The following is an 86,213-nucleotide window of genomic DNA, read 5'->3' as shown; positions in this document are numbered from 1 at the left end:
AAAAGCGTAATCATTTAGTCAGTCTATTTAAATTTCAAATATTAATAGATTTTATCCTTAACGTACAAAATTTTACTTTTCGTCGACTGACCCCAGTTATGAATAGATTTAGAATAATCGTAGTTCGATTTTCCTTGTGAAATAGAGATTTCAGGCCATCCTTTTGATTCCCTTAAAGCATTAGCTGCAACCGGAATACAAGGAGAATAATTCGTGTAGTCTAAAATTCTGGTTCTCTGGCTATTTCTGAATTCCGCCTGGATTCTTTTTTTGATCACAAGCATGTGTTTTTCTTCGATTTCACTCAGATAATTCTGAATTCTTTCCACAGCTTCTTTATATCCTAAAGACTGCCATGCCTTTAAAGCTGCATCCTCGCGCTTTTTCATATTTTTTCCATCGATAGAAACTTTAGCCATAGCATCGGTATCACCATTGTCGGCAGCCACTCTGATTTCATTGTTCGCATCCACGATATCATAATATTTCATCTGATATTCTACGTATTTAGCATAAGTAGGTGCTACAAAAGTGTGAATCAGCTCAGGTTTGTTCAGGTCATCTACCGGAGCATTCTCGTCAAAATCTGGGTTCTTCACCTTTTTAATTTTGAATAATTTGTCTCTCAGAGAATCAAGTTTTTTTTCTACTTTTTGATCAAAATCCGTGTCAACCACGACAGACCACTGAAGAAGATCCTCATATACTTTTGAAACCCTCTTCTGGGAATCGTTCATAATGGTAATCGCTCTCCCTTTTCCGTCTTCCGTAAGCGGTGGTAATTGCGAAGGAATCGCATCAGTCATCGCCGCGAACTGTTCCATCTGAAGGTATTTTTTGAATTTGCTGTTCGATAAAGCATTTTGATAAGCTTCCATATCGATTTTTGGATTTCCGTTGGCATCAAGGATAGGTTTTCCAGTTCCGTCCAGCATGGGTTTAGGAGAAGGAGCATCTCCGAAAAGTCCGTTTAATGCATAATCGAAAGTGTCTTCAGAAAGTGTAATCCCTACCGGATCAAAGGCGATGAAATCATCAGTTCCTAGAGATTCCGGATTTCCTCCGTTCGTTACCGTGTCATAAACTTGCTTTAAAAGCATGCTCATTAATGAATTTGTTTTTGCTTCTTGAGTTAAAGTTGGCATAATTATAAGTTTTTAAAATGGTCTTGGCTTACTCTTTTTGGTTTTCAGCATCCCCGATTTTCTATGTACAAATGTATTTCGGTGGTGTAAAATAATCAACAGGGTTTTTCCTGTTTTTCGGGTATGTTTTTCACTGTTTTTTAATTTATGTTGAATTTATTTCAATTTATATCTGTTATTTTTATTAAATAAAGGTTGTTGGAATGATGGGTTTGAGCATTGATTTTAATGCAGAATAAAAAATACCAGGCAGACTGTAAATTTTACAGTTTTTGTATTTGGATTGTTTTTTTTTAAAGCTTAATTTTTAAATCTTGGTAAACCTACAGCGAGCCTGTAATTATTTTATAAGTGTTTTCCCCTTTTTAATACCGCGAAATAGGGTTTTGCTAAATTTTTCATATAATTCGTTAAATAATTAACATTTGTGCAATTTTTTGGCAGGATTGTTGATTGAGATTTTAAACTTTTTGCAAAAAGCCATTAAAACTAATAATCACTGATTTTAACAGTTTAAATATTTAATAGTGATGAAACACCTAAACCAAAACCAGGAATTTCGTTTCAACGAAGTTCTTTTTGAGCACCGCAACAAAGAATACGGTGCTTATGCATTAAGAAATGAATCAGATAGAATACTAACCAAAGCACTTTTCGTGGGGGTGAGTTTATTGGCTGCCATTTCAATAACGCCATTTGTAGTTTCGGCTTTGCAGGGACCTAAAATTACGGAACAGATCACATCTTGTGATTTTGGGCCATTTGATGTTAAAGATGTTGATCAGCCTGAGATTCCTCCTGTAGAGATTAAGTTGCCTGCCGTTCAATCTGAAAAAGTAAAAACCTATGTTGAAACAGTGCCAGAACCTAAAGCAGATGTTACCAATGAACATGTTGTAAAAAAAATAGAAGGAGCCATTGCAGGACCTGTAAACTCCTCAGAAGGAGCGATTGCAACAACAAGCTATCATCCAGTGCTTCCTCAGGCAGGAACAGGACCGGCAGTTCCTTATATTCCACCAACTCCGCCAGCTCCAAAAGTGGATGATAATCACATTGCAGATAAAGGAGAACTTGGAACAGAAGCCGTATTTCCCGGAGGACTTGATTCATTCAGAAATAAAGTGATTAATAAATTTGACGGCTCAGGATTCGAAGGAACCGGAGATACAATGAGAACTGTGATCACTTTTGTAGTAGAAAAGGATGGAACTATTTCCGGAATTAAAGCCGATGGTAAAGATGCTGAATTTAATAAAGAAGCGATCAGAACGATTAAAAGCGTTGGAGGAACCTGGAAAGCGGCTAAAAATAAGCAAGGCGAAACCGTAAGAAGTTATTTCAAATTTCCAATCACCATGAACTTTGAATAATTAAGATAAAAAAACAAATCTTGATAGTTATCCACAAAGAATTTTTTTTGTGGATAATTTTTTTAATTGTTAAACTGTTTATTAACAATACTTTAACTCAATTTTGAATTTCGCCATTCATACAGAGCAAAGAAAAAAGTGTATTTTTGAAATCTAAAGTTCTAATAATGGCAAAAATCATAGGTATCGCTAATCAAAAAGGTGGAGTTGGAAAAACGACCACAGCTGTAAACTTGGCGGCAGCATTAGGGGTATTGGAAAAAAGAATACTCATCATTGATGCAGATCCACAGGCGAATGCAACCTCAGGGCTTGGTGTAGATGACGTTCAGTATTCTACATATAATCTTTTGGAGCACAGCGCCGATACAAGAACCTGTATCAAAAGAACCGCTTCTCCCAACCTGGATATCATCCCTTCACATATTGACCTGGTCGCAGCAGAAATTGAACTCGTGGACAAAGAAAACCGTGAGTACATGCTGAAGAAAGCCTTGGCAGAGGTCAGAGACGATTATGATTATATTATTATCGACTGTGCACCGAGTTTAGGGCTTATTACAGTGAATGCCCTTACTGCGGCAGATTCTGTGATCATTCCGATCCAGTGCGAATATTTTGCGTTGGAAGGATTGGGTAAACTTTTGAATACCGTAAAAAATGTACAGAAAATACATAATAAAGATCTTGGAATTGAAGGTCTTCTTCTTACCATGTACGACAGCAGACTGAGATTGTCAAACCAGGTAGTGGAAGAAGTCAATTCACATTTCCCGGATATGGTTTTTGAAACCATTATCAGCAGAAACGTAAGATTAAGCGAAGCACCTAGTTTCGGAGAAAGTATTCTGAACTATGATGCAGAAAGTAAAGGAGCGATTCAGTACATTCAGCTGGCAGAAGAAGTTCTGTTGAAGAACGAAAATTTAGTAAAAAATTAATTTAATAATAAATGGAGTATAAGTGAATGTACATCATCACTTATTTAATTATCATTTATCAATTATATCTATGAAGGACAAAAAGAGAGCTATGGGACGTGGTTTAGGTGCTATTTTAAGTGCTGAATCCAAAGCGAGTGTCAACTCCGCTACTGATGAAGGAGCAGATAAGTTTGTGGGGAATATTGTAGAGGTAGCCCTTGAAGATATTTATCCGAATCCCACCCAGCCGAGAACGTATTTTGATGAGAAAGCACTAAACGAACTTGCTCTGTCAATCAAAAACTTAGGAGTGATCCAGCCGGTTACCTTAAGAAAAGATGGAGAGAAATTCGAAATCATATCAGGGGAAAGACGTTACCGCGCAAGTAAAATTGCAGGCCTTTCAACCATTCCTGCCTACATCCGTTTAGTAAATGATCAGGAGCTCCTTGAAATGGCTCTTGTTGAAAATATTCAGAGAGAAGATCTTGATGCCATTGAGATCGCTTTAACCTATCAGAGACTTTTGGATGAGATTGGTCTTACCCAGGAAAATCTGAGCCAGAGAGTAGGGAAGGATAGAAGTACCATTACTAATTCCATCAGATTATTAAGGTTAAATCCTGATATTCAGAATGCAATCAGAAGTGGTGAAATATCTGCAGGACACGGAAGAGCGATTATCAGCCTTGAAAGTGAAGAACACCAGCAGATCCTGTTTGATCTGATCATTAAAGAAAAACTCAATGTCCGTCAGGCTGAACAGGCTGCAACAGCATTGAAGAATCCTAAATCACCGGCAGCGAAAAAAATAAATGCTGAGCTTTCCAATAATTTTAAGAGAGCACAGAAAACGATCGCTGATATTTTAGACGTAAAAGTTGAGATCAAAACCTCCGGAAACGGTAAAAAAGGTAAAATCGTCCTGGACTTCAAAAACGAAGAAGAACTGGAGTATATTTTATCCCATATTAAATAATGAAGAAAATATTTTTCACATTTTTTTTGTACACTTTTGCTTTCGCTTATTCGCAGGTAATACCAAGCGATACAGTTCGTGTAGATCCTCTTCCTAAGGACAGTATTGCAGTTGTAACGAAATCTTCGAAACCTGCAAAACCTGTGAAAACAGAAGCCAGGATCATAGAAGATCTTGAAAATGCGAACGGCCCTACAAAGAAAACCATCAAACTGAATCCTACAAAAGCCGGACTTTACTCTGCGGTATTGCCTGGACTTGGGCAGTATTACAATAAAAGGTACATTAAAATTCCTATTGTTTTGGGCGCTATAGGAGCCGGAATCGGGTATACTCTGTGGAGCAATAATCAGTACAAAATATATAGAGAATATTACGTGGCAAAACTTAATGGAACGCCTAATGAATTCGTAGACAGTCATCCGTGGCTGGATAAAAAGGCTTTCGGAAATGCCCAGGACAGATATAAAAGACAAAGAGATTATGCCATAGCAATTACAGGTTTGATCTATATTCTGAATATCGTAGATGCTGTGGTAGACGCCCATCTTTACGAAAGCAGACATGATCCGGACCTTACTTTTAACCCAACAGTAATTCAGGATCAGTATGGCGTTTCTACTCCGAAAACAGGATTAAGTTTAAGTTACAGATTTTAAAACATATTTTAATTAAATTGATACCGGCCTTACGGCTAAGGATCATCATAAATAAAGACTTCACATGAGAATAGCATTAGTTGGATACGGTAAAATGGGGAAGATCATTGATGAGATCGCACAGAAGAGAGGACATGAAATAGTGGCCCGTCTGAAAGAAACTCCAACAGCTGAAAATCTTAATAATCCTGACGTCGCTATCGAATTTTCTTTACCAGAAGTGGCATACGATAATATCAAAGCATGTCTTGAACAAAAAATTCCGGTTATCTGTGGGACTACAGGATGGCTGGATAAAAAGGCAGAGGTTGAAAAAATTGCCGTAGACAGCGACAGCGCTTTCCTGTATGGTTCCAACTTTAGCTTGGGAGTAAATTTATTTTTTGCCCTGAACGAAAAAGTAGCCGATATCATGAAAAATGTGGATGAGTACACCTGTCAGCTGGAAGAAATTCATCATGTACACAAAAAAGATGCGCCCAGTGGAACAGCTATTTCAATTGCTGAAGGAATCATCAAAAATAATCCTAAATTTAACGCCTGGAAACTGGAGGAAACTAAAGGCACGGAGCTGGGAATTTTTGCCGTCAGAGAAGATGAGGTTCCGGGTACCCACAGCGTTTATTACAAAAGTGAAGTGGACGAAATTGAAATAAAACATACCGCCTTCAACAGAAACGGGTTTGCACTCGGAGCGGTAGTCGCTGCAGAATGGATCAAAGATAAAAAAGGAAATTTCACCATGAAAGACGTGTTGGGGCTTTAATTTGTAACAAATACGCTAAATAGTCAACTAATAACAGGTAATGATGCTATCATTTATTAATCATCATTGATCATTTATATTATCAGAATAGGCACAATAAACTATGAATTATTTTTTAACTTATACAGTATATGTTCTCATTTTGTCTGTACTGATGGGGATTTCCACTTGGAAACTGTTCAAAAAAATGGGCTACAGTCCCTTATTTGCATTTATACCTTTCTATAATTATTTTATTATTTTAAAGGAAACGGAACATCCGAAATGGTGGGCTATCTTTTCTTATCTGCCGATCGTAGGACCTATCATGATGTCTGCTTTCCATATTTATTTAATGAAAAAATTTGGAAAATCTCTTGTCAAAGACCAGCTGCTTACCGTAATCCTGCCGTTTATCTATATGGCAACGGTGAACTATTCCAAAGATGCAGAGGTAGAAGATGAAAATTCCAACGATCTTTTCATTACAGATGAAGAGAAAAATGCAAAAAAGAAAGATACATTCTTGGGATCTATCACTTTTGCAGTGGTTTTTGCCACCATTATCCACGTTTTTGTAACACAGCCATTTGGTATTCCTACAGGATCCATGGAAAGAACACTTCTTGTAGGTGATTTCCTGTTTGTAAACAAATGGAGCTACGGATACAGAATGCCGATGCGTCCCGTTGCCATACCATTCCTTCAGGGAACCATTATGGATACAGGACAGAAAGGAAATCCAAAAGATGATCCGAAATCATATGTTGATGGTATAAAACTTCCTTACACGAGAATTTTCCAGTTCAGTAAGCCACAGAAAAATGATGTGGTCGTATTCAACTATCCTAGAGATTCTGTCCATACAGCAATCGACAGAAAAGATCCTTACGTTAAGAGATGTGTAGCTGTTGCAGGAGATACTTTTGAAATGAGAGCCGGAAGACTGTTTGTCAATGGAAAATCAGAAACAGTTTTAGGAGATCAGGAAGTACAGCACAGATATATTGTCAATACAGGAAGCCAGCTGGATATTCCTGCTTTGTACAAAACCTACGGATTCTTGCCGGTACAGGAGGTGCAGGGTGAGAAAGGATATATTTATGCTTTCCAGGGATTGACAGATAAAACTGCTAAAGAAATCAAACAACTTCCTCAGGTCATTGACATGAAAGAGGATATTACTCCCAAAGGAGAAGCTGCTGTATATTACAGAGACGAAGCCAAAACAAAAATTGATACAACACAATCGATATTCCCGATCAATCAGCCTTGGAACCAGGACTGGTATGGACCTCTAAGAATTCCTAAGAAAGGAGATGTAGTGGCAGTCAATAATGAAACACTTCCTTTATACCAGTGGATCATTTCACAATATGAGCATAATAACCTTGAGAAAAAGAACGGAAAGATCTTTATCAATGGAAAAGAAGCTAATAATTATACCATCCAGCAGGATTATTATATGATGGTAGGAGACAACAGGGACGCTTCACTGGATGCAAGATTCTTTGGTTTCGTTCCGGAAGAAAATATTGTCGGAAAACCGATGTTTACCTGGATGAGCCTTCAGGGAGCTTTTTCAGACAGCAGTTCCACATATCAGGCGCCGTTTAAAGTTCGTTGGGACAGAATGTTTAAAGCAACCAATACAGGAGAAGCCAACAAAACTTCTTACTGGTGGGTAGCTGCAATGATTCTTATCCTGTTCTTCGGATGGGAATATTTCATGAAACTCTTCGGAAAGAAAAAAACAGAAGACGAAGCATAATTTAATGTAAAACTTAAAGATAAAATGAAGTATTTGAAAAAATACTTCATTTTTTAATAGGATGAATATGACAAATGTATTATTGCCGGTATTTTATATGCCCCCGATTTCATGGTTTTCAGTGTTTTTAAATCCTGAAAATAATATTGTATTTGAACAGTTTGAGAATTTTCCCAAGCAGACCTACAGGAGCAGAACCAACATCTATGGGGCCAACGGAAAGCTTTCTTTAATCATTCCCATTAATCATAACGGTAAAAGAGAATTTAAAGATATTGAGATCTCTTACAGGGAAGACTGGAGAAACCTGCACTGGAAATCGATCAAGACAGCGTATCAGAGTTCGCCTTATTTTGAATACTATGAAGATAAGTTTAAAAAAATATATGATCTGGAAGAGAAATTTCTGATTGATTTTAATCTTAAAGCATTAGAGATCATCCAGCAGATCCTGAAAACGGAAAAGGCACAGTCTTTGAATGAAGAATATATCAAAAATCCGGATTGTATTAATTTTAGAGAAAAGTTTTCGGCAAAACTTCCTTCTGAATTTCAGATGGAAGAATATTACCAGACCTTCTCAGATAAACTGGGATTTTTAGAAGATTTGTCGATTTTGGACCTTATATGTAACAAAGGACCTGAATCTCTGACTTATATCAAAAGTATCAAACAATCGTACTGACAGGAAACCGCTATTGAAGAGATTCTCCGGAAAATGAACCAATGAACATTGCGATTGCATTAAATTTAGAAAAAAAATAAATATCAACATATGAAAAAGGTATTATTAGCAGCTGTTTTTCTTACAGGCTTTAGTTTCTCTTATGCTCAGGAAGCTCAGACTAAGAGCATTGATCCGAAAGAAGATCAAGATCTGATGACCTGGTACCATAAAGACTTTTCAACAACAAAAGTATATGGGGTAAACACGGCAAACGCCTATAAATATTTAGAGTCAAAAGGTCTTAAACCTAAAACTGTTATTGTAGGGGTTTTAGACAGTGGTGTACAGGTAGATCACCCGGGTCTTGTAAAAAATATATGGTCAAATCCTAATGAAGTTCCTGGAAACGGAAAAGACGATGATGGAAACGGATATATCGATGATGTACACGGTTGGAACTTTATCGGTGGAAAAAATGGCGATATTGATATCGACAATATGGAGGTAACAAGAGTTGTCGCTAAATATAAATCCGTTTTTGAAGGTGATGATTCTACAAAAAACAAAGCAAATCAGGCGAAAATGCCGGAAGAATTTGCTCTTTATATGAAGTCTAAAGAGCTTTTCAATAAAAAAAGTATTGAAGCAAAACAAAGCTTACAGACTTACACCATGATCAACAGCATCATCCCGAATATGGTGAAGTTGTTGGGAGGTAAGCCCGTTACTGCAGAAACTTTGCAGGGAATTAAACCTCCGACAGATCAGAAAGATGCTATTGCTCTTCAGGTTCTGGGACAGGTTTCTCAAAGTCCTGAATTCAAAGGGAAATCTTCTGCTGAGTTCGAGAAATTGATGAACGAGCAAATGAAAGAAGCCATTGATCACTTTGCTCCGCAGGCTAAGCAGTACGATCTGAGCTATGACCCAAGAAAAGAAATCGTAGGCGATAACTACGATGACTATTCTGAGAAAAACTATGGAAACAATCACTATGAAGGACCAGATGCAGAGCACGGAACACACGTTGCCGGGATTATTGCAGGGCTTCCGCAAGGAAAAGAAATACAGTATGGAGTCGCTTCTAAAGTAGCTAAAATCATGTCTGTAAGAACAGTTCCAAACGGTGATGAGAGAGATAAAGATGTTGCCAACGCTATCCGTTATGCAGTAGATAACGGAGCTAAAGTTTTAAACATGAGCTTTGGAAAACCTGTATCTCCCGGGAAAAATATAGTATGGGATGCTTTTAAATATGCTGAAGAAAAAGGCGTACTATTGGTAAAGGCAGCTGGTAACGAAAATGAAGATGTTGCCGAGCACCTAGCTTTCCCGACCAACTTTAAAAATGTTACAGACGAAAAACCTTTTGTCAATAATGTATTGGTTGTAGGAGCAAGTACCAACAGAAATAATGAGCTGAGAGCCGATTTCTCCAATTTTAACAAAAAAATGGTCAACGTTTTTGCACCGGGTGAACAGATTTACTCTACCGTGCCTAAAAACGAATATAAATATCTTCAGGGTACTTCCATGGCATCTCCTGTGGTAGCAGGAGCAGCAGCAGTATTGCTGGCTTATATGCCTAATCTGAAGCCTGATCAGATTATTGAAGCCCTTGTAAAAAGCAGCAATCTGAGTTCAGAAAACAAATTTCCTGAGTTTTCTCAGGCGGGAGGAGTGATAGATCTTAAGAAAGCAGCAGAATATGCATACAACACCTTTTATAACGGAAAATCATCAGGTACTGTCAAGCCTGCGAAATCCGTAAAAAAGACTGTTAAAAAATAATATATCTCCCTGTATATAAGGAGAAAGCATTTAAAGTCCGAAATTTTCGGACTTTTTTTATTTTTATTTTTCAATTTGGCACGGTTTTTTGTAACTTTATAAATAACAAAATAATAAACAACAAAATGAAAAAGTTACTACTTGCAGGGATGATCGGAACATCACTTTTTGCAGTGTCTTGTTCCTCAGTGAAAAAAGCGGAAACGTCACAAAACCAAAGAGTTGAATACCTGAAATTAAAAGGCGACTGGCAGATTGTTAGCGTCGATTATGAAAAAGGATTCAAAATCAAGCCTTTTGACGAAGGTGCGGATGCTCAGTGTTTTGTAGGAAGTCATTGGAGATTAATTCCAAATAACTACACCGGTGCCTATACTTTAAACGGAGGTGGAGCTTGTCCAAGCCTTACACAGCCTATTAAATTTGAAGTAAAAGATGGCAATACTTTCTTGTTTAAAAAAATCGCTGCGGGAACGAAAGCTAAGCAAAATACTGTAGGATATTCTTTAACTATTGCCAACCAGTCTACAGATCAGTTTTCACTTGTACAGAGCGTTCCATTCGACGGAAACACAGTACAGGTTGTTTACAACTTCCAGAGAACAGGAATGAAATAATTTATCAATTTTAAAAGATCAAAAAAATGAAATTTACTAAAACATATATAGGAGCACTTTTCTTATCATCAGCATTGTTATTAACCAGTTGTGAAGCTGTTCAGAATTCTAATCACCAGCAGAGAGGTACTGCAGTAGGTGTGGCATCAGGTGCTGTACTTGGAGGTATTTTGGGTAACAACGTAGGAAGCGGTAAGAACTCAGCTTTAGGAGCAGTATTGGGAGGTATTATCGGTGGTGTTGCCGGTAACGTTATCGGTAATAAAATGGATAAGCAGGCTAAGCAGATCAAAGAAACTTTACCCGGAGCTGAAGTCGAAAGAGTAGGAGACGGTATTAAGATTACCATGAACGAAAGCATCGTGAACTTTGCTTTTGACTCTTCCAATCTAACTTCTGTAGCTCAAACTAACCTGAACAAACTAGCGCAGGTACTTGCTGATAACCCGGATACCAATATCAATATCTATGGTCATACAGACAGCAAAGGGGCAGATGCTTATAATTTGTCGCTTTCTCAAAGAAGAGCTGACGCTGTAAAAGCTTATTTATCAGGGAAAGGAATTGCATCAGCAAGAATGTTTACCAAAGGAGAAGGAGAATCTATGCCGGTAGCTAGCAACGATACAGATGAAGGAAGAGCTAAAAACAGAAGAGTAGAATTTGCGATTACAGCGAATGAAAAAATGATTAACGAAGCCAAGCAAGGGCAGTAATTAATTTTATATATAAATATTTTCGTAAAAGACCGCCTCGGCGGTTTTTTTTGTATTTTTATGCTTTAAATTTTGAATTTACTATTTTTGCAACTGAAATAACATAAATGAAGAAATATCTTAAACTCCTTCGGGTGGAGCAGTGGGTCAAAAACTTATTTGTTTTTGTTCCTCTGTTTTTTTCAGGAAATATTACAAATATAGACTTACTCAGTAAAAGTATATTTGCTCTTATTATTTTTTCCCTCGCAGCAAGTATTGTCTATATCCTCAATGATTATAATGATATAGAAGCAGACAGTAAACACCCTGAAAAAAGAAGAAGGCCTCTGGCCAGCGGAGCCATTTCAAAATCAAAAGCTTTGGGAATTCTTACGGGACTCGTTATTATGGATGTAGCTCTTGTCTGCCTCGCTCAGCTTTATTTTAATGAACCTTTATGGAAATTTGCCACCATTATAGGACTGTACGTCATCATCAACATTGCCTATACTTTTAAGCTTAAGCATGTTCCGATTATTGATATTTTCATTATTGCTTTAGGGTTTGTCCTGAGAGTTCTGGCGGGAGGGTATATTACAGGAATCGGAATCTCCCAGTGGGCCATCCTGCTTACCTTTGTGCTGGCTCTTGTTTTAGCCATCGGAAAAAGAAGGGGAGAACTGATCAATGCACAGGTTTCCGGAAAAACAAGAAAGGCACTGGATGGGTACAACGTACAGTTTGCAGATATTGCCCTGTCTATTTCAGTAACGCTTGCTATTGTGTGTTATCTGATGTTTACCCTTTCACCTGAAGTGCAGGCAAGATTTCATGAGCGAGTTTTTTATACCGTTATATTTGTCGTATTTGCCTTTCTAAGATATCTTCAGCAGACGTTGGTGTACAACAGAACAGAGTCTCCTACCAAAATTGTCTACAGAGACCGGTATATCCAGGTAACTTTAGTGCTGTGGGTAGCCGCATTTTTAATTCAGATTTATTTTAAAAAATGAAGCCAAATTTCACACAAAAAGTTACTAACTGGGGAAATTTCCCGGTAGTAGAAAAAGAAATGAGATCCGAGGACAGCTTCAAAAAAATAAAGGAGTTTGTCCTTAATCACAACGAGATTATTGCCAGAGGAAACGGAAGATGTTACGGAGATGCATCTCTGGGAGAAACCATATTTTCTACCAAGAAATTAAATAAATTCATCAGTTTCGACCGTCTCAACGGGGTTATAGAATGTGAATCAGGAGTACTTCTTTCAGACGTGCTTGAAATTGCGGTGCCTCAGGGATACTTTCTGTACGTAACGCCGGGAACAAAATTTATTTCCGTGGGAGGCGCCATTGCTTCAGATGTTCACGGCAAAAATCATCATGCGGAAGGATGTTTTTCTGAATATGTGATGGAGTTTAAGCTGATGACTGAAAATGGAGACATTATTACCTGCTCCAGAGAAGAAAATTCAGATAAATTCTGGTCTACTATCGGAGGAATGGGGCTTACAGGAATTATTCTTAATGTAAAATTTAAACTTAAGAATATAGAAACAGCTTACATTCGTCAGGAAAGCATTAAAGCAGAGAATCTCGATGAAATTTTCAGACTCTTTGAGGAAAGTGAAAACTGGACCTATACCGTAGCATGGATCGACTGTCTTCAAAAAGGGAAAAACCTGGGAAGAAGTATTCTCATGAGAGGCGAGCACGCTTTTCAGCATGAACTTCCCCAAAACCTGACCAGGCAGCCATTAAGACTTAAGAAAAAGCTTCAGCCAACCGTTCCGTTTTATTTTCCGGGATTTATTTTGAATTCGCTCACCGTGAAGATCTTTAATCTTTTGTATTATAAAAAACAGGCAAAAAAAGAAGTTAAATCCTTTATTGATTATGAAACCTTTTTTTATCCGCTGGATGCCATTACAGATTGGAATAAGATCTACGGAAAATCAGGTTTCATCCAATATCAGATGGTGATTCCAAAAGAAGCGGGGAAAGAAGGGATGAAGCAGATTCTTGAGACTATCGCGGCAAGCGGGAACGGATCATTTCTGGCTGTATTAAAGCTGTTTGGTAAAAATAATCCTGAAGCGTATAACTCATTTCCGTTTGAAGGGTATACTTTGGCTCTTGATTTTAAGGTCAATTCAAAACTGAAAAAACTGGTGGAGAAATTAGATGATACGGTGCAAAAGTTCGGGGGAAGGATTTATCTTACGAAAGACAGTATGAGCAGATCTTCACTGACGAATTACCTTAAAAATATTCAAAGTTCAAAATTTGTGTCCTTACAGCACAAAAGAATCATAAACAACAATTCATAAATGATAGTTCTGGGAAGTACGTCTGAGGTAGCTCAGGCTTTTGTGGAAAAGGCTCTTCAGGAAGGAGAAAAGTTTGAAAAAATATACCTTTTCACTTCAAATAAAGAGACTACGGAAAGATTTGCAAGACACATTGACGTAAAATTTCTGCAGCAGTCTGAAGTGATCGAAATTGATCTGATGAAAGAGATCGATTACAATACATTTGATCATGTCAGCTCAAATGTATTATTTTGTGCTGTCGGATATTTGGGAGAGGGAACTGAAGAAGGTCTTTATGACAACAGGAATACGGAAAAGATTATCAGTATCAATTATTCCAAACTCATTCCTGTAATGAACTATTTCGCCCAAAAGTTTGAAAGCAGGAGGTCAGGAACGATCATCGGACTTTCGTCTGTAGCGGGAGACCGGGGAAGGCAGAGCAATTTTATTTACGGTAGTGCAAAAGCAGCTTTTACAGCCTATCTTAGTGGACTCCGCAATTATCTTTTTGAGAAAAAAGTACATGTTCTTACCATCAAACCGGGCTTTATGGCCACAAAAATGACGGAAGGACTTCCTTTGAACCCAAAACTGACGGCAACACCAAAGCAGGCAGCGGAATGCATTTACAAAGCTTTTAAAAAGCAAAAGAATGTGGCCTATGTTTTGCCGGTTTGGAGTATTATAATGATGATTATCAGAAATATACCTGAATTTATATTTAAAAAATTAAAGCTTTAATAAAATGAAAAAATTGTATTGTTTTGATTTTGACGGAACCCTTACCTATAAAGATACCATGTTCATGTATCTTAAATTCTACGATTCTACAAAATTCCGGATACAATTTTTAAGACACGTTCCTCTTTTTATTTTACTGAAATTAAAGCTTGCCGAAACGGAAAAAGTAAAAAAAAGCTTTATTGGATCTATTCTCAAAGGACAGAGTCAGGAGAAGATTGAAATGAAGTCAAAACAGTTTTTTGAGCATCATTATCCCAGAATCGTAAGGGAAAATGCTCTGGACTTTATAAAAAATATCGATAGGAATAATACACAGAGTTTATTGGTCACCGCTTCACTGGATATCTGGGTGAAACCTTTTGCTGAAGAATTGAAAATGCAGCTGGTATCCACCCGTGCAGAGTTTAAAAACGGTGTTTTTACAGGCAATTTCATAGGCAAAAACTGCAATGGAAATGAAAAGCTGGTAAGAATAAAAGCTGAAATACACGATTCTAAATACGATAAAATAATCGCTTTCGGAGATACTTCCGGAGACCGGCAAATGCTTAAATGGGCAAATGAGGGTCATTACCAATTTTTTCACTAATTTTGGGTGGTAAAAATGTAAAAATGAAAAGACTGCTTATTGTAAGTACTGCACTCTTGTTGAACTGTACTGCTACGCCGTCTCAAAAATCATCAGCTATGCAGGACAATGCAGAGCTGCTAGTTTCTGAGTCGCAGGGTGGTACGGATGTAGCCGGATTTACTATGATTAAAAATGAACAGGAATTCCGAAACGCCATCAAGGGTAGTTTCGGTCTTATTGGTTTGAAAAAAGAACCCTCTGTGAACTATCCGAAATTTCCTAGAAACAAAAAAGTAGTTTTGTACCATATGGGAATCTTTAGATCGGGAAGTCACAGAGTAACCAGCATCAGAAATATATCGGTAAAAAACAGGGTGTTGTATGTGGAAGTTCCGGATGCAGCAACAGGTGGAATGGAAATTCAGGTGCTTTCAAATCCATGGTTTATTTTTGCCGTTCCTTCAGATTATCAGTTTACCTCAGTAGAATTAAAATATTCCAAATAAAAATGAACAAAGTATATTTAGATAACGCTGCAACGACCCCTCTTTCAGAAGAAGTGATAGATGCAATGGTGAGCACCATGAAGATGAATTTCGGAAATCCATCTTCTACCCACAGCTTTGGCCAGGAAGCAAAGATCCTTATTGAAAATGTAAGAAGACAGGTTGCAGATTATCTTCATGTAAGTCCCGCAGAGATCATCTTTACCTCATGCGGAACAGAATCGAATAACATGATCATCAAATCCAGTGTAGAACATCTTGGAATAGAAAGAATCATCAGTACTCCACTGGAACATAAATGTGTTTCAGAGACTGTTCTGGATATGAAAAACAGAAAGGGGGTAGAAGTGAATTATATACGCCCCAATGAAAAAGGGGATGTTGACCTTCATAAACTGGAAGAGCTGTTAAAAGCTTCAGATAAAAAAACATTGGTAAGTTTAATGCATGCCAATAACGAGATTGGAAATATCGTGGATATCAAAAAGATCGCGGAACTCTGTAAAGAAAACAATGCACTTTTCCATTCCGATACCGTACAGACGATGGCTCACATGAATCTGGATTTTTCTGATATCAAGGTAGACTTTGCTTCATGCAGTGCCCACAAATTTCATGGTCCTAAAGGGATAGGTTTTGCTTTCATCAGAAAAGCAACGGGAATGAAGGGAATTATTACTGGAGGACCTCAGGAACGAAGCTTAAGAGCAGGAACTGAGAACGTAAGCGGCATTGTGGGGCTAGGAAAAGCATTGGAACTTTCTTTACAGCATATGGAAGAGTACACCAAGCACATGCAGGAGATCAAAGACTACGCAATAGAAAGGCTTTCTGATGCGGTTCCGGGGATTAAATTCAATGGAAGGAGTGCAGAGAAGGAAAATAGTCTTTACACGGTTTTAAGCGCTTTATTGCCTTATAAAAACCCTTTGATAGGACTTCAGCTGGATATGAAAGGAATTGCCATTTCTCAGGGGAGCGCTTGTTCTTCAGGAGCATCGAAACCTTCCATGGTCATGATGATGGTTCTTTCTGAGGATGAAATGGATCATTGTACGCCTTTACGTATCTCGTTCAGCCATATGACGACAAAAGCAGACATCGATGCGCTCGCAGAAGCTTTGGAAGAAATTTCAAAAGACTATGCTATAGAAAAAACAAATGTTGAGCATAGATAGTCTTATCGCTTAAAAATCGTAATTTTGAATATCCAATAGGGATTACAGTAAGAATATAATATTAATTTAAATAAAAGAAACAAAATGGCTTTAGAAATTACGGACAGCTCATTTCAGGAAACAGTTTTAAAATCAGATAAGCCGGTATTGGTTGACTTTTGGGCAGTATGGTGTGGACCATGCAGAACTTTGGGACCAATCATCGAAGAAGTAGCATCAGATTTTGAAGGAAAAGCAGTGGTAGGAAAAGTTGATGTAGACAACAACCAGGAAATTTCAATGCAATATGGCATCAGAAATATCCCTACAGTTCTGATTTTTAAGAACGGTGAAGTGGTTGATAAATTAGTAGGGGTGACTCCAAAGGAGATTATCGCTGAAAAATTAAGTGCACACTTGTAAAAAATAACTTTGATAATGAACGCCTTCCATTTTTGGAAGGCTTTTTATTAGGAAATAATTTGCAGGTAATAAAAAAAGTTGTAGTTTTGCAATCACAAAAAAGAAACAACGTTCTTTATAACAACAGAAAAATGATCCGGTAGTTCAGCTGGTTAGAATGCCGCCCTGTCACGGCGGAGGTCGCGGGTTCGAGTCCCGTCCGGATCGCAAAAGTTTTTCAATTTACTTTTAAAAAAAATTAGATCCGGTAGTTCAGCTGGTTAGAATGCCGCCCTGTCACGGCGGAGGTCGCGGGTTCGAGTCCCGTCCGGATCGCAACTACAATATCAAAGTAGTAGAAAAAGCTTTAAAACGTATGTTTTAAAGCTTTTTTTGTTTTATGTCTGTTCAAAGAGAACTAAAAAAGCACAATCTGAAAGTGACCTATTCAGTGACCTGTTAAAGCAGGTGTAAAAAGGTCACTGAAAATTCAGAGAAACCCTGTTCAGTAGCTAGTTCAGCAACTGAATATCTTGTGATAAGTTTTTGCTAAGGTTAATTTTAAATCTTAAACGCTAAACGAAATGAACAAGACATTCAATTTACTTTTCTATGTAAAAAAAGCTAAAATCAATTCTGTAGGAGAGTGTCCTATTTATTTACGAATTACAATTGATGGCAAAATATGCGAGATCAGCACAAAACGTACAGTAAAGCCTTTAAAGTGGAACTCTGCGATGCAGAAGGTTAGTGGCTCTTCAGAAGAATGCAGATCACTTAATTATTATTTGAAAACATTTGAGCAGAAAGTTTACGATATCTATCACGAATTGATCAGAGATAAGGAAACAGTAACTTCTGAGGCTCTTAAAAATAAGTTAGTGGGTAGAGGTAGATTGACCAGAACACTCATTCCCGTTTTTCAGGATCATAATGATCGAATGGAGCAACTTATAGACAAAGAATTTGCACAAGGAACATTAACCCGCTATAAGACCTGTCTGAAACATACCAAAGATTTCTTGAAATGGAAATACAGTGTTACCGACATTGAAATTAAAAAGATCGATTATGCATTTCTAAACGATTTCGAATTTTTTTTAAGAACCGAAAGATCGTGTAACAATAATTCCGCAGTAAAATATATCAAGAACTTCGGTAAGATCATTCGTATCTGTCTTGCAAATGGATGGATGGAAAGAGACCCTTTTATGAACTATCATTCTAAGTTTAATGAAGTGACAAGAATGTTCCTTAATGAAAAGGAAATAGAAGTGCTTTTTGCCAAAGATTTTAAAAATGAGAGATTGTCTTTGGTAAGAGATATTTTTCTGTTCAGCTGTTTCACAGGATTGGCGTACATTGATACTCAAAAACTAACCTATCAAAATATCAATTTAGGACTTGATGGCTCTCAATGGATCTATACCAAACGTCAGAAAACTAAAACTACTTCTAATATTCCCATTCTTTCTCAAACAGAGAAAATTATTGAAAAATACAAAAATCATCCAGTATGTATTAATAATGGAAAGCTGCTGCCTATTCTTAGTAATCAAAAAATGAATGCCTATCTTAAAGAGATTGCAGACTTGTGCGGGATTAATAAAGAATTGACCTATCATATTGCACGGCATACCTTTGCAACAACTGTTACCTTATCTAATGGGGTTTCCATCGAAAGTGTTAGTAAAATGCTTGGTCACAAGAGCATTAAAACGACCCAGCATTATGCTAAAATACTTGATGAAAAAGTTAGTGAGGATATGATGGCATTGAAACAGAAATTTTTTAATAAAAAAAATCAGCAGCTGTTAGGTAATTTTTAGTTATAAAATGATATTTTGAAAAATGATTTGTTTTTTATATTTGTTGTTTTTCTATCCATAACCGAAGAAATATCGAAGTATTTAGCACCAGATATAACGAATTTTAGAATTAAAAAATTGTAGCTGACAACTGTTAAAATGAAAAAGATTTTTAAGAGTTGTTTATGTTTCAATATTACATATTTACAAATACTATCAAATTTATATTAGAAACCCGTAGCGCAATATTCTACAATATTAACTTTAATATTTCTGTTTAATAAATTTGTTAAACTATTGAATTGTTTTAAATTTACTCCAAAGTATGATTAACTATAATAATTTTGATTTTTATAATTTTTTAACTAAAATTCTATCTTATATTGTTCGTTATTAATTTTTTTGTTAAAGTAAAATATTTACCTTTGTCTTATGAATTTTCTAAGATTGCTTTTTACAGTCTACTTCATGGCACTATCATTAATGCCATGCATGGATGTTGCAAAAGCGCAATCAAAAACTGAAAATATATCGTATTCCTTTATAAAATCTGAGCAAAATGATGCTCATTCAAAAACAGATTCATGTTCGCCCTTTTGCTACTGTAACTGCTGCAGAATCAGTGTTACTTCCATTAAAATTAAGCCTGTTATAGAATATCGTAAACAGATTAAAGAATACTTTTCTAAAAAGATACTTTTCAAAAAGAATGACTTTGCATATTTGGTGTATGACCAAATATGGCAACCCCCTAAAATATAATTTTTATTGATCAGACGGAAGAATTGTCTTTCGTCCAAACTGTTATGGAAACATTGCAATAGTATTGCATTACATTCCTATTCATTTTTGTCACTCGATTTTAGAACAAATAGTTGTTTCGAAAATTAGTGACATTCAATAAAAATTATATTCTAATGTTAGATAAAATCATAAGATTTAGCATCAAGAACAAGATTGTCATTGGTATCATGACCTTGTTGTTGATAATTTGGGGAGTTTGGAGTGCAACAAAACTTCCAATCGATGCCACGCCAGACATCACCAACAATCAGGTTCAAATAATTACGGTATGTCCTACACTGGCCGGCCAGGAAGTTGAACAGTTGGTTACTTTCCCTATAGAGCAGAGTATTGCTAATGTTCCTGATATTGAGGAGACCAGAAGTATATCACGATTTGGTTTGTCTGTAATCACTGTTGTATTTAAAGAAGAGGTAGACGTTTATTTTGCCCGTCAGTTGATCAGTGAAAAGCTGAAACAAGCGTCTGAAGAAATTCCACAAGGAATTGGTACGCCAGAGTTAGCCCCGGTAAGTACGGGTCTTGGGGAAGTATATCAATACATTCTCCATCCAAAAAAAGGAAGTGAGAAAAAATACGATTCTAAAGAACTTCGTACGATGCAGGACTGGATCGTACGAAGACAACTTAACGGTACTCCTGGTGTTGCCGAGATCAACAGCTTCGGAGGACAGCTTAAACAATATGAAGTTGCTGTTAACCCTGATCGTCTACGAGCGATGGGAGTCAGTATTTCTGATATTTTTGCAGCTCTTGAAAAAAATAACCAAAATACAGGGGGAGCCTACATTGACAAAAAACCAAATGCTTATTTTATTCGCGGGATCGGTCTCGTAACTTCTCTTGAAGATGTTGGTAATGTAGTTGTTAAGAATGATACTGGAAGTGTTCCTATTTTTGTTAAAGATGTTGCTGAAGTTCGCTTGGGAAGTGCTGTAAGATATGGTGCCATGACATTTAATGGTCAGGTAGATGCCGTTGGTGGAGTAGTCATGATGCTGAAAGGAGCAAATAGCAATCAGGTGGTGCAGAGCATCAAAGAAAAAATACCGGTCATCCAAAAGTCTTTACCTAATGATATAGTTATAGAGCCTTATTTAGACAGAACAGATCTTGTTGGGAGAGCTATTGACACGGTCGAGAAAAATCTTATTGAAGGAGCCTTGATCGTTATTTTCGTGTTGGTTTTATTTTTAGGAAACTTGAGGGCTGGACTAATTGTAGCCTCGGCCATTCCATTATCATTACTCTTTGCTTTGGGAATGATGAATGTTTTCGGAGTGAGTGCCAACCTAATGAGCCTCGGGGCGATCGATTTTGGATTAATCGTTGACGGCGCGGTAATTATTGTTGAGGCTACGTTGCATGTCCTACAGCATAAAAAAAATAGAAAAGAGCTTACCCAGGCGCAGATGGATGAAGAAGTAGGGTCTGCTGCATCCAAAATGATGAACAGTGCAATATTTGGGCAGATCATCATTTTAATTGTGTACATACCTATTTTAACTTTAATAGGTGTTGAAGGCAAGATGTTTACCCCCATGGCTAAGACAGTTGGTTTTGCCATTATAGGTGCAACTATTCTATCTGTAACCTATATACCTATGATGAGTGCGTTGTTTTTATCTAAGAAAATTTCTCATAAAGAAAACTTCTCAGACAAAATGATGAATAAGATCCAAAGAGCCTACACGCCTTTATTGGAAAAAGCGCTGAGGATCAAATACTGGTTGGTTGGTGTTACCGTTGCTATTTTTGCTGTAGCTGTATTTTTCTTCGGAAGGATGGGAGGTGAGTTTATCCCTCAGCTCCAGGAAGGTGATTTTGCTTTTCACTGTATTCTTCCACAGGGAAGTTCATTAAGTCAGAGTATCGAAACCTCCATGCAGGCATCAAGATTGATCAAACAATTTGACGAAGTTAAAATGGTTGTAGGAAAGACAGGATCTGCTGAAGTGCCTACTGATCCGATGCCTCCTGAAGCTACTGATATGATGGTGATCTTAAAACCTCAAAGTGAATGGAAAACAAAAAAGTCATATGATGAATTAGCGGATGAGATCTCTGAAAAACTCGAAGCCATTCCGGGTGTATTTTTTGAAAAAAATCAACCTATCCAGATGCGTTTCAATGAATTGATGACAGGGATCAGACAAGATGTAGCAGTTAAAATTTTTGGTGAAAATTTGGATTCTTTAGCAATATATGCTGAGAAAACCTCCAAGGTTATCCAGTCTGTAAATGGTGCGAGTGCTCCGCAGATCGAACGTGTCAGTGGTCTTCCACAAATCAATGTCGAATATGATCGTACAAGAATGGCAAATTACGGACTGAATATTGAGGACGTGAACACTGCGGTAAGTACGGCTTTTGCAGGTCAGGCCGCAGGTCAGGTATTTGAGAATGAAAGAAGGTTTGATTTGGTAGTTCGTCTGGATAGTTTGCATAGAACAAGTATTGATGATGTCAACAATTTGATGGTATCTACTAACACAGGAGCACAGATCCCGCTTTCACAAGTGTCCAATATCAGTTATAAATTGGGTCCGGCACAAATCAGTCGTGAAGCCGGAAAAAGGAGGATCGTTATTGGTTTTAATGTAAAAGGCCGAGATGTAGAAAGTGTAGTAGAAGAAATCCAGAAAAAGTTGGATAATGTTAAATTACCATCGGGATATTATTTTACGTATGGAGGACAGTTTGAGAATCTTAAAGCTGCTAGTAAACGACTGACCATTGCTGTTCCTGTATCCTTATTTCTAATCTTTATGCTGTTGTATTTCACTTTTGGATCACTAAAACAGGCAACATTAATTTTTACTGCAATCCCAATGAGTACGATCGGAGGTATATTTGCGTTAATGCTCCGTGGAATGCCTTTTAGTATTAGTGCGGGAATTGGCTTTATTGCATTATTTGGAGTAGCAGTACTTAATGGTATTGTGTTGATCGGAACCTTTAACCAGTTAGAGAAAGATGGTGAAACCAATATTTTAAAACGTGTGATGGAAGGGACCAAAACTCGTCTAAGACCCGTTTTGATGACTGCTACAGTCGCGTCATTAGGATTTTTACCTATGGCAATTTCAACAGGTGCCGGTGCTGAAGTTCAGAAACCTTTGGCAACCGTCGTAATCGGCGGACTAGTTACAGCAACATTCTTGACACTTTTCGTTTTACCTATGTTATACATTATTTTCAGTACTAAACTAAAGATCAAAAAAAACTTTTCAGGTAATAAACCACTGACTGCTGTTTTTATTTTAGGATTCTTATTCATCGGACAGACCTTTAAAGCACAACAGGGTACGCCTTTATCTGTTGCTGAAGCAACGAGCATCGCATTAAGTAATAATAATTTAATACGGTCGAGAGATTTAGATATTAAAGTTACAGAGGCACTGAAGCCTACTGCTAAAGAACTTCCAAAAATGAGTGTAGATGCTCAATTAGGACAATATAACAGTAAAAAGTTCGATCAGTCATTTTCTATATCTCAAAGTATTCCCTTTCCGACGTTGTTCAAAGCGAGAAAAGAACTTATTGCTGAACAGATCAAAGGAAAGCAGATTAATAAAGAGATTTCAATCAACGAACTTGCAAGACAAGTGCGGACGTATTATTATCAGATCGAATATCTGCAGTTTAACCAGTCAAAATTAAAAAATCTGGATAGTTTATATCAGGATTTTATACGAATTGCTACTGTCAGATTTAAATCGGGAGATATTAAAAAAATTGAAATCAATACTGCAGAAACTCAAAAAGGTGAGATCAATTTACTATTAAAGCAAAATGAAGTTTATTTGAATAATGCATACAAAAACTTAAAAGCATTATTGAATACTTCAGGGGATATTGCGATTCCTTATAACACAAACTATGAACCCCTTAAAGCTAATTATGTACTTGATAGCACGGCAATAGCAAATCATCCGACTGTAAGGTCTTACTACCAGGAGATGGTTATAGCGGAAAAAAATAAAAGCGTTGAAAGGTCTATTGGTCTGCCTGATTTCAGTATCGGTTACACCAATCAGTCCTTGATCGGTACCCAGACGATCAATGGTATGGATAAAAATTTTAATGCGGGAAATAGATTTCATGCGGCAACTATTGGCGTTACCATTCCCCTGACTTTCGGTGCTACAAAAGCGAGAATCCAGTCTTGGGAGTTCCAAAAGCAAGTAGCGGAATCTAATGCAAAATTGCAGCAAAAACAGCTGGAAGCGCAATTGCAAAATGCTTTGAATCAATATCAGCAGGATGTAGACCAGTACAGCTATTATATTAATCAGGCAATACCGAATGCTGAGAAAATAGCTAAAGCCGGACAATTAGGATATAAAACAGGAGAAATATCCTATGTAGAATATCTTTTTGCGCTCCAGACTTCCACAAATATTCAATTAAAATATTTGGAATCCATTCAACAGGTTAATCAATCTGTCATTACCATTAATTCAATCATAAACAAGTAAAATGAAAATTAAATATAATGTAGTATCTGCGGTGTTAATTTCTTTTTTAGCATTAAGCTGTGGAAAAAAAGAAGCAACTGAAGAAACGGAAGTAAAAGCAAAAACAGAACAGGCAGAAGAAACTCATGAAGAAGCTCCCCAGACGATTGCGACGTTAACAGAAGAACAGATGAAAGCTGTAGGGATCTCATTAGGCAAAATTGAGACGAAAGATCTGGCTTCCATAATCAAAGCTAATGGCGTATTGAGTGTTCCAAATAACAGAAAAGCCACGGTTACTTCTTTGTACGGCGGAGTGATCAAAACATTAAATGTACAGATAGGAGATTATGTCAGACAAGGTCAGGTAATTGCATCAATTAATAATCCCGAGTATATTCAGCTTCAGGAGCAATATCTGACAGTAAACAGCAGAATTTCATTTGCTGAGCAGGAATATAAAAGACAACGTGAATTATTTGATAATGATGCAGGAGCAAAAAAGAATCTGCAAAGCTCTGATGCTGAATTAAAAAGTTTAAGAACCCAGAGATCATCATTGCAGAGACAACTCCAGCTAATGGGAATAAGCCCGGGAAAAGTGAGCAATGGGAATCTAAGATCAGGATTGGTTATTACCTCTCCGATCAGCGGAACTGTAAGCCGTATCAATGCGCAGATTGGAAGTTATGTTGATGTTGCATCACCGGTTCTAGATATTATTGATAATAGCTCTATCCATTTAGATCTTCAGGTTTTTGAAAAGGATCTACCTAAAATGAAAGTAGGTCAAACAGTACAGTTTAAATTGACCAATAATCCGCAAACATTGTACAACGCTACTGTGTTTAGTATCGGCTCGTCATTCGAAAATGAGAGTAAAACAATCTCTGTACATGCCAATGTTACAGGAAATAAAGTAGGGCTGATTGATGGAATGAATGTTACCGGAATGGTAAGCCTTGGAAACTCGAGCACCGCTGCTGTTCCTGATGAAGCGATCGTAGAAGCTGACGGTAAATTCTATGTCTTTATACAGACTTCTAAGAAACCTGAAGAACATGCTGAGGAGAAAGAAGCGGGTGAGAAAGAAGCAGGTACAAAAGAAGCAGGGGGACATACTAAAGATCAGGGTAAGACATTAAATTTTGAAAAAATAGAAATAGTGAAAGGCTCATCAGATTTGGGGTATACTGCTATCACGCCAGTGACTACAATTGCATCTGATACAAATATTGTTGTAAAAGGAGCATTCTTCGTCAATGCTAAATTATCTAATGCCGGAGGACATGAAGATTAGATTTTAAAAACTGAAGCCCTTATATAAAATTTCAGTTGTCATAAAGGATATTATTATGCTGCAAATCAAATTGATTCATTCAAATACTTTGTAGCATAATGTTATCTCTAATCTATAAAATAAAAGTTATGTTATTAAACAAGAAAATTTCAATCTGGTATTTTATTGATCAAATTAAAAGTCAAATATTACTGATTGTTATACTTGCTGTAGGGACAGGTTTGTTAGATCTGCATCCAATTTTCACAAAAATAACAATCCCTTTAAGCATTCCCGCAATTCTAGGAACTGCAGTATCATTGCTTCTTGCATTTAGGACGGCGCAGTCATACGAGAGGTGGTGGGAAGCGAGGATCGTTTGGGGAGCCATCGTTAATGATTCCAGATCTCTTATTCGATTAATTAATCAGTTCATTCCTCAGAATAGTGTGGACAAAAAAATATTTGCAGAAAGACAAATCGTCTGGGTGTATGCGTTAGGCGAAGCATTAAGAAAACAGCCTTTTTCCAATAAAGTAAGTGAGTATTTGCGTACGCATAAAATCGATGCCATCAATATACCCAATGCAATTTTGGATGAACATTCATTTCAGATCAGGGGAATAGTTGAAAAAGGTTTGATTTCAGATTTTAAGGAGGTTCAGCTCAATGAAGTACTCATGAGGCTTTGTGACAGTATGGGAAAATGTGAACGATTGAAAAATACGGTGTTTCCACGTGCTTACAGTATTTTAATACATACTCTTATCTATGTTTTTGCTTTTATACTCCCATTCGGATTAGAGGATTCCCAGCTCACTTTGGAAATCATTACAACGATCATTATTCCACTGATATTTATCTCTATAGAAAAGACGGCGATCATCATGCAAGATCCTTTCGAGAATACTCCTGTAGATACGCCAATGACTTCTATTGCACAGACCATAGAAATCAATATTCTCCAGATGATCAAAGAAAAAGATGTTCCTGTTAAAAAAGAAAATACTACTTACTTTGAAATGTAGAATCAATCTAATAAATACTTAAAATTATGAGTGACATAAATAAACAGACTGTATCATCATCAAGCAGGCATAAGAAAAATTTACTAATTGTCTTGGCACTTAGCGGGACCTATCTGATAGCTGAAGTGATTGGAGGAATTGCAACAAAAAGTCTTGCGTTGCTTGCAGATGCTGCTCACATGCTGACGGATGTTGTCGGTTTACTCTTAGCATTTATTGCCATCAAAATTGGTGAGAGAAAGGCCAGTCCTGAAAAGACATTTGGGTACTATCGCACAGAAATTTTAGCTGCTGTGATTAATGCTGTTGTACTTTTGGGTATTTCATTATTTGTTTTATATGAGGCGTTTCAGAGATTTAAAAATCCACCTGAAGTACAAAGTGGCTCTATGATGATCGTTGCAGGAATTGGTCTTGTGGTCAATATCATCGGTATTCTTATTATCAGAAAGGATTCCAATGAAAGCCTTAACATGAAAGGGGCTTATTTTGAGGTTCTATCGGATATGCTGACATCGGTAGGAGTGATGATTGCGGGCGTTATTATGCTGACAACACAATGGTATTATGCAGATCCGATCATTTCTGCGGCAATAGGTCTATTGATCATTCCCAGAACCTTAAAGTTGCTTATGGAAGCGGTAAATGTTTTGCTGGAAGGTACGCCGAAAGATGTAGATATCAGCAAGCTTCGAGCGTCACTGGAAGAACTTCCCGGAATTAAGAAACTCCACGATTTACATGTATGGTCACTGACATCAGGTGTTAATGCCATGAGTGCTCACGTGATTGCAGATGATAACAAAAATCGTAATGAACTCTTGCAAATATTAGTAGATAAAACAACGACTAATTTTAAAATTACTCACACTACCTTTCAAATAGAATATGAGGGGTATAACGATATTGAAACACACTTATAGGATTGAGATTAAATAGATTAATAAGGATGACCAAAGCATGATTCAAGGTCCTATATCATTTACACAGTAATAATTAATCATATATGAAACTTCCCTATGCAAATAATTAAATTTACGAGAAGTACTTACAGCTTACTGTTTAACTTTTTCTTTTTATATATTATCATATCCTTTCTTCTTAGAGTAGGATTATCCTTTTCCAGCCTAGAAAAAGCTGATCTTACTTTTCTTTCATTTTTTAAAATATTAGCTCTGGGATTTTTATTTGATATAGGTGTCGGTGTGTTTTTTGTGCTACCATACAGTCTTTATATGCTTTTATTTCCTCAGAAATATAATAATTCGTTGCTCAATAGAGTTATTACTTTTATTTGTTTTACAATAGCGGTTCTTATCTTATTATTTTCATTTTTTGCTGAAATAACATTCTGGCAGGAATTTGAAAGCCGATTTAATTTTATTGCGGTTGATTACCTGATTTATACTTACGAAGTAGTCAATAATATTAACGAGTCATATCCTTTACCATTGCTTATTACAGCCATGTTAATAATGGCTTCTTTAGTATTTTTATTTTTCTATAAAAGGCAATACTTTACTTATAATTTTACCGGAAGTACATCTTTTTTACAAAGGTGTACTGTCTTTTTCGGATTGCTTTTTATTTCGATCACCTACGCATTTTTTATTGACAATAGCTTGGCAGAGAAGAGTGAAAACAGGTATCAGAATGAGCTGTCAAAATCAGGAATCTATTCTTTTTTTTCTGCTTATAAAAATAATGAGATCAACTATGAGCACTTCTATAAACTTATTGATAATCAGGAGGCTTTTAACATTGTAAGAAATGATCTGCACGAATCCAATTCACATTTTTTATCAAAAGATTTCTCAATCTCACGCAAAATTGAGGGAGCTGATTCATATGAGAAGCCAAATGTTATTATGATCACCTTAGAAAGTTTCAGTGCAGACTTTATGAAAATATTTGGCAGCAATCAGAATCTGACCCCCATATTGGATTCATTGGCGAACCGCAGCATTTTATTTACGAATATGTATGCTACTGGAACAAGAACTGTGCGAGGCATGGAAGCGCTTTCACTTGCCGTTCCCCCTACACCGGGGAATAGTATTGTTCGTAGGAAAGAAAATAATAATCTTACTACCGTAGGATCAATTTTCAGTCAGAAGGGATACGATACTTCATTCTTGTACGGAGGTGACGGTTATTTCGATAATATGAATAAGTATTTTGGTAATAATGGATATACAATTGTTGATCGGAAAAGAAATTCTTTTGTAGAAGAAGATTATCAGTCTCCAAGGATTCCAATCGATGAAAAAAATATCACTTTTGAGAATGCTTGGGGTGTTTGTGATGAAAATCTATATGATCAGGTGATTAAGCAAGCAGATCAAAAATTTGCAGTAGGAAAACCCTTCTATGATTTTGTAATGAACACTTCCAATCATCGTCCTTATACATATCCTGATGGGAAGATTAATATACCCTCAGGATCAGGAAGGGAGGGAGCCGTGAAATATACTGATTATGCAATCGGTCAGTTTTTTAAAAAAATTAAGAATAAACCATGGTATAAAAATACCATTGTCGTCATAGTTGCTGATCATTGTGCAAGCAGTGCAGGTAAAAATGATATTGATGTACAAAAGTATCATATCCCTGCAATGGTTATCAACGTAAACAACAAAGAACCATTCAGAATTGACAAAATGTGCTCTCAGATCGATTTGTATCCTACACTTTTTTCCCTTTTAGGATGGACTTATAATAGTAATCTTTATGGGAAAAACGTATTGAGCGATACTTACACTCCCAGAATATATGTAAGTACCTATCAGAAACTCGGTTATATGGAAGGCAATAAACTGGTCATTCTTGGCCCACAGCAAAAAACAGAGACGTATTTATATGATAAAGTGACAAACAAACAAAATCCGGAGATTTTGTCTGAGCAATATGTTAAAAAAGCGATAGCGAATTATCAGACAGCCTATTATCTTTTTAAAAACAATGGATTAAAACAGAGATCTATAAAATGAAATAAGTTAATAACTGAAAATAATAAATTTATATTAAATGGATCTAAAATTTGAACTTTTACTTGCCGGAAAATTGTTATTGGCACTTTTGTTTGGTGCAGTAATAGGTTTTGAAAGAGAAACCGCCCACAAAGATGCTGGCGTCAGGACTTTTAGTGTACTGTGTATGGCTTCCTGTTTATTTGTAGCCGTCGCTTCACATCTTACAGATGATAAATCTGCGATAGCAAGAATGTTGGCTGCAATCCCTGCCGGTTTAGGATTCATTGGAGCAGGCCTGGCATTTAAAGACAGTTCCAAAAGCATGCAGGGTCTCACAACATCAACTGCTCTATGGGCTGCCTCTGCGATAGGGTCTGCACTTGCTTTGAATATGTTTTTATTATCTTTTTTAGCAACAATTTTAACCTTGTTTATCTTAAGTCTAAACAAATTTGCCTGGTACAAAAAAATTCTAAAAATCGGAAGTAAATCAGGTCAAGATATATAAAAAGTAACTTTACAATTATTAAATAAATATTATTATGGAACATAAACACACCTACGACGAGAATGGAAAGCAGCTCTGCTGTACTCCACAAGAAGGCAAAATTTATAATGATGCCGGAGCAAAAAAATTAGTTGAAGAAGACGGATGCTGCACTCCAAAGAAAAAAAAGGATGAGCATAAACATACTGATGATGATGGACATGACCATGGAGAAGTTGATAAAACAGCGTTTCAGATGTTTTTGCCTGCGATTATTTCTTTGGTATTTTTGTTAGCGGGTATTGCATTGGATAATTACATTAAACCTGAATGGTTTAAAGACTGGGTTCGCATTGTTTGGTATGGTGCTGCTTACCTGCCGGTAGGCCTTCCTGTCTTAAAAGAGGCTTTTGAAAGTATAAAACAAGGTGACGTGTTCTCTGAATTTTTTCTAATGAGCATTGCAACTATAGGCGCATTCGTCATCGGGGAATTTCCAGAAGGAGTAGCGGTTATGCTGTTTTATGCAGTAGGTGAGGTTTTTCAGACTTTGGCTGTGTCGAGAGCTAAGACTAATATTAAGGCACTTTTAGATCAACGTCCTGATGAGGTGACCATTATTGAAAATAATCAGCCTAAAAAAGTAAAAGCTGCTGAAGCAAAAATCGGCGATACAATTCAGCTAAAATCAGGAGAGAAACTGGCATTAGATGGGGAATTGATCTCAGACTCTGCCTCTTTCAACACTGCAGCATTAACAGGAGAAAGTAAACCTGATTCTAAAAATAAAGGCGAGACAGTTTTGGCCGGAATGATCAATATGAACAGTGTAGCTTTGGTCAAAGTCAATACAGCTTATGAAGACAGCAAACTCAGTAAAATCTTGGAACTTGTACAGAATGCAACAGCTCAGAAAGCGCCGACTGAACTTTTTATTAGAAAATTTGCAAGAATATATACACCAATCGTAGTTGCGTTAGCCGTTTTGATCTGCCTAATACCTTATTTCTTCATTGATGATTATGTTTTCAGAGATTGGTTGTACAGAGCATTGATATTCTTAGTGATTTCTTGCCCGTGTGCGTTGGTGATTTCTATCCCGCTTGGCTACTTCGGAGGAATAGGGGCAGCTAGCCGTAACGGTATTTTGTTTAAAGGAAGTAATTTTTTAGATAAGATTGCTGAGATCCAGAATGTTGTGATGGATAAGACCGGAACAATGACAGAAGGTGTTTTTAAAGTTCAGGATGTTAATATCAAAGGAGAACTTGATGAGAATGAAATTCTCCAAATGGTCAATATTGTTGAAAGTAAAAGTACCCATCCTGTGGCTACAGCTGTTCATGAGTATGTAGGAGAAATCAACAATTCAATCAATTTAGAAAATACTGAAGAAATTGCAGGGCATGGTCTAAAAGCGAGAGTGAATGGCAAAGAAATCCTGGTCGGTAATTTTAAACTACTTGATAAATTCAAGATAAGTTATGACGTAAATCCTTCCGAGATAGTTTACACGGTCATAGCCATTGCATATGATGGGAAATATGCAGGATTCATTACCATTGCTGACCGCATTAAGGACGATGCAAAGCAAGCAGTTGAAAAACTTCATCGTTTAAATGTAAAAGCGACTATGCTCAGCGGCGATAAAACTACTGTGGTAAGGTATGTGGCAGAACAAATCGGAATTGACAATGCCTTTGGAGATCTACTTCCCGAAGATAAAGTAAACAAAGTCAAAGAGATCAAAGCGAGAAATGAAAGTGTAGCTTTTGTTGGTGATGGCGTAAATGATGCGCCAGTTGTAGCATTAAGTGATGTTGGAATTGCAATGGGAGGACTTGGTAGCGACGCGACTATAGAAACTGCCGATGTTGTTATCCAGGATGATAAACCTTCAAAAATACCTATGGCGATCAATATTGGTAAAAAAACCAAAAGAATTGTGTGGCAGAATATCATTCTTGCTTTTGTGGTAAAAGCTATTGTGCTAGTACTTGGAGCTGGTGGTCTGGCTACAATGTGGGAAGCAGTATTTGCTGATGTCGGAGTTGCTTTGATTGCTATTCTTAATGCAGTAAGGATTCAGAGAATGAAATTTTAGAAGAGATTGAATACATAAAAAATAACACAATTTGTGGTATCCTGTCTTCTGAGGATACTCAATTCTAAGAATTATTTCTCAAGTCATATCATTCGATTTAGTTCCCATAATTTATGGGAACAGTAGCATTACATTTAAATGTTGTAGTAAGAAATTAAAGGAAATTATTAATAAATAGGAACATGCAACACTCAAAATTTGTATATCATATGAGGCATTTTATAAAGAGATTTACGCTGCTGATTATTTTACTGAAATTTTCTTTAAGAATTTATGCCCAGGATAGTTTGTATTTACAAAATGTGGCTCAAAAAGATTCTTTAATAAGAATTGATTATTTAGATTATAAAAAACTCGTTATCCCGGTTAGCTTAATATCGGCAGGTGCGATCAGTTTTGCGATTCCTGCTATAAAAAAAATTGATATTAGTGTAAGAAGAGAAGTAAAAGAACACGAATTAAGTAATTCAAAATTAGATAATTATACTCAATTTATTCCTGCTGCGATGGTTTATGGATTAAATATAGCAGGTATAAAAGGAAAACATAATTTTAAGGATCGCACCATTATTTTAGCAATTTCACAGACTTTCACTTCAGCAATTGTAATTCCATCAAAACTTCTGATAAATGAGGAGCGTCCGGATAATTCAAATAATCTTTCATTTCCTTCAGGACATGCAGCAATCGCATTTTCAACTGCACATTTTATGTTCAATGAATATAGGGACAGTAATTATTGGATAAGTCTTTCGGGGTATCCATTTGCAGTTTTTACAAGTATTTACAGAATAATCAATAATAAGCATTGGGCTACAGATGTCCTGGCCGGAGCCGGTATCGGAATTCTTTCCACCGAATTAGCGTATTGGCTATATCCAAAACTCACAATTTTATTTAAAGGCAAAAATAAAAAGACATTATCTATGATTTCTCCTTACTTTCAGAAGAGTTACCAGCAGAAGAGTTTTGGCCTTAATTATCAGCTATTTTTTTAAAATACGGTATTATGGGATTTAAAAGAAGATTTAGAAGAAGAATAACAAGAAGGGGAAAACATAGACTTTCTTCGGAGGATATATTCTGTTTGATAGTCTTAGTTATTATGTTTCTCTCCATGATAATTTATGGAGTTCAGAGATTTCTTCATCCCACAAAACCTCATCATTCTAAATATCATCACAGTAAAGAATAAATTATTTTAGCTTACATTCCTAAAACTCTAGAAATAATTTTTGACTATAGAAAGACAATAAATGTTGACAATTGAAAAATTATATCTGAAATTACCAGCTTCGAATTAAAGAATGGAAGAATATAGCAATAAAAAGAAATAATTTCATAATTTTGTAGTGTTGAAAAATTTAAGTAAACATATCAATTGGATTTTTTTTCTGTGTTTGGGCTTTTTCCTAGTGCCAAGCATAAGCTATGCTTGTGCCAAAAAAACAGCCAATTCAGAACAAAAAAGTTGCCCAAAAGACCAATCTGCAAAAGCAGAACATAAAAGTAGTTGCAAGGACAAGTCCTGTAAAAAATGTAAGGATGGTCACAACTGCGATGGCAATTGTAAACACGGCTCTTGTGGATGTAGTGCTTCTTCATCTTCTGTAAGCTTAACAATACCACTTGATTTAAAAGTCACAAACCCTTTTGCTGAAATTAAAAAGCAAAAAATCGCTTTCAAGCAAATCTATTATTCTTCAGGTTACTCTTCCATTTGGCAACCGCCTAAAATAAGCTAAAACGATGGCGTGTTAGCCATACGTGTGCCTTGTCGAAAACTAAATCAAGTTTTCGCAAACTCTTCGTATATCTTATTAAAATTAAAAAAAATCAAAATGAAATCAATATCAAAAATATTGATGGTAATCACCGTATTACTATCAACCGTAAATAGTTTTGCACAAATTAAAAATGCAAAAATAGAAACCGTAAAAATATATGGCAATTGTGAAATGTGTAAAGCCACAATTGAAAAAGCAGGAAATGTAAAAAATGTAGCCACAGTAGAATGGAATAAAGACACCAAAATGGCTGTACTTAATTATGATGATAAAAAAACAACTCAGGATGAAATACTGAAACGTATCGCATTGGCAGGTTACGATAGCGAAAAGTTCTTAGCGCCTGATGATGTTTATGCCAAACTTCCGGGATGTTGCCAATACAACAGAGAATTAAAGCCAGTTGCAAAAGTTAAGGGTGATGGTATGAATATGAAAAATGAACACGCCAACCATAACCAAAGCGATATGGTTCAAAAAAACAAGGATGCAGCCCAAACTACACCCCAATTAAAAGCTGTTTTTGATAATTATTTTTCGGTAAAAGATGCCTTAATAAAAACTGATGCAGGTACTTCATCTGCAAAAGCTACAGAATTGATAAAAGCGATCAAAGCGGTAGAAATGACAAAACTTTCTACAAAAGAACATAACGTTTGGATGGAAGTGATGAAGGATTTAACAGCAAATGCTGAAAAGATTGCTACATACAAAGATGTGGTAAAACAAAGAGAAACTTTCTCTTTGCTTTCCAAAAACATATACGAATTAACTAAAGCATCAAAACAAGAAGCACCTGTTTATTACCTGCATTGCCCTATGTACAATAATGGGAAAGGAGCCAATTGGTTAAGTAAAGAAGAAGCAATCAAAAATCCGTACTACGGTTCTAAAATGCTTACCTGTGGCAGTGTACAAGAAACCATTAATAACAAATAAAACCTTATTGTTATGGAAAATACAGAAAAGCAACTTGCTATGCAACACCATACTACAGATGAGGGGCATAATGCTAAACATTCTTTAGCAATGTACAAACGCTTTGCAATTATGGCGGTTATAATGTTCGTAGCAATGTATTTCATTATGTTCGCTATGATTGACGGTTTGCAGAACCTTATCCTGAACATCAACAATTTATATATGACCTTGCTGATGATTTCTGCAATGTTGATTATTGAAATCTGGATAATGAATGGTATGTATGAAAACAAGAAAATCAATTGGGCCATTATAATAATTTCTGTTGCAGTAGGTCTCTTTTCATGGTTTGGCATTCGGGAGCAGTTATTTGTTGGTGATAAGGAATTTGTAAAAGGTATGATACCGCACCACGCAGCGGCAGTATTAATGTCTGAAAAAGCAAACCTTACCAACCCCGAACTGATACAATTGCAAAAAAACATACTCAAAACCCAAGCAGAAGAAATCGAATTTATGAAGCGAAAGCTGAAAGAATTTGAAACAAATAAGTGAAAAATCATTCTTTAATAACTTTAAATATCATTACAATGAAAAATATATTTTTCTCCATCATAACACTAGCAATAGTGGCATTAGTAATAGTTTCCTGCAATCAGTCTTCCAATAAAAACAACAACCAGCAAGCTAATGATAGCACTGCGATTGCTGAAACTCAAAATTTGTCATTAGCAACACAAAATGATACAGTAACAGCTGTTGCTTCAAGAGATATGCTATCTCAAGAAGTGGAAAAATCCACTGTAAAGGAGCAAGCACAAAACTTTACTATCGCACCTATAGTAAAGGATTATTTTGTATTAAAAAATGCGCTTGTTGCAGATAATGATAAAGCAGCATCCAGTGCAGGCAAACAGTTGTTTAGCACCCTAAATAAGGTAGATATGAAAGCCATACCTGCAAATAAGCATAAGGAATATATGGAGATTGCGGAAAATGCAAAAGAAAACGCAGAGCATATTGGCGACAATGCAGGAAAGATAGATCATCAAAGAGAGCATTTCGCATCGTTGAGTAAAGATGTTTCCGACCTTATTACCCTGTTTGGAACTACGCAGAAACTATATCAAGATTATTGCCCAATGTACAATGATGGTAAAGGTGCTGTTTGGATTAGTGAAGCCAAAGCAATCAAAAATCCTTATTACGGCAATAAGATGCTTACGTGTGGTTCAGTAAAGAAAGAATTGTAAAATGAAAAAAGTTGTAAAAATAATTATCGCAATAGTGTTGTTTATTTTTATTGCAATTCAATTTTATCAACCTGCCCTTAATATAGATAAAGGGCAGGTTTACACAACCGATTTTACCCAAGTCTATAAAATGCCTGTTGAAGTAAAAGCGATGTTTCAAACCTCCTGCTACGATTGTCATAGCAACAATACCAACTATATTTGGTACGATTATGTACAGCCTGCAAGAACATTGGTAGAGAACCACATCAAAAGCGCAAAAGAGGATTTGAATTTTAATGAATGGGGTACATACTCAAATCGAAAGCAAGAAAGATTACTAAACTCAATAAAAGAACAAATCGAAACGAAGCAAATGCCTGTACCCTCATATACATTGATGCATAAAAATGCAAAATTGAATAATGAGAACATCAAAACATTAACCAATTGGTTAGAGCAGCAGGAATAAGTTTCATTAATAAAATATCAAAATGAATATACAAAAAGAAATATCAGAAAAGTTGCTACAAGTAGTTTTGATACTACTTTGTACGCAATCTTTATTTGCACAAAAGGTAGTCCGCTATGATTTGTATGTAAAAGACACGCTTGTTAATTACGCTGGTAAAGAAAAAAGAGCCATTGCAGTAAACGGGCAAATACCAATGCCTACACTTACTTTCACAGAAGGTGATACTGCTGAGATTGTAGTACACAATCAATTAAAAGAAAGTACCTCGTTGCACTGGCACGGTGTGTTTTTGCCTAATAAAGAAGATGGAGTGCCTTGGCTGACTCAAAAGCCTATTAAGGCAGGTACAACTTATACCTATCGTTTTCCTATTATACAGCACGGAACACATTGGTATCATTCCCATTCTGGTTTGCAAGAGCAGATTGGGATGTATGGAAGTTTTGTAATGAAAAAGCGCAATAATGATAAAACCTTTAGAAAAGGAATTGACGATTTACCAACCGTACCCATCATTTTAAGCGAATGGACAAATCTTAATCCAGATAATATCAACCGGATGTTGCATAATGCCAATGATTGGGCAGCTATCAAAAAAAATGCAACCCAGTCTTATGCAGAAGCCATTAAAGAAGGACAGTTTAAAACCAAAGTAAAAAATGAATGGAAACGACTGACAGCAATGGATGTAAGCGATGTTTACTATGATAAAATATTAATAAATGGAAATCACACTACCGATTTAAAAACAGTTGATGGCAAAATACTAAAAGCAGGCGACAAAGTACGTTTACGTGTATCAAACGGTGGGGCATCTTCTTATTTTTGGCTACGCTATGCTGGTGGTAAAATAACCGTAGTTGCCAATGATGGTAATGATGTAGAACCTGTTGAAGTAGATAGATTAATCATCGCCGTTTCTGAAACTTACGATGTCGTAGTAACAATACCTGATGATGGTGTTGCCTATGAATTTTTGGCCACAACCGAAGACCGAACACAATCTGCAAGCTATTTTGTGGGCAACGGTATTAAGCAATTGATCTCACCACTTCCGAAATTGAAATATTTTGAGGGTATGAAAATGATGAATGATATGATGAAGATGAATGGCGACTTAGATGATATGGGAATGAAAATGAGCTTGAACCAAATGGATATGAATGTAGTGATGTACCCAGAAATTACTGGAGATGCAAAACCTAAGCAAGACCATAGCCAACACAATATGAATATGGATAACGACCCCAATCGTTACAATGCAAATGCTTTGGGAGATATTAAGACCCTGAATTACGCAATGTTGCAATCTCCTCACAATACTGAACTTCCTAAGGATGCTCCGGTGAAAGAATTGAAATTTACCCTCACTGGAAATATGAACCGCTATGTGTGGAGTATGGATAATAAAATACTTTCAGAAGTTGATAAAATACCTGTAAAAAAAGGAGAAATTCTACGCATTACCATTCATAATAATTCAATGATGCGGCACCCAATGCACTTACACGGTTTCGATTTTAGAGTGATTAATGGCAAAGGCGAAAAATCACCACTCAAAAATGTTTTGGATATAATGCCAATGGAAACCGACACGATAGAATTTCTTGCAAATGAAGAAGGAGACTGGTTTTTCCACTGCCATATCTTATATCATATGATGTCGGGAATGAACAGGGTTTTTGCGGTAGATGACTATCAAAACACTAATTTACCTAATAAAAAACAAGCTTACAATATGTTGCAGAAAGAAAGCAATATGCCCCATTTTATGGCACAAAATGATTTTGCTACCAATGGAAATGATGGTGATGCAATGATACAAAATGCAAGATGGAGTTTAGGCACAGAATGGCGTTTAGGTTACAATGATATGCACGGTTACGAGGTAGAAACACACTTGGGCAGGTACATCGGTAAAATGCAATGGTTTATGCCATTTATTGGTTTTGACTGGCGTTACCGTAAAATGGGCATAGATGAACACGAAACAAATTTATTTGGACAGAAAAACGAAAAAGATACACGAAGAGCCTTTAGTTTAGGTTTCATGTATACGTTACCAATGTTGGTCAATTTTCAAGCAGAAGTTTATCATGATGGTATTGTCCGCTTGTCTTTAATGCGAGAAGACATTCCTGTTTCTAAGAGATTAAGAGCAGGTTTTATGGTTAATACCGATATGGAATATATGGCAGAATTAAAATATATTATCAATAAAAATATGGGTATCCGTACACATTATGATAGTGATATGGGATTTGGTATGGGTTTATCTTTTAATTATTAAATAAAACTTATTTAATATGAAAAAATACTTAGTCTAAATAGATAAGGTGGTCTATTTTTCGCACATTATAAAATCTTTTTATAATGTGAAGAGATATTTTCTCATTGAAGTTGTCAGTGAAAATTTAATATTGTTATAATTAAAAGATTATAAATAGGAAATAAGCATAGCAACAAAATGAATGATAACGTTTATACAAACAAAACTATGCTATAAAATTACAGTCCCGAAATTATTTCGGGACATTTTTATTATATGAATTAAAAACCAATAAACGTAATCAATTATAAACTCCTATTCTTAAGCCAAGATATTTTACTGCTTTTTCGACTGCTTGATGATAAAAATATATTGCATTACTAAATATATTGTTATTAAAAAGCAACTCTGCAATATTAATATCATTTCGAGCTAGTTGTAATAAATCGTTCTTGGTTATGTCTTTCAAATATCAGTAAGTAAATATAAATGTTTATTAGTAGTTAAAGTATGTTTTTTAGGCTAACAGATTTGTAATCTTAGCTATTTAAACTATAACTATCTGCAACATTTCTTTTTAAAAGAAGTACAAAAAAAGTCCTCGAATAAATCGGGGACTAAAAACTAATAACCATGAAACTCAGATTAACTGGGAATCATTGCAAATATATAAATTTACATCAAAAGAAATGGTTTTAAAGTGGCAATCAATCTGATGTTTATATATTCTTGATTACCAATAAGAATTTTAATGAATCAGTTTTATTTCTAAGAATTTACTATTGCCTCAATATTGGCAATGTAATATTGCTTTTACTAAAGAAGAATTTATAAATTCTTCAACAAAAAATAATGTAAAATTTGCACTGTACCGATTATACATCTCCTATTTAGAAGTGGATTATGACGATTAAGATAATAAAATAGTTAATGATAGCAACTTTATAAATGCTAGAGACTAAAAGGGATAATTTCACATTTTCAAAACAAACTGCTGTTGTCAGTTTTTTTACTTCTTCGGTTATTATGTAGTTTAGCTTCGTCTTCGGTTAATACCCTTTTTTCAAGTATGACATAGTTTTTAATTACATTACCATCCTTGTCAAAATCAACGGTGTCATTTTTCCTTCTATTTACTAGAATTCGCAATAAAACAAGATCATTACTTAAAATTTTTTCAGGTAAGAGTTTAGTATAAGAACTTAATCCCAAAGCCTTCGCAGCAAGATGCATCTTTCTAATGTTATAACGAGCGTTCGAGCCGAAATTTTCAACTTTACCTACATAACCATCTGCAAAACCCATTCTTTGTGATAGCTCTACCTGCGATATGTATTTGTCCGCTCTTCCTCTATATTCCCTAATTATATCAATTATAAAGAGGTCAAGTTCAGATATAATAATTTCAACAATTTTACCGTCCACCATTTTTAATATTTCCACCAATTACAACATTCTTTAAAAAATACACACATCCATATTTGGATGTATTGAATTTTATACATATATTTGCTTTTTACGTTATAATACGTAATTTTGCGATACTTCAAAGAAATATAGAAGCTATTGCTTAGAACCTCGTACTAGAAAATCGCCAATTTTCAAAACAAATGCAACGAGACCATAAGTAAAGTAGCTCACGCTTCGGCGTGGGCTCACTTACGGAGTTTGTTGCAAGGTGTTTGGCGATACCTCTAGTACAAGCGATGATGTAGTGAGTTCCACGCTGTTTTTTTCTCAATGCTGTTCGTTCGCTCTACATTCTAAGCCGCTTCCACAAAATACAGTATCAGACTGCACGATACAATGGGGTGTAAAATCCATTGTGGCTTTAAAGCTTTCACGGGACACAATTTCATTCATATTATTTCAAGATGTGCTGGGGCAGGAGGTTTTGCTATGTCCTTACTGAAGCTTCCTCCCAAGCATCATCAAATAGATACGCTAAAAACATATTCAAGAAACAGAAAGTGTAACGTAACCATAGAAAAACAAAAGCTCTTTCCACAAAAGTTGACTGCTAGCGTAGGAAAGAGCAAAGTCTAACGAATTAAACCTATTCAAAAGTATGAAAAAAAACTTTTGCAGCCTAAGTCATCTTCAAATGGCTTTTGGCTTCACCATGCTCGTCTCCGGCGTAGCAATAGGGCAGATGCGCACCATTACAGGCACTGTCACGGAAAATAACCAGCCAGTCAAAGGTGTTTCCGTATTTCAGGAAGGTAAAGAAGAAGTGGCTGTGACCAATGCAGCAGGTGTTTACCGTGTTCAGGTATCGGGAGAAAACCCGGTGATCATTTACCGCCATCCGGATTATCCCGAAAGAAAAATCACTTTAGGCAGCAGGATAACCGTCAATATCTCATTAGGTAAAGAAAAAGAAATTGAGGAAGTTGTTCTCAATGCAGGTTATTATAAGGTCAAAAATAAGGAAAGAACAGGAAGCATTGCCAAGATCTCAGCCAAAGACATCGAAAACCAACCTGTCACCAATGTCCTTGCTTCAGCGCAGGGTAGGATGAGTGGGGTTTCTATTACCCAGAATTCAGGGACTCCGGGAGGTGGATTTGATATTCAGATACGAGGCAGAAACAGTCTTCGTACTCGTGCGAACTCTGAAACCGACGGAAACCAACCCCTATATATAGTGGATGGAGTTCCCATTGTAGGAAACGTTACCTCAAGATACGGAGCCGGAATTTTACCGAATGCTGATATCAATCCTTTAAATGCAATTAGCCCCAACGATATTGAAAGCTTTGAAATTCTCAAGGATGCCGATGCTACCGCCATCTACGGTTCCCGTGGAGCGAATGGAGTAGTACTCATTACCACCAAAAGAGGAAAGAAAGGAAATGTCAAACTTTCCCTGAGTTCTTCTTATGCTCTGAGTCAGACTTTATCCAACCTCAAGATGATGAACACAGAACAATATATTGCCATGAGAAAACAGGCTTTTGCCAATGACAATATTTCTGTGTATCCTGCCAATGCCTACGATGTGAACGGTGTTTGGGACAGCAACCGTTATACTGACTGGAGGAAAGAACTGATCGGGAATTTTGCCACTTTGTCCAACACACAGCTTTCATTAAGCGGAGGAAGTGAAACCACCAGTTTTCTGGTTAGCCTGGGACGTCTGGAACAGACCACAGTATTCGGGCAGGATTTCAGGTACAGAACCAATACAGTTTCCGGAAATATCAGCCACCGCTCTCAGAACAGAAAATTCAGTTTTAACTCATCCAGTTTATTTTCATCATTAGATAATAATCTGATCAATTCTGATATCACAAGGAATGCGTACAGTCTTTCTCCTAATGCACCCGCTTTATATGATGCTAACGGCAATCTGAATTGGGAAAATAACACGTTTACCAATCCTGTTGCCGCTTATGAGAATTCATATTCCAACGATAATCTTCAGTTCATGAATAATATGAGTGCAGAATATGAAGCATTTGAAAATGTCAGGATCAAGTTTAACGGCGGATTTAACTATCAGACCCTTGAAGAGTGGTCTTTACGACCAAGTACAGCTTTTAATCCTTCCACTGGAGCAACTTCGCTTAATTCACAGTCTTCCAAAAGCAACATGAACCGTTTTTCTATGGTCATCGAACCACAGATCACCTGGCTGTATAAAAAAGGAAAACATCAGCTGGATATTTTGGTAGGAGGAACTTACCAGAGAGATACCAACGAATCAGGTGCTATTCAGGGAATCGGTTATGAAAGCAATTCCTTTATCAATAATATCGGAGCGGCACAGACCAAGGTCATTCTGGATCATATCACCACAGAATACCGATATGCAGCATTTTTCGGGAGGGTCAATTATCAGTTTGATAAAAAATATATTGTCAACATTACTGGTAGACGAGATGGAAGCAGCAGATTCGGAAGCAATAATAAGTTTGCCAATTTCGGTGCGGTAGGAGCAGCATGGTTATTTTCAGACGAGAATTTCCTTAAAGATAGTTTATGGTTGAGTTTCGGAAAACTGCGAGGAAGTTTTGGTTCCTCTGGTAGTGATAATATCGGAGATTATCAGTATCTGAATACATTCGCAACATCAACACTGATTTATAACGGAACATCAGGACTCAGTCCAACCAAATTATTCAATCCGGATTTCAGTTGGGAAAGAACAGTGAAAATGGAGGCGGCTCTTGAACTGGGATTGTTTAAAAACAGACTGAACATGACGGCAGCATATTACAGAAACCGCTCCGGAAATCAGTTGGTGGGCTACCAGCTTCCCGCAGTGACAGGATTCAGTTCGGTTTTAGCGAACTTGGATGCAGTTATTCAGAATACAGGGTTTGAATTTGAATTGAGAGCAGATGTTCTAAAATCTGAAGACTTCTCATGGAACAGCTCTTTTAATATAACATTTCCTCAGAATAAATTAATCTCATTTCCGGGTCTTGAAGGTTCTACCTATGCGAACAACTATATTGTTGGAGAACCCATTTCAATCATTAAACTATATGAGTTAACCGGTATTAATCCCGCTACAGGATTATACAGCTTTACGGATTTCAACGGTGACGGAAGAATCTCATCACCAGACGACCGCCAGATTGTGGAAAATATTGGGCAACGGTTTTTTGGAGGATTAAGCAATGAGCTGAGATACAAAAACTGGAACTTATCTTTCCTTTTGCAGTTTGTAAAACAGCAGAGCCGAAATTACAACTCAATTATAACATCACCGGGCATCATGACCAATCTTCCGGTGGAAGCGCTCAATGTCTGGTCTCCTCAAAATCCAAACGGACTCTATATGCCGTACAGATCTGTGAATTCATCTTCTAACACCTTATTTCAGACCAGTACAGCCAGTGTATCTGACGGATCGTTTATACGCTTGAAAAATGTTCAGATCAATTATACCATTCCGATGCGCTCATCAGTATTTCGGGAAGCTAAAGTCTACTTTCAGGGACAGAATCTTCTGACATGGACGAAATATTTCGGAATTGATCCTGAATTTACATCCGTAGGTTTCTTACCCCCTTTACGTACTTACTCATTGGGAGTACAGATGACCCTTTAATTAAATGATCTTGAATTTGAATGATTAAAACAAAAAGAAAATGACAACAAATATTAACAAAATAACGGCAGTCGCATTGCTTTACGTCCTGACTGCACTGATGTCGTGCGAAAAAATGCTGGAAGTAGATCTTCCGGAAAATCAGATGCTGTCTGAAACAGTGTTTCAGGATGCCCAAACTGCTAATTCGGTACTCTCAGCCTTATACGCCGGACTTTGGGAAGCTTCCCCGATTGCAGGAGATCAGAGCGGCAGAATTTTGAGTCTTTACACCGATGATCTGACGTATTACGCAGTGAACGCAACCAACGGGCTTCCCGAGATTTCAAATAATACTTTGATAGACACCAATCAATTTGTAAATTCACTGTGGTCTGCCGCCTATCAGAAAATATATATCAGCAATTCCATTATCGAAGGGCTGGATAGCTCAAATTTTATATCAACTGCTGAAAAAAACAGAATGACAGGCGAAGCCTTAACCATTCGTTCTTTGCTCTTTTTTTATCTGCAGCAAATCTACGGTGATATACCGTATCCCGTTACCACTAATTATCAGATCAATCAATCCATTGTTAAGACCAATGCTGATGAGGTTTTACAGCGAATTGAATCAGACCTCATATAGAGACGGCAGGCAGTTTGACTTTGCTAACAAAATGAAGTATGCAGACAGCGCACTGGCGATAAGTATTAAATACAAAAATAACGATGATATCAGCAAAGATTATTTAAGCAAAGGAATCATTTATTATTTCTATCAAAAAAAATATAAACTTGCTTTGAATGAATATTTAAAGGCATATGAATATTCAAAGGATTCAAAAGATGAGTACAATCATTATAAAGTTGTCTATCACCTTGGAATAGTAAAAGAGCATTTGGGATATTATGATGAAGCGTTGGAACATTTTAGGAATTGCGCAGAATTCTACAGCACCAAGATGAATAGTAAAATGCATGAAAATATACTTTTTAACTATAGAAAAGCTTATTATAACTCACTACATCAGATGACTATAGTTAACCGCTATCTCAAAAATTTTTTAAAAAGTGACAGTTTGAGTGAATTAGGATATCAACTAACAAAAGATGATCAAGATTTTCTTATTGAAAACAGTTACTTTCTGAAGTGCAAGGGTATTTCAAAATTTCACAAAGGAAATTATACCGAAGCACAAAAAGATTTAGAGCAGGCACTACCCATACTGTTGCAAAGAAATGATTTTGCATGGTCATCCGTAATCTATTATTATCTAGGAAAGATTTCTGAAGCAAGAAATCAGGTATCAAATGCTATCAAATATTATAGTGCAATCGATTCAATTTTCGAAAAGCAACAATTTATACTTCCCGAGATTTATAGAAGTTACAATTATTTAATTAGCCATTATAAGAACAAAGATGTTAATAGACAGCTTTATTATACTAATCAGCTTTTGAAAGCTGATAGTTTAATTACAAAAGATTACCCTTATTTATCAAGTAAATTACATAAGAATTACGACCGAAGTGCTTTGATACAGGAAAAAGAAAATATTGAGAAAACATCTAGAAATAATATGTGGTTTGCAAATATTCTAATCTTAACTGGATCAGTTGCGTTTATAATTCTTACATACAAATATGTAAAAAATCAGAAAATAAAAAAGCAGTATGATTTACTTCAAAAAAGAATAGTGCAAGGTAACAATATAGTTGTGGATAAAAAAGTAAATGTATCAGCTGACATTTCAGTAAGAAAAGTTTTTCTTACTCCTGAATTATCCGATGAAATTAAAACAAAGCTGGAGAAGTTCGAGAAGGATCTCCAATTTACAAAGAAGCGTTTGACACAAAATAGCTTAGCTACCAAATTTAACACCAATTCACGTTACTTATCCGCATATATTAATGAAAATAAAGGGTTGAGTTTTAACAAGTACATAGCAGAATTACGTATTAACTACATTACTAATTTATTAAACACTAACAGTAAATACTTAAATTTTACATTAGAAGCTTTAGCTGACGAGTGTGGAATAGTTGCTAGACAAAATTTTTCAAAGGTTTTCTTCGAGATCAACGGGATTCGTCCAACGGATTATATAAAAAAGCGAAAACAAGAGCTCGGTCTAAGCTGAATATGCCTCCCGTAAACGTTTTTTTGTAAATTTCTAAAAAAAGGACATGGTAACAAATACTATTTTTAAAGAAATTACTCAATTACATAATGAGTTAGAATCAGAAATTAATAAAGTTTACAACGAAGATAATGATGTCGTCAAACTTGCGGAAAAATCTTTAATTCTAATTGATGATGCAGTACGAAAAGTAAAAGAAATGATTTCACCTCATCATTTTGATACAATTGCTCAAGAAATATATTTTTTCAAGAAAATAAAACCTCAGTTTATTTCAAAATTTATTTATTACTCTACGATCCTTGATGTTGAGACTCACAAACCTAACGGAGGCAGTAAAATAATCAAGGAATATTATGAGACTGAGCAAGGAAAGCTTAAAGATTTCCATACTGAACAATCAGAATTTTACAGCTATTATCGAAGAGAAGCTACTTATCTCGACCATAAAATATTTGTAAGAAATTCTTACGATTTAAAAATGAAGTTATCTTATGGTTTTTATAATTTTGATACGACTTTTACGACATCCCATGATCATATTATAGCAAGATTTATCGCCAATCAGCTATTCGATCAATATTTAAAAGAGTCAATCGAAAATCTTTATGAAAACAACAGGAGCGGTAGAATTTTATCACCTTTAATATGGTCCGCTTCGAAAGTGGCTTTAACTGAGTTGCTATATGCTTTGCATCTAAGTAATTGTTTTAACGCTGGTCATACTGATTTATCTGAAATTTTCAGATGGGCGGAAAAATCTTTTGATATTAGTTTAGGGAACTATCACAAGACTTTAGGCGAAATAAGAATAAGAAAAATTGAAAGATCTAAATTTCTAAATTTACTTCAACAAAATCTTAGTCAACATCTGGATGACTTGGACATTTAAGGTCTTTTCATTTCGGTAGTACGAAAAACTACCGAAAAATACCTAAGTACAAAAAATCATATAATTTATAATAAATAATTAAGGTTTAAATTTATTTAAATGCTACCAATTTGTTCCAGAGAATCTCTTTCTACACAATATTGAACAAAGCTTTTTATCAAAAAATATCTTTCGGTAGTACCGAGAAACTACCGAAAGATGTTAAGCGTGATTTTGAAATTTTGTCGAACAAAATAATTGACAAATGGCAATATCTATTATCACCAAAGAAGACCTGCAGCAATTCAAAATTGAACTATTGGAAGGCATTGAAATATTACTCAAGGGTAAGACGACAGAGCAAAAATTATGGCTTCGGAGCTCCGAGGTCAAGAAGCTTCTTAACATATCTTCAGGAACCTTACAAAATCTGAGGATCAACGGAACATTATCGTACAGCAAGATAGGGGGCTCCTTGTATTACAATTATAAAGACATCCAAAAATTACTCTCGGATGTTAAACATTAATTTTTAATACGGAATTATGAAGAATAATAAAAATATCATCGGCTTTTTTGAGCGTGTTATTGAAGATGATCGATTGTACCCCTCTCACATCAGTATGTATGTTTCACTTTTCCAGTTCTGGAGTTTGAACCGGTTTCAGAATCCTTTTCGGATTAGCCGGGAAGATGTGATGAAGTTAAGTAAGATCAGGTCAATCGCTACCTACCATAAGTGCATCAGAGAACTTTATCGTGCAGGATTTATACGATATTCACCAAGTTACAACTCGTACAAAGGAAGCTTGATCGAGATCATTGATTTTGACAGTGAAAAAGCAGGTGGAAAAAAAATATCTCAAAATCAAAAATTCTTACCACAAGATGATATTCGGTTTTTAGTTCCGGTGTTTAATGAAGTTGAGTTATATTTTACTGAACGGGATCTCCCATCTGCTGAAGCAGATCGTTTTTTCTCTTTTTATCGATCTAAAAACTGGAAATTGAGTAATGAGAAACCAATGAAATGCTGGCAGGCTGCTGCGAGGAATTGGATCTCTGAATTGAAAAAATCTATAAATTAAGAATAAATGAAGAATATAGATCCCAAAACTCCGATATGGCGACTAACTGTCGAAGAATTTTTGGAGGTTTCCAAAAAAATTAATTCGGAAAAAAAATATGAATATGGATTGAAAGGTCTGGCAAAAATGCTGGGATGTTCTATTTCGAAAGCCTCGGAAATAAAATCTTCAGGAGTTTTGGATGACGCCATCATTCAAAACGGAAACATTATCATCATTGATAAGGAAAAGGCATTAGCGCTTTTCGCACAAAAATAAGATGCATTACCTTGAATTAATGCAGCGGTTTTGGGATTTTAACCAAAAAACATCAATTGGAACAACGGGAATTTCAATGTACTTATACCTGCTGAAAATTGGTTCTGACAATGACTCTTGTGATTTTCAAATTTCTGATGTTGTCATAAGCATAGAATTAGGGGTGACTAGAAAAACGGTAAAATCCACTAAAGAAAAACTCCGGAATTTAGGATTAATTCAATACCAAACAACAAGCGGACTTGCGTGTAAATACAGGTTAATAGGAGATTATCCTTCACAAATTTCTAGCCCTGAAATGGTGAGTAAAGAAGAAATTGGAAAGGAGGAATCTATTCAAAAAACAGTAGAATCCGGAGTTTCATTACTTACAGATCGTCCCGTTCAAAATTTTTCTGAAAACACCAATGATCACGAAATTGAAAGCTATTTATCGCAAACAATACAATCCTCACAACCACAACCAACAAATCAAAAAGGGAACGATGAAAATATTCCGTCTTTGGAAGAATTTATGACGTATGCGGAAACATTAAAAATTTACGAGCCTGAGTTAGATTCTGAAATACAATCGAAATATGAGAATTGGAAAAAGAATGGATGGAAAAATAGTTCTGATAGACCCATTACCAATTGGAAATCTTCATTGAAAAGTACGTTACCTTTTATGAAAGGTCAAACGGAAAGCCATCAACTTTCACTTCAATCCATTCCGGATATCAAACGTCCAAAATCCCAAAACGGCAACCTTTGAAACCTAGGCAAATGTCTAGGATAAGAACACACTAAAAAATTAAATTATGAAAATATCAGATTTAAAACCCGGTCAAAAAGTAACCATCAACGGAATGCTTGCCGAATACAAAGGAATTCAAAAAGTGAAGATCCCAAATTTCGGTAAAGTCGAGAAAAGGGTCTTTCAAGGTGAAGGAATTAATATTTACAAATATTACAGTATTGCAGACGGTACTAAAACGCTCGAAAGCGAGAAAATCAAGTTGATATAAAATTACAAATCGATTTTAATCAATTTAGAATATAAGGAAGGAAAATAAAGATTGAAATTTTAAACCAAATTGAAGCATTATTATGGCTGTACCGGAAAAGGATTTACGGTTGATCCGCAAGAAATTTGAAAATAGTAATGAAGTAAATCCTGAGAGAATTCGTTTGGGAAACCATTTCGTGGACGATTTCATTTTCGAAGGTCACGAGGCTGCGGATATTCCCATCAATGCGCTTAGGGTGATATTTAATATTGTCTCTACCATCAGTAATGAGCAATTTCGTCCTGAAGACCGACCTAAACAACTTTCCTTATTCGATGAAGAGTTTGAAACCGAGAACAATATTTTCGCTTCCTTAAAAATCAGGAACAGCAAAATTTCACCAAGCGGTTCTACTAAGCAGGTGGTAGATGCTTACGAATTTCTTACGAAGTTCAAAATGAGCTGGTACAAATCTACTAATTCCAAAGGCAAGGAAATCAAAACTTTTGGAGGACTAATTTCTATACCTAGTTATGACCAGAGAGGTTACACTACGTTTTTAATCAATAGTTATTGGCTTAAAAAACTAATGGTTATTCCGGAATACAATTACGTTTTGTACAATTTGGTTTACAATATCAGGAACAATAAGCATATTATTTTCGCTATCTGGCTTGCAAAGCTGCCTGAAAACGGAGCTGTTTTAAAACTCTCAACATTGAACAAGAAATTTGGATTGAAGTATAAAACTTCCAAGGATTTTTGTTTCAAATTTTTAAAACCTGCAAGAATCAGTTTGAATACATTCAATACGCTTTCCTTCAATTACAAGTATAGAGGGGATTCAATTTTTATTGTTCCTTGTTTAACTAAAATCATTTTGAACGACAATTTATCCCAAAACACAAGAGAACAATTGGAATCAAGCGAAGCGTATCTTGACCATAGGGAAAAAATTGGCCAAAGATTAAGTTACATCAGAAAAAGATATGGTCTGCACGAAAATGAATTGCTTCAGTTTTCCCATCAATACAGAAACGTTCCACAAACCAGAGTTTTGATAGAAAAGGCATTCAAAGAATTTATCCGAACAGCTCGATTGAAAGAAATTAAATCTACGGAATTTCAAGGAAAATTATTTCTGAATGAAATTCAGGAACATCTCATACAAATTTATCGGCGTACAAAAATGGGAGAATTATTACCAAATGGTTATCCGATAATTATTTGAATTCCGGAATTGCGCTCACCCGGAATTCGGAATTGCGGTCACTGAAGTTAAGAAAATGTTAAAATTCCGAAACTTTTGATTGAGATTTCGGAATTGCGCTCACTCCGAAATTCAGAACCCACTAAAAATATGGATAACTACGAGTATAGTATTAAAAATGAATGAAAATAGAAAGTTGAATTCGGAATTGCACTCACCCGAAAACTGTTGTTTTTTCGGAATTGCGGTCACTCTACTTTCGGAATTGCGCTCACAAGAATTCGGAATTTCGCTCACCGAAAAAACGGCTCAAAACCTTTGCCATAAGAGGATGCAATGCCTCATTAAAAGTATATTAAAAGTAATTAAAAAGTCTTTTTTTTATTAAAAAGGAAAATGTGGATAAAAAATTTGCTTTAAAAAAAAAAAAATGAATTGCGAAGAAGTAAAAGAAAAAGTGAATATAAGAACAGTTTTGGAATCGTTCAGCCTTTTTCCTGTTAAAGAGAATCGGAAAACTGCATTTTATTTTGCGCTCGATAGGGAAGAAAAAATCCCGAGTTTTGCGGTTGATTTCGTTAAAAATAAAGCATTTGATTTCGGAACAGGGAAAAGTTATGATGTGATTTCAATCGTTCAGCAAATGAATCGATGTTCAGTTTCTGATGCTTTGAAGTATCTTGAGAAATTTGACTTCTCAGTTCAAAATAATACCCAGATGGAAGATGGCGACAAAGTCAAAAGTTATCAAATCATAAAAGTAAATCAAATTCAGCATCCTGCTTTAATTCAATATTTGAAATCCCGAAAAGTGTCTGAACAAAAAGATTTGGTAAAAGAAATTGAGTATATGTTGAATGGTAAGAAATATTTCGGAATTGGCTTTTTTAATAATTCCGGAGGAGTTGAAATCCGAAGTAAATATTCAAAAATATGTTTAGGCAAAAAAGATGTCACTTTGATGAAAAATGATTTGAATAGTTCTAATGAAATTGTGGTTTTTGAAGGTTTTTTTGATTATCTGACTTTTAAAAATTTGGAAAGTGCAGAAAGTTCAATTTCAGATTGTTTGATTCTCAATTCTACAGCAATGCTTTTTAAAGTCGATGATAAACTTAGAGAATATGACAAAATCTCACTTTTCCTAGATAATGATGATAATGGAATTACAACCAAAAAGGTTATCCGGAAAAACTATAAAAATGTTGAAGATTGTTCTTTGTTGTACAAAGATTTTAAGGATTTGAATGAGTGGTTTTGTGCAACAAAGTAAAAAGTAAAAATTTTGAAAATAATTTTAATGAGAAATTAAATTTTAAGAATGATAAAACTGGTTAAGCTTTAAAAAAACAGATTAGCGAATGTTTGATTTTCTATTTTTCCTACTATCAAAACCGTCTATTTAATCACTTCTAACTGATGTTTGGCTTTTTACTATTGCAAATGTAGGACAGTATCATTCACATAAAAAAATATTTTTGGGTTTCTATAAAAATTTTCTCCACAAGTTCCAATAATTTTTCCAGACACTCCTGAATCCTTCGGACAAAAATATTTCGAGCCACAATCCTCCAAAGCTTTGGAGGATTGTGGTTTTATATGCCTAATACTCTCCTATGATCATCGGCAAAGAAAAAGACGGAACCTCAGTTATACGAATCAATTAAATCGCAGACGGTCTTTGACATCAACGGAAAAAACAACAAAATAAAACAACAAATAATTCTGCTTTTCCAATTGGATATAAGCAGAAAAAAGAAAAAAAACGAGTGTCCTCGAAACCAAATCAATCAAATCGAAAATTTTAACAAACTCGAAAATAATTATTAACAATCAAAAATTAATATTATGAACATCGTAGGCAGAATTACAAAAAACGCAGAAATCAACAATTTAAAAAACGACAAACAAGTCGTTAATTTTTCAGTAGCAATCAATGACAGCTACAAGACTAAGCAAGGCGAAAGAAGAGAACAGACCACCTATTACAACTGTTCTTATTGGCTAAGTCCAAATGTTGCTAAGATTTTAACAAAAGGAACTTTGGTAGAACTTATAGGCAGAGCAAGTGCTAGTGCGTGGATTGGAAAAGATGGAGAAATAAAATCGGGACTGAATTTCCATACTTCTAACATCAAAGTACACGGAGGTGGAAAAAAGTCTGACACAGAAGAACAACCAGCTTCACAGGCACAGAAGTCCAATGTTTTTGCGGAAGATACAGACGATGATTTACCATTCTAAAAGCATTCAAATATCGGGGCGGGTGGAACAGGTTCAAAAGTATTGACCGCTTTAATGGAAATGAACCATTCATTGATTGAATTGGGACACGCAGGAATACAGGTGCGGTTGTGGGATGATGATATTGTCACAGAAGCAAATCAAGGCAGACAGCGTTTTGCAGAATGTGAAGTAGGATTGCCAAAGGCAGTTGCGCTGATAAATCGGGCAAACCGATGGTCTGGAACGAATTGGAAAGCCGAAGTCAGAAAGTTTGAAAGAGATTCTTTAGGAAGAATTCAAGAGAATATGCAGTCCGCAATTTATATGTCGTGCGTTGATAATGTCAAATCACGATTTGAAATTGCTGATATTCTGAATGAATTGAAAGAAGGTAGGAGGCTATACAGAAACCAGGCTAAATATTGGATGGATTTTGGAAATAATCGATATTCTGGGCAGGTTTTGCTTTCTACAGTTGAGAATATCAAACAACCAAATTCAGAAAAGTATCAAACTGTACCGAATCTTGCTTATGTGACGGAAGAATTTGGAGAACTGCTATTGCGGTCTAAAACCGAAGACGATATACCAAGTTGCAGTTTAGCGGAAGCATTGGAAAAGCAGGATTTGTTTATTAATTCAGCATTGGCACAGATGGGATGCTCATTACTATGGAATTTGTTCCGCAACGGATTGACTGAAAACCGGGGATTTTTCCTAAATCTAAAAAATTTCCATTCTCAACCCATAAAACTATAAAAAAGTCGCCTGACCAAAAATTGGGCGGCAAAAATGCAATTCCTCCCAACGGTCGGAAACGCATTTTTGCGGAAAGCGGAACAACCCCATTTCTAAAACAATTCCGGACTTTGGCTTTGGTTTGTTTTTGAAAAAAGGTTGTAGGTTTTAGTTGAAGATGTATAAATATTTTTTTTCGCCTCAATATTATCCCAAATCATCAAAATATTTATTTTTTGTGTAGTATTGCAAATAGTGATGTGTTTAATAACTAATATGCGTACTTAAGGGTTTTTGATAATTAAGATAGTACACAAGTTACAGTTTAGCAAAAATTTTGGGAAAAGTGGATTTGTTTATAATTTCTTTTTCAAACTTATTGGAGGTTCTCCTTTGTCAATGTCATCCTTTATAGATGAACAAGCACTTACATATGTTCCTTAATTATAAAAATCAGTTCTAAATCAATAAAACTATCAAGTAGTCTGAAGCTTTTTTGCGTAGTTTTGGTTTTTTCCTCCGTATACAGTTGTAACTATTTCGTTGAAAACCACTGCGACTGTATTCAAAGATGTAATCCTGATTGAAAGTTTTTAAGTAAGTAATTTACTTAAATGTACACTTCACAATCAAATCGAATCCTTGTACGAACAAAATTTAAATATGTTAATGTTTAAAAAAAATCGAATCTTGCCTTCTGCTGTTACAAATTTTAAATAGATAATATGTATATATAATAATATATAGATATGATGTCGGAAAGAAGGTAATAAAACCTAAATTAACTATAAAACAAAGCAAAGATTTTAGTACTTTTGTTAGTTGATTAACGTGGATAATACTAAAGTTAAAAATACTGATTTCCTAGAAGACATAGCAAAACTTGGTTTTGTTATGGAAGACGATTGTCTGTATTTAACAAATAAACAAAGCTCAATATCTGACCCAGAAATTCAATTTCATATTGAAAAAGCAAATGAGCTCAAGGTTTCCGCGGTTTATCTGCGTAGACAGATCACCGGAAGTTATAAGCCCCAAGTTTATTTGTTTGATTTCACAGACAGAAATTTTGAGGAAGCAGAAGAAAATGAGATAGCTGATATCCAAACACGGATATGGAGTAGTGGAGAAGCTCCCTTAGCTTGTGTGTTTTACAACACCGAAATAAAAATTATTGACTGTACCAAACACGTAACGAAAGATTACAAACCAGAATATTTAATAAAGGATTTACAATTAGCTGGCACAGTTAACAATCTATACAACGAGCAATTTGCTATAAAAATTAAAAGTGGTATTTTTTGGGAACAAGAGGAGCTGAAAAATAAATTTAAATTTCAAAACTCTGCTTACGATAAGTTGATAGATAATATTCGTTTTGTTGCAAATAGGCTAACAAAAGAGTTTGAAGATGCATCTTCTGAAATAGTCAATAAGATTATTATTCAAGCAATTTTAATAAAGTATTTGGAAGAGAGAATCGATAATAAAGGCAATAAATTATTATCAAAAAAATACTTCCAGAAATACGATAATGCGAGCACTTTTAATGAAGTATTGAAGCAGAAGGGTAAATTTGCTGAACTTCTTTCAGACTTAAATACAGATTTCAATGGAAATGTATTTAAATGGGAAGATGAGGAACAAAAACAACTTAAGACATTAGATTTATCAATCGTTGCTGACCTATTAGCAACAGATAAAACGAGTTTGGGTTCTGAGCAGCTTGAAATTGACTTTCCAGATTGGAGGTATTTCGAGTTTAAGTTGATACCCGTTGAGCTGATTAGTCGTTTATATGAGGAATTTTTGGGAGAAGATAAACAAGAAAAAGGCCTCTATTACACACCTTCACATTTAGCCAAATTGTTAGTTGATGAGTGTATTCCGTTAAAAAGATATAAAGATTTTGACTTAAAAAGTTACTCGATTTTAGACCCCGCCTGTGGTTCAGGAATTTTCTTAGTTGTCGGCTTTAAACGATTAGTTCAGATTTGGAGACTTCAAAATAATATGAAGACTCCTAATATTGCAATTTTGAAATCGATATTAAAAAATATTTATGGAGTAGATAAAGAAGAGCAAGCTGTTAGATTAGCTTCTTTTAGTTTAAGTTTAGCTTTGTGCAATGAATTAAATCCCGTGAAAATCATCAACGAATTACGATTTGATGATTTAACCGAAGAGAATTTAATTCATTCTGATTTTTTTGAATGCAAATCCATTGAAAACAAAAAATTTGATTTGGTAATTGGTAATCCTCCTTTTAAAACAGGTGCAATTTCAAGCTATTCAAACGTATGGGAAATCAATAATAAAAAAACAAAAATTCCACAAGGACAAATTGCTTTAAAGTTTCTTTCGGAATCATTTAGTTTTTTAAAAGACAAAGGATTGGTTTGTTTGATTATTAAATCATCTGGCTTGTTATATAATAGTACTTCCAATGATTACAAGAAAGTTTTGTTTTCAAACTACAATGCAGTTCAAATTTTAGATTTTACTGCCTTAGCTGAAGGTAAATCTCTGTGGGATAATGGGGCAAGAGTCGGTTCTGCAGCTATATTTATCAAAAATGAAAAACCAGATTTTAGTAAAAATATTTTACACCTAACATTTAGAAGGACTAAGGCAACCAAGGAAAGAATTGTTTTCGAAATAGATGATTACGATTTGCATTTTGTAAACCGGGAAACAGCTATTAATAATCAGTTTATCTGGAAAAATAATTTACTCGGAGGTGGAAGAATAAAAAATCTTGTAGAGAAAGCAAATAATTGTAAATCTTTTGAAGAATTTCTTAAGGAAAACGATTGTGTTTTTGGAGAAGGTTTTAAAATAGGTTCAAATGGGAATTTGAATCCTGAATTTATTTATTCTTTAAAAACTCTTCCGACAGAAGCTATAAATGAAAATGAAATAATTATAGAATCATTAAAGGATATTTCAAGAAGTCAAAAATTTGAGAAAATTCCAAACGAATTAATATTTAAAGCTCCTAATATTTTAATCAAAGAAAATACAGGTCACGTAAAAATTCCAATTCACCTAAACAACTATGACTTTTCTTTCCAACATAAAATTATTGGCATTTCTGGATCAATAAAAGTACTTCAACAAATAAAAGAGACATTCGATAATAAAAACGAATTATTCAGATTTTTGATTTTTTCTTGTAGCGGACAGGTGCTTATAAATCTTAATACGGCATTGTTGAAAAAAGATCTAATGTTTTTGCCTTTTTTTGATTTTCCTTTATCTTCATTTGATATAAATACAATAAATGATGTCAATAACTATACGCAGGATTTTCTTAGACGTGGTGAAAATTCAAAAGCTATAAGCAAAATTACAGGAGATAAAAATATTAAAAAAATTATAGGTAATTATGGTGCTGAATTTTCACGAGCATTAAATACAATTTATGAAGATAATAATCGTAAATTCAGATTGTCTGACGTTATTCAACTTGAAAACTCATTAATTGCAACTGTCTTTAAGTACGACAGCGAAAATAAAGAGCCGAATTTCAGTAAAGACTTTTCTGCACTAAATATTGAAGGACTTACAAATAACGAAATATCTGCACATCTTTCCGTTAATAGAATAATAAAATTATATCCTCAAAAGGATACTGTTGTTTTTATAAAACCTAATCAATATAGGTACTGGCTCTCTTCTACAGCATATCGTGATGCGGATAAATGTTTCTCTGACCTTTCAAATTTAAAAACAGAATGATAGCGGAGGAAAATTTATATAATAAATCCAATCCTCAGATTAGTATTCCAAATACTAATATTATTTTGCTTATCAGTAAGCTGATGAAATCTGTTGTACCACATTTCAAGTCATATGTAGTTTCTGATTTCTATAAAAAGAGAAAACTAAATGAAGATGATTTTACGCAAATTTATATCGAACAAGCTCAAATCCTAATTAGAAAATATGATTATCCATTTAATATTAACGGACAATACCGTGATATTACAAATTTAAGCAAAGGTTTTTCAGATTTTTATTTTTATCCAAATGAACAAAATGTTTCAACTTCGTCTCTTTTTTCGGTAGAAAGTAAACGGTTGCCATCTCCTGAAAAATCAAGAGAAAAAGAATATGTGATCGGAGATAATAATAATGGGGGAATACAGAGATATAAAACTGAAAAACACGGCAAAGGTATTTATGAGTGTGGTTTGCTAGGTTTTGTAGAAAAAGAAAGTTCTAACCATTGGATGACTACAGTTAATAGTTGGATTAGGGAATTGGCACAAACAGATAAGAATTGGAAAAATGATGAAATTTTATCGGAATTAGAATCTAATACAGATTTTAGTTACTTAGGATCTACTGCGCATAGAGAAGATGGTGATGTTAATTTGACCCATTTGTGGGTAATTGTAAATTAATACCGTTTTCAATATACGATTTTTTGAAATCCAGACCTATAAATCTTATCCTAATGGTGTTATCGCTGCCAATAACTCTATCAATTTAAATTTTTTAGTTTTACCAGCTACCAAATGGTCTCTATCTCTTTACTCTTAATGAATCTTTTACTCTGCAACTTATTGAATAACTCATTGTGATAGTATTGAATATTGATTTTTAAGAATGTTTTTATTCAGTAAAATGTAATATCCAATATTGCGTCTATTTTCACTCGTCTAACCATTATTAGTGATTAATTGTTAGTTTTGGGGTATGAATGTCTTTTAAACAATTTCGTTTCAACTCATAATACGTGCGTAGATTACATACATGCTGTCTGCATAAAAAAAGGATCCCAATCATCAAACCTGCGTAAAATAAGTACAGCTAGAGTTCATACCTGCGTAAATCAGATACAGGTCATCAACATATAATAGGACAATATTAATAATCGAACCTGCGTAATACGAATACAGTTGCAATCTCATACCTGCGTAAATTAGATACAGGTCACCTGCGTGAAATAAGTATAGGTTAAAATCATTACATTTTGATTTACAATACTATAGGTAAATTCTCACTTTACAAGCAATTATTATTTTTCTTTCATACTTAAAGACTTCACTTTTACACTTTCCCAATAAAAACAATAAAACTTACTGATTATCAATACTATAAATTACTTTTCAGGATTCCGAAAAATAAGCAGCTTTTTTGAGCAAGATGTGTCTTTGTATATACAAACTTTTCAAGTTTGATATACAAAGACAATCTTGCCTTTTTCTTCAAAAAGGGTAAAAAAATTGCGGAACTTGTTTTTTTGTTTTCTGTGAAATTAGGTTTAAGATTCCAGATTAATCCAGATTATTCTTTTTTAATCTCCATAGATTCCAGAATCATCCAGATTCATCTTATTTAGCCCAGCTCCCATTAACACTATTGTTTTCAAGGTTTTGATGTCCCAACTTTGCAGAAGAAATGTTAACCAAAAAAACGAAATGAGAATACCTTTTTATTTTTTTATGCTATTTATAGTCATAACTATTCGGGGACAAGTCGGAATTAATACCAAATTACCAGAAGCTACTTTGGATGTTGTAGGAAAACCAAGTGATTCTTATCATTATGATGGCATAATTCCTCCTCGTATTACAGGCGATCAGCTTTCAAAAAAAAAATACTCCACTTCAAAAAATGGTGCAGTAGTATTTGTAACAACTCCATCAACAAATTTGTTGGGACAGGTAGTAAATGTTGAAGAATCAGGACTGTATTATTTTGACGGGCATATGTGGCAAGCACTTTTAAAAAAACAACGAGCAGTCGAGTACAGAATCATATTGACTTTTGACGATACTAATGATGATATGTTAACAGCGGAATCGAAATGGAATGAACCCATTGACTTATGGGAAGATAAATATACCTATTTAACTTCAACAAAATATTACAAAATTGGAACAAAAAAAATTGGAGGTTTGAAAGGCTCGATTGTCTTCAAAAAAATTGATGGAATTATAAATATTAAACTCGAAATCTCAAAGAAGACTGATTTTAATAATGTTGATCAAGATGTCAAAATAGATATTTCTGGTATATGTAATGAAATTGGTTATTTTCCAACTGATATTGCTTTTCTCCATACAGAAGAGAATCCAACATTTATAATTCCTATTTATTTTCAAAATAAAAGTATCTACATTCCATCAGTCAATTTTAGCTATATCTCCTCAAATTTAATTGGATCATTTCAAGGCTATTCCAGTTGGATAAGACCACACTTAAGATGACAAACTTTAATGTCAATTATATTTAAAAATAGAAATATCGATTCTAAAAACAATAATAAAATGAAAACACTTATTTATCTTTTTTTGTCCTTTTTTGGTATAGCTGTTCACGCTCAAGTCGGAATCAATACCCAAACACCAGAAGCAACATTAGAAGTTGTAGGCAAACCCAATGATACTAATCATTATGATGGAATTATTCCACCGCGTATTACGGGAGAACAACTCGCAGCAAAAACTTATTCAACTGCAAAAAAGGGAACTATAGTCTTTGTGACGTTACCTGCGACAAATTTAGTTGGCCAAGTGATTCATATTACAAAATCAGGTTTATATTATTTTGATGGTAGTGCGTGGATACCTTTTACTCAAGAAGACCCTCTAAATAATGTTGCTCTCAGAGGAAATTCTTCAACAGTAGAACTTGTTGTCAAAAGTAATCTCCATCTTGATTTTGATAGTAAGGAAAATTATACACTTGGAAATTCCCGAGGTCAAATTACAGGCGAGTATAATTCCATCGTTGCGACAGATTCTAAGATTACTTCAGGAAAAGGAAATTCTGCTAGTTTTTACGCAATGTCTCAGGGAGAAATTACAGGGAAATTGAATTATGGAGCAGGTGTTTCGGCATTAAATGGCATTGTAAACGGAACAATTTCAGGAAGCAGAAATATTGGAATCGGAGCAGGAGCAATGTCATATATCACTTCCGGGAATGATAATATATCGATAGGATATTTGTCAGGTACAGGAAACCGAACAGGTTCCAATAATATCTTCATTGGTACAGGAGCAGGAAGTCCTGCCACTGGTAACAGAAGTGTTAGTAACAAACTCGCTATACATTCAACCCCCGTCACAACAAGTTCAACCAACTTTTGGGATAGTATTACGAATAATTATACGGATTACAAATTCGCGTTGATTTCGGGGGATTTTTCTGAAAGATGGCTAAACATCAATGGAAAATTAAGTGTCACGCCTTCACAAATGCCTAATGCAGATAACGATTCTTCATATACGAAAAGAGTAGTGGCTAAATCTGATGGATCATTTGGTTTTGCAACAGAATTTATTCCTCAACCTCCACCTGTAGGAAGCTATGTTCTAAAGAGTGTAAATGGTGTGGCAAATTGGGAAGCACTTTAATGCACAGCGAATTCAATTATACTTAGAAAATAGACCAATGAAAAATTACCAAATATTTTTAATTCTGTTATTATGCATTTCATTGACCTCCTGCAAAACCATAGTAGCTAATCCTGGGAAACCATTAATTGAAAGTTCAATAGAAGTTGGCAGAAGCTATGAAGTTCAAGATTTTAATGCAAAAGTACTTAATCTAAAAATCACGGGATTTGATAAAGATTGTATCTATGGAATTTCGGCTAAGAAAGAACAGATTATCCTTGAGAAAGCAAGCATTAGGCAAATGAAGAAATGGAAAATATTGAATTCTGTTTTTGTAGGCGCTTTAGCAATTGCTGCTCTAATTTTTATTCCAATTTAGATATACCTGAATGAAACTATTTACTATTTCAAATGAGTCCGATTGAAACCGAGAATAAGACTATCATTTTTAGAATCAGTAATCAGAAAAAGCAAGAATGGAAAAAAATATGCGATACAAGAAATATTTCGCTTACAAGTTTAATCATCAATTCTGTCGAAAACAGGATTTTGGATGATGATAGAAGAAAGGTTCTCGAATTCATCGAAAAACAAGATAATGTTTTTGTAAAGATTGAGACCAATATCAATCAGGTTGCTAAGATTGTAAATGCGCAAAAATTCATCGGTTCAGAAGAGTTAAAAGTTTTTTCTGAAAAGCTTTCAGAAATGATAATTCTAAAAAAGGAGCAGAACAAAATATTTGAAAACATTTATTCTTTGCTTTCAAAATGATTGTTAAAATAATGAATCCAGCTGGATCTGACTTTCCAGGAGTTAATTACAATGATAAAAAAATAGACAAAGGAAAAGGGGAGTTGATGATGATGAAAAACTTTCCATCATTTATTAATGAAAATAGTGATAAGCAGCAAGTAAGAGATTATTTAAAAGCTATTTCGGCTGGAAATAAAAGAGTAATTAAGCCTCAATTTCACGCAACAATTTCGACCAAGTTCAGGGAACATTCAAAAGAAGAACTTACAAAAATTGCTGATGACTTTATGGATGCATTGGGATACGGAAAACAACCATTTATTGTGGCTTTCCATAATGACACAGAGAACAATCACATTCATATTGTTACAACTCGAGTAGATAAACAGACTGGAAAGAAAATTAATGACAGTTACGAAAAGTTAAAAGCTCAAAAAGCTTTAGCTAATACTCTCGAAAAACTTTACGGAATCAAATCGGAGGAAGTATTGAACAAACTGTTGAAATACAAAATGAGTTCTCTCAATCAGTTTGAAACTTTACTTAACAGAAATGGCTATAAACTGGGCAAAAACACAAATGATGCAAAATCTTTGACCATTTTAAAAAACGGAGTGATCGAGCGAACATTATCAGGAGACCAAATTGTTTTTGATAGTAGAAAAAATGGGAAAAGGACAAAACAACTGAAAGCCATTTTTTCAAAATATAAGGATATTTACTCCAATAAGGTTTTCAAAGTTGAGGATTTTAGAAAGCAGGAAGCGATGCTTCCCGAGGAAAAGCAAAAAGCTGATTGGACACCCATAATTGAATTCGAAAGTGAACTTCAGAAAAAGCTGAAAGATGTTTTTGGGATAGACTTAATATTCCATCATAAAGATGATTTTCAACCTTTTGGTTATACGGTCATTGACCACAAGACAGGCTCAGTTTATAAAGGAAGTGAAATAATGAAAATGAATGAGTTGTTCGAATTCACTTCGGAGAAAATGGATAAGAAACTGTTTGAAAGTCTTAAGGATTACAATATTCCAAATGATGAAACTAAAGTAGTACTGCAAAGGTTTTTGAAAGATAGAAATAGGAAAAATGAAATAAAAGATTTTATGCTTTTTGAGAATAAAAAGCTGAAAAGTAAGGAGACATTTGGAGCTATAAGGGATGATGTAAAAGAATACCTGAAAAGCCAAAATAAAGAAGATGTTAATATCATCAAATCAGAGGATGGAAAATATTACATCGTTCATTCAAGACTTCATTACATCGGAGAATTGGAACCAATGATTGGGGAAAAGAAATATCAGGAATTCCTAAACCCTCAATTGCAAACGGCGCAGCAAAGCGAAAATAAGGAAGGAGGTGAATTTAAAAAAGCTGTCAATGAAATGCTTTTTGAATTAATGAAAAGTACTGGCCCTGCAAGAGACCCTGCTGAAAATGAACTTAAAAAACGAAGAAAAAAAAGAAATAGATAAGTAAAATGCAGTTCCAATTATTTAAAAGATATAGAAAATTATGATAATCACTTTTGCCACACAGAAAGGAGGAACCGGTAAAACAACGCTTGCCATTGCTTTTGCCAATTATATTTCTGTTAATTCTAAAAGAAAGGTCAATGTATTCGATTTCGATTTTCAGAAGTCATTTTATCATAAATGGAAAGAAGACGAATTGCTGGAAATTCCAAAATTATATGATGTTGAGATAATAGATGAAGAAAACGAACAGCCTTTCTCGGATTTTGAAACTTTGATCGAATTGAAAGAAAGTGAAGAAATAAACATATTCGACCTTGCAGGAACATTGGATGTGAAATACAGCGACCTACTTATCTATAGTGATTTCATTGTCATTCCTTTTGAATATTCCAATGTCTCTGCGAAATCAACGTTGGTCTTCATTAATTTTTTGGGACTGTTGGAAAGCCAGGCGGAACGAATATTTATCCGTTCGAAATATGATAAAGGCTACAAATACCTTAATCAGGATGGAATGGATACCGAAATCAGCAGGTATGGAATCTTACTGAAAAGTCCTGTATTCAAAAGAAATTGTCTCCAAATCCTCGATACAAGGAAACTGACCTATGAACAAAAATATGCTGTTAAAAGTCCATTCGCAGAATTAATAGAACACATCAACAAATGCCTTGAAATTACTTTGTAACCACAAATACTTTACTAAAGATGATCAAAATAATTACTACTATCATAGCCGTTTATCTGCTTTATTACGCGGGAAATTTTGTGTACGATCTTTTTCTGAAAAAAGATAATTCTGGAAGACCGGAAGAAACTGAAGAGTATTCCCTGATGGAATTTTCAGAAAAAGACAAAAACGAAATACAACAAGTTGGAATCGATGATGTGGAAAATATCAATACTCCTAATTCTTTTAATCAAAAAGAGCTTTCTCCGTCTAATCAGGAGATGCAGGATGAAACCCGTGACCTTGATCACTTTCGAAAGAAGTTCGAATCAGAGCAGGATATTGATGACTATAACAATATTCCAGAAATATCAGAGAGAACAAAAGAAAATAATCATAAGGAAACTGCAAGTCTTGATTCTGCACAAATTGAGAATCAGAATCAGGAAAAAAAAGAAGCAGAATCACCTAAGCTCAAATCCTTTCATAGACAGTTTAAGAACTTTCTAAATCTCGCAGAAACCAACGTTCAGGTTCTTTCTGACCGTGACGGCTATAAGGTCTATCAGTCAATGATCTAAGAGATTAATCCACACATTTCAAATCTAAAATAATCCGCCAATAAATGACGGATAGCACACCCCATATGCCAATTTCTGAGCAAAATAAACACAATTCTTAACATAAATCTTCAATTATTATGAACTACAAATCTAAACGACATCAGCTGGTTAAAAAGTTATTAACTGCTTGTGTAATTCTTTTGGCTATTACCCCGGCATTTGGACAGGGTGGTGCAACAGCGATTTCCAATGCTGCCAATGATATCAAGGATTATTGGGATCCAATCAAGCTTATTCTAAAAGCAGTAGGAGGATTGGTCGGTTTCATCGGCGGTCTAAGAGTATATAACAAATGGACGAATGGTGACCAGGATGTCAACAAGGAAATCTTGGGCTATGGAGGTGCTATGATATTCTTATTGGTAGTTCCGGAATTCGTAACAGCATTCTTTGCTTAATATGGGATTCTATCTCTACAAGGGGCTTAAAAAACCCCTTGTATTCTTCGGACTAAAAGGTAAATACATCTTTTACGCAGTAGGCGTCATTGGAGTTGGTGTCATCGCAGCACTCATATTATCCAAATTCGGATTGCTGGGTTCTCTTTTGGGACTCGCAGTTACAGGAGGAGGTGTCTATTTCATTTTTAAAAGACAGGATAAATATGGTTTGTACGATAAGACCAAAAACTTCAACCAAGTTTTGATTTTTCCAAAAAAAATAAACAATAAAACACTTTTAGGTTATGTCCAAAATAAAGAAACTAACATTTGATATTCCTTTTATCGGATTTGATTACGGAAAAGATTTCGGGTGGGACTTTGATGTTTTATTTGGACAATACGGAAATCCTATTATCGGAATCAAAATAAAAAATCCTGTTGAGCAGTATTCGGCAGATCCTGACAATTATCTGAACTTCCATACGGTTTTAAATCAGGTTGTAGCCATTATAGGAGAGGGTAGAATCGTTCAGAAACTCGATTTCTTTTCAAAGAAAAAATACACTGCTGAAGAGTCGAACCAATTTCTACAGCAGAAATACTCAGAACATTTTGAAGGGCGACTTTTTAAAACTATTGAGACAATACTTCTTTTTACAGATATTGTGGATGATAAGCTGAAAAAGAAAATGAAGCACTACCATTTCTCTGATAAGAGTTATAAAGAGCTTCGTGATAAATGCCAAAAGGTATTTATGCTTTTAAAGCAAAATGACTGCGAGCCACAATTTTTGTTTGAAAAAGATTTTGAACATTACATTTCCGGTGTATTGTCAATGCAGTTTTCTGACATACCAAGTTTTGATAATATCAAATCAACCAATGAATATCTGCAGATAGGAAATAAATTCGTTAAGAATATTTCCTATGTCGATGTTGAAAATATTGATCTGCCTTCTGAAATAGAGCCTTATTCTATACTTGGAGGAAATGGTGCAGCATCAGAAACAGCTGTTGATAATTTTACATTCATCAATGAATTGGAGGATTATGAAACCATCATTTACAATCAGGTAATTACTATTCCTCTTCAGGCACAACAACAGCGAGAACTCGACAAGAAAAAGAAAAAGCACGAGGGTGCGGCTAATAACTCTCCGTCCAATGCCATTATAGCGGAAGAAATCCAAACCCTTCTGCATAACATCGCTATCGATGGTCAGTTGGTTGTCAATGCGCATTTTTCCCTGTTATTTTCAGCAGGGACATTGGAAAAAATGGAAGGAACACAGTCCCTAATTGAAAACAAGCTATTCACGAAAGGAATCATCGTTTCCAGGAATGCATACAATCAACTGGAACTATTCCGGTCTACCATTCCCGGCAATGCTACGGAACTTAGGGAATATGATCTATTTATGACGACAAGCGAAGCGGCCTTGTGTTTTTTTTTTTAAAGAGAGTTACCCCGTGAACGAAGAATCCAATTTCTATCTGAGATTTACGGACAGGCAAGGTGTTCCATTGAAAGTAGATCCTGCTGACCTGCCTATGAAAATTGGCAGAATTAACAATCGAAACAAGTTTGTTCTTGGACCAAGTGGATCAGGCAAGAGTTTCTTAATGAACAATATCATTGAGCAATATCTTACCTATAACTATGACGTGGTCATCGTCGATACCGGAGATTCCTATTCAGGAACCTGCAAATACAAAGGGGGAAGATACATTCAATACACTGAAGAAAAGCCAATCACAATGAATCCTTTCCTGATGGATAAGAAAGAATTCAATATTGAAAAAATAGAGTTTTTGACCAATCTTATTTTTTTAATATGGCAAGGTCCTGATGCGTCAATGTCATCTGCGCAGAAATCAATATTGGACAATGTGCTAATGTCCTATTATCATCAGTATTTTAATTCGGGAACTGAATGGTATGAGAATAAAACTTCAGAAGAATTAATTCTTTATTTGATTAAATACAACATTCACGAAGAAGATATTTATGCTCAGTATGAGAATGAAGTTAATAATCAGCGGACTTACTATGATGTTTTAGGAATTGCCTTCAATGCAAGTTCTGAAGAGATCAAGGAAGCCGGAAGGAAACTATTGATGCTCTATCATCCTGATAAGAACATCAATAATCCTGATTATGACAACGAAAAATTTTATACAGTTTATGAAGCTTATGAAACGCTGGGTGATGAAGAGAGAAGAAGGATTTATAATGAAACTCAATTAATTCTCATAAAATCCAATGAGATCATCAAAAAGGACAAAACAGAAGAAAACTGGAACGAATCATTTAGAAAAGCCATCATCAGAAAAATCAAAGAACTTGAAGAGAAGTTGGATGCAAAAGAACTTTCCTTTAATGGTTTCTATGATTATTGCGACAAATTTCTTCCTCTTTATCTGAACAATAAAAAACACAGCATCACAGAAAGGGAATTCAATCTGAGAACTTTTCTATTTGTTCTGAGGGATTTTTATAAAGGTGGACGATATGGAACAACGCTCAACGAATCTGCGGATAACACTTTGTTTGATGAATCATTTATCGTGTTCGAGATTGACAATGTAAAAGATAATCCAAAGCTTTTTCCTATTGTGACCCTAATCATTATGGACACATTCATCCAGAAAATGCGACTCAGAAAAGACAGGAGAAAAGCTCTCATTATTGAAGAAGCCTGGAAAGCAATCGCAAGTAAACTGATGGGTGGATATATTTTGTATCTCTACAAAACGGTTAGGAAATTTTGGGGAGAAGCAGTGGTGGTAACGCAGGAGTTGGATGACATCATTGGAAATGCAGTTGTAAAAGATTCCATTATCAATAATTCGGACACTTTCATTCTTCTTGACCAGACCAAATTCAAAGACAACTTTGACAGGATTGCTGCTTTACTTTCACTGAACAAAGTCGAGCAGAACAAGATTTTTACCATCAACAACCTTAATAACAAATTCGGACGAAGCAGGTTCAAAGAGTTTTATCTGAAACGAGGTTCTAAAGGAGAAGTCTATGGTAACGAAGTTTCAATAGAGCAGTATTTAACCTATACTACAGAGAAGCCAGAGAAATCGGCAGTGGAGTATTATGTACAGAAGTACGGAAGTTATGATGAAGCACTCATTAAAATTGTATCTGATTTAAAAATTTTTGGAGACAGCCTTGAAAATCTTGTTTCACTGGTCAATCTGTATCAGAATCCTTTAGACCAAAAGATTGTGTCCTATTACAACAGGGTGAAAAATGAGAACAAAGGGAAAAATGTTTTCAAAGTCATCTCACAGGAGCTCGAAAATCATCAAATCTGTTTTTCAGAATTAATCACTAAAAATTATCAGTATGAAGAAACTTAGTCTATTTTTTCTAGGATTCGGCAGTTTTTTATTTGCTCAGAATACCTACATAGATCCTACTGTTACAGCAGCGATGATATTGTATTCAGAAAATCTGAAAGCCAAGCAGAACGAAGTCATCGAAGAAACATCCAAATTAAAAGATGCTCAAACCTGGGTCGGAACCCAGATGGTAGCTGCCAACGATATTCAGAATAAAATATTAAAAGGCTTGAAAGAAGTTTCAGGAACACTACAAAACGGTATTCAGGTACAGCAGATCTACACTGAGCTGAACAAATGCTATGATTATTCTGCTCAGATAGTTCAATTGGCTTCCCAGCATCCTCAGTATGCGATATTTGGAACCAAAGCTTCACAGAAAACCTATGAGCAAAGTCTGAAAATAGTAACAGATATCACTGATATTTTGGCGTCTGGAGAGTTGAATTTAGCTACTGCCGGAGACCGATATAAAATCCTGCATAATATATCCGGAAATGTAAAAAATCTAAAACTATGGCTTTTGGCAATAAAGCTAAGACTGGAAAAAGCCAATCGATTGGGATTCTGGAATTCAATCAATCCTTTTGCTGGATACATCAATACTGATAAAGGCATTGTGGAGAACATAATGAATAAGTACAAGAGGAATTTTTAAAAGTCAAAAAATGAAAAAGATTTTTCTGATTCTAATTATTCCAATTTATATCGTGATGACTTCTTCAGGTGGGAGTTCTACACCTGCGTGGCAGCAGGAAAATGTTTCCTTTCCGATGATGGATTTAGAGATCAATGCCGCAATGAAAGAGCACGACCGACAGAAAGAAATGAGGCAGAAGCAAACTGTAAATGCTACGGTGGAAACTGTCAATCAATCACAATGGAAAGATTATAAAGATAAAGTAACCAAAGTACAGGACAGGTTACGCATTGTATCATTTGCTATTCAGTCAATACCCACAGGAATCGCTATGAGCAGAGAGATAACGAAGATAACGGATAATCAGACAGCGATTATTAATGAGATTAGCACTACTCCATATTCAATCGTAACCATTCTGCCATCGCAAGTACAGTTTGTGGATGACCTCCAAATGGCAACTCGGTTAACGGATGACCAGACTTATGGTTCAGCAGCTGTTAGTGCAATAAAAACTCTTTCTCGGAAGTAAATAAAAATTCATATAAATAAATTTAAATAATGTGATGGAAGAAAAGTTATCAGAAAAATTAGAGGTAATGTGCCATATAATCTTAAACGCACAAGCTAGTTTTGATGTAGTACGTTATTTTAATAATGAAAATCATAATAAATTTAATTTAATTAATCGCGAACGGATATCTAATCACTTCTTTCAATTTGTTGAGGTTAATTTCTTTCGAACTACTATTATTGAACTTTTCAAACTATATAGCCCAAGTACAGATGATTACTATTCCATTTATTCTTTAAAGAATAGGTTTAATCCCGGAAAGAAGTATGAATCAATAGAAATATCGGAAGAATTATTTAAAGATGTTAATTTGATTTTAAAACAATCAAGAGCTGAAATAGAAAAGTTACGCGATCTTAGGAATAAAGTATATGCTCATAATGATCAGGAATACAAAAAATATTTAGGTATTTTGACCATAGAGGAAATTTCTAAACTAATTAAAGCTGCTAAAGATATACTGGAAAAAATTTATTCTGAAATTCTAAAAGCTTATTACTTTTTCGATTCTCCAACTGCAACTCCTATTGACAGTTTGGAAAATCTGTTTAATAAAATCGAATTTTTTAATATTAATTATGAGGAAGTTATATTGAAAAATATTGGAATTACAAAATCTGATGAACTTTAAATAATATTGAAATAGGTGTCTTTTTCAATACTAAAACCATCTGTTGATTTCAAATCATAATTATTATAAAGTAATGCCATTATGGATTTCCATATAAAAATAAAATAGTTTTTAATTATCTTTGGTAGAAACTCAACCATGTAAAAATTTTACATTTAGACTGTCTAATGACTGTATTTTTCAATCATTACTTATGAACAGATGTCTTTTGTAAAATGTATAATTAAACACTATTTTATGTATAAATATTTTGGGCTTTATGGTAAAGCATTTGAAAAGTTACGGAAAGACCATTCTCAACTTTTTGATCACGGCAGGGGCAATTACTTCAGGAAATCTTCCGATTTTCTGTCCAATAGAAATAATTGGTACGTGATTTTTTTATTAGTCGGGATATGCTTTGCAATTCCTTTAGTATTTAATTGTGAATTTTTAAATGTCATTACAATCAGTGAAAAAACTTTAAATATATTGGTTGATCAGAGAACAACTAATATTGCAACAATTATTAGTATCTCACTTGTAGTTGTAGGATTTTTAATAAATAACCTCGCCGTTAAATCTCCTACAACTTATAAACTGTTATTTAAAAAATCCCTTCTATATTTAACTATATATCTGACCCTTTCAACAATATTCTGGTTTATAGTTTTATCTACACTCAGGGATACTATTCCACAGCATCCGTTTTCTAGATCGGTAGTTGCGGGTACTTATCTTTCTCTTTTTATTTTAGTATTAATAGGTATACTCTTTAGAAATATCATCTATTACACAAATGAAAAAGAAATTAATTCTATGCTGTCAAAAGAATTAATTAAAGAGGCTAAGAATAATCTTAAAACTATTCTCTTAAAAAAATATAGTTCTAAAATTTATCATGAATTCATGTCGGAAAGAGGTCTAAAAAGAAAAACAAATGATATGAATTTGGACATCTTATTTAGCGCCCAAAATGTTACTAATGATGATTTATTTTCGGCGGAATCAAATACTAAAAATCGATATTTAAAAAATGTTAATCTCGCAATTCTAAAAGTATTAGTGAAAACTGATTTTATAAAAGAATATGATGTATTAACACTTGGTAATTTGGTAAATGTCAAAAGTTTAAATACTATCAGCTTCAAAGCAGAAAAATATGAAGGATTAAAAAAATGGTTGCTGAAAAGATGTTTTTATACTTCAAAGAAAGCTGTACTGAAAGAAGTTTCGGACGATTATAGAAAAGAATTTGATAGCAAAATATTACAACTTGCTGAAGAAAGCAAACATAAAAGCCTCTCTCAACCTTTAAGTGCTTTCATAGAACTATATAAACTTCAAATGCAACATCAAAATGAGAATATTTAACGATCCGTCAGATATAACTAACGGAATTGAGGAGACGATCTGGGCATCCATAGAAAAAACTGTTGAGAACAACAGTTTGGAGACTTTTAAGGTTCTAAACAAATTTGTTTTAGATGTGTTGGTGGTTAGTGTTCAAAATAAATCTCTCATAAATTATAATAAGTATGTCAACTTTCCTGCTTCCTATTATTACATCTCTTTTGCGAAAAGTAAAGAAAGTATAGTGTTTCATAAATTTTTCAGATATGCTGTTGAAACCTCCGCAAGACAGTTAAAGGAAATTATAACTTTTTTTTTAGTGTATAAGAAAACCGATATTGAGGAAATCAATGAATCTAACTTAAGTTTGAACAATGATTTTTTGTATTCCACATTCAATAGTTTTAGCAGATTACTATATTCAATGATTAGTAATGGCGATAAAACATTTTTTAGTTATGTACTCAATGAATTTGATAATATTGATTCATTAAAAAAAAACAGCTACTATGAATTGAAATTTGAGTTAAGGAATTCATCAACTAATGATGGAGGCATTGAAAAAAAGCAAAAATTGTATAAGCACGTTAAACTTTTTGATGAATACAAAAGGCACGTTATTTTAGGACTGCGATATTGGACTATCTTTCTTTATAATGTCGGAAATAATCCAATTGATATAACAGAGACCTTTATAAAGGAATTGAGAATTCAAAAAGATTATTCAGAGTTACTTAGAGATATACTTATTTTGAGAAATAACCCAAACTATAATTATTTTGAATGGAGTGTATGGGATTATAAGGAAAGACCTTTAGAAAAAACCTATAGCCCTCCGAATCCTAATGATTGGTTGACATTTGGATTCGTTATAGATATACTTAAAGTGAAAGAAATATATTTTGATACCCAGAATTTAGATTTCAGGCAGCTTAATGATATTTCTTTTTTGTATGAAAGAATAAAGGATTTTATTAAAATTATTGATAAAGATTTCGATAAGTGGCAGTCAATACTCGAATTAGATTCAAAGAGGGAGTTTGAAGACAGATGTAAAAAAATAAATGTTTTTTTTAAGAACCTCCTTCATAAAAGCGTCACAGCAAAAGATCAAGCTATAGCTGCTGAGGAGTTAGACCCAGAAAAAATTAAAGACTTCAAAGCTAATGTCGCAAAATCATGGGAAGCTAATTCAAGCCTTAATGCTATCTTTTTGTCAAAAAAGAATATGAAAGAAAATGAGGCTGTTGAAAATTTTATCGGTTTTAGAACTTTTTTCCAAAATAGCAAGATAATGTTTGTGAAGGAAAACTATCAGACAATATACAATATTGATATTTTTGGTGGTCGGGCAGCCGGATGGATTGATGACGATTTTTTTAGTACGGTTATTTCTGAAGAAGCTTATTTTATTACAAAGGACAATATCACAAATTTGATTGAAGAATGTTTTATACTGCTCAAATCAAAGGAGATCAGCCCCTCAATTATCTTGCTTCCTGCTGCGTACAGTTTTAAAGATCAAAAGTTTCTTAACAATCCTGACTTTAAGAGAAAATATGATTTTCCAGATAGGAGGGAAGATAAATTTTTTATGGGAACTTACAAAGGTGTGGAGATTTATATCAGTCAAAGTGATGAAATCACTAATAAAGTTATAGTTGCTGATTTTGAGAAAGCGTTTGAAATGGAATACCAGACTTTGGAAAATGGCTTCAAACATTTACTAAAAATTGAAGTAGAATCAATTCAGAATGACGAAGCTGAAGTAATCTATAAAGAGGAGCCTGAAAATTGGAAATTTACCAGTAAACAGACGCCAATGGATAAAGATGAAGCTCTTACACTTATTAAAAATTCTTTAAATATAGAAGTTGGAGCGTTTTATGAGTTTAAAGTAAAAGATAAGGAATCCTTTGTAGTGGGAATCATTAATTCTAATATTAGTTAATCTGATTTATTCATGAAAATTAATCCAAATAGTTCGATAAGAAGTGGTTATAAATACGAAGATCTTTTTACGTTAAAGCTAATTGTAGATTGGCTACTTTATCCTGAAAAGTATGAAAATATTCGTGTGCAGTATAAACCTGATAATGTTCAAATCAGGCATTTTGCAATCGATGATATTGTAGCGACTAGGAAAGATGGAGCGGTTGAATATTACCAGATTAAACATAAACAAAATCCAGATACAGATCTTTGGACTTTCGACGAACTCATTGATAAAGGATTGAACAAATGGATCAATTCGTTTCATGCAATTAATCAAGAAAGAAAGTATTGTTCCCTCATCACCAATGGGAATCCGGACAAAAATGTTCAAGACTGCTTAGTGCATAGAAATATAGATCTTGGAAAAGTCAAAGAATATCAGCATGAATTCTTTTCTGTTGTACAATCATATTTTTCTGATCCTTCAGATACATTATCTTTCTTTGAAAATTTTGAATTTCAGTTCGGCCATCCTAATAAAAGATCTTTAGAAGATACACTTAGAAATATTCTTTATAAGCAGTTGAAAGTTACGAAAGGTGGCGTAGACAACCTATTGCTCTTTATTGGAGATGAGGGTTCTGAAAAATTCCCTACCATTTTTACTCTGGACATTATACGTAATCTTTTGGAATGGGATAACCCCAGACCTCTTAATCAGAATTTCAATGTTCCCACTGATTTTGAGTTTTTTGACAGAGGTACTCACCAAATTCTTCTGCGGGATATCAGTACTGTTGAAGGGGGAATAAAAGTGATTGTAGGAAAACCGGGAAGTGGAAAAAGTACTTATCTGTCAAAATTGTATTCGTCGTTGGAAAAGAAAGGTGCTATAGTTTTCAGACATCATTATCATCTTAATCCTAAGGATGTTTCTTATGCTGATAGACTCAATAGTGAAAGGGTCATTGAAGGGTTGAAAGCAGAATTCAAAAAACAGGATAATGATATTATAAAGTCGTTAGGGGAACAAAATACTGCAGGGACTCAGCTTAAAGAATTTATTGATCAGGTAGCTTCCTATTGCCGTGAAGTCGGGAGGTCATTTATTTTAATTATTGATGGTTTGGATCACGTTATCCGAGAAGGAAATAGCCAAAATGAACTGATTGACTTTTTAAATGAGGTTTTGTTCCCTCAGCAAGGATACTGGTTGATTCTAGGAACGCAGGAAATTGCGACGCATTGTTTCCCAAATTCGATTCGCCAGCTTGCTCCAAAAGATGAGTGGATTGAAATCAAAGGCCTTAAGCGAGAAAGTGTTAAAAAGATTGCGTGCAAAAGTTTCCCTGAAGATTATAAACTTTTAAGTTACGATTTTGATTCAATTGTTTCAAAGCTCTTACAGGTAACTGGAGGAAATCCCCTTCATTTAAGATATGTTCTGACTTCCATAGAAAATAATGGAAGAGGAATTTCAAGATATGATCTTGATACTATTCCTCATTACAATAATGAAATAGAAGAGTATTATCAGGCGCTCTGGCAACAGCTTCCTATGTTAGCAAAAACGATGGCTTTTGCACTAACTGTTTTAGACTTTAAATTGCAGGAGGAGCAAGTTTTTTCTCTAGCAGCAGACCTGTGTCAATATCCTCAAGAAATTTCGGAGAATCTCAATCAAATACGTCATTTGTTTAGGTTCGAGCTATCAGGGATTTCTGTATATCACAATAGCTTTTTGGTATTTATCCAACAGCAAAAAGAGTTGAAGGAACAAAAGAAAAAGTTATATAAAATTGTAAAAGAATGGCTGAATGAGGCCGAACAAAGAGAAATTCGCTGGTCGGAATTACCTAAAGTTGAATACTATCTTGGAAATCCAGGACTCCTACTGTCAATTGATAACGAATGGGTTATTAAACATTATTTAGATAGTAAAGATGAAGAAATAATTGAAAATATTCTTTATCTAGCTTCAAAGGCCGCTTTTGAAAATAACGTTGATCAAAAAATAATATATTTCTCTCTTATATATGGCTTATTTAAAAATCGCAGTGATAACCTTTCGGAATCAATTCGGAATCTCTGGTTGACCTCGTTCAAGAATAATAAAATTCTTCGTCCTAAGTATCCTAATTTTTCTACTTTAACTGATTATCAGTTAAAGGAAATGCTTATAGCACTCAAAGCAACCGGCATTGTCAACACAATTCCTGATGATGCCGTTAACAGGGTTAATGAATTGTTTACAGAAAATCGCTACGACACAATTAAAGTGGCCATGTGCTGGTTAGAGATTTTAGCACACTTTGAATCTACTTCCACATCTCGGGTTTTTAATTTTATAGAACAATTTCGTGATGAGGAAAAAGATGCATCGCATCTTTTTAAATTTTATCTTCAGAAATTGCTGGATTTCCCTAAACAACCTCTTCATTTAATTGATGCCATACTTAAAACGAAGTTAGAGAAAAGTGAGAAAATAGCGATGGCTGAACTACTGATACTTGATGATTTGAAAGGCAACCTGAGTGATTGCAAGTGGAAGAAACATATTCAAAAATTGTTGACAAAAGAGGATAACCTATTTTTCTCATTGTATAAAATCATATATGGCGAAAATATAAAGAATTTCAAATCTGCATTTTCATATTATTCTCCACCACCTAAAATAAACAATTATTCGTCTGAGAAATTAGTGAAACAATTCATTAAAACCAATGTGCTTCTTTCTTTTATCAATTGTATCAATGATCTCAATTTTGAATACAAATGTAATCATTCTTCTGAGTGGCTGTCTGAGCTAGATGTTTGTATTTTTAATCTTGGGAAATTTTTCTCGCAAGCATTCCGTGAAAAATCTGAAATTGACCTTTTAGTCATTTTGAAGTTTATAGGAAAACTCAGGAAACTACATTTTAATAAAGATCATGATATTTATGATTATGAGAGAATTGGTATTCCTTATTTTATTGATTTGGCTGTCTGGCTGAGCGCTGTAATTAATAAAAAGAACCAATTTACATCAGAACTTAATTATGAACAATTGTTACGTCTGGGTAATTCGAAGCGCTATAACAAAGCATCGTTGTTGGAGATTATCAACTCTAAAATTGTATCTGTTAACAGAGATGAAGTTGAAAGATATATTGAATTTGAAATCCAAAATAATAATGAGATGTTTCCCTTTCCTGAAATCGCTAGTTTTCTGACAGACATGGCTCAACTCTCATATGATTTCGGGAATCAAAATAATGTCAGGCCGTTGCTCGAAAATGCAGCTTCTAATATTTTAGCATACGGTCATCATAAGGATATGTTACTTTACAATATTTTAGAAAGTATTGAAATTTGCATCAAAGCAGGATCATCGGAATCCAACAATTTCTTATTGCAGATTTTTCCTTACGTCTTTAATATCGAAGCATTAACTGACGGTGATGAGACCCGCCATTTTATGAATTATTTCTGTGATCTCTTGGCAAAGGTTAATCCCCAGCTTTTGTACAATTTATTTTTTTACAATATCAACATGAGAGATTACACAATGGTTGAAAATATCTTTGATGATATTTTATCGACACTAGATTTCCAGGAGCCCATTGCCAAGGCTGTTGGGAAGACGGCTATAGGGCCACACTTTCAAACACTTTGTAAACTTCAAAAAGAACAATCTTCGGTTCAAGATGTTATTGAGAGCTTGCAACTAAAATTTGGACTTTTTCCGGAAAAGGAGGAAGAGAAAGAAGGAGAAGATAATGACAACAAACAAATCGATCAAAAACTTATAAAAATTACTCCTGAGAATTTGAAAAATTATATGTCCAAGACATTAAATTTTAACGGTAGGCGATTAAATTATGATGATTCTTATTTTCTACAATCTTGGATAACTTCTCGACTCCACAAGTATCCAAATGATAGGAAGAAAGTAGTAGTATCATTAAAAGATATCATTGATGATAGTTTTTCTACGATATCGGCAAATCTTTTAGATCTGATCTATGAAATTTCTTATGAAATTGATAGGGAATTTGCTTTTTTATGTATTTGTTGGGCGAGTTCAAATGGTGGTGTATGGGCACCGAGTTATCGCTGGAATATCGCTGAATCCAGAAAAAGATGGAGAAATATTATTGATTTTTTTCCTGAAAGAATAGAGGAGTATTATCAAAAAAGTGTTACAAACACTGGTTTGAGGTATGGACTGCAGAAGGATTATGTAATTCCTGTCCCCAAAAGTACTCAATTTCATATGGACTGTGGAAGGCTACAAAAAGCAGAAAATGTAACGCAGGATTATTTAGATTTTTTGCCTCATATATTCCCTAATGTAAAGCTCGATTTAGCTGAAACACTTATTGAGCCAATTGAAGTGTCAAATTTTGATATTTTAATGGCGCGATTAACATGGCTAAGCCCTATAGTTAGAGCACAAGCTGCAGAGGGAGTTACAAACTTATTGAAGAATGACAATGATGGATGTTGTCACCAAGTATTTTTTGAATATTTAAAATTTCAGGATTTAGAAAATGCAGCTTGTGAAGGACTAATAATACTTATTAATTCTCTACAGGACTCCGAATCTTTAACTTTTAAATTTTTAACACAAGAAACTCTTAATTCCTTGCTTTCAATAAGATGCATGGCAACGGATTTATTATTGAAAAATATTGCTGGAATTTTAAAATTTGAATTGAAATTAAATGTTCCCCTGTTATCATATTTAAGTTCAGGAAATACAAGTTTAGATGAAGAAGCTTTTAGAAAGATAATTAATAATAATCTAACAAATGCGTATATTGGATTTCTAGATTATTTACAACGTAAAGTAGGTGATTCTTTTATTATATGGAAAATATGGTGTACAAAATATGAAGATTACTGCACTCAATTTGACCTAAAATACGACTATAGCCGAGATGATAGTTTTGCAACTTCTAGATATAGTTTAATGATTGGTCGAACAACAATATTTGGAGATATACTAAAATCAACTTTTATGCATGTTGTCGATGCCTTATATAATTTAAAAAGAATTGAGTTTTTTGATCTATGGCAGTTAACATTAAAAAATTTACCGGTTGATTACTCAATTTTGAAAATTAATCTTGAAGTCCGGCCAGAATGGTGGTTTTCATTAAATGTTGAAAATTTTAGATCTTTTGATTTACATCAGAATTATAGCCAGCTTTTAATTAATTGGTTCAAAAACTCAGATACATTATTTCCTTTATATTATAATGCAACTTACTCATCAGATAAATCATTTTATGGATCTACTGTTTTTTGTCAATTTAAATCTATAGCTATTGCTATACCTAAAAACTATGATATTGATCTTGATCTTGAGATGTTGTTTGACGACTTAGAAAATAGAGGAGTTTGGGATAGTTATAATGAATATCCAGAATATTACGGTTTTTATGAGGGCAAACTGATTTTTACTGGAACGAATGAAGTAGATCTCGTTTTACCCTTAGTGAAACATACACGTGTTTTTCCAGGCAATATATGGCAGTATTATAGAATGAATGATGGTATATTTTTACTTTCTCCAACTTTGATGGATCATCTGGAACTTGATTGTATATCCAACAAAATTCAATTTAAGGATAATAGAAATAATATGGTTGCTTTCTTTGGTGATTTCTTATATAACTTCAATGATACAAGCCAATTCGGGGAGCCCATACCCTATAATAGCTATTTAATGATGGATAAGGGCTATTTAAACAAATTTCTCGGAGAAAAAGATTTAAAATTGGCAGTTATTTTACGGCAAAATTTGAAAATTAAAGATAGCCATAGTATCGACGAAAAATATAGCACAAAAATCACTTATGACTTTGTTGATTTATAGATGATTATATATAAATAATTCTATATTGATTTACCGACTTAATATTTATTACATTTCTTTGGGCTAGTATTAGAATAAACAATCTAGGAGTTTGTCTTATTTAAATTAGATCAAATTATTAGTTTGATTAGCCTGACGAAATAGTTAAATTTACTATCTTATAATTAATACACCTAGATTTTATCAACTAAAAACTAATTATCTAATAGTTGGAATTAGTTTTTGATTAAATTCAATTACATAAATTATAATTGGAGGAAGAGAAAATTTTGCAGTAGTTTCAATCATTATTAACGATATTCTAAAATGACCCCAATAATCCAATTGAAGTCATTTTAATAATAAGTATTTATTATATTTATATCCCTTTTAGATACAAACTCTGAAATTCTTCAGCAGAAAAATCTTTCGAAGCATATGCCGTATGAGCCCACCTTGTTTCTTGAAAGGTCAAGTGAAATCTGGTACTGCTATATTTAAAGCTGTTATTAATGTATTAAGCACCGAAAAGGATAAGTAAGGTAATAAGTTAATGATGAAATTGCTTTAGTTGAATTTTTACTTGACTAAAATTTCAGACAGTCTTTTCCAATCTTCACCATTGAGACGAGAACCAACCGGCACAACCGACTGCCATTCATCCGTTGTTAAATTGCTTATTTTGGAGCGAATTTGTGTTAGGCTTAATGTCTCATTTTTAGGAATAATTTTAGATATAGACTTTGCAAGTCTTCGTGGGATTCCTGCCATACGCATTAATAATGCCTGTTCAGTATCTACCCCGTAATAGACCATTGAGGGGATATATGAATTATCATTAAGATCATCACTGTTGCTTGTTACAATTCCTTCAAGTGCGCCTAACCCCCAAGAAGCTTTAAATCTTGTATTATTAATATATTTTACAAAGGTATTTATTCTATCAGCCTCATCTGTATTGTTTGCAAAAGTAGGGTGGTGAGACGAAACTTCAAATAACTGATCACCTTTTACCCAGCTAATAAGTACTTTGGCTACTGCCTCTTCATTAAATGTGTTGCTATGTGAGTCGGTGCCTAAGCCAGTTTCTTTTAATTTTGCAATAACTTTGATTTTTTCTTTAAGATAATCGGTTCTGAAATTAAAAAGATTGTCTGGATTCCAGCTTTCTGGAGCTGCAATTGCCGGGTTTTTACGATTTTCATCTTTCATTATTTCTAATACCGAAGGAACTGAAAACCCTGTTTTGTCAGCAAAGCTCAAAGTTCCAGGATTAAATTTTTCCTGTAACTCAAGATAAATCATTTTACAAATATCAATGAATTTTTGCTTGTCAGAACTTTCAAGTTGATAATATCCGAGACTATCTTTAAATAGGTCACTAATTTCCAAAACACTTTCATTTCCGGAGTGATTTAGAACATGGATTAAGTATTGAACCAATGGCTCCAGTGAATTTGAGTATTTGTATGCAAGCTTGAAAATTTGACTCTCGACTGCTCCGAGTGCTTCAAGAATATTATCGGCATTTATCATTAATTCTAAAAGCATACTGGCAATACCCTTAGAACTTTCCTGAATTAAAGATTTTGCACTTTCAATATTGCCTTTTGAGTTAAACGGAAATATTAACTTACCATAATTATCAACTAATGTCCTACCAGCTCGACCAGCAATATTCCAGAAATCGCTTGTGGAAAGTTTTGTATCGCCTTTGCGATATGAATCAAAATAAACTGCAGAAACTGGAAAGTTAACACCTTCAGCAAGTGTGCTTGTTGCAAAAATGTGTTCAATTTCTTTTTCGCGTATTAAATGCTCGATTAATAGTTTAGTTTCATCAGATAAGCCTGCATGATGAAGGGCAATTTTTTTCTTTAAAACTTTTGTTAAAATGGTCTCCTTTCCAACCTCGTCGATAATAAATTTTCTTACTAATTCGATTGAATCCGAAACCTCGGTTTCTGGTAATGTATTATAAAGGAACTCTGCTCTTTTATCTACCATGCCAGAACCTTGGCACAGGTATAATATAGACTTGTTTGCTGCGCCGTATCTTTTTGCAGTAAATTCTATGTATTTTTCTTTAGGTTGACCCGTAAGTACAAAATCCAATTCTACATCTTCTAATTTATTCTCGTCTGACAGAAGAGAGTAGGCGGAAGGTAAAAGTGTTTGTTCGAATTTCTTGAAATTACCTTTTTGTTTAATTCCTATTAAAAGCTTTTCAGCTGGTTTCCAATTTATCCTAATTGGGGTTTTAATCTTATTTCCACCCATCCAGTCCGCAATTGTTGAAGCAGAGTCTTTTAGAAAAGGTGAAAGAAACATAAACTTTGAACTGGGTCTTTCACGTTTTAAAATAGCTAAAAGTAATTCAAGGCGTGTGCCTCTGCTACCATTCTGTATCATATGAGCTTCATCAATAACAAATAGTGCTACATCACTGACAGATTGATGATTTCTTCTGATTAAAAGGTCAAGTTTTTCTGGTGTAGATACCAGAATGTCGATTCGTTCCTGCAGTAATGCTTCTTCAGAAGGATCTACCTCTATAGCCCCAGATGTCTTTTCAATTGAGAAATTCAGACCTTCAAAATCAGATTTTAGATCATAATAAACCTGATTCACTAGCGCTCTTGTGGGAACAACATATACAATTTTAGAATCACTATTTAAAGCCTTTGTTACAATTATATTAAACTCTGCTAAAAGTGTTTTTCCTGCACTGGTTGGCATTTCAACAACAGTTACGCTGGCTGCAATATCTAACAGACTCATATTGATTGCATCCCTTTGTGATGGCAATAGATCTATTATTGCCTTTTCTGACTGGCTTTTAGCAATACAAAAATCTTTAAGTTTTTTGATTTGAATAGCATCCGTGGAGTACCAAATTGAGTTATTCTGGAGTAAAATTAAATTGTACTCCATTATATTGACTATACTTTGGAGCTTAGGATAATTACTAAATAACTTTTTGGCTACCTCGGAATGAATTCTAATCTCACTTTCCAATTTACCTTTATAACTATATCCCATAGTAAGGTAATCGGCAGTTTCAGTGATTGTTTTAGATATATGATACCACCCCAAAAGAAGTTCTGCGGATTCTATTTCTTCGGGATAGTCATGTATTTGCCTTAAATATTCTGATTCAAATTCTTTTTGTGATGTTTTTAAATCTGCTATAAGTTCCAATGAATGTCTAATATCAGCATAGCCATTATCTTTTCTTACCAGCAAGATAAAGGCTTCAAAAGTTTTATTTGAAACAATCTCCTGCCAATTTTCAAATTCATCATAATCTTTAGCAATATATTCCTTAAGATCAAGTCTAACCCTTATTGTATTATCACCCTTAAGACCTAGTGAGGCGATATAAAAATAATATAAGCTATATGGGTCTATACTAATCAAACCAAAAAACTCTTCAAATAGATCGATAAAATATTCACTTTTTATATCATATGATTTTAAAAGTGAATATGCTATATCATAAAGAGAATCTTCTATTGATTCGGTATAATCTGTTAAGACTTTATTCAGTAATAAATATTCTATTTTAAGTATCTTTCGATCAATATCTGGTGTGTTGTTAGGTATAGAATAGCCAAGCTCACCTTTTAAAAAGGCAAGTTTTCGATCTTGTACATATGATCGAATTTCATCATCATGTAAAACGTATTGTAAAATGTCTTTCATTTTTATGCTTTACAAAGTTCTTGTACTTTTTCATAAAAAAGATCAATTGTTTTGGTAATCTCTTTGTTGAAATTTAAGACGCAAAATGTAATGTTATGTGGGTCGAAATCGGTTTGTTGTGTGAAAAATTTACCATAATCCTCATTGATTTTAACACATGATGCATCGCGTATCAAGGCACACCCAAAAACAAGATCAAAATCAGCATCTTTGCCAAACTCTAATAAAAGCAGCACTAATCCAATTTTTTCTGCCGCCTCGGTAGTGAGATTTCGAGTATAATCTGATAATCTGTTAACCAGGAGATCACGATTATTCTTAAATTTTGTTTGGGTATTAAAAATAGAATCATCGTTGTAATCTACTACATAAGGGGGATTTTTCTTCTGGGCTGATACCTTACCTTCACCAACCATAAGACTAATTCTATCTTTATTAATACGGTATCCAACCGCATCAAGCCCTCTACCTGGTTGAGCGGCTAATTCTCTGTTAGTGATATTTTTATAAGGGATAGTAAAACGTTCCTCAGGTGGTAACTTATCTTCGAAATAGTAGGTCAAAAGTAGCTCACCTAGGTCGCTTCGATAAATATCAGTTATTACGGGCTTGTGTATTTTACCAGCTTCTCTAATTAAATCTTTAGCGACTGAATTCTTTTTAATGACTTCTTTAAGTTGAGTACTATCAAAACCATGTTTCTGAAATAATAAATTTTCATCAATTTTTCCATATTCAAATTTAGTTTCAGATCGTTGTTTAATATACATTTCCGAAAATTTCATTATAAACTTCTCAGTCACAGAAATGTCTTCCTTAACGAATTTATGAGCCATCAATTATGAGTATTAGTAAAACGTTCAGTTAGGTAGATTTTGACAATCAATCAGAATCATAATAGTTTTTTATTATCCAAAGATATTAAAAATAGTGATGTGAATTCAATTAAAAGCCAATATTAACTCATTTGAAAAAGTATTATGCAATGCAATAAATACACTTAACATTAGCTAAATAATCTTAAATATGAAGACTTTTGTATCTACAGATGTTTAGCATAAATTTGGGTGGAAAGTTCTCCAATTCTTAATTGATTTTAAATATTTTTATGAAAGTAATAAATAGTGTGGTTATTTCAGAAACTATTATGTGATTCTAAAAAAAAAAGACATATTTATAATGAATACAGTTCTTAGCTTTCAAATGACCGCTAAATTTTAACAGAAGGCTATTCTAGAAAATTTAGAATACTTTATTAATATAGAGTAAATTTATTACCCGAATAATAAATACAATGTACTACGAACAACGATATATAAAAACTCAAAAGAATAATTCAGAAATTCAGTTGATTGATGAGCAAAGTAAAAATACTTTATATGATATTTTAGGCCAAAATAATAGAATTGTTTTACTTGGAAATCCAGGAATAAGCAAGTCTACCGAACTTAATATTTTATTTAATCATTTAGAAAGAAAAAAAACAGACGATTTAAATTTTCCCTTAAAAATCGATTTGAAAAACTTTCGTTCAGTTTCAAAATTAGAAATTCATTAAATTCATCTATGCAATAATTACTGATGGCATAGAGTCCCCATTTATAATTTTCATTTTGATGTAATTCGGAGTAAATAACATCGCCTAATATCTCAATATTCCTAAATGTCGTTTTTATTATTTTACTAAGGTATTTTTCAACATCATAGTTAAGATTTTCTTCTTCTAAAATGTTGGGCGACAGGTTGTCTTTGGAAAATAAGTCTTTGATATTCATGCTCATATAGAGTATTCCGGAATCTCTAGTCAGCATTATATCTTTTCCTTTGTGAATAATACTGTCCCGGATTTTTTTAATATTGTCTAAATCTGATTGAATATATTCCAAATACCTTATTATTTCAGACGGTAATTTGTTGGCATTATTTGGTTTTTTAGCATAGCTTACTAAGGTATTTATCGAATCTGTTCCCGGATATTGTTTAAGCTGCTTTTCGTCAAGGCAATTTTAATAAAGTGATAAAAGAAATCATACACACTTCTGAGATTAGTAAAAATATTTTCGGCAACTATATACTTGAATATACAAGATTTATTTTTTGATTCGCTACATCCAAATATATAGTATAGTGGCCTAGCTCATTTTGGGACTAACGTTCTTTTTCAAATCTTATTGCGGAATTTCCTCTAACAAAATTTCGTTTCCTGCTTTGTCAAAATATGTACAAGTCATTTTATACATACAGATTTCCCACTTTTCAATTCCTGTTTCTGCACACATTTTTATAAATGTTAAAAAATCTGTTTTACCTTGCTGATGAGCCTTCAATTCAGCTTTAAACATTTCCATATCTGCATTTTCAGCGATGATTATTGTTTCATATTTCGCGGGGACTTTTGCAACATAATTATCGGTGCCGTAATAATTAATATGCCCATCACTAACATAAGTTTCATAATGAGTTACACCCATTGCTTTAATTTCTCTAATGTAGGCAGGAAAATCTGCACCCGATTTTACTTTGCTGTGAGCTGTTCTTAATTGTTCTACTGTAAACATTTTTTCTTTGTTTTTAATTGTTAAACGATTTGTTGAATTACACGCAACCATAATGCTGAAACCTATGAAAAAAACTGTTGATTTTAAAGCTGTTTTCTTCATTACTCTGCTTGATGATTACACTGCAAAGTTGCGATACCTACAATAGGTGCAATTGTAAAAAATCGTTTTTTTTACAAGAATCGTTTAAAGTTTTCGGGAGTATCGCCAGTAAATTGTTTAAAGTCTTTGATGAAATGCGCTTGGTCGAAGAAATTATTTTCGTAGCAAATCTCAGTCAGCGATTTTGTTTCGTTCAGATTGTCAAGCACGGAATTGAAACGAACAATAGAAGCAAATTTTTTGGCAGTTGTCCCCACCACTTTTCTAAAACGCTTTTCAAACGGACTTTGGCTGATGAATAACTTTTCGTTCAGCTCTTTTATACGGATAGTTCCATTGGTTTGATAGATAAGTTTTACCGCATCCACAATTAATTTATCGGTTTCAATATCTTTAAGTTGAGATAGCAAAAATTGCTCAACTATTTTGATTCTTTGTTTGTCGGAAATGGCCATAGTCAATTTCTCCTCCACTTCTGCAACACTGTTTTTATTAAAAATATCGTCCAGCGAAAGGCTTAAATTAAAAAGCTCATTGGCAGGATGTGATGCAAAATGTGTAAAACCGATTTCAGTGAAATACACCAAAATAGTTCCTATGTGAGCCGAGTTTTTGAATATTTTGTAACCATCAGAAATACCTGTAATTCCTGCCGTTGTCAGTCTGTTTTCCCTATTATTTGTTACAACAGAAAGTTTTCCTTTATATTGAAAACCGATCACCAATCCCGAAGACGGAAACACTTTGTACTCATTTTCCAATTCATTCTCTGACACTACAAAATACTTGATGTACGGTTTTAGTTGAGCTGTTGGAAAATGTTTGTCGAATTTCATTGATGAGCACAATATTTTATAAAATATTTCTTATTATATATAGCAAAATTAAAGTAAAATATGGCACCTATATACTTGAATTTCTTGAAAATAAAATATTACTCGTTTTTTTTTATCGGTACATTTAAATATATAACAGCCTAAATAATTATGAATGAATTTCAGAATCAATATATT

70 protein-coding genes, 2 tRNA genes and 2 pseudogenes are annotated in these 86,213 nt (G+C 34.3%); 67 read left to right on the top strand and 7 right to left on the bottom strand.

Features of this window, described 5'->3' with window-relative positions:
- Positions 1 to 41 precede the first annotated feature (41 nt).
- Complete coding sequence (locus BUC06_RS18500) at positions 42 to 1,145, bottom strand: hypothetical protein (RefSeq protein ID WP_073335468.1); 1,104 nt, start codon at positions 1,143 to 1,145, stop codon at positions 42 to 44.
- A 530-nt stretch (positions 1,146 to 1,675) separates the two neighbouring features.
- Between BUC06_RS18500 and BUC06_RS18495 the strand changes: the two genes are divergently transcribed.
- From BUC06_RS18495 to BUC06_RS18325, 35 genes are all read left to right on the top strand, one after another.
- The gene (locus tag BUC06_RS18495) at positions 1,676 to 2,518 is read left to right on the top strand and encodes an energy transducer TonB (protein WP_073335467.1); all 843 of its coding nucleotides are present in this window, start codon (positions 1,676 to 1,678) and stop codon (positions 2,516 to 2,518) included.
- A gap of 167 nt (positions 2,519 to 2,685) precedes the next feature.
- The gene (locus BUC06_RS18490; RefSeq protein WP_034741531.1) at positions 2,686 to 3,459 is read left to right on the top strand and encodes a ParA family protein; all 774 of its coding nucleotides are present in this window, start codon (positions 2,686 to 2,688) and stop codon (positions 3,457 to 3,459) included.
- A 70-nt stretch (positions 3,460 to 3,529) separates the two neighbouring features.
- Positions 3,530 to 4,420, top strand: coding sequence for a ParB/RepB/Spo0J family partition protein (locus tag BUC06_RS18485; RefSeq protein ID WP_073335466.1), 891 nt, complete (start codon positions 3,530 to 3,532; stop codon positions 4,418 to 4,420).
- Positions 4,420 to 5,079, top strand: a complete 660-nt coding sequence (locus BUC06_RS18480) for a DUF5683 domain-containing protein (protein WP_073335465.1) — start codon at positions 4,420 to 4,422, stop codon at positions 5,077 to 5,079. The genes BUC06_RS18485 and BUC06_RS18480 overlap by 1 nt, the downstream gene beginning before the upstream one ends.
- A gap of 64 nt (positions 5,080 to 5,143) precedes the next feature.
- On the top strand, positions 5,144 to 5,845 hold the full coding sequence (gene dapB / locus BUC06_RS18475) for a 4-hydroxy-tetrahydrodipicolinate reductase (RefSeq protein ID WP_073335464.1): 702 nt from the start codon (positions 5,144 to 5,146) through the stop codon (positions 5,843 to 5,845).
- Between the two features lie 103 nt (positions 5,846 to 5,948).
- Positions 5,949 to 7,595 (top strand): signal peptidase I, encoded by a 1,647-nt coding sequence (lepB, locus tag BUC06_RS18470; RefSeq protein WP_073335463.1) that lies wholly within the window; start codon positions 5,949 to 5,951, stop codon positions 7,593 to 7,595.
- A gap of 61 nt (positions 7,596 to 7,656) precedes the next feature.
- Positions 7,657 to 8,280 carry a WbqC family protein gene (locus tag BUC06_RS18465; RefSeq protein WP_181876098.1) on the top strand — a complete coding sequence of 208 codons (624 nt, stop codon included), beginning with the start codon at positions 7,657 to 7,659 and terminating at the stop codon, positions 8,278 to 8,280.
- A gap of 90 nt (positions 8,281 to 8,370) precedes the next feature.
- On the top strand, positions 8,371 to 10,053 hold the full coding sequence (locus tag BUC06_RS18460) for a S8 family serine peptidase (protein WP_073335462.1): 1,683 nt from the start codon (positions 8,371 to 8,373) through the stop codon (positions 10,051 to 10,053).
- 125 nt (positions 10,054 to 10,178) lie between these two features.
- The gene (locus BUC06_RS18455; RefSeq protein WP_073335461.1) at positions 10,179 to 10,670 is read left to right on the top strand and encodes a lipocalin family protein; all 492 of its coding nucleotides are present in this window, start codon (positions 10,179 to 10,181) and stop codon (positions 10,668 to 10,670) included.
- Positions 10,671 to 10,696: 26 nt separating this feature from the next.
- Entirely contained in the window at positions 10,697 to 11,386 is a 690-nt protein-coding gene (locus BUC06_RS18450) for a YiaD family glycine zipper/OmpA-like lipoprotein (RefSeq protein ID WP_073335460.1), read from the top strand.
- Positions 11,387 to 11,493: 107 nt separating this feature from the next.
- Positions 11,494 to 12,381, top strand: a complete 888-nt coding sequence (locus BUC06_RS18445) for a decaprenyl-phosphate phosphoribosyltransferase (protein WP_073335459.1) — start codon at positions 11,494 to 11,496, stop codon at positions 12,379 to 12,381.
- On the top strand, positions 12,378 to 13,697 hold the full coding sequence (locus BUC06_RS18440; protein ID WP_073335458.1) for an FAD-binding oxidoreductase: 1,320 nt from the start codon (positions 12,378 to 12,380) through the stop codon (positions 13,695 to 13,697). Before BUC06_RS18445 ends, BUC06_RS18440 begins: the two co-directional genes overlap by 4 nt.
- Entirely contained in the window at positions 13,698 to 14,423 is a 726-nt protein-coding gene (locus BUC06_RS18435) for an SDR family NAD(P)-dependent oxidoreductase (RefSeq protein ID WP_073335457.1), read from the top strand.
- 4 nt (positions 14,424 to 14,427) lie between these two features.
- A complete protein-coding gene (locus tag BUC06_RS18430) occupies positions 14,428 to 15,015 on the top strand; it encodes an HAD-IB family hydrolase (RefSeq protein ID WP_073335456.1) in 588 nt (195 codons plus the stop codon).
- Between the two features lie 23 nt (positions 15,016 to 15,038).
- Complete coding sequence (locus tag BUC06_RS18425; protein ID WP_073335480.1) at positions 15,039 to 15,503, top strand: hypothetical protein; 465 nt, start codon at positions 15,039 to 15,041, stop codon at positions 15,501 to 15,503.
- Positions 15,504 to 15,505: 2 nt separating this feature from the next.
- A complete protein-coding gene (locus BUC06_RS18420; protein WP_073335455.1) occupies positions 15,506 to 16,681 on the top strand; it encodes a cysteine desulfurase family protein in 1,176 nt (391 codons plus the stop codon).
- An 84-nt stretch (positions 16,682 to 16,765) separates the two neighbouring features.
- Positions 16,766 to 17,083 (top strand): thioredoxin, encoded by a 318-nt coding sequence (gene trxA, locus BUC06_RS18415; protein WP_034730057.1) that lies wholly within the window; start codon positions 16,766 to 16,768, stop codon positions 17,081 to 17,083.
- A gap of 133 nt (positions 17,084 to 17,216) precedes the next feature.
- A tRNA-Asp gene (locus BUC06_RS18410) sits at positions 17,217 to 17,290 on the top strand.
- A 34-nt stretch (positions 17,291 to 17,324) separates the two neighbouring features.
- Positions 17,325 to 17,398, top strand: a tRNA-Asp gene (locus BUC06_RS18405).
- A gap of 248 nt (positions 17,399 to 17,646) precedes the next feature.
- Positions 17,647 to 18,891: a site-specific integrase gene (locus BUC06_RS18400; protein ID WP_073335454.1), complete on the top strand. Its 1,245-nt coding sequence runs from the start codon at positions 17,647 to 17,649 to the stop codon at positions 18,889 to 18,891.
- Between the two features lie 411 nt (positions 18,892 to 19,302).
- Positions 19,303 to 19,632 carry a DUF6660 family protein gene (locus BUC06_RS24385; protein WP_073335453.1) on the top strand — a complete coding sequence of 110 codons (330 nt, stop codon included), beginning with the start codon at positions 19,303 to 19,305 and terminating at the stop codon, positions 19,630 to 19,632.
- Positions 19,633 to 19,787: 155 nt separating this feature from the next.
- A complete protein-coding gene (locus tag BUC06_RS18390) occupies positions 19,788 to 24,155 on the top strand; it encodes a CusA/CzcA family heavy metal efflux RND transporter (RefSeq protein ID WP_073335452.1) in 4,368 nt (1,455 codons plus the stop codon).
- A 1-nt stretch (position 24,156) separates the two neighbouring features.
- The gene (locus tag BUC06_RS18385; RefSeq protein WP_073335451.1) at positions 24,157 to 25,434 is read left to right on the top strand and encodes an efflux RND transporter periplasmic adaptor subunit; all 1,278 of its coding nucleotides are present in this window, start codon (positions 24,157 to 24,159) and stop codon (positions 25,432 to 25,434) included.
- A gap of 128 nt (positions 25,435 to 25,562) precedes the next feature.
- Positions 25,563 to 26,441 carry a bestrophin family protein gene (locus tag BUC06_RS18380; RefSeq protein WP_073335479.1) on the top strand — a complete coding sequence of 293 codons (879 nt, stop codon included), beginning with the start codon at positions 25,563 to 25,565 and terminating at the stop codon, positions 26,439 to 26,441.
- Positions 26,442 to 26,467: 26 nt separating this feature from the next.
- Positions 26,468 to 27,364: a cation diffusion facilitator family transporter gene (locus BUC06_RS18375; RefSeq protein WP_073335450.1), complete on the top strand. Its 897-nt coding sequence runs from the start codon at positions 26,468 to 26,470 to the stop codon at positions 27,362 to 27,364.
- A 312-nt stretch (positions 27,365 to 27,676) separates the two neighbouring features.
- Positions 27,677 to 29,431 carry an LTA synthase family protein gene (locus tag BUC06_RS18370; RefSeq protein ID WP_228423827.1) on the top strand — a complete coding sequence of 585 codons (1,755 nt, stop codon included), beginning with the start codon at positions 27,677 to 27,679 and terminating at the stop codon, positions 29,429 to 29,431.
- A gap of 37 nt (positions 29,432 to 29,468) precedes the next feature.
- Positions 29,469 to 29,921 (top strand): MgtC/SapB family protein, encoded by a 453-nt coding sequence (locus BUC06_RS18365; RefSeq protein ID WP_073335448.1) that lies wholly within the window; start codon positions 29,469 to 29,471, stop codon positions 29,919 to 29,921.
- A gap of 34 nt (positions 29,922 to 29,955) precedes the next feature.
- The gene (locus BUC06_RS18360) at positions 29,956 to 32,004 is read left to right on the top strand and encodes a heavy metal translocating P-type ATPase (protein ID WP_073335447.1); all 2,049 of its coding nucleotides are present in this window, start codon (positions 29,956 to 29,958) and stop codon (positions 32,002 to 32,004) included.
- Between the two features lie 182 nt (positions 32,005 to 32,186).
- Positions 32,187 to 33,002 carry a phosphatase PAP2 family protein gene (locus tag BUC06_RS18355; protein ID WP_228423825.1) on the top strand — a complete coding sequence of 272 codons (816 nt, stop codon included), beginning with the start codon at positions 32,187 to 32,189 and terminating at the stop codon, positions 33,000 to 33,002.
- A 433-nt stretch (positions 33,003 to 33,435) separates the two neighbouring features.
- Positions 33,436 to 33,618, top strand: a complete 183-nt coding sequence (locus BUC06_RS18350; protein WP_073335446.1) for a hypothetical protein — start codon at positions 33,436 to 33,438, stop codon at positions 33,616 to 33,618.
- A 227-nt stretch (positions 33,619 to 33,845) separates the two neighbouring features.
- Positions 33,846 to 34,730, top strand: a complete 885-nt coding sequence (locus BUC06_RS18345; protein ID WP_073335445.1) for a DUF3347 domain-containing protein — start codon at positions 33,846 to 33,848, stop codon at positions 34,728 to 34,730.
- A gap of 12 nt (positions 34,731 to 34,742) precedes the next feature.
- Positions 34,743 to 35,267, top strand: coding sequence for a DUF305 domain-containing protein (locus tag BUC06_RS18340; RefSeq protein ID WP_073335444.1), 525 nt, complete (start codon positions 34,743 to 34,745; stop codon positions 35,265 to 35,267).
- A gap of 35 nt (positions 35,268 to 35,302) precedes the next feature.
- Entirely contained in the window at positions 35,303 to 35,965 is a 663-nt protein-coding gene (locus tag BUC06_RS18335; protein ID WP_073335443.1) for a DUF3347 domain-containing protein, read from the top strand.
- 1 nt (position 35,966) lies between these two features.
- Positions 35,967 to 36,416 carry a heme-binding domain-containing protein gene (locus tag BUC06_RS18330; protein ID WP_073335442.1) on the top strand — a complete coding sequence of 150 codons (450 nt, stop codon included), beginning with the start codon at positions 35,967 to 35,969 and terminating at the stop codon, positions 36,414 to 36,416.
- A 22-nt stretch (positions 36,417 to 36,438) separates the two neighbouring features.
- Positions 36,439 to 38,709, top strand: a complete 2,271-nt coding sequence (locus tag BUC06_RS18325) for a multicopper oxidase domain-containing protein (protein WP_073335441.1) — start codon at positions 36,439 to 36,441, stop codon at positions 38,707 to 38,709.
- A gap of 280 nt (positions 38,710 to 38,989) precedes the next feature.
- On the opposite strand, the gene BUC06_RS24450 is transcribed toward BUC06_RS18325, so the two are convergent.
- Both BUC06_RS24450 and BUC06_RS18315 read right to left on the bottom strand, forming a co-directional pair.
- Positions 38,990 to 39,157 carry a HEPN domain-containing protein gene (locus BUC06_RS24450; RefSeq protein WP_083564123.1) on the bottom strand — a complete coding sequence of 56 codons (168 nt, stop codon included), beginning with the start codon at positions 39,155 to 39,157 and terminating at the stop codon, positions 38,990 to 38,992.
- Between the two features lie 512 nt (positions 39,158 to 39,669).
- A complete protein-coding gene (locus tag BUC06_RS18315) occupies positions 39,670 to 40,131 on the bottom strand; it encodes a transcriptional regulator (protein ID WP_228423823.1) in 462 nt (153 codons plus the stop codon).
- Positions 40,132 to 40,756: 625 nt separating this feature from the next.
- Here BUC06_RS18315 and BUC06_RS18310 point away from each other — a divergent pair.
- The 31 genes and pseudogenes from BUC06_RS18310 to BUC06_RS18160 all read left to right on the top strand — a co-directional run bounded on the left by BUC06_RS18310 (position 40,757) and on the right by BUC06_RS18160 (position 78,856).
- On the top strand, positions 40,757 to 43,750 hold the full coding sequence (locus tag BUC06_RS18310; RefSeq protein WP_073335439.1) for a SusC/RagA family TonB-linked outer membrane protein: 2,994 nt from the start codon (positions 40,757 to 40,759) through the stop codon (positions 43,748 to 43,750).
- A 40-nt stretch (positions 43,751 to 43,790) separates the two neighbouring features.
- Positions 43,791 to 44,378: a RagB/SusD family nutrient uptake outer membrane protein gene (locus tag BUC06_RS18305; protein ID WP_073335438.1), complete on the top strand. Its 588-nt coding sequence runs from the start codon at positions 43,791 to 43,793 to the stop codon at positions 44,376 to 44,378.
- Positions 44,379 to 44,409: 31 nt separating this feature from the next.
- On the top strand, positions 44,410 to 45,873 hold the full coding sequence (locus tag BUC06_RS18300; protein ID WP_228423821.1) for a helix-turn-helix domain-containing protein: 1,464 nt from the start codon (positions 44,410 to 44,412) through the stop codon (positions 45,871 to 45,873).
- Between the two features lie 46 nt (positions 45,874 to 45,919).
- A complete protein-coding gene (locus tag BUC06_RS18295) occupies positions 45,920 to 46,765 on the top strand; it encodes an RteC domain-containing protein (RefSeq protein ID WP_073335437.1) in 846 nt (281 codons plus the stop codon).
- Positions 46,766 to 47,009: 244 nt separating this feature from the next.
- Complete coding sequence (locus tag BUC06_RS18290) at positions 47,010 to 47,273, top strand: helix-turn-helix domain-containing protein (RefSeq protein ID WP_066439470.1); 264 nt, start codon at positions 47,010 to 47,012, stop codon at positions 47,271 to 47,273.
- A 16-nt stretch (positions 47,274 to 47,289) separates the two neighbouring features.
- Positions 47,290 to 47,832: a hypothetical protein gene (locus BUC06_RS18285; protein ID WP_073335436.1), complete on the top strand. Its 543-nt coding sequence runs from the start codon at positions 47,290 to 47,292 to the stop codon at positions 47,830 to 47,832.
- A gap of 6 nt (positions 47,833 to 47,838) precedes the next feature.
- On the top strand, positions 47,839 to 48,090 hold the full coding sequence (locus BUC06_RS18280; RefSeq protein ID WP_073335435.1) for a DUF3853 family protein: 252 nt from the start codon (positions 47,839 to 47,841) through the stop codon (positions 48,088 to 48,090).
- Position 48,091: 1 nt separating this feature from the next.
- Positions 48,092 to 48,844, top strand: coding sequence for a ribonuclease H family protein (locus tag BUC06_RS18275; RefSeq protein WP_073335434.1), 753 nt, complete (start codon positions 48,092 to 48,094; stop codon positions 48,842 to 48,844).
- A gap of 46 nt (positions 48,845 to 48,890) precedes the next feature.
- Positions 48,891 to 49,097 (top strand): hypothetical protein, encoded by a 207-nt coding sequence (locus tag BUC06_RS18270; protein WP_027379063.1) that lies wholly within the window; start codon positions 48,891 to 48,893, stop codon positions 49,095 to 49,097.
- 82 nt (positions 49,098 to 49,179) lie between these two features.
- Positions 49,180 to 50,310, top strand: coding sequence for a hypothetical protein (locus BUC06_RS18265; RefSeq protein WP_073335433.1), 1,131 nt, complete (start codon positions 49,180 to 49,182; stop codon positions 50,308 to 50,310).
- A 436-nt stretch (positions 50,311 to 50,746) separates the two neighbouring features.
- A complete protein-coding gene (locus BUC06_RS18260) occupies positions 50,747 to 51,562 on the top strand; it encodes a toprim domain-containing protein (RefSeq protein WP_317041436.1) in 816 nt (271 codons plus the stop codon).
- A 575-nt stretch (positions 51,563 to 52,137) separates the two neighbouring features.
- On the top strand, positions 52,138 to 52,533 hold the full coding sequence (locus BUC06_RS18255) for a single-stranded DNA-binding protein (RefSeq protein WP_073335431.1): 396 nt from the start codon (positions 52,138 to 52,140) through the stop codon (positions 52,531 to 52,533).
- Between the two features lie 12 nt (positions 52,534 to 52,545).
- Positions 52,546 to 53,274 (top strand): annotated as a pseudogene (locus BUC06_RS18250) (PRTRC system ThiF family protein); the annotation flags it as partial.
- A gap of 810 nt (positions 53,275 to 54,084) precedes the next feature.
- Positions 54,085 to 56,994, top strand: a complete 2,910-nt coding sequence (locus tag BUC06_RS18245; protein WP_139263395.1) for an HsdM family class I SAM-dependent methyltransferase — start codon at positions 54,085 to 54,087, stop codon at positions 56,992 to 56,994.
- Complete coding sequence (locus tag BUC06_RS18240; protein ID WP_073335429.1) at positions 56,991 to 57,662, top strand: hypothetical protein; 672 nt, start codon at positions 56,991 to 56,993, stop codon at positions 57,660 to 57,662. The genes BUC06_RS18245 and BUC06_RS18240 overlap by 4 nt, the downstream gene beginning before the upstream one ends.
- Positions 57,663 to 58,682: 1,020 nt before the next feature.
- Positions 58,683 to 59,474 (top strand): hypothetical protein, encoded by a 792-nt coding sequence (locus BUC06_RS18235; protein ID WP_073335428.1) that lies wholly within the window; start codon positions 58,683 to 58,685, stop codon positions 59,472 to 59,474.
- Positions 59,475 to 59,534: 60 nt separating this feature from the next.
- The gene (locus BUC06_RS18230; RefSeq protein ID WP_228423818.1) at positions 59,535 to 60,626 is read left to right on the top strand and encodes a hypothetical protein; all 1,092 of its coding nucleotides are present in this window, start codon (positions 59,535 to 59,537) and stop codon (positions 60,624 to 60,626) included.
- A 37-nt stretch (positions 60,627 to 60,663) separates the two neighbouring features.
- Complete coding sequence (locus tag BUC06_RS18225; RefSeq protein WP_139263394.1) at positions 60,664 to 60,987, top strand: bacteriophage spanin2 family protein; 324 nt, start codon at positions 60,664 to 60,666, stop codon at positions 60,985 to 60,987.
- 32 nt (positions 60,988 to 61,019) lie between these two features.
- Positions 61,020 to 61,382 carry a hypothetical protein gene (locus BUC06_RS18220; RefSeq protein WP_073335425.1) on the top strand — a complete coding sequence of 121 codons (363 nt, stop codon included), beginning with the start codon at positions 61,020 to 61,022 and terminating at the stop codon, positions 61,380 to 61,382.
- Entirely contained in the window at positions 61,379 to 62,842 is a 1,464-nt protein-coding gene (locus BUC06_RS18215; RefSeq protein WP_073335424.1) for a relaxase/mobilization nuclease domain-containing protein, read from the top strand. The genes BUC06_RS18220 and BUC06_RS18215 overlap by 4 nt, the downstream gene beginning before the upstream one ends.
- Before the next feature lie 40 nt (positions 62,843 to 62,882).
- Positions 62,883 to 63,533 (top strand): ParA family protein, encoded by a 651-nt coding sequence (locus BUC06_RS18210; RefSeq protein WP_073335423.1) that lies wholly within the window; start codon positions 62,883 to 62,885, stop codon positions 63,531 to 63,533.
- Between the two features lie 20 nt (positions 63,534 to 63,553).
- Positions 63,554 to 64,096 carry a hypothetical protein gene (locus BUC06_RS18205; RefSeq protein WP_073335422.1) on the top strand — a complete coding sequence of 181 codons (543 nt, stop codon included), beginning with the start codon at positions 63,554 to 63,556 and terminating at the stop codon, positions 64,094 to 64,096.
- 119 nt (positions 64,097 to 64,215) lie between these two features.
- Positions 64,216 to 64,536, top strand: a complete 321-nt coding sequence (locus BUC06_RS18200) for a DUF4134 domain-containing protein (RefSeq protein WP_082811093.1) — start codon at positions 64,216 to 64,218, stop codon at positions 64,534 to 64,536.
- Between the two features lies 1 nt (position 64,537).
- Positions 64,538 to 64,852 (top strand): DUF4133 domain-containing protein, encoded by a 315-nt coding sequence (locus BUC06_RS18195; RefSeq protein ID WP_073335421.1) that lies wholly within the window; start codon positions 64,538 to 64,540, stop codon positions 64,850 to 64,852.
- A pseudogene (locus tag BUC06_RS18190) lies at positions 64,824 to 67,896 on the top strand (TraG family conjugative transposon ATPase). The gene BUC06_RS18195 and the pseudogene BUC06_RS18190 overlap by 29 nt, the downstream one beginning before the upstream one ends.
- Positions 67,883 to 68,536, top strand: coding sequence for a hypothetical protein (locus BUC06_RS18185; RefSeq protein ID WP_073335420.1), 654 nt, complete (start codon positions 67,883 to 67,885; stop codon positions 68,534 to 68,536). Before BUC06_RS18190 ends, BUC06_RS18185 begins: the two are co-directional and overlap by 14 nt.
- A gap of 10 nt (positions 68,537 to 68,546) precedes the next feature.
- On the top strand, positions 68,547 to 69,050 hold the full coding sequence (locus BUC06_RS18180; protein WP_228423816.1) for a hypothetical protein: 504 nt from the start codon (positions 68,547 to 68,549) through the stop codon (positions 69,048 to 69,050).
- 34 nt (positions 69,051 to 69,084) lie between these two features.
- On the top strand, positions 69,085 to 69,723 hold the full coding sequence (locus BUC06_RS18175; RefSeq protein ID WP_073335419.1) for an AbiU2 domain-containing protein: 639 nt from the start codon (positions 69,085 to 69,087) through the stop codon (positions 69,721 to 69,723).
- A 237-nt stretch (positions 69,724 to 69,960) separates the two neighbouring features.
- A complete protein-coding gene (locus BUC06_RS18170) occupies positions 69,961 to 71,076 on the top strand; it encodes a hypothetical protein (protein ID WP_073335418.1) in 1,116 nt (371 codons plus the stop codon).
- Complete coding sequence (locus BUC06_RS18165; protein ID WP_073335417.1) at positions 71,063 to 73,006, top strand: hypothetical protein; 1,944 nt, start codon at positions 71,063 to 71,065, stop codon at positions 73,004 to 73,006. Before BUC06_RS18170 ends, BUC06_RS18165 begins: the two co-directional genes overlap by 14 nt.
- Before the next feature lie 12 nt (positions 73,007 to 73,018).
- Positions 73,019 to 78,856, top strand: a complete 5,838-nt coding sequence (locus BUC06_RS18160; RefSeq protein WP_073335416.1) for an ATP-binding protein — start codon at positions 73,019 to 73,021, stop codon at positions 78,854 to 78,856.
- A gap of 558 nt (positions 78,857 to 79,414) precedes the next feature.
- On the opposite strand, the gene BUC06_RS18155 is transcribed toward BUC06_RS18160, so the two are convergent.
- Entirely contained in the window at positions 79,415 to 82,540 is a 3,126-nt protein-coding gene (locus BUC06_RS18155) for a DEAD/DEAH box helicase (RefSeq protein WP_073335415.1), read from the bottom strand.
- Between the two features lie 2 nt (positions 82,541 to 82,542).
- Complete coding sequence (locus BUC06_RS18150; RefSeq protein ID WP_068941786.1) at positions 82,543 to 83,376, bottom strand: Hachiman antiphage defense system protein HamA; 834 nt, start codon at positions 83,374 to 83,376, stop codon at positions 82,543 to 82,545.
- Positions 83,377 to 83,834: 458 nt separating this feature from the next.
- On the opposite strand from BUC06_RS18150, the gene BUC06_RS23630 reads away from it, so the two are divergent.
- Positions 83,835 to 84,098, top strand: coding sequence for a hypothetical protein (locus tag BUC06_RS23630; RefSeq protein WP_139263393.1), 264 nt, complete (start codon positions 83,835 to 83,837; stop codon positions 84,096 to 84,098).
- A 610-nt stretch (positions 84,099 to 84,708) separates the two neighbouring features.
- Here BUC06_RS23630 and BUC06_RS18140 read toward each other — a convergent pair.
- Together BUC06_RS18140 and BUC06_RS18135 are read right to left on the bottom strand one after the other, a co-directional pair.
- Entirely contained in the window at positions 84,709 to 85,200 is a 492-nt protein-coding gene (locus BUC06_RS18140; protein WP_228423814.1) for a DUF1398 domain-containing protein, read from the bottom strand.
- 71 nt (positions 85,201 to 85,271) lie between these two features.
- The gene (locus BUC06_RS18135) at positions 85,272 to 86,036 is read right to left on the bottom strand and encodes a helix-turn-helix domain-containing protein (protein ID WP_068941792.1); all 765 of its coding nucleotides are present in this window, start codon (positions 86,034 to 86,036) and stop codon (positions 85,272 to 85,274) included.
- Positions 86,037 to 86,213 lie beyond the last annotated feature (177 nt).

The organism is Chryseobacterium carnipullorum, from assembly GCF_900142785.1.
Lineage (GTDB): Bacteria > Bacteroidota > Bacteroidia > Flavobacteriales > Weeksellaceae > Chryseobacterium > Chryseobacterium carnipullorum.
The sequence above is the reverse complement of the archived record's forward strand: the minus strand, read 5'-3'. Positions and strand labels throughout refer to the sequence as shown.

Excerpts from the sequence above, each read along its gene's own strand:
- BUC06_RS18340 (WP_073335444.1), top strand. The coding sequence starts at position 34,743 with ATGGAAAATACAGAAAAGCAACTTGCTATGCAACACCATACTACAGAT.
- BUC06_RS18135 (WP_068941792.1), bottom strand. The coding sequence starts at position 86,036 with ATGAAATTCGACAAACATTTTCCAACAGCTCAACTAAAACCGTACATC.
- BUC06_RS18310 (WP_073335439.1), top strand. The coding sequence starts at position 40,757 with ATGAAAAAAAACTTTTGCAGCCTAAGTCATCTTCAAATGGCTTTTGGC.
- BUC06_RS18235 (WP_073335428.1), top strand. The coding sequence starts at position 58,683 with ATGAGAATACCTTTTTATTTTTTTATGCTATTTATAGTCATAACTATT.
- BUC06_RS18160 (WP_073335416.1), top strand. The coding sequence starts at position 73,019 with ATGAAAATTAATCCAAATAGTTCGATAAGAAGTGGTTATAAATACGAA.
- BUC06_RS18370 (WP_228423827.1), top strand. The coding sequence starts at position 27,677 with ATGCTTTTATTTCCTCAGAAATATAATAATTCGTTGCTCAATAGAGTT.
- BUC06_RS18205 (WP_073335422.1), top strand. The coding sequence starts at position 63,554 with ATGATCAAAATAATTACTACTATCATAGCCGTTTATCTGCTTTATTAC.
- BUC06_RS18385 (WP_073335451.1), top strand. The coding sequence starts at position 24,157 with ATGAAAATTAAATATAATGTAGTATCTGCGGTGTTAATTTCTTTTTTA.
- BUC06_RS18440 (WP_073335458.1), top strand. The coding sequence starts at position 12,378 with ATGAAGCCAAATTTCACACAAAAAGTTACTAACTGGGGAAATTTCCCG.
- BUC06_RS18270 (WP_027379063.1), top strand. The coding sequence starts at position 48,891 with ATGAAAATATCAGATTTAAAACCCGGTCAAAAAGTAACCATCAACGGA.
- BUC06_RS18330 (WP_073335442.1), top strand. The coding sequence starts at position 35,967 with ATGAAAAAAGTTGTAAAAATAATTATCGCAATAGTGTTGTTTATTTTT.
- BUC06_RS18290 (WP_066439470.1), top strand. The coding sequence starts at position 47,010 with ATGGCAATATCTATTATCACCAAAGAAGACCTGCAGCAATTCAAAATT.
- BUC06_RS18500 (WP_073335468.1), bottom strand. The coding sequence starts at position 1,145 with ATGCCAACTTTAACTCAAGAAGCAAAAACAAATTCATTAATGAGCATG.
- BUC06_RS18360 (WP_073335447.1), top strand. The coding sequence starts at position 29,956 with ATGGAACATAAACACACCTACGACGAGAATGGAAAGCAGCTCTGCTGT.
- BUC06_RS18275 (WP_073335434.1), top strand. The coding sequence starts at position 48,092 with ATGCATTACCTTGAATTAATGCAGCGGTTTTGGGATTTTAACCAAAAA.
- BUC06_RS18495 (WP_073335467.1), top strand. The coding sequence starts at position 1,676 with ATGAAACACCTAAACCAAAACCAGGAATTTCGTTTCAACGAAGTTCTT.
- BUC06_RS18185 (WP_073335420.1), top strand. The coding sequence starts at position 67,883 with ATGAAGAAACTTAGTCTATTTTTTCTAGGATTCGGCAGTTTTTTATTT.
- BUC06_RS18305 (WP_073335438.1), top strand. The coding sequence starts at position 43,791 with ATGACAACAAATATTAACAAAATAACGGCAGTCGCATTGCTTTACGTC.
- BUC06_RS18420 (WP_073335455.1), top strand. The coding sequence starts at position 15,506 with ATGAACAAAGTATATTTAGATAACGCTGCAACGACCCCTCTTTCAGAA.
- BUC06_RS18350 (WP_073335446.1), top strand. The coding sequence starts at position 33,436 with ATGCTTGTGCCAAAAAAACAGCCAATTCAGAACAAAAAAGTTGCCCAA.
- BUC06_RS18180 (WP_228423816.1), top strand. The coding sequence starts at position 68,547 with ATGAAAAAGATTTTTCTGATTCTAATTATTCCAATTTATATCGTGATG.
- BUC06_RS18265 (WP_073335433.1), top strand. The coding sequence starts at position 49,180 with ATGGCTGTACCGGAAAAGGATTTACGGTTGATCCGCAAGAAATTTGAA.
- BUC06_RS18460 (WP_073335462.1), top strand. The coding sequence starts at position 8,371 with ATGAAAAAGGTATTATTAGCAGCTGTTTTTCTTACAGGCTTTAGTTTC.
- BUC06_RS18240 (WP_073335429.1), top strand. The coding sequence starts at position 56,991 with ATGATAGCGGAGGAAAATTTATATAATAAATCCAATCCTCAGATTAGT.
- BUC06_RS18345 (WP_073335445.1), top strand. The coding sequence starts at position 33,846 with ATGAAATCAATATCAAAAATATTGATGGTAATCACCGTATTACTATCA.
- BUC06_RS18300 (WP_228423821.1), top strand. The coding sequence starts at position 44,410 with ATGAAGTATGCAGACAGCGCACTGGCGATAAGTATTAAATACAAAAAT.
- BUC06_RS18365 (WP_073335448.1), top strand. The coding sequence starts at position 29,469 with ATGGATCTAAAATTTGAACTTTTACTTGCCGGAAAATTGTTATTGGCA.
- BUC06_RS18210 (WP_073335423.1), top strand. The coding sequence starts at position 62,883 with ATGATAATCACTTTTGCCACACAGAAAGGAGGAACCGGTAAAACAACG.
- BUC06_RS18170 (WP_073335418.1), top strand. The coding sequence starts at position 69,961 with ATGTATAAATATTTTGGGCTTTATGGTAAAGCATTTGAAAAGTTACGG.
- BUC06_RS18220 (WP_073335425.1), top strand. The coding sequence starts at position 61,020 with ATGAGTCCGATTGAAACCGAGAATAAGACTATCATTTTTAGAATCAGT.
- lepB (WP_073335463.1), top strand. The coding sequence starts at position 5,949 with ATGAATTATTTTTTAACTTATACAGTATATGTTCTCATTTTGTCTGTA.
- BUC06_RS24385 (WP_073335453.1), top strand. The coding sequence starts at position 19,303 with ATGAATTTTCTAAGATTGCTTTTTACAGTCTACTTCATGGCACTATCA.
- BUC06_RS18230 (WP_228423818.1), top strand. The coding sequence starts at position 59,535 with ATGAAAACACTTATTTATCTTTTTTTGTCCTTTTTTGGTATAGCTGTT.
- BUC06_RS18485 (WP_073335466.1), top strand. The coding sequence starts at position 3,530 with ATGAAGGACAAAAAGAGAGCTATGGGACGTGGTTTAGGTGCTATTTTA.
- BUC06_RS18480 (WP_073335465.1), top strand. The coding sequence starts at position 4,420 with ATGAAGAAAATATTTTTCACATTTTTTTTGTACACTTTTGCTTTCGCT.
- BUC06_RS18425 (WP_073335480.1), top strand. The coding sequence starts at position 15,039 with ATGAAAAGACTGCTTATTGTAAGTACTGCACTCTTGTTGAACTGTACT.
- BUC06_RS18445 (WP_073335459.1), top strand. The coding sequence starts at position 11,494 with ATGAAGAAATATCTTAAACTCCTTCGGGTGGAGCAGTGGGTCAAAAAC.
- BUC06_RS23630 (WP_139263393.1), top strand. The coding sequence starts at position 83,835 with ATGTACTACGAACAACGATATATAAAAACTCAAAAGAATAATTCAGAA.
- BUC06_RS18200 (WP_082811093.1), top strand. The coding sequence starts at position 64,216 with ATGAACTACAAATCTAAACGACATCAGCTGGTTAAAAAGTTATTAACT.
- BUC06_RS18430 (WP_073335456.1), top strand. The coding sequence starts at position 14,428 with ATGAAAAAATTGTATTGTTTTGATTTTGACGGAACCCTTACCTATAAA.
- BUC06_RS18165 (WP_073335417.1), top strand. The coding sequence starts at position 71,063 with ATGAGAATATTTAACGATCCGTCAGATATAACTAACGGAATTGAGGAG.
- BUC06_RS18280 (WP_073335435.1), top strand. The coding sequence starts at position 47,839 with ATGAAGAATATAGATCCCAAAACTCCGATATGGCGACTAACTGTCGAA.
- BUC06_RS18390 (WP_073335452.1), top strand. The coding sequence starts at position 19,788 with ATGTTAGATAAAATCATAAGATTTAGCATCAAGAACAAGATTGTCATT.
- BUC06_RS18215 (WP_073335424.1), top strand. The coding sequence starts at position 61,379 with ATGATTGTTAAAATAATGAATCCAGCTGGATCTGACTTTCCAGGAGTT.
- BUC06_RS18435 (WP_073335457.1), top strand. The coding sequence starts at position 13,698 with ATGATAGTTCTGGGAAGTACGTCTGAGGTAGCTCAGGCTTTTGTGGAA.
- BUC06_RS18465 (WP_181876098.1), top strand. The coding sequence starts at position 7,657 with ATGAATATGACAAATGTATTATTGCCGGTATTTTATATGCCCCCGATT.
- BUC06_RS18295 (WP_073335437.1), top strand. The coding sequence starts at position 45,920 with ATGGTAACAAATACTATTTTTAAAGAAATTACTCAATTACATAATGAG.
- BUC06_RS18155 (WP_073335415.1), bottom strand. The coding sequence starts at position 82,540 with ATGAAAGACATTTTACAATACGTTTTACATGATGATGAAATTCGATCA.
- BUC06_RS18225 (WP_139263394.1), top strand. The coding sequence starts at position 60,664 with ATGAAAAATTACCAAATATTTTTAATTCTGTTATTATGCATTTCATTG.
- BUC06_RS18140 (WP_228423814.1), bottom strand. The coding sequence starts at position 85,200 with ATGAAGAAAACAGCTTTAAAATCAACAGTTTTTTTCATAGGTTTCAGC.
- BUC06_RS18490 (WP_034741531.1), top strand. The coding sequence starts at position 2,686 with ATGGCAAAAATCATAGGTATCGCTAATCAAAAAGGTGGAGTTGGAAAA.
- BUC06_RS18400 (WP_073335454.1), top strand. The coding sequence starts at position 17,647 with ATGAACAAGACATTCAATTTACTTTTCTATGTAAAAAAAGCTAAAATC.
- dapB (WP_073335464.1), top strand. The coding sequence starts at position 5,144 with ATGAGAATAGCATTAGTTGGATACGGTAAAATGGGGAAGATCATTGAT.
- BUC06_RS18335 (WP_073335443.1), top strand. The coding sequence starts at position 35,303 with ATGAAAAATATATTTTTCTCCATCATAACACTAGCAATAGTGGCATTA.
- BUC06_RS18255 (WP_073335431.1), top strand. The coding sequence starts at position 52,138 with ATGAACATCGTAGGCAGAATTACAAAAAACGCAGAAATCAACAATTTA.
- BUC06_RS18375 (WP_073335450.1), top strand. The coding sequence starts at position 26,468 with ATGAGTGACATAAATAAACAGACTGTATCATCATCAAGCAGGCATAAG.
- BUC06_RS18380 (WP_073335479.1), top strand. The coding sequence starts at position 25,563 with ATGTTATTAAACAAGAAAATTTCAATCTGGTATTTTATTGATCAAATT.
- BUC06_RS18325 (WP_073335441.1), top strand. The coding sequence starts at position 36,439 with ATGAATATACAAAAAGAAATATCAGAAAAGTTGCTACAAGTAGTTTTG.
- BUC06_RS18455 (WP_073335461.1), top strand. The coding sequence starts at position 10,179 with ATGAAAAAGTTACTACTTGCAGGGATGATCGGAACATCACTTTTTGCA.
- BUC06_RS18150 (WP_068941786.1), bottom strand. The coding sequence starts at position 83,376 with ATGGCTCATAAATTCGTTAAGGAAGACATTTCTGTGACTGAGAAGTTT.
- BUC06_RS18355 (WP_228423825.1), top strand. The coding sequence starts at position 32,187 with ATGCAACACTCAAAATTTGTATATCATATGAGGCATTTTATAAAGAGA.
- BUC06_RS18285 (WP_073335436.1), top strand. The coding sequence starts at position 47,290 with ATGAAGAATAATAAAAATATCATCGGCTTTTTTGAGCGTGTTATTGAA.
- BUC06_RS18175 (WP_073335419.1), top strand. The coding sequence starts at position 69,085 with ATGGAAGAAAAGTTATCAGAAAAATTAGAGGTAATGTGCCATATAATC.
- BUC06_RS18450 (WP_073335460.1), top strand. The coding sequence starts at position 10,697 with ATGAAATTTACTAAAACATATATAGGAGCACTTTTCTTATCATCAGCA.
- BUC06_RS18195 (WP_073335421.1), top strand. The coding sequence starts at position 64,538 with ATGGGATTCTATCTCTACAAGGGGCTTAAAAAACCCCTTGTATTCTTC.
- trxA (WP_034730057.1), top strand. The coding sequence starts at position 16,766 with ATGGCTTTAGAAATTACGGACAGCTCATTTCAGGAAACAGTTTTAAAA.